This window comes from Polyangiaceae bacterium, from assembly GCA_020633205.1.
Taxonomy (GTDB): Bacteria; Myxococcota_A; Polyangia; order Polyangiales; family Polyangiaceae; genus JAHBVY01.
In genome coordinates, this window is the sequence record JACKEB010000010.1 from 1 (window position 1) to 115,343 (window position 115,343).

Here is a 115,343-nt window from a genome sequence, read left to right on the forward strand (position 1 = left end):
GCGCGCCAGGCGCACGCCGTTTGCGAACAGGTAGGCGACCTCCGTTTGCTCATCGAGGTGGAAGTCTTGCTCCGTGGTCCTCCACTCGGTGCGGCGCAGCTCCAGGCTGCCGAAGATGTAGAGCGTGTAGCTCTCCTCACCTACCGTATCGACTGCGCGCTTGCTTACGCGCATGTCGCTCGCGTCGTAGGCGTAGTGGAGCTCGACGTCTTCCGTCGGGCCTGGCTGCGTGGCGCTATCTACGCGGTCGAAGTCCCAGCGTCTGGCGGTCACGAGCCGACCGACTTCGTCCCACTCGTAGCGATAGATCTGGCTGCATTTGCCAGTAGGAATGCAGGTGCCTTCGCGATCGACGCGCAGCTCGGTCAGGTTACCCGTGACGTCGTAGGTCGCCGCCAGTTCGCCTTGTTTAGTACCGCCGCTGCTGTGGTTGTTTGCGCTGTTGAGCCGGTAGGCCTTACCCCCAACCGGACCATTGGAAATGCTGCCTAGACTGCGGTCGTAGAAGCCCTTGGCGTCATCGTCCGTCTCCGTGGTGTTGCCAAGCCAGTCGTAGTTCCAGGTCTGGTAGCGGATGCGGTTTTCAAACTCCTGGTACGGGCTTGGATCCGCACGGCGATGCTCGGTGGGGTCGTCGACGTTCGGGTCGTCCCAGGTGTCGTCTTGATCCGTGAGGTTCGGGACGAGGTAGAACTGCTCGGGTTGGCTCCACGGGCTCTTGCCGTAGCTGTTTTCGGCTTGGACCCAGACCGTGTAGCTGCCCGGGGTGAGCACCTGGGCAGGCGTCACGTCGCATTGGCTGGCGCTGCAGCTCGCTTCGCTGGGGGTGAGGGTCCACGAGTACTCGGCGCCCGCGCTGTCCTGGACTTTGAGCTCGTACGAGGTGACGCCGCCTTGACCGGTCCAGCTGTAGACCGGGACCGAGTCGTGCAGATTGCCGATGGGCGCGAGGATGGTTGGCGCCGCCGGAACCTCCGATACGGTAAAGCTCGACCAAGCCGTATATGACCCGCTCCCTTGCGGGTTCACCGACTTGACTCGCCACGTGTAGTCGTCCCCGCTCAGGCTGAGCGCTGGCGCGGTGCACTCAGGCTCGCCCGCGCCGCAACCCAACGCATCACGGTGGTGGCGCAGATCGTGTACCGCCGTCCCATTGCTATCTAGGACAGCTAGGTCGTACCAAGTGGCCCCAGGATCTGATGTCCAGCGGATCTCAACGGGGTTGGAGACGGTCTCGCTGACCGGATACACCGGCGTTGGGACGCCAAGCGGGATGTAGCCACCATAACTGAAGTTCGCATCTTTCCACGCGGTAGTGGAGTTGTCGGCGAACCTCGCGCGCACCCACCAGCGGTGGGCGCCGGTTGGCAGCGGCACCGCAGGCTCGTACTCACAGTAGCCGCCGTCGCAGGCGGTTGCCGGGTCGATGTAGCCGATGGGAGGCACCGTTCCGTCGGAGAGCTGCGCCTTCCACTGGTATTGAGTCGCGCCAGCGACGGTGGTGAACTTGTAGGACGGGGTGTCGTCTCCGACGGGGATGTCCGCGTTCGGCCAAACCGGGGACGGGCCACTTCCGTCGACTTCGAACGCCATTCCGGCGCTCCACGTGCCCGTGGTGCCTTGGGCGTTCTGGGGCCGTACCCACCACGTGTAATTGCCGGGCGGCAATGAGACATCTTGAAGGGTACACGTGCTCCCGAGGACTCCACAGCTCAGGCTGGAGCGTGGGTATTCGTTGTTGAACACCTCCTGGTCGCTTGCATCCCAGATCAGCACGTCGTAGCGCGCTGCCGCTTCGTCGAACTCCCACTCGAGGTCGAACGGCGAGCCAACCAATCCACTCGGGCTGAGCTGCACCGGCGTCTGGAACGGCAGCACCGGACCAATCGAGAAGTTCTGCCACTTGATGGGAGTCCAAACGCCACCACCGAAGCCGCCCTGCACACCCCAAGCCGCTGCACCGTTGGGGATCGTGCCGGTGTAGCCCATCGTGCACACACCACCGTTCCCCGTGCAGCCCGCGTTTTGGGGTAACGAGGTGAAAAAGAAGCTGCCGCCGCTCGCGTCGTATACGGTGATCTTGTACTCGGCGACGCCTGAGCGGGGTGTGAACTTGAACACGGCCGGCTGAGTGACGACCTCGCCGTCGGGACTGATCGGCGTGGGGCCGTCCTCATCGATGCTGAATGGCGTCGGAGCGCTCCAGGGGCCTGGCGTATCATCAAGCCCAATCGCGCGCGCACGCCAACTGTAGTTCCCCAGGGCAAGAGTGACCCCTGCGATGCTGCAGGTCGGGTTTTCACCGGCACACCCCACTTCTGCCTTGGTGTGCTGGTAGAGCGTCAGTTGAGTGTCATTCGAGTCGAGGAGCTCGATCTCGTAGCTTTTGACACCAAGCGCAGACTCCCATCGGAACGCGATAGGTGAGCCGGCTGGCCCTTCTGGGTCGATGAGTGTTGGTGAGTTCAGCGTTGGCAGGCTGCTGCCGTAAGCGACATCCATCCAACGGTAGCTCGTCCATACGCCGCCGCCGAAACCGGCCTGCACGCCCCAAACGCCGGGGCCGTCCGGGAAAGTGCGAGTCCAGTTGTAGGTGCAAATGCCGGACCCGCTGCAGCCCACGTGCTGCGGCTGAGGGTAAGCCTCGAAAGACGAACCGTTGGTACCCACCCAACGGATGCGATACTGCACAACGCCAGGGATGGCCGTGAATTGATAGGACGCGGTGTCCGCGGTGAGGCCTGAAGGCGTGATGGGCGTGGGCTGAGTGCTCTCCGTATGGAAACTCAGCGTGTTGCTCCACGGCCCGTTGAGGTCGTGCTCGCTGTTGGAGCGGATCTGAACCGTGTAGTCACCTGTGGCGAGAGTCAGATTCGGAAGCCCACAGGTCGTGCCGGTACAAACCTCGTACTTTCTTCTTGTCTGCCCGAACATCAGCGCGTTGTCCGAGACGCGGCGGACATCGAAGACGTAGTGGCTCGCCCCCAGAGATCCAGTCCACTCCACCTTGAGTGGCACTCCAGTGAGGCTAGGCGGTGCGGTGACCGCCGACGCCGTGAGCGGCTCGATCGTCCCTACGGAAACGTTGACCCAGCTGCCCCAGTTGTTGTGCTCCGCGCCGCCAGTGATGCGCACGTTCCAGCGCGCCGCGCCTTGCCCAAGGCTGATCGCGGGAGATGCGTTTGCGAGGTCGTAGGTGCAAGTGCCGCCACCGGAGCAACCCAGGTCGGCTGCATCGACTTGACGATCGAACAAGTAGCCCGCGCCGTCGTAGAGTCGAAACAAGTAGCCAGTCGCGTCCGAGACGCCGGTCCACGTGAAGACGTAGGGCGCGGTCAGCGCGCCACTCGGGCTCTGGTTGGTGATCGCAGTTGCCTTGGGAGCCGGCACTTGGCTCACGTCAGGCAGCCTCGCCGCTTTGAACGCCGCCTGGTTCAGTGACGGCTCCACCTTGAGTTCCGCGCTCGCAGGCGCTGAACCGGGTGCGGGTGGCGGCGGTGCGGGCGGGGGCGCTGGCGGCGTCAGCTTGGCGGTCCCACTAGAGGTCACACCGGCGCTGCTTGCGCTGTCTGCAGCGCTCTTCGGCTGCACACCGAGCAAGCTCGGCGCCTTGGCCGTTTCCTGGTGGAATCTTGTCAGGTCTGCCGCGCTGATGCGGGGCGTCGCGCGGGTCCGTGAGCCCGAAGGTCCGAGGCCCCAGGGGTTCGGGGTCGGTTCGGGCTGAGTGACGCTGTCGTCGCGCTCGGTGTAACCGTAATCGACGCGATTGACGCGATACAGATCGTCGTACTGCATCGTGCGAGTGACGGGCTTCGCGCCGGCGGGCCACTCGTCGGGGTTACGTAAATCTTCAATCTTGAGCGGGTTGCCGACCACGTCGTACTGGTAGTGATCGTCTTGCAGCACCTTCTGGAAGGTGTCCGTGCCGATCCCCACATGGCTGTAGCTGCTGCTTGGATCGGACCACGCCGCTGGAGGTCCGCGGTAGGTCTGCACTGTCGCCAGGCGCCGCCGCGTGTCGTACGCAAACTGCGTGCGGGTGCGGGCCAGGTCGCCATACTCGATGTGCTCATGCAGGCCGTCGGCGGTGCGCTTGATGTCGGTGACGAGCTCGCCATAAGAGCCCCCGACGCTCTTCACCGTGCCACGCCCGGAGTACTCAATATCCACGTGGCTTTGTCCGTCACTGCCCATCAGCTCGGGGCTCTGGGCGCCGGTGGTCTCGGACACCACGCGGTCGGCGCCGTCGAAGCTCACCTGCTTGCGGTACCAGCGGCCGTTGTAGCGGTTCAGGATTGAGTCGTCAGGCACGCCCGGCGCAGCGAGCCGTACCCAGCTCTCGAAGGCGCGCGAGCGACCGTCGTAGTTGGTGACGCTCACCTTCGCGCGGTCAAACACCGCGACCAGCTTGCCGCGCAGGTAATCGCCTCCCTGGAGCGGTGTGAAGGCGTCCGTCGACCCGGAACCGTTGGGGACCTCGATGGCGCCGAGCTCGGGCGGCGGAGCTTGGTCGTAGAGGTAGTAGATCTCGATGCCGGACGCCGTATCCGGAGCCGGCGGACTGTATGGCTGATGGCTCGCCTGACACGGCGAGTAGTCCTCGTACTGCAGGCGCCCCACCCCGTCGTAGGCGAAGTTCATCCCGCAACCACGAGCGTCGCTGGTTCCGATCAGCTCCCCGCTCGCGTTGTAGCGATAGCGCCAGGCCTTGATGTTGCTCGCATCCGCGCTCGGGTCTGGGTCGAAGTTGACCGACGTGTGCGGCTCAACATTGAGCACCATGCGGCCGAGGGAGTCGTAGCGGAGCCAGCGGGTCGTGGAGCCGCTCGCTGAAGAGCGCGTGATTGACAGAGGCTCTCCGGTGGGGAGATAGGTAGTTCGCGTTTGGCGTTCGATCAGCGACCCGTTCTCCTTGAAACGCTCGATACCCAGCACCCCGCGCCCTTGCCCGTCGCTAACGCTGGTCGCGTACGTGCCCTCATGGGGTCCCCCACTCTCCCAGTCCGCTGCGTCCCACGCGTCGCTCGAAAGGGCATGGTAGACGTTGCGCAGCGTTTGGGTGCCGTCGAGATCGTAGAGGCGTAGATCGCGCCCGAAGGCATCGTACTCCACCCGCCCCGACGGTGTGCCCGGCGCAGCCTGCGGGTCGAAGTTCTCGGGCTCGCCGTCCCAGAACTTGGGAAGGTACTTCCTGCTGACCGCGCCCTTCTTGTCGTAGTCCACGTAGCCACCAGCGATCCAGCGACCGTCGTCGTTGGCGGTGGTATCGGCCTCCGTGATCGCAGCGAGCGTGCGACCCATGCCGTCGATGTAAGCGAACGAGTCCATGTACGCATCGCTCGTAGTGCTTGGCCCATCCTGGCTTCGGGTGTGAATAATCGAGTACCTGCGCCCGTCCGTCGCGAGATCGTAGCTAATCTCGACGCTCGGCGTTGTGCCGACGGTTGCGGAGTTTGGTTCCGAACGGAAGAGCCGCGTCAGGCGCCCGAGGCCGTCGTAGTCCACCTGGGTGACCTGAAATGTCACGTCAATCACGTGGGTCACGAGCTCAAGCCCGCGATCGTAGGAGGCCGCTGAGTAGAGTGTGTCGGATGGCGGGTTGTCTCGAGTTGGGGGGCATCCGCTTGGGTACATCCGCTCGGTGGTAGCCAGCTGGGCGTAGAGCGGATCCAAGTAAACGTCCGCACAGCGACCACCCGGCCCATAACTCCGGATGGCGTTCCCGAACTCGTCGTAGTCCGTCTCGCTGATGTACAACGCCGTGCTGTCGCTGACGGCGTCTCCGGGAGTGGGTGCCACCGCAGCCCCAACCGTCTCGTGGAAACGCTGCAGCTCTTCGGTCCCCGTTAGGACAGCGGTGACAAGGTCCGGATTGCCCTCTTCAGTGTAGCTGGTCGCCGTTTCCCCACGGCGCTGCGTATGAACGGAACCAACGGTGTAGCTACTCGCAGTTCTCCAGAGCCAGCCACTCGGGTGGTCCAGGAGCACTGGGTGGCTCACGCCTGTGATCGCCTCGTCGGGTCCACCTGCTGGGCAACCGCTGACACAACCGTAGCTGGTGCCGGAGAGCTGGTTTCCGAAGTCGTCAACCGTCGTCTCGCCATGCGTACGCACCGTGCCGCTGGTCGCGCGAAGCGGGATCTCCGTCTGAATCGAGGGGCCGACACCGAAGCCGTCTGCGGTTACCGTCGGTTGATCTTTGAGGCGCGTTGAGCTCGGGATGAAGTGCCCTGTGTCGTACGCCCAAGCCGTGGAGGCATTGGAGAATGCGTAGACCACGCCGCGCCCGTCCATGCCTTCGTACAAGCGGCGCAGCGTGTACTCGTTGTGGCTGGTGGAGAGGTAAACGCCGTACTCGTCGTAGGTTTCACTGAGCACGGGCAACCCCTTGAGCGCCTCATGGGGGTTGTCCAACCACGTCTCGTTGTCGGGACACGGTTCACCGTTGTCTAGTAGGCACTCGCCTAGCAAGAACGTCGAGCGCGAGATACTGGTCGGGCTGTTGGCATCACCGAACGCCTTGCTCGTTGCTTCACGGAACCCGCGAAACTCGCGCTGACGCCCATCGTAAACTGGATCACGGTAGGTGTATTCCGTGCTGTAGACGCGCGGGCCTTTCCCGAAGACGTTGAGGTTGTCCGATTCGCTCATCCGCTTGACGAGGTGCAGGGCCATCGGCGCCTTCACCGCCCACGGCTCGCCATCACGCTCGGCATCGAGCATCTCATCGATGCTGGATGTGTACTCGAGCGTCGTCGTCTTCCCGAGCCCACTACGCACCAGCGTGAGCACCCAGGGGCGAGTGCCTCCCTGAAGATCGATGTAGCGATACTCTCCCCCATCCCCCCACACGATGTCGCGAGTGCCACTGCCATCGACGTCCGCAATACGGACGATCGACCGATTGCTCGGGTTGTCTGGGGTGTCGAACAGGATGCGTCGATTCTTGAACCCCTTACCGTCGACGTTGATCCAGATGTCCACGTTCTTAGAGCGCACCTGGATGATGTCGCTCAAGCCGTCCCCGTTTACGTCATCGAGGCGGAGCTGGGTGTCGCCTTGAAGCGTCGGTGGATTGTCCATCGCAAGGGAACGGTACTCGGCGTTGTCCCCTGGCTGGCAGTCGTCGCGATCTCCGGTGCCCCAGAAGCCGTTTCCGCGACCGGGCCAGTACTTCACGTCGCCGGAGCGCATGCGAACGATGTCGTTGATGCCGTCGCCGTTCATGTCCGCGAGGAACACATCCGGCTGGCTAAAGAGGACGATGTTCCCGTTTCGAGGGACACAAGCTTCTACGGCGTACTCTGTGAACTGCGCCTTGTTCTTGCCAGTGAGGTAACCGGTTCCGAACTTGCCGTCTCCCCCGGGATAGCGACCGAGCGCGAAGAACGTCTGGATCGATGTACCGCTCGAGACCACGAGATCAACGAGTCCATCGAAATCCACGTCGACGACCTTGGTGTCTAAGGCTTGCTCGGTGAAATCGATCTTCGAACTCAAAGTCCCAGCTGACGTTACCGTGCGGTTCCGCCAGACCCAGCCAGTACTGGACTCTTCGGGGGAGAGGACGGAGTACTGCTTGCCCTTCGGCATGTGCAACAGGTTGATGCGACCATCGCCGTCGAGATCCAGCGGAACGACGTTGGGGCTCGACAGCGGAAGCCCGCTGAACCCATCGACTCCCATGGGTACAGCTTTGCCGAAGTTCGTGAGTTCGCCACCAGCGCCGTTGAAGAACACGCGGTGCTCGGCGCTCGTCGACCCTGCCGTCGCAAGCACATCGGGTAGGCCGTCGGAGTTGATGTCGAACAGATCCGTGTTGCCCTCATCAACGGACACCGACGGACTATTGAGGAACTCCCGAACGGTGACATCGAACGGCTCGAACCCATCGAATGCCGGGCCGACGTGGGAGTAGTCAAAGCGGGTTGGGGGGAGAGAGTCGGGCTCGCAAGTCAGGTTCCTGGGCAGCTCCCCGGCGGCCCCTTCATAGACAGTCTGCCCCGGACACCGCCCTTGGAGCGTCACCGCGCTCAGGAGAGAGACGTGATACGACGAGTCGTAGTCGAGGAGATACCGGCGTACGAGCTCGCGAGCCTCGTTTCCGTAGGACGCGCTGGTCACGTCGACACGTGCAACGCGCAGGTTCTGCTCCATGCGCCAACCGCTACGGTAGGAGAAGGTCGGATCGCTGCGCTCTTCCCACACCAGGTGCGTGTGGTGAGCGAAGCGTGAGAAGTCGAGACCCGTACCAGTAGACAGCAGGTAGCCCGTCGGATCGTCGGCTGGCGACGTATCGTAGATATCGCTCAAGTGGGCGGTCGCACCGTCATGGGTGTAGCCGTAGTAAGCCACGTTGACGGGAGCACCGTTTCCGTCGTGATACGTGTCGAACTCGCGGCGAAGGTTCCAGCGAAATACTTCCTCCGGCTTTGCTGGGTTCGCCTCGATGGCTTGGCGATCCTTCTTGCCGTCGAGGGCAACGCCCAGCTCGAGGGTCGAACCGTCCTTTGACTGCACCCGCCACGTCAGCCCATCTGGAGACCAGAAGAAGCGCATGAACCCGCCTTCGACACGAGGACGGTAATACTGCCAACCCGGTGACCACTCAGGCATGACCTCGCCCGGCAGTGCGCCATTGCATTCCCGCGCGGAAGTGACGTCGCAGATCGGCACGAGCTCCTGTCCGCCATTGAATACGAAGCGATCTTGGTCGGGGGAAAATTGCCCACCGGAGTTGTACTTGGGCAAGCCGCGATCGGTCTGACGCGCGATGAACGAGACACCAACGTTCCAGCCAACGCCTGCGGTGCCGTGACCTCCCGAGCTGGAGTATGAGAGACCAAGGGAAGGCTGCACTCCACCACGGGCCGTAGGCAGTGCAAAGCCGACGGAATACGTCGCGATGCCGGTCGAGAGCTGCGCCGAAAAGCTCTCCTCCATACCTTGAACCGTGCCACTGCCTTTGGGCACGCTGATCGCCTTGCTCGTAACGCCGCTCTTGTCCTCGCCGCTCGTCAGCGCGGCAGCGTCCTTCTCCGCGTCGATTTCTGGGGACTTCGCCGTGGCGGCTTCCGCGAGCTGCTCCTTGTCGACACCGCTCTGCTCGACGTCTTCGCTCTGCACCGCCTGGGCCGCGCTCTTTCCGCGCGGCGCAGCTGAGTCATCACGGGCTGGCGCGTCAGCTTGCGCTGGTGGTTGCAGCTGAACCTCGGGCGCTTCTTCGACGGCGTCCGCTACCGCTGCATGCGGCTCCGCTTGCTGCGCACTGGCGCGCGTCGAAAGCGAAAGGCTCGCAACAAAGACGGTGAGCGTGCACAACGCAATCGGCGCGCGGATCTGGCCTAGACGAATCAGCATGGGCTCGGCTTTCTCGCAAAGGCTGCGTCGCTTGGAAGCAAGGCGCAGCTCGAGCAACGAACGCGAAGGGCGGCGGCGCTCAGCTGGTTCTGAGGCTCAGATCCTCCAGGAACCGAGCGAGCACCGCCGCAGCGTCATCACTTCTGGAAGCGGCTCCAGTAGTGGTACTTCCAGACGAGCTGGACATCTTCCAAATTCTCCCAGCGCAGGCCAGGAGTGTCCCAAACGCGGATCGTGTAGAGGCCTTGGAGCGGACGCCCTTTGAACTCCTTCTTCATGTAGTTCGACAGCTGCTGCTCGTCGGCTGATGAAGGGGGGTTCGTGATCAGGCGCTCGGTGGCGAGACCCTTGCCATGTTCGATGTACGCGTTGTCCATCTTCGCGGGCAACGCGTCCCCGGTGTAGTTCCGGATCTTGGTCGCCCCCGAGTGCAGCAGGGTGTACTCGACGAAGCCGTTGCCGAAGCACGAAGCGTTCGAAACGCCCTCACAAGTCTTCACGTTCGTGCCCACCAGGTTGATGCCTACCTGGTTGTGACGGAAGTTGAAGTTCCCGATCGCGAGCTGTCCGCTTGGAATCAACTTGCCCGCCTCGATCTGCTCGAGATCGACGTAGAAGTTCGCCTCGTAGAAGCAGTTCACGGGCACGGCGTCGCCGCCGTCCGCAGGACAATCCTTTCCAATGCCGTCGCGACAGATGTAATCGCACTTGTAGCGGAAGTTCTTGCGCATCCCTTGGGGCGCGGCTTCAGCGCAGCGTGGGTCGAGGCCGTTGCGAGAAGCATCCGTGCGCTGCCAGAGGCCCACGGAACCCGGCGTCCCGTCCAACTCCTGTCCAACAGACTCCACGCTCGCGGCCGCGACGAACAACGCAGGCGCGGGATTGGTAAGAGTTAGTTCGCTGTGACCGGGATACGCGACACCGTTGTGCGCCGGATACAAGCGCACTCGGTAGATGTCACCTTCGTAGGCAGGGAACGCCGCCGTCTCTTCGCGCGCCCAGGTGGCGCTCGGAGTGAACGCGTGGGACGCAACCAACTCGAAGCTTCCATCTTCTAACTGATGTTCGACCTCCAGCAGTGCCGTGTAGCCCGAATAGGCGGCGGCGGCAGCGTCCTGCTTAACGTACACGGAGGCTACGTGGTGAGTTCCGAAACGCGGCGAGAAGTATTGAGTCACGGCCCCTGTGGCTGTGTAGACATACCCCGGGGCTACATCGGGACAGAGCTCATAGCCTGAATCGCAAGCGCGATTGGCCAGACGATACGCCACAGCCGCGGGTGGAAGGCCGACGAGTTGGTCGGGGGGAAGCCCGGCAGGCACGCGGCTAACGCACCCCTCCCAGTCTTCGGATACTACTTCCTCAGGACCAGTGGGCGCACCAAGACCGCATTCCTCGACGCGCCACCCGATCGCGTCTGACTCGTTCGTGGTTCCGCTGCGTTTCTCGAATTCGGACGAGAAGTACAGGAGGTTCCGTCCCTCAGCAACGCACTGGCCTGTCGACCCCATGATGTCATCGCGAAGCGAGACGACCGCCACGTCGTCGCCGTCCTGTAGCGGGTTGTCGAAGGGATAGCTGGTAACGAAGTCCTCAAGCCACGTTACGTAGTCGCCAACGTATTGGTTTGCGAAGTCATCGCCTTCTGGTGGCGGACCACCAGCTTTCCAAGTTTCGGTCGCGCCGTTCGGATCGGGCTCGCGAATCGCTGCGTAGTCAATCCCGGTCAGATCACAGATTTTGTTCGCCCAGCCCGCCGGAGCATCCACGAGTGTCATGTCGCTAGTCATGCGAGACAAGTCGACACCGAAACGCAGCTCGATGGCGCGTCGCGCGATGAAGGCTAGTCGCTTCGCCCGCTCCAACGCATCCTGGTAACGAATCAGGCGCGTATTGTAGGTACGCCGCATGACAACGTTGACGTACTGCGGATCCTCGCCAGGCTTCCCGGCATAGTCGGAGAACTCCATGCGAGACTTGGCAGTGTCCGCCTTCTTGCGAATCAGCCGTAGATTGGCGGCTGCCTGGTTCAGTGCGTTCAATCCCAACACCACTTCATCAGCGCCGGCACGCGCTGAACCCAAGTGCGAGACCATGTTGGCGATCGTCGAAAGCCGCTTTTGCTCCAGCCCTTCGCCCTGAGCCTCGTGTTCGAACGACATCGCGGCAACCGCCGCTTCCGCCGCGTAGTAAGTCAGGGCCGCCTGAGCTGCGCGGGCACCGTTGCCCGCCGCCCCGGGCTCCACAGCGGCGCTTTGGGCTGCGATCCCCGCGATGTCCGCCATCGCACTCAGCATCGTGGACAACGTCCGTGCGATAAGCGCCTTGTCCAGGGCAGCTCCTTCGTCGTCGATCGACTTGAGGGTCTTGACCGCCAACGCCAACTGCGAGTGAGCATCCCGCATGGCTGAATAGCCCCGCCCGACCTGCTTGAAGGCAGCGTGCATGTTGTTCAGCTCTGCCAGGTACTGACCACCCAAACCCGAGGTCGGAGAGATCCCTTGTTCTTTGTCGAGCGCATCAACGAGGGCGCGGGGGACCCCCGCAACTACGTAGTTCCGAACAGCCAGATCGAGATTGCGCGCATGGCAGCTCATGATGGCGGCGATCTGATCCAAGTCCGGGGGCAAAGCGGAAAGGCTGGATACGTCCTCACACCGCACTCCCCCCGAGGACGAGTACTGTTGCGCGTGGCACGCGAGCTCCAAGGCGTCGTACACGTTGCGTTGCGTGAGGGGGTATTGGAAGGTGATCCTGCTCGCACGTTGATCGAGCAAGAACTCCGAGGGCGGACTGCCATCCTTATGCACCCAATCCGCGATCCGATCGCCCTGCACGTAGGTCGCACCGGTGTCCGCGAGCTTGCCAAAGTGCATGAATGCATCGTCCTGCGTGAGATCGCCATCCAGCGCGAACGATCGGCAGAGCGAGCGCCACACGGCACCACGCAACGTCTGAGCCTGCTTCGGATCGCAGAAGTCATCCTCGGGCATGGTCCACATCTCGTCCAGCGTACTGCTCCAATCACCACCAGAAGCGGTCGTGTTGAAAGCCGCTGCACGGTCGGAGGTGTGGCCCGCTCCGATGAAACCCGAAGTGTCACCGCCGCTCTCTGATTGTTCGTCCGTCAGGGAGCTGAAGTAGGTAGCCGCGCTCGACGAAGGCGAGTTGAGCGCCGCATCGTTGGGGAGGGTGCAGTAAACCATTTGAGGGTCGACCCCCCCCGCCTCACACTGGCCGCCGGCCCCTGGACACAGCCATGGGAACGTATTTGCGAAGCTAGCTGGTACCGTGCGGTAATCCGGCCGCCCGCTAGGGATCTTGTTGGCGATGAACCCGTTGAAGTTCACCGGTCGACCGGACTCCTGACGAAGCGAGTCTGTCCCAACACCCGTTGCACCTTGGACGGCCACGCACAGCATGTCCCCCTTGTGATCTGCGCCGTCCCAATCGCAGCGGCGCACCCACGGCGGGTCATTGAAGGTGCCCCCTTGATTACTGCAACTCATGCCGTTGTTCCGGAAGAGCCCGCTGGATGTGTACGTGCGGGAGTTCCAAACGCCGGCGATGTGCATCCGATCATTCAGCTCGCCGGTGAGCACACCCAGCGTTGCTACAGAACGCCGGAGATGGCCAAACCCAAAGGCCCAGCGCTGGCGAAGCGCCTCCGGCTCGGTGTCGTACGTGATGTCTGAGAGAGCTCCGCTTTCGCCCGGGCAACCATCCTTGCCGACACCCGATCCCTGAGTGCACCCACTTCCCATGACGTAGTTCGCCCCAGACACGTAGCAGTTGACGGGCTGCGTCCAGAACGTGGATCCCGTCGCACGATCGGCGCCGGTCACATGACAGGGCGCTAGCGAATCGTCGTTGATGTGCGCCCGGCCATATGGGCGATCCGTCTCGAACACGGGCCGCTTGTCGAACTCCAACGAGTAGTGATCTGCGAACTTCTCCCGATAGGTGATTCGCTTCATGATCTCTGCCGTCTCTTGACGGGAGAAATTGGGAAAGATCCGCGTTCGAATGTAGTTCGATCGCGCAGCGCTATCATGCAGCTCCACGGGATTCCCCGCGCTATCGGTGTACGAACCGTTGCGCAGATTGGAAAAAGCGCTGCACAGGCCCTCGGGGATGGGTGCCTCGCTCGCTGCGTACTTCATCGCGTAAGGGACGGGAATCGGCTCGATTGTGCTAGGTAGACCCGACATGTCGGCGGGCGCGAGCAAGTCCTTGCACTTCTGCGCGTTGTAGTCTTCCTCTCCGGCTTCCGTTCGCAACACGAAGCCAGCGTCATCCGGGATGGGCATCGGACATTGGTAGCCAGGCGGCATGCCACCTGCGGGTACGCCGCAGACGACGTCGTCCAGAGACCAAGCGCACAGTTGCTTGTCGCCCAGAGTAGCCCACGGGACATCTGCAAGCAGCGAGTTTCCGTCAACCCCGGACTCCGAACACCCCGTCTCCCCTTCGCCGTCTGCTCCGCACAGCTCCAGCAGTTGGTCCTTGTACTGCTCGCGTCGGAGGTCCAACGTCAAACCCTGCTGTAGGAGTTCCTCTCCTCGTCGATCAGCCTCGACGGCCGCCTCCTTGGCCATCGCCAGGTAGCGTTTCCACGAGGATTCATAGCTCTGCGCCGCGTTGGGGTCTCCATTGATCTCAGACTCCAACGGGGGCCAGAGGTCCACCGGGAGACCTGCACACGTGTCGTGAACTTTGGAGCAGTCGTCACCATTGGGCGTAAGCGCCTGGGCCAGGATATCCTGCAGACTGCCGCCTGCGGGCGTCCAGACCGTGCGCGTCACGCCCCCACCGACTGACCCGCCCTCTGGCGCGGGGAGAACTCCACCAAACGCCTCCCGGGTGAGGTTTGCGGCGGTGCCTGTCTCTCGAATCAAATACAGCGGCTGCACCTTGTCGATGGCCACCGGAGATCCGTCGCGAATCACGGTGCTGAACGAGGCCGTGAGCGTGCCCCGCGGGTTCACGCCCGGGGTCCCCTTGAGGTCAGGCTGATCCGCCGGGACGGTTACTCCGAACGAGCCAATGGGAGCTGAGTTGATGTCGAGTGAGAAGTCCGATCGGTTGCAAGCAGCACCGTCAACGTTGCCTTCAACAACACACTTCAGTGCGTCGATGCCTTGAACGACATAGTATCGCTCGCTCGCAAACCCACTCGGACCAGCGGGAATGAACGGGACGCCGTAGATCGCCACCGCAACGTTGTCGACGTGATTGCCGGAGGAATCAGGGCTGCCAATCTCCCACTTGATCCGATGCTGGCCCGCCTCGGCCTTCAAGCCCTCAACGAATCCTTCAAATGCGCTATTCAAGCCCGGATCCAGCGCGGCTTGACTGGCCGCCGCCTGCACCACCCCTGAGGTACGCTTCACGGCGTCAAGCCCGCGGGCCGCTCCCGACATCGCGTATTGGGGACTCGTCGGGTCGCTCGCTGCGGCGTTGGGAGCCGCACCGGTGAAGCTTACTGAGATAGCCCCGCTCGCGAGCTGGCCCTGCGGCGTTGACGTCCCGGTCACACCGCCCGCACCATCTGGAATCTGCACCTTGTTAAAGACCCGAGCCTCTGCACACAGGTAGTCGTTTGCCGACTGAAGATCCGCAACACCGACCCCAAGCGCCACGGCGAGTTCGTTCACGCTCCCGACGGGCGTCTGGCCCTGGTCTATCTGGAGCTGTTGGTAGGTCGCCAACAATCCACTGAGGTTGTCGTCCGCCACAGGCTTCACCTTGAGCGCGCGCATCAGTCGAGTGATGGCTCGTGTGCGGTCCGTCAAGCCCGGCGGGCAAACTGGCACCTGCGTCGGGCTCGCCGTGCCTGGAGTGCAATCAGTGGCCGAAGGCGTGGGCCCGGTTGCCGGTGGGTGATCTGGGTCAATCGCGCCATAGCCGATGAAGTTGGCAATGGTCCGCGCGGAATCGATATCGCCATTCCAGATCAGGTCGGTTCCCTGGGTCGGGGAGAGCTTCATCGCCTGGGTCTCGGCGGAACCCTTCATATCAGCAACTGCCCGATGGACCGACTTCTGGTACTCGATGGCGCCGTCCATGTACGACTGGACGAAGACATCAGTGAACGTTGGGACACGATTGTTCTCGTCAGCAGCCAGGCCGGTCGGCGTGCCGTTGCCATCCTCGGTCGCGAATACCTGCGCGCAGGTCTGGCCGCTCCCAGCATCTGCGGTCGCCAGGAGTTCGCCGATACGAGTCGCGTACTGATGTGCGAAGCTGCTGATTCGCGCGAGTGAGGCGCGCCCAGGGGTCGCCGGCGCGGAGAAGCGAATGCTCGAAGCAACGGGTTCGCCGGGCAGCTTATCCAGTTCTGACTGCGCGATACCAAAACCAGTCAGGTCGATGGGCTGCCCCTCAAAGGTTGGTCCGAACTCTGACCAGCTAAACTCGACGTCAGTAGGTGAAGTTTCTATTTCCTTCGCCAGGTAGCCAACGCAGTTCGCAATTCGAGCCTCGCAAAGCGAGGCCTTGCACTCTCGCGTGTCGTCACCCGTGATGGTTTGAAGCGGGATGGTCAGGTCGAATCCGTGCGCATCTGTGAAGTTCGCCGGCGTGAACTCACTGCAGAGTTTGGCATCATCCCGCAAGACGTTGCGGTGGGCGCACCACTGCAAGAGGAGATTCATCATCCCTCCCCCGGGAGCGGGAGCAGGCATCTGAATGGTAACGGCGTCTCCATCACCAATGTCCACTTGGAAGGGGACAGATCGCGTCTGCTGCAGCGGCTGTTGTTGGGGTGTCGACTTGACTTGCGGGGTGGGATCGTCAGAGCCGCAGCCGAGCGCCGAGACCAACCAGACCTATGAGTGGGCCCCGGAAGAGGCGACGGAGTTTGACGTGTCCCATGTATTCTCCAGTTCTTCAGGCAGGGCCGAGCCCTGAGAATCAGAGCGCATCTGCGCAACAGCGAAATCCGGTTCTGGCGTCCGTTGTCTTGATGCTCAACGTCCAGTGGGTGTCGCATTGGTTGTAACCGCTGGAGCTGATGAACGCGCCAACCGCGTCGCATAGCACCGGGTTGCTCTGCTTGGCGGGGTCCCAGCAACCTCCCCACTCTCGGACGTTCCCTTGAATGTCGACTAGCGCTTGGTTGGGGCTTGTGCCGACGCAGGTCGGCAGGCTTCCCACCTCATGAAGTTGGCTCGAATAGCACTCGTCGAACGTGTCCGAGTTGTAGGCGGTCAGACACGTCTGGGTCAGTTCATCGTTGCGATCTGGGTCCACGAGCGGCCTCAGCCACTCGCTACCAATTGGCCCACAAATCCGCTTCCCTGCCCACTTGCAGTACGCGGCGGCATCGCAGTAATCGACAAAGTTCCGCGGGAAATTTAGCCCGTAGTTGTCGAGCGGTTGCCCATAGTCGACGTTCCAACTGCAGATCGCTGGCTGGCCCGCGTAGTTTCCGCTCATTGCCGTGAGGAAGTCGCGATACTGACCTTCCGTCACCTCGGTGTTGTCCACACACAGGGTCGAAGAGATCTTGGTCATTGCGGGACCGTGCGTACCTGGACAGACTGGCCCTGCACCGCCGCTTCCAGCAGTACCGCTTCCCGCTGTTCCACCGGTTCCGCTCCCGCTCGTCCCGCCTGTGGCCATCCCGGCGCTGCCACCCGTCCCGCCACTCGTCGAGCCAGCTGCGCCACTGGTGCCCGCAGTGGATCCGCCTGCACCCATTCCCGCAGATCCCGCAGTGGAGGTGCCACCAACGCCGCCGTTGCCACTCACGCCACCGCTGCCGCCGGCACCCGAGCCACCGTTGCCAGCACCGGCGTTTCCGCCACTCGCGGAGCCACCAGGAGCACCGCCAGCGCCTCCCCCACCGGCTCCACCGTCGCCGGGGCACATGCAGTCGCCATAGCGAGTGCCGGTGACGTCGCAGGCCTGCGCGCCTACCTCACCCTTCCCTGGACAGAAGCAGGCCTGGGTCGTGCCGGGATCGCAGATCACGGTACCCGTCGGCGCTGGATCGCTCGAGCCGCAGGCCGGTGCCGATAGTAACATCAGTGAAACACCGGCGACGGCGAGAGGCATGTTGAGCAGCTGAGTCTTGGGAGAGTTCTTCATACGGAACTCGCTAGGCGCGTGGACACCCGGGGGCAAGCGAAGCTTGGTTCGGCCCGTTGTTGTGCTGGTTGCGCACAAAGAAAAACTGCGACCCGAAGCCTGGGCGCCGAAAGACAAAGGTCTCCCAAGCGAGCCCGACCGGAGCGCTCGTTCAGGGGTTGCTGTATTTACGCGCGGAAACACCCAAGCAAAGGAGCCGCGCCTACCGACAGGTATCGGATCTGACACGATGGGGCAAGATGGATTCGACTCGGCCCGTTCGCTTTTCTCTGTAGAAACGACCGCGCGGCAGCGGGCCATGGATCCGCTCGGTCTCAAAGCCCACAGCGCATAACCAGCGCGTGTCGAAACGAGGGCTTAGCCCGACACACGTTGCAACGTTGAAAGGGCCGCTAGCGAAACTGAGATCCGTCACCCCAAGAGGTGACGCGACCTATCGTCGCAGGGTCCGGTAGCGGCCTGGCGCGATCAGCTCAAACTCGTGGTGAACTCGGATTAGCCGACCAGCTGCCGCGACCACGGTCGATCGCTCGACGTCGGGGAGCGCGTCGCAGAAGTCTTGCAGACTCCAGTCACGCCGCTGGCGCCGCGCACGACCTCGCGGATCCGTTCCGTGGCGCTCTTCTCGGGTCGTGGCTTCGGCTTGAGCGGACGGTGTCCCGAACAGAACGGCATTCCAGTGGGCGCTTGTTGCGCCGCCGCTGACCAACTCCGGCTTGCCAAACGTGTCGCTGGACGTCCGGGCATTGCCACCAGACGCGCTGCCCGCTCATCTCACCGACGTCTACCGGTCGCAGATCACCGTTTCGGGTTGGATGCCATTGCTTCGCGAGCGCGGGACAGCGCACCGCAACCGACAGCTCCGGCGCAACGCGCAAGCCGCTGCAGAACTGGCAGCCGGTGTTGCGGTTGGCGCGCGCTGTGACGCTGGCTTCCCACTCATGGCCACGCTTGCAGCGCCACCACACTCTTGCGCGCGAGCGGCGGACGACGTCTTGGGGAGTCAGCTCAGCATTGCGACTTGGGTGCCACTGTTTGCTGAGCGCCGGATGAGCCGCCGCGAGGCTGTTGCTGGACGTAGCAATGCGGTTGGTGCAGACGGGACAACCGCGTACCTCCCCCCTGAACTCATGAGGGCTGTGCGAGCGTTGACCGCCACCCACCAGGCTTGCCCCTTGGCGCATCTCCACCAAACGCGCTTGGCGGATCCTGGGACAACATCATTCGGGCGCAGCTTGCCGTTCTTGGTCGGGTGCCACTCCGCTGCCACCTGGGGGTACACCGCCGCGAGCGAATTCGTCACGGAAATGAACCAACCCGCGCAAAGGGGCAGTTGTGACCGGCCATGCGCGCTGCAAGGCTCTGGCGCCACACGTGGTCAGGCCCCTTCGGGCACTTCCACCACACCTGCTCTGACGAGCCGCTGACGATGTCCTTCGGCGTGCGCTTGCCGTTCTTCTTCGGGTGCCACTGGGCGGCGACCCCGGGCGCGACCGTTGCCAGGCAGTTGGTGACGGAGGCCAGGCGACCCGCGCAATACGGGCACCCAGTCCACACACCTCGCTTGCGAGAACGATGAATGAACCGCCGAAACTCGTAGCCGGGTCCTTCTAGGCATTTCCACCAGGCAAATAACTTCGGGTTGATGCCGACGGGCCAGGGTAAGAGGCCGCCTTCCTCGTTCTTTGGTCCGTCCCAGTGGCGGATGAGGTCGGGATCACCGAACGGCATGCGCGCGGGAGGCACCAGGGTCATGCCCTTTGCGCCCGCAGCTCGCCGGAGCCGTGAAGCTCGACGAGGCGGAAGCGCCGCCTCGACGGCCTCCGCTCCGTACAACACGCGGCTCAAGTAACCGTGGGCTTCAGGAGCCCCTCCAGCGAAGCCTTCACTCCGCCGCCGTCACCAAGTGGCCGGCAAGGACTCATTGGGTTTGCCATCATCCCTTGCGACGAAATCAGGGTAGCGCGCCTCCACCGGGCATGCCGTCGTGATCGCTGTGTCTTGCCGAAGCGAAACCGGGCGCTGCCCGCAACCGGGCATTCAGGTCGCTACTCACCCACAAAGTCCAGGCACCACTCCATGAGTTCATCGGTGTTCGGGTCGAATACATTCGTGAAAACCCAAGTAGAACCAGCGAACTCGGCCGATACGGAATCAAGCGCGAGCTCTATCGGTTCGCCCCCCCCTTGAGCGGAACGGAGCAGCACACTAGCCCTGGAACCGAGCACTCAACGACACCGCCAATCAAACACATCCCCGCGGAAATTCTTGCGACGAGTTCCCGAGTCAACTCCTTGTTGTCAATTTCATCCAGCGCCAAATAGAAATGAACTCCGACATTCCCGCCACGAGACAGCACCCGAACCAGACCCGATTCCGAATCCAACACTGCGACCGTGTCGCCTCGCGCGAAACCCGTCGCGTAGACGGGAGTGGAGCGAAGCTCCCACTCGTTCGACGCGAGCCTCCGCGCCGGCACTTCCTCCGACCCTTGGTCCTGATCCGCAACAGCGATCCAAATGTGCTCGTGACCCGGGGGCATCTCACTTGTATTTCAGACGGCGACCCACTGGAAGGTAAGAACTGACGCTCGCAGCGTTCGGCGGCGCGCCACCTCAGGCGCCCTCACTCCTTTACATAGCCCGGGGTCTCGTGAGAGCCATCGGACGAACCTAGGTATTTTCCGTCGGGCCCGAAGGTGACGGACATCTTGTCGTCCAAAGGTCCCATGCACTCGCGGGTGGCGCCGCAGTCTTTCAGGGCCTTGTCGAGCTTGTCCTGATGCGCCCACGCGGTGCGCTGGAAGTCATTGCAGTAAGTCACCGCGACGCTGTTGTCGATGACCAGAAAGATCAGGAAGCCGTTCAGAATCAGGGACAGGCTGAAGGCTGCCAGTAACGCCCACGTGGCTCGACTCGCTTTGCTCGCACCGCTCATCGGCGGTGTTCTCCGACGCCCTCACGCCGGGCGCAACTCGCGTCAAAAACGGCTGCGGCACGCCGCGACGATGCCGCCCAAGCACGACTCGGGCGGCTCGATCGGGCGAACTACTGGCAGATGCTGTTCGGGTCGATTGGGCAGTCGAGGGCGCGCAGCCAGGTGTCGACGAGTCCATCGATGGTCGTCTGAAGCTGGGCGTCCAGGCCTTGCTTGATGAAGTCGAGCAGGTCTTGCATGCGCGCCGCCTGGCCGACGTGGGCCGCGTAGAAGTCAGCGAGCTTCTGGTCCAGCACCGCTGCGCCGATGGTGTTCGCTACCTCGCGGAAGAAGAACGCGCCCTTGTAGTACGGAGCACTCGACCACAGCGGAGCGTTCAGGATGTCGATCTGATTACAGGTTTGGTCTGGCAGCACGATGGTGTTCGCCTTGTACATCGGGTCGCAGATGTAGCGGAGCTCACACTCGTACTCGGGCCACACGTCGACGCCCGCGTGCTCGAGCCCCCGCGCGGCGAGGTACGTCGCGGTGCCCTCCGAGAGCACGAAGTCTTCCCAGCAGCTCAGCCGGACGCCGTTGCCATACCAACCGTGCGCAGCCTCATGGGCGTGCAGTGACTCGCGGTACATCGAGCCGGAAGACATATGCCAATACGGGTGATGCTCCATTCCCCCGTAATCACCCCCGCCCCAGTTCACCGACACGGACCCGACCTCCGGTCCAAACGTGTAAGGGCCGTAGGTGTTCTCGTAGTACTCGAACACGTCTCTCAGGTGTTGAGTCCAGTCGCGGCTACGCCGTCTTCCCCCGGTAGGTGCCAGGTGCTCACTGTGGTTCCGCGCTGAGTCTTCCCCAGGTCGAGCTTGGTGTAACTACCGACTGCGACCGCTGGGATGTAGGATGGCGCATCCGCGGGGATACTCGAAGGATAGACAGCCATGCTCCCTGGGTCATAGCCAGTTACGTCGAGGGTGAACTTCAAGCCGTCCGCAGGTTCCGACTTGCAGGGGTAGAGCGCGCCACAGAAATACGGCCACAGGAACGAGACGCCGTTGCTCGGCATCCAGCCGTTGAAATTCGTCTTTCCGTGAAAGCCGTAGACGACGCTCAGCGTGACCTGGTCGGCGGCTGCAGGGACGCCGACGTCGAGCTGCCCGGAGTTGACGACGTAGTTCAGCGGCCCTTGAGAGTCGCTTACCGAAGTGATCTCCAGATCCCGAACTTCGAATGACGCCGCCTCGCTCGTGCCCCCACGCAGCGTGATGGTGGCCTCGCCCTGAAGCGCCCCGAGGTCTAGACGCAGGTCCGTAGACAGAACATCCCGGGTCCAATCCTCCGCGGCCGGCGGCCGATTGACGGTCCCAGCAGTGCCCCCGATGCCAGCAGTGCCCCCGGAACCCGACGCGCCTCCAGCCCCGCCGCTCCCACCGCCGGTGCCTCCAGCGCCGCCTGCATTGCCCCCCGCGGTGCCACCCGACCCCTCGGGGTCTCCACCGCTATTTCCACACGCAATCGCTCCCGAACACACCAAGACAAGCATCCATGACCGAAGCCTCATCTAACTCTCCTTGAGGGCGCGACCACTAGCGCACCACACGGCGTTTGTCGCCAGTGGTCTGACTTTCGATGCGAACTCACGCCAAAAGCGAGCACCTCGGGAAATGTTCACGGAAACGCTCTAGTCGATGACCAAGTGGCTCGGGCAGCCATTCGCGATCAGAGACAACGCGACATACATATCATTGATACACCTGAGCTTCGCTTGGCCCGTCACCCGTTCGTTACCGTACAGAAAACTGCGCGTCGTTCTCAGCCAACTTTGCTACGCTCCGAGTCATGACACGATGGCTCGTTGGGTGCGCGCTGTGCGCGGGGATCCTGGTTGGCTGCAGCGACAGCGATTCCGGTGAGGCTGGCGGCGAGGGCGGTGCATCGGGGCAGTGTAGCGGACAAGTGAGCGGGAGCTGCGTCTACACCGTCAACTGCATCGAATACTATGGCGTAGACTACGCGGAGATTGAGTCCAGGTGCACCATCGGCACGCCGTCGACCTCAGCTTGCGCCACCGCCGGCGCTGTGGGGGGTTGCCATCTGCAGAGCTTCGACGGCTCGTGCTCGGTCACGGTGGACTACCAGTCGTTCTCAAACCGCAACGACGCAGCTCAGATCTGCGACGGCTCCGGCGGTGAGTTCGTCGACCCCTAGTCGTCGGGAAGCATCACCAAGTAGAGCCTTAAATCGCCCCCCAGTCCCGAGAACAGCCACGCCGAATCCGTGTGGATATTGAATCCCCCGTGATCGACGTTGCTCGAGTAACCGAGCAACACCTCGACCTTTGCGCGTTGTTTCAATACCCGCAGGTATTCAATTTTGGGGGAGAGGAGCACCCAGGCGGCACCCAAACCGTCGTCAGTGGTGGTGCTAGATGTTTACCGGTCGGAAAATTCGCTGGTGAGCGTCGTGAAGCAAAACGCCCTGACTCGTCAGCAGAAGCAACAGCTGTTCGAGACGCCGCTCGTCGTCACTCGCATAGTTGTGCTCCCGGTGCGTGACCGCCGCGATTCCAAGGCTCTCGAGGTAGAGCGAGAACCTCCACGCATCAATACCGTTTGGAGCCGTGGCCATCGAGCGGTGGGCGTCAATAGTGTCGTCTCCGAGATGAAACGCAACGCCGACTCCATGTCGCCGGTACTCGCACGGGACCCCCTCTATCAGAATCGTCCCTTGCTGCTCGACATCGCGAAATGTCTCGAGGTCCCTGGGCCGTTTCTGCTCCAAGAATGCTCGGACTAGACGTTCCTGAAGGGAACAGTATTCAAGCACCATCCGGTGAGCGGGTCGTCCTCCGACACGCGCAAAACGTTGCCACGCGGCAATAAACTCTTCGGCGTTCGGCGGACACTCATCGTCCAGTTCGAGCCGCCCTGCAGTCACGCCAAGGAGTTCCTTCAAGAGGGTGAAGAACGCCCAAACCTCGCTCGGCCCCCAAGCGGCCCCCATCCGGTAGTCGAACGTCACGCGACCCGTTGCGAAATGCACGCCCAAGTCGGGTAGTACGACTCCGTCGATCACCCGGAGCACGACGTGAAACGCCTCAGCTGCTCCGGCAGCCACCAGCTCTGCCGCGTTGGGTACGTCGTCCAAGGGGCGCAGGCACTGCTGCTCGGCGTCCCAGAACGATGCCTCTTCGGACACGACTTCCGACCTCTTACGTAGCTGCGCATACACCGCAGCCAGCTCCGTATCCGCGAGGTTCATCAGCAAGATGGCCGGAAGCGACCCATCGTCGGTATCGAAGCAGCTGTGGACCGCCTCCCAGAGCGCCTCGGGCGTCGGGTAGCCGGTCACAGCTTCAGCACAGGCTTCTCGCCGCGGATGTGCTCGGCGATCGCTTCGCGTTCGTGCTCCGTGTAGGCGGCGATGGCGCCGCGCACCCCGGAGTGCGCGAGGTAGTGGAAGCTGGGAGTGATGGTGGGGGCGAAGCCGCGCGCCACTTTGTGTTCGCCGCCGGCGCCTGGCTCGAAGCGCTGGAGGCCGGCTTCGATGCAGAACTCGGCGCCGCGGTAGTAGCAGACGTTGAAATGTAAGTGCGGGCGCTCCTCGAAGGCGCCCCAGTAGCGACCGTAGAGCGTGTCTTCAGAGACGATGTTCAGTGCGCCGGCCAGCGCCTTACCCTGGCCATGTCCGGTTCCGCGAGGCACAGCTCGCACCACCTGCAGGCCGCTACCGAGCTTGTCGAAGGCCTGGTGAAAGAAGCCGCGGTTCAGGTACTGGCGGCCCCAGTAGAATTTGTTCACCGTGGTCAGGTAGAGTTCGTAGATCTCGTCGATGTGGGCGCTGTCCAGATCGCTGCCGGAGCACACCTGGAGCTCGAGCCCTTGCTCTTCGACGGCCCGGCGCTCACGGCGGATTTGGTTGCGGCGCTTGGAGTTGAAGTGGGCGAGGAAGTCATCGAAGGTCGCGTAGCCGTGGTTCGACCAGTGGTACTGCAGGCCGTGGCGCTCAATCAGCCCCAGGCGCTCGTCCCGCAAGCTGAGGCTCTGGCTGGCTGAAGGGAACAAGATGTGGACGCCACTGAGCCCCACCTTCTTGCAGATGGCTTGCAGGCCCTGCACGAACGCTGCTGAGAGCTCCTCGGCGTCCGCACCGGGCTTCATCAACAAGCGAGGGCCGCTCGCTGGCGTGAAGGGCACCGCAACGATGAGCTTTGGGTAGTAGTCGATGCGCGCGCGCTCTTCGACGAAGCGCGCCCAGGAGTGATCGAAGACGAACTCGCCCTCGCTGTTGCCCTTCACGTACGCCGGGGCGAGCAGCAGCGTCTCTCCCCGCTCGTTGCCTTTGGAGGGCGCGCGGATCTGGATGTGCATCGGCAGCCAGCCGCGCTCGGGCCTCACGCAGCCGGTCTCCTCCAGCGCGTGCAGCCAGGCGTAGCGCAAAAACGGCGGACCTCCCCCCAATAAACCGTCCCAGATCTCCTCGCCGATCTCCGAGATCCGCTCGTGGGTCGAGAGCTCGAACATCAGTGCACTCCGTCTGCCCGAGGCTCACCTGCATCGCCGCGCGGAAATATCAGCCCGCGCAGCTCAGCTACGGAGCGCTCGAACTGGGCCGCCAGCGCCTCGAACACCAAATCATTCAGGCGGCCGCGGGGTGGCTGCTTCACGCGATCGATCCAGCGCGGGGTGCAAGCAACGCCAAATTCGGCTTCAACCCGGGTCGCGAGCTGCTCGGCGTTGACTCCGGCGCTCAGCTCGGCCTTGAGCCAGAGCGCCGTGCGCATCAACAGGTGGTAGGCGTGAGTCACCCTCGCCCACTCCGGCGCCTCGCTGGCTCCGTCCAGCGCTGCACCTTCCAGGGCAGAAGCCCGCTGCTGGATCCTCTCGGAACTGAGCACGTCAATCTCCCGGAGCGAGCCCGGGAACTCCCGCGCCAGCTCGCGCAGCGGCTCGCGAACGTCCTCAGCGCTGTTCACGCCGACACCAGCGCGCAACTGCCCCAGACGCACGTACTTGTGGTGCAAGCGACTGAGCTCGGGGGCCCCGGGCTTCGGCACTCTTGGCAGGTCGGAGTTGGTCGCGGGGCCCGGCATCACATCAGCTTTCGGAAGCGATACAGGAAGAGTTCTAGCAGGCGCTCGCCCAGCGGGCGAAACGCGAAATCGTGGGGTGTGATTTCACGGCTGCGCTCCAGATCCCACAAGAAGCCCTGCTCCAGCGCCTCACCAAACTCCGGGTCGCGCACGCTGAGGTTCACTTCGAGGTTCGAGAAGACCGACAGGTGGTCGAGGTTGAAGGTGCCGATGGTGCACCAGGAGCCGTCGATCACCGCCGTCTTTGCGTGGAGCACATTGCCGCTCCACTCGAAGATGCGCACCCCGGCGCGCATCAGCTTGCCCCACACCGCCTGGCTCGCGTAGCGCACGATCTTGACGTCGATCTCACCGGGCAAGAGCACCCGCACGTCGACCCCGCGCTGAGCGGCGGCGATCAGGCCTTTCACCACGGGGCGGTCGGGCACGAAGTACGAGTTCGTGATCCAGATCTTGCTTTTTGCCGCGCGGATATTTGCGAGGTAGGCGTTCGCGATCTGCTGGCGGTTCCGGTAGTAGTTCTCGCCCAGCACGCTCACCGACTGATCTTCCGGCCTGCGCTGGTCACCCACCTCTTCAGGCTCGAATAGCGCGAGGCTCTCCCCGCGCTCCATCTGCCAGGTGCTCTCGAAGAGGTGCACGAAGTCTTCCACCGCGGGCCCCTCGACGCGCACCATGTCGTCGCGCCACGGCTCCACGGAGTCGTCGTCGGGCCACCATTGAGCGGCGATATTGATGCCACCGGTGAAGCCGACGCAGCCGTCCACCACGAGGATCTTGCGGTGGTCCCGCCGTGACACCCTTGCCCAGCGGAAGCGCTCGCGCCACGGCAGGATGGGATTGAACTCGACCACTCGGACGCCGCCCCTCGTGAGCTCCTCGAACATCGCATCGTCAGCGTCGATGGATCCGATGGCGTCGTAGATCACCCGCACCTCGACCCCGCGGGCCGCGGCCTTCAGCAAGGCCTCGGTGAAGCGCCGCCCGATGTGGTCCGAGTCGAACCAGTACATCTCGAGCAACACCTGGCGCTTCGCGCCCTCGATGGCGCTCAGCATTTCTGGGAACGCCTGCGGCCCGTTGCGTAGCAACAGCAAGCGATTGCCCGCGACGAAGTGCTCCTGCGGCACGCTGAATCGCCGCATCCAAGCAAAACGTGGACGAGGCGCTGCGACCTCGACGTCCACGCTCAGGCCTCCGCAGGCTCGCTGAGCACCGACTCACCTTCGCTCTTCGCGATGATCACGGCGCCACAGGAATCGCTGAACACGTTGACGGCAGTTCGACACATATCGAGCACTCGGTCCACCGCGAGGATGAGACCGATGGCCTCCACCGGCAAGCCGATGGAAGTCAGAATCAGCGTGATCGCGACCAAGCTCGCTGCGGGGATCCCTGCCACACCGATGGACGTCAGTAGGGCGATCAGCACCACCGTGAACTGCTGGGTGAGCGTGAGGTGAACACCGTACGCCTGAGCGATGAAGATCGCCGCGACGCACTCATACAGCGCGGTGCCATCCATGTTCACCGTGGCGCCCAAAGGCAAGGTGAAGCTGCTCACCCGCGAGGAAACGTTCGCGCGATCCTGAACGCAATCCATGGTGAGGGGCAACGTGGCGGAGGAGGACGCCGTGGAAAACGCCATCAGGAGGGCCGGGGCCATCGCCTTGTACTGCTTGAGCGGGTTGATGCCGCCGACCAAGCGCATGAGCAGCGGCAAGGCCACGAACAGGTGCAGCGCGAGGGCCAAGAGCACACAGAAGAAGAACACCAAGAGCGGCCGAAAGGCGTCGAAGCCCGTCGTCAGCACCACCTTGAACACCAGCGCAAACACACCGATGGGCGCGAAGCCGATCACCCAGTCGGTGATCTTGAGCATGATGTCATACACACCATCCCAGAACGCACGCACCACCCGGCGCTTCTCGTCGTCTATCCGCGTGGTAAAGAAGCCGAAGAGCAGCGAAAAGAAGATTAGCCCCAGCATCTCCCCCTTGGCCGCGTCCTCCACGACGTTCTTCGGCACCAGGCGCAGGAACACCTCCACGACATCCTTGCCGCTGCGTCCCTCGACCGCCTTCTGCACCCCGACCACGTCACCGGACAGGCCGATCTGCTCCTTGGCGGCCACGCCGTTGACGATCCCCGGCTGGATCAGGTCCACCACCACGAGACCGATCAGGATCGCGACGAGCGAAGTCGTGATGTAGTAGGCCGCGGTCTTTAGACCCAAGCGACCCAGGGAGTGCGTCTCCCCCAAGCCGGCGACCGCGGAAATGATCGACGCCATGATCAGCGGCACCACCAGCATGCGCAGCGCCCGCAGGAATAGTTCGCCAACGAAGTCCGCTACAGCCTTCAGGTGCACGCCAAAGATGGCGCTGTCCGGCGTACCGAGCTTGCCAAGGACGATCGCCAAGAGAAGGGCGATCAGGATTTGCCAGTGAAGCTCGAGCTTACGCACGGGCGAGAGCATACCAGGAGGCAAGGGTCACTGGACGCGCGGCGTATACCGTAGTTTCCTCGTTGCTTTCCGCCTCGCCTCACCCCCAAACCCGAAAAGCCAGGCAGCGCCTGGTCCCGCATTGAATCCATGCTCAGCGACATCGCGCGGCTCCTGATCGGAGGCCTGATGCTGTACTTCGGCGCCGAATGGCTGGTCCGAGGTGCGGCTGGGCTCGCCCGCGCGTTCGGGGTGCCGCCGCTGGTGATCGGCCTCACGGTCGTGAGCTACGGCACCAGCGCGCCGGAGCTCGCCGTCAGCGTGGCCGCCGCCTTGGACGGCAAGAGCGACATCGCCGTCGGCAACGTCGTCGGCTCCAACGTCGCCAACATCGGGCTCATCCTGGGCATCACCGCGCTGATCGCCCCACCCAAGGTCGACCCCACATTAATCCGCAGGGAAATTCCCTGGTTGATGCTCGCGACGTTCGCGGTTCCCCTGATCATGCTCGGTGGACAGATTGGGCGGATCGAAGGCGCGCTCTTGACCTTCGGCGCAGTGGCTTTCACCTGGCTCACCTTGAAAGGCGCGCGCCAGGGCGAAGGCGAGCAAGCGGAGCTGGAGGACATCGACGAGTCGCGAGGCCGCTTGGCGCTGCTCGGGTTCTTCGCGGTTGGGCTCGCCGTGCTGGTGAGGGGCGGCGACGTATTCGTGGACGGCGCCGTGGGCGTCGCCACGCGCTACGGCATGAGCGAGCGCGTGATCGGACTGACCATCGTGGCCGTGGGCACTTCCCTGCCGGAGCTCGCAGCCTCATTGGTCGCGGCGCTACGCGGCCACTCGGAGCTCGCGGTGGGCAACGTCGTCGGCTCCAACTTGTTCAACATCTTGCTGATCCTCGGCGTGACCAGCCTGGTGCGGCCCATTCCCACGGGGTTTGCTGGCGTCCCCGTCGATTTGCTCATGTTAGGGGTGGTGACCGTCGCTTGCGCCGTATCCATGCGAAAGGGGCGCACGATTGGGCGTCCTGAGGGCGGTTTTTACGTTTTGATTTACGCGGCATTCATCGGGTTGGTGGCCGTCTTCGGCTGATCCGAGCGCCACCTTCCCCGCGCAGGCGAGCAAGTTTCAAAGCTCGGCGCTACAGTGAGGAGCTATGAGGCGCAGTCTCGGTCTGGTTGGCATCGCGTTGGCACTGCTCGTCGGTTGCGAGCCGGAGAGCAGTGGTCGTGGTGCTCAACAGCCGCAGCCTTACGGCCAACAGCCGTACTACGGGCAGCCCCAATATGGCCAGCCTGGGTACGGGCAGCCCGGTTACGGCCAACCGCAACCAGGGCAACCCGGCTATCAAGCGCAGCCAGCTCCCACCGCGCCGGCACCGGTGCCCAACGCCCCGACGGGGCCGGTGCTCAACGATCCCATCAACCTGGTCGACATCGCTTACATGCGGAACCGAGCCCAGGTGGTGATGACGGATCTGATCGCGGCCCTCGATGCAGGGAAGCAGAGCCGAGTCAAAGGCATACCGCTCGTGGTCGACAGCACCGTGGGTGAAGTAAACGCCTTCGCGGGTTGCATCGACGGTCGCTCGATGATGGCGATCACCGATGGCCTGCTCGACATCGAATCCCACCTCGCCCAGGCCAAGGCCAACGACGAAATCTTCGGCACCCGCAAGGTCGACGAGTACATCGCCTTCCTCGCCAAAAACCAGCGGCCAAAGTCGCCCATCGTGCAACCGCCGGTGGGTTTCTTCAACCCAACGCAGCAAGTCGATGGTCGCCGCGTCGCCCGCGCGCACCAGCTGCTCGACGAGCAAATTGCATTCGTGATGGGCCACGAGCTGGCGCATCACTACCTCGGTCACCTCCCCTGCACCGCTCAAGATGGCCCGCTTAGCCCTGGGGAAATTGGCCGCGTGCTGTCCGGCGCCGTGCCGCTCTTCAACCAGCCGAACGAAATCGCGGCCGACGTCGAGGGCACCAAGAACGTGCTCACCGCAGGCAAGAACCGCACGGACTTCCGCTGGACCGAAGCCGGCGGCTTGCTGACCATGCGCTTCTTCGCCGGCATGGATCAAATGAGCCCCATCGACGTGCTGTTCACCTTCGAGAACTCCCACCCGCCGCCGCAACTTCGCACGCCCATCATCCAGCAAACCGCCAACGCCTGGCGCAGCGGCTGGAGCTTCCCTTTCTAGCCCCGTCTCAGGATCCCGAGCTAGGTTTGGGGGTGAGGCGCGCTGCATTGCACCACGCCTGCTTCCTCGCGGCATCCAAGCGGGACGAGTCGGCCTAAGTCGCGCAACTGCAGCCGTCGCTGGTCGAAAGCCAGCGCATGCAGGTCGCCTCCCCTTGCGGCGTACGAGAAATGAGCACTACGCTCGCCCTGCGTGAGCGAAAAGACCGAGGATCCGACACCAAGACGGCTGAAAAAGGCCCGTCAAGACGGGGACAGCCCCGTCTCGTCGGCGCTCGGTCAGGCAGCGGTGTTCTGTGCGGTGCTCGCGATCGCTCCAAGCGCCCTTGCCCGGCTGCTCTCCGAGAGCTCGCGCACGCTGATCGCGGTGTTGAACGGCGCTTCCCCGGAGCCCGAGGTGGCTGCGTGGCAAGTGCTGACTCTGAGCCTGCCGCTGGTGGCGACTGGTGCGCTCACGGCGTTCGCTGTGGGTACGGTGCAAACCGGCGGGCTCATCGCCCCCAAGCGCCTCTCGCCGGATCTTTCGAAGCTCAATCCCATCAACGGCCTCAAGAACGTCTTCAGCGGTCAGCGGCTCTTCAACCTGACCCGGGCGCTCGTCACGGCGCTAGTGCTCGCGTGGCTCACGGTACGCGAGCTGCGCGCTCAGCTGCCGAGCCTCGCCTCCACCATCGGCGAAGCGCCGCGGGCGGCAGCCGTCGCGGGCGACCTCTCACGGCACTTGGCTTGGATCGCTGCTGCGGTGGGACTCGCGCTGGCCGGCGTGGACATCCTGATCACGCGCCGCGCGTGGATGAAGCGCCTGCGCATGACCAAGGACGAGGTCAAGCGCGAGCACAAGGAGTCCGAGGGTGACCCCGAGATCAAGGCTGCCCGGCGCCGCGCCCACGAAGAGGCCCTACGTGGCGACGCACTCAATGCCGTACGGAAAGCAACGGTGGTCGTCGTGAACCCGACCCACGTCGCCGTCGCGCTGCGCTACGAAGACGCCGAGCACGACGCCCCGGAGGTGGTCGCCAGCGGCCGCGGCGAAATGGCCAAGCTGATGATCGACGCCGCTCGGGCCTACGGAGTACCCGTGGTCAGAGACATTCCCGTGGCGCGAGCGCTGGTCGAGCTAGAAGTCGGCGAGCAGATCCCCGAGGAACTGTTTGAGGCGGTGGCGGAGATCTTGAAAGAGGTTTACGCCGAACAGGGTGAGTGAGCGGGGGCGAGAGCGGGGGCGAGAGCGAGAGCGGGGGCGAGAGCGAGAGCGAGAGCGAGGGCGAGAGCGAGAGCGAGAGCGAGGGCGAGAGCGAGAGCCAGCGCGGGGGCTTTGCCTGAAAACCTCGTGCGAGCCCGGGGTTCTCGATCAGCGTGGGGAATTCACGATCAGCTGGAGCCCGTGGGCATGATGTACTTGTTGCGCCAGTAGATCATGCCCCTCTTGCGCCTTGAGCCCCTACTACGACGCCTCCGAGATGCCATCCGCGCTGTGCTCGAGTTCGACTATGATCCCGACATGCCGAAAGTCGAAGGCGCATTCGATCAAGGAGTTCTGGGGAACGAATTCCAGAAGGAATTCGACAAGTGGAAGGCCGAGTCGAAACCGAGCAGAAAGGCCGGCTTGAGATCGTCCACGAAGAGGTTGTTCAGAACGACGCCAAGATCATCATCTTCTGGAGGGTGGTGCCTCGGCCAGCGACCGCACGTGGCCGGTGAGCTTGGCGGGGGCTTGCAACACGAAAGCCACCAGGCGATTCCCCGTGCTCAACAACACGCCTCAATGGGTTTCCCTTGTGGAAACTGGGAAGCAGAACCTGAGGATCCACACTCTGGTTCGCTTGGCCCGAGCGCTCAAGGTGCCGATGCCCAGCTTGCTCGATCCACCAGAGGTGCCACCGCCAGCCAAGACCCGAGGAAGGCCACGGAAGGATCAATAGCGGCGCTTTGAAGCGTAACCAGCAACGTACAGCCTCATGTCCAGAGAGGCGTCTCACAAGTAGTTTCGTCAGTTCGCCGGGATGATCGTCGCAACATCGTCGAGCTTGGCGAGGGGGTACCGACGCAGCTCCTCAACTTCGAGGTTGGTGTGGTTGATAGCTGCATACAGGTACTCGCCGTCGATACCCCAAACGTCGGAGTGGAACGAGTCACCCGCTTCCTTGTTCAGTTGCCACGTCTTCCAGTCCGAGAGGCGCACCACGAACAGTTCAACATTCCCCTGCAGAATCGTTGCAAAGCCGATGAAATCGCCCCAACCATGAGCGTAGTTGAAGAACCCCTGCACCGTGATGGTGGGCCCAAACTCCACGCTCCCTAGCGAGCCGTCGCCGTTCCGCTTGGCCCTCCAGACCTTTGCGTTCGTTGGGTAGTTCCGACATCTCCCGGCAGCGGTCTGCTCGCCCGCACCAAAAACCCACTCAGGCGTGATCCCGACGGAGCAGGGGTATTCGGGGGCCCCGCTCAGGGCTCTCGTTGGGGTCAGACCGCCCTTGGTCGACCAGACTTCACCGTTTTCGCTCCACACGGCGGTGTCACCCAAACTTGCAGGAAACCTCGTGGCGGTGTTGGAACGGATCGCCTCGGATAAGCCAGTGGTTGGGATGAGCCGGAGCACACCACCGGTCGCTGCTACGTACTCCTCCCACGGGGTCTCCAAGTCAAACCCCTGGGCACCGTTGAATTCGTCGTTGTGCGGGACGAAGGACCATGTCCCGGCCTTGGGGTTCAGCCGCGCGTAGAAGGGCTCGATCAGGCCTCCATAGTGGACGTCCAAGCCCGACTCTCGGTAGTTGCCCTGGCCGCATACCACCGTGGTGGGGTGCGTGTACCGGTTGGCGAGCACGCCAACGGTGGTGAGGTCGCCAACTCGGACTATCCGAGCGAAGCCGATTACCTCGTCCCCCTGGTGGGTTCCCCCGAACTTCAGGTGGAGGAACAGGCCATCAACGCCCCCGATTTGATGCCTTGCGAGCGTCCACCCCCACGGCGTTCCTTGATACATCCAATTGGACTCCGGCGGCTTCACCACGAAGGCGTCGTAGGCTCCTCTTGGTTCCCATGAGGCTGCCGGCCAAGGGACCTTTGAAGGGTCCCCAACGAATATGTCGCAATTGGCAAGGTCTCGCTGTGGGATGGAAGCCTTTGTCCACAAAGGTGGAACGAGGTTTCCGTACGGATCATCCGGCGTTCCACCAGTGCCACCGCTGCCGGCCCCGGCGTTCCCCCCTGACGAGCTGCCTCCAGGTGACTGACTACCCCCCGCCGACGAGGCTCCTCCAGAAGGGGCCCCGCTTGAGCCTGCGTGGCCAGCGTCTGAGCCCGCGCTACCTCCAGCAGAAGTGCTGGAGCTAGCCTCCTCGTCCCCCTGGCAAGCCAGTGGCGCCGCAAGAGCAGCGGCCAAGAGGCCCGAAACGAGGAGCCAAGTTCTAGAGGCCACTACAGGGAAGTCCGGGCTTGAAGTCCGTGTCGATCACGCTCTTCACCTGAACGTTCCCCTTGCGGTTGGCAAGGGCAAACAGCAACCCGTTGTCCACTGCCACCGGTCGGTCCAGCATCGATCCCTTGAGATTCACTCTGCCCGCTGGCCAGTACTGCCCATGGTGAGATCGGAACTGCCACAAGGTAGTCTTGTAGCCCTTGCTCGCCGCCAAAACGAGGCCTCCGTCCTCGAGCACGGCGACAGCGTGATCGTCGAAGATCCCAAGGTATGGCCAGAAGAGCACCAGCTTCGACGCTCCTGTCCGGACATCAATGGTGTGTACCTGCGCTCGGGCGTGGCCCAGGAGCCGGTCGTCGTCATCCAGAGAAAGGACGACGAGCTGTTGGGCGCTGGCGTCGAACGTGGAACTGAGGACCCTGCTAGGGGCGAAGAACGTCGTGTCCAGTTTCAGCCACGACCCTCGGGCAAGGTCGTAGCGCCAGATATCGCCAGCGGCGATCGGGTCGACGCCCACTTCCCCACCCACCACGAACAGTTGCCCAAGCGTGGCGGAGAGAACGTACTCCGGCCCCATCCTGCGGCCCGGCGACGCCTGCTGTGAAGCAAGCGCAGCGAACCCCAGACCGGGTCCGTCGCCTCCCAGACTGCCAAACGAACCGAGTCCGACCTCTCCGCCTCCACGTTGGAGGGTCAAGCCCTGGATGTTGTCGCCCAGGTCCCTGGGTACACGAACCGCTTCAAGCCCAGGCAATGCTGCCTTCAAGACCGCAGTTTGCCTCGGAGTCTCTGCTGCGCTGATCCAGCGTTGACCGGGTGTTGAGAGGGCTTGGACGACTGCCGGGTTTGACTCGAGCGTCGCCAGATAGGGGCCCTCTTCCGTGAGGATCGATGGAGCTCCATCCTGCTCGACCACCAACACGCCAGGTTGGGCTAGCCACTCCGGCGGGCGGATTAGTTCGAGGTCCGGGCGGTACCACGTACAGCCCGAAGGAGCGCAGGGGTCAAGCCACTCGGGCGCGTCGTGGGCCGGTGATTCCCTGAGGAATGGCGCTCTCACGACCTTGTGGGTGTCTCGAATCGCATAGAACCCGTCTCGATTCGAAGTGGACGTACTCACGACCGAGGACATCATGAACGCCCCGTATGCCCTGCATGTACCGCCGGGGCAGTCGATCCCATCAATGCGTCCGGCGTCCACGTCAGCCCTCCAATTCCAGTACATCTCTTTCGAGCGAAGCGCACCGACGGGTTCAAAGGAGAAGGAAGAGGTGAAGCTCAGCGGACTGGGTGGGAACGGCGTGACCTGCGTGATGTCACCACCCGCTCCCAGCGTGACTGGATGCCAAATGCTGTTCTGAGGATACTTCCAGGCGCTGCATTGTTGCTGGTTGTCCAGGCACTCCTCTTCGTTGAGGTCCCGGCCATCAACGGGGTCATGACAAGAACAGAAACCCATCTGTGCCCGACCCGATACCGCTGGCACACCACCGCCCAGAATCGGTTCGGCGCCGAGGATGACCGTCGGGGCTCCGAAATTGTCACGGTGCGTTTGGGTCACTCGCACCTGCGGGACCTGGTCGCAAACGTCCACAATGGGTGCGGCTAGCTCTCTTTGCTCCGACCACGAGTTGGAGTTCTTGGTGTCGTAGGAGGCGATGTCTGGACACGTATCGCAGCTATCCCCCGTGCCGTCTCCATCTCGGTCCGGGAGTTGTGAGCAGTGGGGTGAACTCCCGGTTGTGATGCAGCGGCCCGTACACACGGCATTGGTCCCACAGTGCGGAAACTCCTGGTAGAGGCCGGGGCAGTTGTCGCAGGCCTCGCCGACGCCGTCTCCGTCCTCGTCGTAGGTCAGCGTGGCCTTGTCGTAGGTCAGCGTGGCCTTGTCGGGACAGAGGTCACATTGGTCTCCTTCACCGTCCTGGTCGCCGTCCGCTTGGTCGGGGTTTACGCAGTCGAATCCGGGCACCGTCGTAGCGCACTTGGAAGCGGGACAGTTGTCACACACTTCACCGATTCCATCGTCATCGTCATCGGCTTGATCAGGGTTCGCGCACGCCTCCGGATCAAGACCAAGCTTCTTGCACCTGGTGGGCGGGCAATTGTCGAGACCGTCCAAGACGCCATCATGGTCAAGGTCGCCACCGAGCTGCCCGACGATCCAAGGGTAGTTCAGCTCGACGCTCGAGTAGATGATCTGCTCGTCCCAACACTCGCCGCCAGACAGGACCCCCATGACTCGGTAACCATAATCGAACCGGGTTATCAGCGGGCCTCCGGAGTCTCCGTGGAGCACGTGTGGGTTCGTATGGTAGCTAAATTCTGCACGGAAAGGATGGCAGTGCTGTTCCCAGAATCCATCTCGAGGATCAGCTTGCCAATGGACAGTCGCGTCGAGTGGTGCCCATCCTCGACTTCGGGCAGGTGGGATGAACCCGTCGTCAGGCACGTCACAGCCAAAATCGTCGTTCAGCCCTCTGCCGAATCCCGCAAGGTAGTTCTGCTTTGCATGCCAGATCTCCTTGCTGATGGATCCCTCGAAGATCTGTGCCGGCTCAGCCACTGAGCTTGGCACCGGCGCACTCAGCCACAACAACGCAAGGTCCCTGGCCTTCGAGGAGTGGTTCGACCGTTCGAAGCACGGCGAATCGGTCAGGTGGTTGCCAGCTCTGGCACCTTGGGAGACCGGGTAGGCTGTGTTGCTCTGGGGCAGGTAGAATGAGACGGGGATGCCATCATCCAGACAGTGTCCAGCGGTGAGCACGACCGAAGGGCCAATCAGCGTGCCCGAGCATCCGCCTTGCCTAGGCGTCGTGACATCAACCTGTCCGACAGCCGACACCCACCCGGTTGTCGCCGTGTCGTCCCACGTTCAAGTTCCCCGCTAGCGGCTGCGCCGTCCTCGGCAGGGGCGGGTCTTGGGGCTGCTCTGAGCTGCAGCCGAAAAAGGCGATTGCCACTGCGAGTGTGGAAGGCGACTTTCGGAGCGTGCTAGACATACGACGGTGTATATCACACGGGCCCTTTGCGACCTAGAGGGATCTGAATGACCGGGACCGCACGGAAGCGTTGGGCACACTTGGTAGCGTTGGTAGTTATCCTGACCACTGAGCGCGCTGGCGCGGATACGGAATTCGCCGGATGGCGAGGCGAGCTGGAGGGGCACGGTAGCTGGATTCCAGGCGGGGGCCGTCGAGGCGCCGTGGGGGCGGGCGCTGGGGCGGCGTACGGTCCGTTCTCCGCTGGTTTCGAGGTCTGGCACTATCAGCTGACCCTTCAAGACGCACTTACGACGGAGCGGAGTGACTTGGGGCTCACGGTCTTCGTACCTCTTCGGGTGGGCGTTGAGCTTGAGCTTGGAATCCCCCAGCTGGTCGGCGGGGGTGACCTGGCCTTGGGGTTCATTACCGATGGCGCAAGCTACCGAGTCGGGCACTGCGCCTACCAACACTACGGGGGCGGAGTATTCATGGCTCGGGCTTTCCTCGGATGGGTGGCGAACCCACTAGCGCTCGCCGTTCATGTCGGTGCTACGAAGGGCCTTCAAAAGGCGAGCGGCGACTTCTGCCTGGTCGACTACGGTCCAGGTCCTGACCCCTATCGCAAAGACCTGCCGGATGAGATCCCGTTTAGCGTCCAGCTTGGGCTCACCGTCACGCTCTCGTACCCCTAGTCGACGGGTAGCGCGGGTGGGAGTGCGAGGGCGTGTGGCGGCCGCTGTGCCACGATATCGTTGACACTTTCAGTCGGCGCTAGCGGCTGGGCTCGCTCGCTGCGCTCGCATTGCTTCAAGTGACGGCTCGCTCGCTGCGCTCGCATTGCCGCTCTGCTCGAAGTGATGGCGCGCTCGCTGCGCTCGCATTGCTGCGCTGCTCGGAGCGACGGCGCGCTCGCTGCGCTCGCATTGCTTGCTTCGAGGATCGCACCCTCACCCTCCTCGCATTGCTCTCCCTCTCGCGCGCCCGCACCCGCGCTAGCACTACCCCTCCCCCTCGCACTTGCACCCCGCACCCGCACTTCCTCTCGCGCTCGCTCCCCATTTTTCCACCGTGCTCGGTGCGGTCGAGGCCGAGGCCGTGCTCGCCAGGCTCGGACTTCGTCCTGCGCGTGGCTGCGCGCGGTGCGGGCTCTGCCCGCAGCCTCGACCGCGCCTGCGCGCGGTGGAGCGGCGGGGACGCGCCAGCGCGCGGTGCGTTGGCGCGTTTCCCGGAGGTATTCATGCTACGTATCTATCCCGTGTTGCTCGAGTTGATTCACTCACTCGGCCCACTCATTGGTCAGCTCGAGCGGCGCGACCCCGATCTGGCTCGCCAGTGCAGGCGGGCCCTCTCAAGCGCGCCCCTCAACGTGGCCGAAGGTAGCTACAGTCAAGGGCGCAATCGCGTGGCGCGCTACCACACGGCGCTAGGCTCCCTGCGTGAGGCCCAAGCGTGCTTCGAGACCGCTACAGCGTTCGGCTATATGCCGCCGCTCAGCGCCGAGCTTCGTGCCAGCTTCGACCACGTGCTGGGCACTCTGGTGCGCCTCGTCGGCCGGCGCTAGTCGTACCATGCGGAAACGCGGCGTTGCCTTCACTCGTTGCGGAGGCAACGCCGCGTTTGAGCGGGCTGGGACGCCAATCCGAAAGGCTCTCGGTTCCGGGCAAACGGGGCGCAGCCCGGGCGGAAGAGACGCGCGCGCGTGTTAGGCTGCCTGGCCGATGCCGTTCCGATTCTTCAACGCGTTTCCGCCAGACTGGTCCGAGGGCGCCAACGACGGGCACCGCTATGAGCTGCGGTTCGAACAGCCGCCGACCAGCGCACAGGTGGCTGCGATCGCAAACTGCTTCGAGCGCACCCTGGCGAGCGGCCCGGCGAACCCCGCCGAGAAGGAGTGGCTCTGGAGTGGGCCGTTCGCGCTCTTCTGGATAGGCGAGCGCTGGTTGAAGTCCCGTCCCGCGTTCTCCCAAGTGTGGGAGCTCGCGAAGGCGATCGATCGCATCGCGCCGCTATGGCACGCCGCGCACCTCGGCGCCCGCGAGACCAACTACTGGCCCCCCGGGCCCGTGCCGCCACCGGGCCTCGATGGGCGCAAGGTCGAGCCCAGCTGGCCGGAGTTTGCGCCGAATCCAGACTTCGAAGCGGCCCGCAAGGCCACACGCGCGGCGGTGGCGCACGAGCGAGCACTCAAAGGCGCGCAGAACTCCGGCTTGGAGCTGCTCCCACTCGAGCAGAGCCAAGACAGCAACCAAGAGCAAGAGCGAGACTGGGGCGCACTGAACGTCCCTTCGCCCCAAAGCGAACAGACGAAGCAAGGCAAGCACACCTCGCTGTGGCTCTTCGACGGCGACCACCCGCTCTTGGACAGCCCGCGGCCCTGCGCACGCATCTTCAAAGACAACAAACCGCAAGGCATCGCGTTTCTCGACGACGACGGCTCACGCCGTGAGGTGACGGGGCTGCCGGAGAACCCCTACTACCTCGTCGTGGAAGTCCACGGCAGTGGTAGTCACGCCCTCGCGCTGATCGGTCGAGACATTTACCATGTGGATTTCAAATCGGGTGCCGCGCGCCTCGCTTGGGTGTCGGACGCTGGCGCGGTCTCAGTCGCGGCGTTGGGCGACCTCTGGGCAGTACGCAACGCAGCCGGCATCTACGTGTTCGACTTCACTCACGACAAGCCCGAGCCGCTCGCGCAGCTGCGAAAGAAGGGCGGTTGGTCCGGCATGGCGTCGAGTCTGGCCACCGTGGTCCCCGGCGCGGTACTCGCCGCAGGTCATTTCCGCAAGGACATGACCTTCATTGGCTACCACGAAGGCAAGCTGAAGGCGCTCGCGACCCTGAAGGGTGAGTATTCAGGGCGAAGTGCGGTGGAGGATGGGATGATCGTCATCGATACCGCGATGACTCGCGAGCGCTTTGCTGTGCGTGGCGTGGAGGAATCGTTCCTGAACTGGGTGAAGCTCAAGCCGGCGAAAGCCAAGCCGAAAGAGGGCGCCGAGAAGGCGCCTTCGAAGCAGAAAGCAGGCTCCAAGAAGCTAAAGATAGCGCTCGCGCCGCTGGAGCTGACGGACGTCCCAGAAGCTGAACGCTCGCCCTACAAACTCAGCGACGCCGAGCTGACCTACTTGGCGCCCCGGCTCCGCGACGGCACCTGGCGGCCGCCTCACGCCTTCAGCCGGGACGGACTGCTCGCCGTCGTCGTGGGCACGCCCGGACCAAACACGGTTGTCTGGCGTCCAGCGGAGGGCGAATGGCGCGAACTCGCGATGCCAAAGCACGTCATCCGTCCTACTCTTGCCCTCGATCCGAGTGGGCAGCTCGCCGTCATCGATGACACTCGGACCTTTCAGTGGTTCGACTTGGCGGCGGAGACCTGCGCAGAAGTCGACGTGGGCTCCGATCGTTCGAAGCGAGTGGACGTCAACTCGTCGAGCGTCCGCGCGGCGGGCCCTGACGATGTGATCCACTGGCTTGACTCGACTGTGCGCTGGTTCACGCGCCGTAAGTCAAAGTTCATCCACGTCGGCGAAGTGAAGGTGCCCGGCTTCGTGGGCGTGGTCGCTGAGCCAAACCTGCGCCTTCTGTTCGCCTTCACGAAGGCCAAGAACCGGCTGGTCGTCTATCGACAGCGCGAAGACAAGCTGGTCAAGCTCGGCACATTCACCGAACGCCTCGACGAGGTTCGCTTCAGCGAAGGGCGCGTCTTTCTCATCGCCTCCTACGATAGGAAGGCCTACGAGCTACTGAACGCCGCCGACGCCTAGTCACTTTCGAGGCAGCCAGAGGTCGTTCAGCTCGAGCTCGATGGCGTCGAACGGCTCCGCACGGATACGCTCAGCCTCCTTGTGTGTCGCGTAGAGCTCCCAGCGACTACCCGAGAGCTTGAGGATCTCGAGCGTGCGCTGGATTGGGTTGACCAACCAAACCCAGCTAACACCTGCACGTGAGTACACGGCAAGCTTGTCGGTGCGGTCGAAGGCCTCGGTTGAGGGGGAGAGCACCTCGCACAACCAGTCCGGCTCCAGCGTGAAGTACGGAACGTTTGGGGGAACTGGCATGCGCTCGCGGCGCCAGCCAGCGATGTCGGGCACCACCACGTCCTCGTCGAAGTGGAACTCGGCTCCGTGGAGAAGCCACCAACCTCCGGGACCGCCGCGCGCGCGCTGGAAAGCCGAGCCAAGATCCATCCTCAGCACGCCCGCGGCGTGGGCCTGAGCTGCAGCCGGGCGCGCCGACGTCACCAACGTGCCACCGACCAGCTCCGCAACAGAATGTGACGGAGCAGCCAGCACGTCTGCGTACGTCGCGAGCGGGAGCGCGGTCATCGCGCCCAGTGTAGCAGGTCAACGCCGTAGGGCGATGTCGAGGTCCTCAGCGCCGCTCCCGGCGCAGCTACGCCGCACTACGCTGGCCGCGTGAGCTTCCAGAGTACCGCGAGGATATGGTCGAGGCGTTGAAACAGCACCTCACAGTCCTGGCGCTGCAAGTAACCCCAGGCAAGCGCCACCTTGAGCGCGCTGCAAGTCTCATTCGCGGAGCCGGCGGCGCTCAAGTAGCGCTGGCGCCGCGTGCCTCCGGATGAGTGCTCTCCTTCACCGATGTTCAGCGCAATGCTCGAAGCGCTGCGCGCGATTTGATTGGCAAGTGAGCTATCGAAGCGCCGCAGCCTCGGCATCAGCGGACGCAAGAGAGAGATGACTTCGAGTGCGATAGTCTGAATTCGCAGTGACATAGTTCCCTTTCCGCCCCGACGGCGGGGCTCGCCCCCGAGGCCCCGACGCGGGGAGGAAAGGAGCGGGACAGCGAGCGGGACAGGGACAGGGGCTGGGGCTGGGATAGCGGTCGGGTCGGGGTCGGGGTCTGGGTCAGCGGTAGCGCCTGGGCCCAAGGCAGGGTGGCACAAAAACCCCGCGGAAACGCAGCAAGCGCCAGTGACAGGCGAAGCCTGGCACGCGCTTGCCCAAAGCCGAACGCAAAACCAACCGCCAAGACCCACCAGCAGCGGCCGCGCAAAGCGCGCCGCGATCACGCAAATCCGACAGCCCCAAAAACCAACCGCCAAGACCCACCAGCAGCGGCCGCGCAAAGCGCGCCGCGATCGCCAAAACCCAACAGCCAAAAGAAACCGGCCGGCAAGACGATCCCGAGAGCGGCCGCGCAAAGCGCACCGCGCCCGCGATCCACTCACAGCCGCCGACGCCGCCGCTGCCCCTGACCCACGCGCCGTCCCTACCCCGGACCCAGTCCCCGCCCCGGACCCAGTCCCTGCCCCTACTCCTGAATCCGCTTCACAACATCCATCCAGCGCGCCCCACTCCCCGCGTGCCCCGCAGTCTCCGTGAGCTGGGCAATGAATCGGGTACAGGCAAGCTCGCCGCGGCGATCTTCAGACTCCCGCGCATACGCCAGGCCACTGAGCGCCTCGAGCAACGCTTCGGCGCCGCGGCCTGCAGCGCCCAGGCCGATGGCGTGAGCTAGTGCCGCGCGGCAACGATCTCCGTTGGCCTGGTTGGTCGCCGACTCGGCGGCTCTGCGGAGCGATCCCAACGCCTCGAGCGCGTCTCCTTGGCCCAGCTTCACCAACGCATCCAGGCGGTCGGCCAAGCCAAGGTGACGCTTCTGCGCCCGCAGATCACTCGTGAGCTTGGACACCGCTGCCCAGTCTCCCCTGCGAATCAGCTCCGTCGCCTTCAGGGTCAGTTCGTTGCGGACCCCCGTCGTGGGCTCCTCTGCGGAAAGCTCCAGCTCCTCATCCGGGATGATGGAAATCGGCTTCTGCGCGTTCATCTGCTGGCTCGCGCGGGGAGGCAGCGGCGGCGGCCCTGGGCGCTTGACGCCAGGCGCAGCGGGCCTCCTGACGCCCGGCGCCGAGAGCGGCCCAGCGGCAGCGAACGCCAGCACATCGGAACCGGGCAGCTTCGGCGACGCGATGCGCGCAGGCAGCTTGGGCGGACGCGGGATCTGGGGCGGTGGCGGCGGGCGGGAATCCGACGGGAGCGCGCTCATGGGAATGCGCTGCTCTTCACCAAACAGATCCACCGGGAAGACGCTGGTCGACAGCCCACGACCACTCAGCAGGCTCGGATCCTTGGTGTCGCAGAAAGTGTCCAGGGCGTCCGCCGTGTCGCCCAGGTCCACAGCGCGGGCCGAAGCCGCCGCGCGGCGAGCCATGCGCGCCGCGCTCTCGAAGTCGCCGCCGAGCATCGCGTGAGCGGCGGCGCTAGCCGCACACAAGGGCCGGTTGTTGTTGGCGAGCACCACGGCCGCCGCGCGATGCCACGCGGCAACGCGCGCCGAGCTCAGCTCTCCGGCGATCGCCTCCCGGTGACTCGCGCTCGGAAGACACAAGAGCTCTGGCGAGGGGCGACGCAGCCAGCGGCTCGCCTCGAGTGCCCGCACCACCTTGTCGAACTCGATCGTTACGTCGCTCGCGCGCTCCACGAGCGCGCGCACATCGCCAGCATCCGCTTCACCGCCCAGCACCGCCAGGCCGAACAACACCGCGCGGGGCCCGGCCTCGAGATGACGCGCCCGCCCGGCGATCCAAAAGTCCGCAGGCTGGGGCTCACCCCTACCGGCGCGGCGCCGGCGCGATACCGCGCGATGATCCTCCCAAACCAGCTCGCCAGCCTCGAGCGCCTCCGCCAGCGCCTCAGACACCGCAAGCGGCTCCCCGCGCCCAAGCTTCGCGAAGCGCTCAGCCAGGTCATCGTCGAGCTCCCCATTCAACCAGGCACGCGCCAAATCGATGGCTTCCCTGCCCTCGAGCGCGCGCAGCTTGGCTTCCACCACCACGTTCAGGTCGGCGAGCGGTCCCGGCATCTTGGCTTCGGGGTGCGCCCGCACGATCAAGCGAAATGGCGTGTCTTCGATGGCCACGCGGATCGCCTCCAGGGTGTCGCTGTCGATGTCGTGAACGTCGTCGAGCAACATCGCCCCGCTGGGCCCACGCTCCGATGCAGGCTTGAGCCAGGCCCGTAGTAGCCCAGCGCAGGAGTCGAGGTCTAGGCCCTCACCCCCAAGCAAGCTCTCGAGGGACTCTGCGTGGGTTCCCTCGAGCACTGCGGGCGCTTGGCCCCGCGAACGAGCCTTCAACAGGCCGCGCCGGAGCGCCCCAAAGGGCTCACCCATCAGGCTGGGCGACAAACGCAAGACCCGCCCGGGCTCCAGCGTCCTGGCCAGTTCCCCGAGGAACCGACTACCACCCATCCCCCGCGCCGCCCGCACGATACCGAGGTTGCCCGCCGGCACCAACATCTCACCGAGCTGCGGGCGCCCAATCAAGAGCGGCGTCATCAGCTCGCTGACCATCGCCGCGAGATCACCGCGCCACGGGTGGTTCGTGTCGAGCAACAGACCCCGGACGCGCTCCTTACCGAGGGCTCGCAGTCGCCTACCGCGCGTCAACAGGTCCCCGGTGCGGATGGGGTCGAAGTTTGGCTCCACGAGCACTTCGCCTTCGCGGGCTATTCTTGCCAGTGCTTCCGCACGGACAAGGGCCGGCCCCCAGGAGAGCGTGTAGCCTGCGACCATCTCGTCGATGGGCTCTTGCTCGCCCTGGGCGATGCCGACGCCAAATGGCAGAGGATCTCCTGAGACTTCGTCGCTAGCGAACTCGATCGCATCTTCCGCCGCGTCGAAATCGAAGTCGAACGCCAGGGAGCGCGCGCCCCAAGCCACCACGTTGCCACCGCGAGCTGCCGCCCGCTTGGTCAACGCGCGCGCCGTTTGCAGGTGGTTTGCCTGTTCTGGCAACCGAACCTTCACTCGCTTGGAGTAGAAGCAAACGATGATGCGTTCCGACATGATGGGGAGAATTCAGACCGGGCAGCGCCTCATGTATCCACGCGAATACGCTTCTTGAGCTGCGCGAGCTCTTCATCGACCTCGCTCGTCACGCCGCCACTCGGAGACTTGGTGCCGGCTTCGAGCGCCCGGAACTTCGCCTCCACTTCGTCTTTGGTCATGCCACCGGGGCCCAGGCTGGGCGCCAACGCAGCCTCCACTTCGCGCTGGGCCGCGACGGTGGCTTCAACCGCCTCGAGTTGATCCTCCATGCGGCGGAACTCTTCGAACGCCCCACCGCCGACGCCGCCCTTGGTCGACGCCTGACCCATCTGCGCTGCGCGAGCTTGCTCGGCGCGGGCGACGATCTGCGCCTTCTTCGCAGTGACCTCTTCGAGCTTGGCTTCCATGCGCTCGAGCTCCGCCTTCATCTCGAGGGCGTTGGTGCGCTGCTGAGCGCGCAGCCCCTCGGCGCGATCACGCTCTCCCGAGAGGCGCTTCTTCTGCACCAGCGCCTCACGCGCCAGGACGTCATCGGAGTGCTTCACCGCAAGCTCAGCGCGCTTCTCCCACTTGGCGATCTCCGCGTCCAACTCTTCGACCTTGCGTCGCAGCTGCTTCTCGGCGGCGACGCTGCTCACCACCTCTTGGCGTGCCGCGCGCACCTGGTCGCGCATCTCGCCCAGCGTGAGGTCCACGGACTTGGACGGGTCGTCGGCGCTATCCAGCAACGAGTTGAAGTTGCTGGAGATCACCTTCCCCATGCGGTCGAAAATCCCCATGAGCAAAACCATGCCACCGCCCTCAGGGCGGGTCCACAGTCCTCGGCAGGGATTCAGCGGTTGACGATGTGGATCGCGTGGCCGAGCGCCGCCTGGGCGGCTTCCATCATGGCTTCGCCGAGGGTCGGGTGAGGATGAATCGTCAGGCCCATGTCCTCGGCGGTCGCCACCATCTCCAAGGCTAGCGCGCCTTCGCTGATGAGATCGCTGGCGTTGGGCCCACAGATGTGGATCCCCACGACCCGCCCCGTATCTTCGTCCAGCACCACCTTGGTGAAGCCGTCGGTCTCCCGGATGCTCATCGCCCGAGCCAGGGCGGCGAACGGGAACTTGCCGGCCTTGACCTTCAGCCCCTGCTCCTTGGCCTCGGCTTCGGTAAGTCCGACGCTCGCGATCTCGGGGTCCGTGAAGATGATCGACGGAACGGTCACCCAGTCCTTGCCAGCGCGCTTGCCCGCGATGACCTCGGCGCAAACCTCGCCCTCCTTGGTGGCCTTGTGCGCGAGCATGGGCGGGCCGCTCACATCGCCGATGGCGTAGATCCCCTCGACGTTCGTCTGGCACACGTCATTGGTCATCACGAAGCCGCGCTTGTCGATCTGGACGCCTAGCTCCTCGAGACCGATGCCCTTCGAGCGCGGGCGCATCCCCACGGCAACGAGCACGGTGTCGCACTCCAGCAGCTCTTGAATGCCACCCTCGCCACTCACCTTGACTTCAATCGTGCCGTCGGCGCGGCGGGTGAAGCCCTCTGCCTTGACGCCTGTCAGCACCTTGCCGCCGTGCTTCTTGATCTTGCGTTCGACCACCTTGGTGCACTCGGGGTCGGTACCCGGAAGGATGCTCGGGGTCAGCTCCACGATGGTCAGCTCGGCGCCGAACTTCTGGTAGACCATGCCAAGCTCGCAGCCGATCACGCCGCCGCCGATCACGACTAGCCGCTTCGGGATCTCCCGCAGGCTGACGGCCTCGCGGGCACCGATGATCTGCTTGCCGTCGAACTCGAAGCCGGGGATCTGAATCGTGGCGGAGCCGGTGGCGACCACGATGGCTTTTTTGGCCGTGAGGGTCTGCTTGCCACCGGAGCTCGTGACCTCGACGGTGTTCTTCGACGTGATCCGCGCGGTACCGCCGATGGCTGTTGCCTTGTTGGCTTTGAGCAACCCGCGCACGCCGCCGGTGAGCTTCTTGACGATGCCATTCTTCCAGTCTTGCATCGTGTTCACGTCGAGCTCGACGCCGCTCACCTTGATGCCGACCTCGGCGCCAGCGAGCGCCTTCTCGTAGAGGTGCGCGTTCGCGATCAGCGCCTTGCTCGGCACGCAGCCCCAGTTCAGGCACACGCCGCCGTACTCTTCCTCTTCGACGCAGGCCACGTTGAGCCCAAGCTGGCCCAAACGAATCGCACACGGGTAACCACCCGGGCCGCCGCCGATCACGATTACGTCGAACTCTTTCGCCGCGTCAGTCATGCGGCGTTGTTAGTGGCAAGCGCTGCGGGGAGCAAGCGCTGGCGCGTCAGTGCTGCTTCGGCGCGGGACCGGCCGCGCGCAGCTCCTCGAGCTGCTCTTCGAGGTGCCACGGGCGCGACGCGTACACGTCCTCGAAGATCGTCTCGGGGTCCGGCGGACCTGCGGCTTCCACCTGCTCAATCGCCGCTGAGAGCTCCGCTCCGAACTCCTGCTCCAAGCGCTGATCAAACGCGTCGTCGACCAAGCCGCGGCCCACCAAATAGCGACGCAGGCGCTCGACGGGATCCTTCTTCGCCCACTCCGCGACCTCTTCGTCGGACCGATAGCGCGTTGGGTCGTCGCTCGTGGAGTGCGCGCCCATGCGATAGGTGACGCACTCGACGAACGTCGGTCCGCCGCCACTTCGAGCGCGCTCCACCGCCTCGTGGATCACCTGATAGCAAGCGAGGATGTCGTTTCCGTCGACGCGCACGCCGGGCAGGCCGTAAGCCTGCGCCTTCACCGCGATGGTCTGGCTCGCCGTCTGCCGCTCTGTCGGCACGCTGATCGACCAGTGGTTGTTCTGGCAGATCATCACCGCGGGCACCTTGAAAACGCCGGCAAAGTTCAGCGCGTTGTGGAAGTCCGGCTGACTCGTCGCGCCGTCTCCCATGAACCCCACGGCAACGACGGGGTCGCCTTTGATCTTCGCTGCCCACGCCGCGCCCATCGCCTGGGGGATCTGCGGACCGATGCAACTCGACCACGACACCTGATTCACCTCACGCGCGCTCATATGACTCGGCATCTGCCGGCCCTTGAGCACATCGAGGGAGTTGCCGTAGACCTGCGCCAAGTATTTTACGAGCGGAAATCCCCTCACCAGCATGATCGCGCTCTCACGCAGCGCAGGGAACACCCAGTCCTTGGGGTCCGTAGCAAACGCGGTGGCGATGGGCGGTGCCTCTTGACCGGCGCACGAGCCATAGAAGCCGATACGCCCTTGGCGCTGCAGCATCACCATGCGCGTCTCCATGCTGCGAATGTTGCGCATGTGACGGTACATCCCGAGCAGCTGCTCCTGGCTCAGGCTGGGCTCAGCGCGAACCGTGCCGTCATCTTCCAGCACACGAAACAGACCCAGAGCAGGATTCGTGGTCATTCTGTCCGCTCTGTTAACACGACCGCGACAGCCCTGGCGAGGCCAGCGAACGCCCGGAGCCCAGCCCCGCGCTATAGTTCGGCTTCGTCAGTGCAACTGGCGCGAATGCCGGATTTTTCGGGGGTGAGGCCCACCGCATGCCCCCATGCTTCAGGCTTAAAGCAACATCCTGACCGGGTGTGCGCCGACGTGGCCATGCTCCAAGGCGCCGGAGTCGCTCACTAGGCACAGCGCGTCAGCGTTCGGTCGCTCGAGCACCACGCGCACCTTGGCGAGCTTCGAGTTCAGGCAGTCGACGCCGCCCCCCGTAGGGTTGTCGTAGCGCAGCCCCGCCGTCTCTGACTCGAGCGCCTGCACCTCGACCCGCAGCGCCGCACCGGATCGACGCGCGGAGAACACCCAAGAGGACGGCGAGCGCGCCTCCACTTTCCGCTGCCAGTCGAGGAACCCAAAAGGAATACTCAGGCCCTTGAAGCGCAGCACCGCGCTCCCCACTCGGCGCCCCGCGAGCAGCGGCGCGCTCACCGCCTCCAGCACACAGTCGAGCGACGCCCCGTCTTCTTCCCTACGGAACTGATTGCAGTGAAACCAGGCGTAGGTCGGCGTGTGACGACGGGACCAGTTGTGCCCCAACATGCCTCGCCAGCCGCTCACCACGACGCGCTCGCCAGCGACTTCGTACTCGCCATTGAAGCGCAGATCCGGCTGGTGGCTGACCAGTTTGCCGGTCGGCAGAGCATCCCCGTATAAGGCTGCGGGCAGCGGGAACAGCGGCTCGTTCAGCTCACCCGCGGCGAAGCGAAGCTCCCAGCTGAGCGCCAGCGAGCCGCTGTCGCCTAGCGGCAGCGCCCCCCGCAAGCCGACTTCACTCAGCTCGCACTGGCCGAGCTGGATCTGCGAGCCGCGTCGGAATGCCTGCCGAAGCTCGGGCTCCCGCAGTTGCCAGGCTTGCTTGGTCGCACGCGGCGGGTGCCCGCGCCGAAACGCCACTGCCCAGGCTTCCGCGAGCGTCGTCTCCGCACCTGGCCGGCGGGCGGCCGTGAGCTTGAGCCACAGCGCACGCTCGCCGTCGGGAGAGTTGAGCTTGGCGAAGTAGCTCTCCACCAGGGGCCCTGGGTGAGTCGGACAGCGAGGGGCCGCCGAACGTTTCCGCGCGGCTTCAACCAGCGACGCCTGGTCGCTCCCTGGGTCGCTCACTCGAGATCACCCTGAGCGATTTCTCTGAGCGCGTCGTCCACGGTCGCGGCTTCGACGGTTCCGCTGGATTTCAAGCTCTCCAGCTGAGCCCGGGCCTCTTCGAGGCGCGCCCGACCGATCGCCACCACGGCATGAGTGCGGGTGTCTCGGTTCCACGACTTGAGGCCTCGAAGCAGCCGTTCCTTGGCTCTGCCATCACCCATCAGCGCCAAACCGACGCGCGCCTGCCAAACCGCTGGGCCGCCAAAGAGCCCGAATGCTCGCCGTTCGAGGCCCGGGCGCGCAGCCTCGAGGCGCTTCGTACCAGCGGCGTCGACCGCCGCGATCTCGTCCTCCGGAGAGAGCTTCGAGCTGAAGCTGTTCAGCGCCTCGACCAGCACGCGCTCCGCAGCGGCTTCGCCGCGCTTGCAGAGCCAGATCGCCGCAGCGACCCGCACGTGGAGGTCGTCGTCCTTCAGCGCGCGTTCGGCCCTGAGCGCGATCTGATGGGGCAACTCGCGCTCATCGTAGCGTTCTTCGCACAACCGCAGGGCGATATAGCGGATCTGCGGGTCGTCATCCGTGAGGCAACACACCAGCGGTGCTTCGTCATCGGGCACGACGCGCGCGAGGGCGATCACCGCTTGGTAGCGCAGCTCCGGGGAGTCACTCGAGAACGCTCGACGCAGCTCCTTGGCCACCGCTGTATCACCTGGCTCTGCGAGCTCTCCCAACGCGACCAGCGCCATCTGTCGCACGCGTTGATTGCTGTCCCGCACCAACTCGAGCAACGCGTCCCGAGCGCCTTCCGCCTTTGCATCGGCCAGCGCGAGCGCCGACTCACCGCGCACCGCCGCGACCTTGTCGCTCAGCCCTTCGATCAGGGCCAGGGTGCTGCGCTCGCGCTCCTCTGGATCTTCCGAGGCAGCGTAGCGCGCCAGGTCTCGGGTCGCTTCAATCCTGACCAGATCTCGGCTCGCGCCTCGCGCGTCGCGAACCGCGGCGTTCAGCGTTCTGGGAAGCGGGCGGAATCCGAGCACGGGCTGACGTTAGCCGACGCTCGTCCCGGGGCAAGTGACCCGCATCTGCTTTCTCCAGTTGCCAACCAAGCGACCTCCTTCCAGAGTCCCGCGGTGCACGCGCCGCCCTCTGAGCGCACCCCTCACCCCCGACCGCCAGACGACGCCCTGGACAGCTACGTCCGCGCGAGCCTGTGGAAGGCGTTCATCGCGCTGGTGATCTTCGTTGGGGCGATTGGTCTCGCCAGCGTGCTCTTCAAGGAGCAACTCAGCGTCGCGGCCCATGTGCTGCACCGCGCGCTGGGTGTGCCGGGGCTATGCCTGATCGTCTTCGTCTGCGATTCCCTCACCGCGCCGTTTCCGCCGGACGTAGTGCTGGTCATCGTGGCGAAGAGCGATCTGCGGTCGTACGCTTGGAGCCTGGTGCTGCTGTTCGGCGTGGTGAGTGCGGTCGCAGGCAACGCCGGCTACTGGCTAGGCACTCGTATCCAGAGCTGGCCCCGCGTCGCTCGTGTGCTGGTGCGCGCGGGAGCCAAGCCCCAAGCCTTGGTGGAGCGCTACGGCAGAAGCGCCGTCGCCCTGGCCGCCCTCACCCCCATCCCGTTCTCCATCACCTGCATTTTGGCTGGACTACTGGGGATGCCGCACTCGCGCTTCTGGCCGGTGACCCTGCTGCGGATCCCGCGCTTTTTGCTCTACTTCGCGCTCATCTACTGGTTCTAAAAATTTCCGCACAGCATTTATCAAAGCCCTTGGTTGATGCGTCGGCGTAGGCCCTCGCTCGCCAGCTGGAGGGAGCCGCTCACGCACAGCACGCTCAACGCTCCCACCGCCAACACATGAGGCGCCCTCAGCATGCCCAAGGTGCCCTGCTCGAGCAGGCTACCCAGGCTCACGCCATCCGGAGGACCGAGGCCAACGAAGCCGAGCGCCGTCTCCCCGATCACGACTCCGGCGGCGGCGGTGCCGAGCTGCACGGCGACCGGACCAAGCAGATTGGGGACCACGTGGCGGAAAACCACACGGAAACTCGACGAACCAAGCGCGCGCGCCGCCTCCACGAACTGGGACTCGCGCAGGGTCCGCGTCTGGGCGAGCGCCAGACGTGCAAAGGGAGCCCAAGCAGAGATACAGAAGACCACCCCGATGTGTGTGCGAGACGGCACGCGCACCGCGGAGAGCACCGCCAGAGCCAAGAGGAAGGTGGGAAAAGACTGCACGAGATCGCAAGCGCGGAGCGTCCAGCGCTCCACGGCACCGCCGCGCAGGCCCGTGCTCGCACCCAGCGCCGTGCCGGTGACGAAGCCGAAGCAAGCCACGATGGCAGCTAGCACCAGCGCGCGAAAGGTCGCATGGGCGGCCAGGAGCCCCAAGTCGACCCCCGCATCGCCGAAGCCGAGCCAGTGCTCACTGCTCGGCGCTGACCAGCTCTGGCTCAAATGCAGGCGCGCCGGCTCCCCACCCACGCCGAATACGATACCGCTCACACAGACCACAAGCAGCGCGAGGGGCAAAAACTCCAGCGGACGCCGTCGTTTCACGTTCTTCCCCGCGGATCCACTGCGGCTTGAAGCAAGCCGGCAGCGGACTGTGCGATGACGAACAGTAGACCCGCCGCGACCACCGAGGCTTCGAGCACCGGGATGTCCCGCGCCGCGTACGCGTTGAGCATCAAGCTCCCAAGGCCTGGGCGCTCGAACAGGCGCTCGAGCACCACGGCTCCACCGAGCAGCGCGCCAAGCTGGGCGGCCACGACCACGGAAATCGGCGTCGACGCGACCGGCAGCGCGTGCACCACCCAGACGCGCCACGGCGAAGCGCCCTTGGCGTGAGCCACATCGAGGTACTTCGCGCGCGCCTGGTCGAGCAGCGCAGCGCGCCCAATCCTTGCCACCTGAGCCGCCAGTGGCAGCGCGAGGAGTCCGCTCGCAAACAGCAATCCGGAAGCCCCGCTTCCGGGGTCGCCGGGCAACGGCACCCAGCGTAACCGCACGGCAAGCACGAACGTGACGAGCGGCGCAAACGCCAACAGCGGCGTGGCGGCTACCAAGAGCACTCCACGATGCACCCACTCCCGTCCGCGCCCCAACCAGGGCCCGACGCTCAGCAACGCCGCGCCGGTGCCAAGCACACTGCCCATCCCCACCGCCGTGCCAGCGAGGGCAGCCGTCGGCCCCAGGGCGCGCCCAACCTCCGAGAACGCTGGCACGCCAGGCCGCGCGAGGGAGTCACCCAGATCGAGGCGCAAGAGGCCCCACACGAACTCGAGGTACTGCCGCCAGAGCGGCAAGTCGAGGCCAAGCTTGCCACGCAGAGCTGCACGGTCCGCAGCGCTCGCCGTATCCCCAAGGATCAAAGCCGCAGGATCACCGGGCAAGAGCCGCAGCGCCAGGAACACGAGAGAGGCCAGGACGAGGAGCACTCCGAGCGCTCCCAGCCCTCGCCCCAACGTTCGGGCGGCGACTAGCGCGACGGCCATCGAGGGCCCCGTCCCCGCAGGGTCTTTCCCTAAGGAAACATCCTCTGAAGGTGGCGGAGCGGAACCAATAGGCTCTTCAGGGTCGGGCGCCTCACCCGCACGCGGGCTCGCGCCTTGCCCGCTCATGTCCCGCCGGAAGAACCCCCGGCAGATGCCCCAGAAGCTCCGCCTGCACCGCCGCTTGCCCCGCCTGCGCCACCAGCAGCGCCCGCGCTTCCAGCACTGCCTCCGGCAGACGTGCCAGCACTGCCTCCGGCGGACGTGCCAGCACTGCCTCCTGCGGACGTGCCAGCACTGCCTCCGGCGGACGTGCCTGCACTGCCTCCGGCGGACATGCCAGCACTCCCACCGCTCGCGGATGCGTCCGGCACGTAGGTGCCCGCGTCAGCCAGGGGAGTCGGAGGGGTGCCGCCTTTTTCACCGCTGCAGATCGCTGGGCTCTCCCCGTTGGGCTCCGCGACGGATTGATTCGCCAGACAGACCTTCGCGGTGGTCTTGCCGTCTTCGATCACCACAGCGCCGTACGAGTTGCCCTCTCTGCCTACTTCGACACACCCGTACCCGCCTCGGCAGTCGCCATCGCCGCTACAAGGGGCCATGCAGAAAGGCCGCTGAAAACGGTCGTTGTCGGCCTCGCAGAACGCCCCCGAGAGCGCGTTGTGAAACGAAACGCAGACCGAGTCGTCGGGGCAGGTCCCCGGCTCACAGTTGAAGATCGTGCAGTAGCCGCCGGGCTGACTCGTGTCGCACAGGCGGTCCCCCACGCTGGAGCAGTCCGTGGAAACCACGCAGTCATCACCGATCTCCGGCGAGCACGCGGCGCCAAGCAACGCCACCACCAAGCTCCAAGTCCGCACACGAGTCATGAGCCGCCGTCTTCTAGCCGGATCTTCCCCAAAGCGCTCATGCTTTTGCTGGCCTTTTTTTTCACGAACCCGCGACCCTTCGCCACTACGGTACGAGTTGACAGTATCGTTCACGCTCCATAGAACTACGCGCGTCCACCACCACGAAAGCAATCCATGGCTACTCACATCACCGAAGACTGCATCAACTGCGGCGCCTGCGAGCCCGAGTGCCCCAACGAGGCCATCTCCGAGGGCGACGAGATCTACGTCATCGATCCCGAGCTGTGCACCGAGTGCGTGGGTTTCTACGATCATGAGGCGTGTCAGGCGGTGTGCCCGGTGGAGTGCTGTTTGCCCGACCCGAATCGTCGGGAGGACGAGGGTGAGCTGGCCCAGCGTGCGTTGCGCCTGCACCCCGAGGACGGCGAGCTCAAGGGACGCGTGGACTCTGGGGAGTTCCCGTCACGCTTCCGCAAGACCGCCTGAGTCGCCTGAGGCGGCCACCTCGGCGCCCGAAAGCAAAGCCAGCGGCGAACAGCGCGCTTCACTAGACCGGCCTTCTCACCGAAGGTCGGTCTCTCGCTATGCGCTTCCCGCCGCTTCTTGAGCACGGCGACCAACGAATGGCGCGAGGAAGCCTTGCCTAAGCAGGGCTACGCGAGCGACCGTGTGCTCACCGTGCCGTACGCCCCTAGACCGCCTTTCGTCGCTTGGCCTGAGCAGTGGTCGATTAGGGACGGCTACACCTGGCTCACACCTCACGGCTCCGCGATCGTGACCCAGCTCAACGCGGAGTTCGTGGAGCCAGAGATGGTGCATTCACTCCACGACATCCTGGATGAGCTGCTGGAGCGGGACATACACAAGCACTTCCCGAAGCTGTGTGTGCTTCACGATTGGCGGGCCATCCGCAAGCTGCCGAAGGAGGCGCGTCAGGCCTGGACCGAGCGAACCCGGCGCCCTGGAATGCCACTCAAGCACCTCGACGCGTTCATCGCAGTGGGGAGCGGCCCCCTGGCCCGAATGGCTCTTCAGACAGCGGCGCTCACCATTCAGCTCGCCGTGGGCCAGACGCCAGCCCGCATCGTTGACGATCCACAAGAGGTCCTCGATCGGCTCGCCATCACGCCACCTTCCGCTGAGTTTTTCAGGCGTTGGCAGGTCAGCCCTGAAGCAGCGGCTGAAGGTGCGACACGACGCGACTGGCAGCGCCGCGATCTCAACCGGTGAGCCTGTCCTCAGGCCAGGCCAGGGCATTCACGCCACGACGCCCTCGCGGATCCTCCCAGAACGGAAAACACGTCGTATTTGCAGAACAAACCTAGCGTCCACCAGTAGTCGTACTACCCTGTCTGGCGTGCGTGCTTGGTCCCTCAACCAGCTTCAGCTGCTCGCCCTCGCTGGCGTCGCGTACTCGGCCGTCGCTTGCTCGGCATCGGTGACCAGCGACGCGGGAGAGACCAACGAAGAGCTGGGCGTCACTCGCGGGCTCGTGCGCATCGAGCGCAGCACGACGCTCGAGCCAGACGGCGCACGCGCCTATGCACTCGCGCGCTTCGCCAACGTGTCCAGCGCCAACCCGGATCGCGTACTCGAGTTGCTCCAACTCACCAACGCACTCCCCGATGTTGGCCAGTGTTTCGAGGCAGACGCTGAGAGCCAGCCCGCGTTGTCTGGTCTCGGTCGCGTTGAGCTCTTGGAAGCCGGCGATGTCACGGTGGCTGCCGCCGACCAGTCGACGCTCCTCGCCCCGCGTGCTTTCCCCACGGTAAAGGACCTAGTTTCCGGTGTGGTCTACTCCACTCGGGATCAGGCGGCCGACCCACTGCCTGCGGCGGCGAGTTACCACATCACCTCTTCGGGTTCAGCGCTACTTCCGCCGCTGGACATCACGGCCGATGCGCCGCTCCCTCCTACTGGGGTGCGGATGACAGGGCTGAACCTCGGCGAGGTGGACAACCTCGACTTGAGCCACACGGTGACCGTCGCCTGGGAACCCGGCGAAGACCAGGATCCCGACTATCGCGACCTGGTGGTGTTCGAGCTGACCGACGGCGTCTCAACGTTGCTTTGCGGCTTCGACGACCTCGCGGGGCGCGGGTCCGTTCCCCAGCGTGTGCTTCAGAACTCGGCGATGGGCCTCGACACCACTCGCAGCGAAGCCAGCGTCGCGCTGCACCGGGTGCGCAGCGTCCCGTTCACCTCCGACGGCTTGGACGAAGGCGAGATCCGCTTCGATTTCGAAGTCCGCTCGCGCGTCCGCGTGATCCGCACCGCAGCGGAGTGACGCTGGCGACAGCCGTGGGTGCCCTCTGTTGGGGGTGCTGCGCAGGTCCTTTGGGGTAGCCGCGGGTTCTTGCAGGTTTGGGGGTGAGGCGCGGCGGTTTCAAGCGACACCGACCGCGAACCGCCGTGCCAGCAGGCCTAGCTGTGTTGAGTCGCTGGCGCCTTCGCGCCGGTGGTCGGTTGCTTCGAGCCGGCGTCGCGAGTCACCGGAGCCTTTGGGGTACCGTCAACGGATCCTCGCGGAATAATGCGATAGCTCAGGCTGCGGCGTTCGCCCCGTCGCAGGTACTGCACTTCGAGCTTCTCCGCCTGCTTCAGGCCTTGAAAGACCTCGAACGCTTGGTTCTCGCGCTCGATCGGCTTGCCGTTGACCCGCAGCACGACATCACCAGGGCGCAAGTCGACATCGTCCCAAAAGCCATCGCCGTACAGCTCGACGATGCGAAAGCCCTGGAAGCGACCGCTCGCGTCGAAGCTTGGTGCGAGATCGACGCGCTGCAGGAAGTAGCCCAGCCCCTGGTCAACCGTCTCGTCCACGGACTCGCGCCACAGCGCACCCTTCGGCGGCTTCGCCTCCTTGGCGGGCGCTGCCTGGGCAGTCGCCTTGGGGTAGTCGGCCGCCGGCTCACTGCCGCCGCAGCCAACCACTGAGAGTCCCAACGCCATCAGCAAGATCGTACGCATCCAAGCGGGCCTGCCATGGCAACGCCGGGTTGGCCAAAATTTGAGAGCTTCGGGCCCCTAGATCTGCAGCTCGCTCCGAACGACGTCCCGGATCAGCACCGCCGTCTCATCAATCGCGCCATCACCCGCCACGTGCACCAGCTTGTCTCCTGGCAGGAGCGCCTCGGCTTCCAGGTACAGCCGAGCGAGGCGAGCCTGGATCTCGCGCTTCTCGAAGAGCTCTTCGGCGCCTCCCCGGCGCCCTCGACGCTCTTCCGCGACCTCGGCGGATACATCGAGGACAATCGTGAGATCCGGACGCATCGCGCGCGCATTCAGCTCGCGGATCCAGGGCACGACTTCGGCCCCGCCCGGAGCAGTCGCCGACTGATACGCAAGGCTCGATAAGTCGTAGCGATCGCTGATGACGATCGCACCGTCCTGGAGCGCCGGCAGGATCAACGAGTCCAGGTGATCCAGGCGGTCCGCCGCGAAGAGCAGCGCCATCGTCGACCACGCGAAGGGACGCACGGTGTCGCCATCGGCCACCATCAGCCGCCGCTGCAGCACCTGCCGAATCAGGCCACCGACGGGTCCGCTCGTCGGCTCACAGCTCGTGCGCACGTCTTGCCCGTCTTTCCGCAGGGCTTTGGAAAGCAACTTGGTGTGGGTGGTGCTGCCGCTACCGTCGATACCTTCGAGAACGATGAAGCGCCCAGGCAGGCCGTGTGAAGAACTCAAGCTTCCTCCGCGATCGGCGCCGGGTCTTCACCCAACACCGCGTTGTCGATCAGGCGAGTCTGACCGCACTTTGCCGCGACCGCCAAGACGGCGCGATCCCCGCACGATTCCTTGACGGAAAGCGGCGCGATCGTGTCTGCGTCCGCCAGGGTCACGTAGTCTTGCTCTAGACCCGAGTCCGCAATGCTTCCCTCGACCATGTCCACCAGCACGCCCACGCTGCGCTCTCCGCGCTGGTGCGCTCGCACCGCGCGCGACAGGCCGCGCGCGATGCCAAGCGCAGACTCGCGCTGTTCTTCGCTGAGGTAGGCGTTGCGTGAGCTAAGCGCCAGGCCATCTGGCTCCCGCACCGTGCGCTCGCCAACGACTCGCACCGGGAGGAGCAAGTCCCGAGTCATGCGCTCGATCACCTTCAGCTGCTGGTAGTCCTTGCGACCAAACACGGCCGTACAGGGACCGGCCACCGCGAACAGCTTGGTCACGATGGTGGTGACGCCCTCGAAGTGGACCGGACGCGAGCGTCCACACAGCGCCTCGGTGAGGCCACTGACGCGAACGCGGGTGCGCTCCCCCGCTGGATACATCGCTGTGACTTCAGGCGCGAATACCAAGCTCGCGCCGGCGCTCTCACATTTCGCGACGTCCCCGGCTAGATCCCTGGGGTAGCGGTCGAGGTCTTCGTTCTGGCCGAACTGCGTGGGGTTGACGAAGATCGTGACGGCCACCACATCCGCGAGTTCTCGCGCGCGCTCCACCAGGCGCAAGTGACCACGGTGGAGGGCGCCCATCGTCGGCACGAGTCCGAGGCGCCCGCCGCGCCGCACGTCATCACATGCGGCGCGGAACTCATCGATCCCGTGGATTACCTTGATCGTCATGTCTCGTCACTCGCGGGGCCATAAACGGGCACCGCATCGGGGACCGTCTTGAGAGCGCCCGTGGGTTCACCCAAAGTCCTGGGCTTCGCCATACCGAAGCAGTGCTCTTCCGCGGGGAACTGACCGTCGCGAACCTGGCTCACGTAGGCCTCGGTCGCGCTACGGATCTCCTTGCCCAGCTGTGCGAAGCGCTTCACGAACTTGGGCTTGATATCCTCGAACATCCCGAGAAAGTCATAACAAACCAGCACTTGGCCGTCGCAGTCGGGCCCCGCGCCAATTCCAATAGTGGGGATGTCGACGGACTCGCTGATGCGCCGCCCCAAGTCAGCAGGCAGGCCCTCCAGCACGATGGCGTACGCTCCCGCCTGCTCGACGGCTTTGGCGTCTTGGAGCACCCGGCTCGCCGCATCCTCGCCCTTGCCCTGCACGCGAAAGCCACCCATGGCATGGACGGACTGGGGGGTGAGGCCGACGTGCCCCATCACCGGTATCCCAGCGGAAACGATTCGGGCGATCGATTCAGCGACTACTTGTCCGCCCTCGAGCTTGACGGCTTCCGCTGCACCCTCCTTGACGAGACGACCCGCGGCCTCCAGCGCCTTTTCGCTGGAGACCTGGAAGCTCATGAACGGCATGTCGAGCACGAGATGAGCGCGCTGAATGCCGCGTGCAACGCTACGGCCGTGGTAGCAAATCTCCTCGAGGGTCACGGGCAGCGTGTTGCCCATGCCCTGTACCACCATCCCCAAGGAGTCGCCGACGAGCAAGACGTCCGCACCTCCTTCGTCGAGCAAGCGCGCGAAAGTCGCGTCGTAAGCCGTGAGCATGGCGATCTTTGGACCCGATTGCTTCCGGCGCCGGAGCTCCGGAACGGTGACCTTTTGATTCATGGCAGACCTCTGGGGTTGATGTTTGGGATTTCAGCGCTTGGAGCGTGTACACGTCTCCCTACGCTGGGAGGTCGCTACCCCAGACCTGCGCGGAGGCCAAGCGCGGACAGGGGTCCCGCGACGAGTGCGCGATCAGCGGTCGGAGCGCCGGCGAGTGCCCGAGCTGTGGACCCCCGGCTCGGCGACGCCACCACCGTTGACGGCTTCGGCGATCACCGGGGCGCGCGGAGCTCCGAGGTTCTCGAGCACGACACGCACCAACTCCGACATCGGCGCAAGCTTGTCGACCACGGGCCCAAGTGCCCGGGCGTCCTTGCGCAACTTGTCGTCACGCGACGCAGTGAAGAAGACGCACGTCTTCGCGCTCCCATTGCTCAAGAGCTGACGCGCTAGTTCGACTCCCGAACCATCGGGCAGGTCGATGTCCATGACCACCACGTCGAAGGCTGGGTGCTCCGTGACCGCAGCGGCAGCGCGCTGAACACTCCCCACGCGTACGACCTCGTGTCCGGTGCTGCGGCGCAGCGCAATCGCGACCACCGTTGCCAGCGGTGGGTAGTCTTCAACGACCAGGACCCGAGTCACCGAGTGAAGTCTAGCGAGCGTTTGGCGTGGGAACAGCTCCGATTCTGCCGATCGAAGGGATTGTGCGCGGGCGCACCCGTGGAAACGCGAGGTTTCGACTTCGCTGAGGCACGCGAGCGCTCCCAGGGCCGATCGGCGGAGGCAACGGGTCAATTCAGCGGAGCCCCGGCCTGGATGTGGCGAAGGAGCGCAGATCCGGTGCAAAATTCGGGGAATCCCCTGGTCATGCCAGGGCTTTTAGCGAGAGAGCACGTAAGATAGGGCGACATGCAGAACCAGGGCGGGAACGAGCCGAAGCAGTTTCACGACCGCTTCGAGCGTTGGGCTGGGAAGGTGCGCAGGCGCATGCTGATGTCGCGCGCTTTGACGGGCCTCGCATACGGACTCCTCGGCGGCGTGGTCGTCGCGGGCGGCGCTTGGTGGCTGCGCCAGAGCACCCTGAGGCCTTGGGCTGCGGCGCTAGGGCTGGTGGGTGTCGTGGTTGCGGTTGCCTGGGCGACGCGCAAGCGCTGGTCCGATCGAGACATTGCCCTCTTCCTGGACGCTCGTCTCACTGGACACGAGGTGATTAGCACCGCGGTCGAGCTACGCAGTGAGGCCGAGCGCAACGACATCGCACGCGAGCTGGTAGTCAAGCAAGCCGCGCGGAAACTCGAAACGTCTGACCCCAAGCTCGCCCGGCCACGGCTCTTGATGAAGCGCCACGGTTTGGCCCCGCTCGCAGCGATTGGCATCGCCTACTTCAGCACGATCGGGTTGCCCCCAGAGCCCCCCTCCCCCCCAACCCCACCTGGAGCGGAGATGGTGCAGGTCGAGGAATTGAAGGGGCTCGAGAAGATCATCCAGCTCGAGAAGCTGGACGCCAAGGACGCTGAGCAGCGCAAGCGCCTGGACGCGATCGCCAAGGAAGCTCGCAAGCTGCGAGAGGACTTGAAGAACGGCCTCGAGAAGCGCGAGGCGCTGGCTAGGATCGCCAAGCTACGCGACGAAATCGCGGCGGAGAAGATGGCGCATGGAGACGCCAAGAACCGCGCCGGCCTGGAAGCTGCGCTGAACAAGCTCAAGCAAAACAAGAAGACAGAAAGCGCCGCAAAAGCCCTCGGCGAAGGCGACCTCACTCAGTTCGACAAGGAGATGCAGAAGCTCGCCAATCAGGCTGAACAGGCTGATCGCGACGCGGCGAAGAAGGCCTTGGAAGAGGCCGCAAAGGCGGCACGAGAAAAAGGCGCGGACGACGTCGCCAAGTCACTCGAGGAGCAAAAGAAGCTGTTCGAAGAGCGCAGCAAGGGCGCCGAAGCGCTACGTGAACTTGGCAAGCAGCTCGACAGCAAGCTCTCACCCGAAGCCAAGAAGGATCTGCAAGAGTTTGGCGACAGCGGGGACCCTGCCGCACGGAAACGCCTGGCCGATGCACTGGGCAAGGCGCTCGAGGGCATGAGCGAGGCAGAGCGGAAGCAGCTCGCAGAGAACCTGGGCAAGCAAATGGAAGCCCAGGGCGACGCGATGACGCCCGAGCAAATGAAAGATCTGGCGGACGCCCTCAAGGACCCTGCAGCGCAAAAGAAGCTGGAAGAGGCCCTGAAGGAGCTCGGGCAGCCTCCGGGGAGCGGCGACGCCAAGCGCCAGGAAGGGCTGGACGACGCGGATCGCGGCGGGGGCGAGGCGCAAAAGGGCCTTGGCGCTCCAGCTCCGGTACCGGGCGGAAAGCCTGGTGACGGAGGCAAGCCGGGTGGCGGTGACGGCAAGGGCGACGGCAAGGGCAAGGGCAACCCCGGCCCTGGCAAGGGCAAGAACGGTGGCAAGGGCGACGGCAAAGGCGGCCCCGGTAGCACACACGACGAAGGCGAAGGCGACCACAAGGGCAGCACCGATCGGGTAGAAGGCGGCGACCTGCGCTCGAAGGCCAACACCAAGTGGAACAAGGGCGGCGGCCTGCACGGCGCGACGCTCGGACGTTCGAACGCCTCCGGTGGCGGAGAGACCGCGAATCAGAAGGGCAGCGGCGCCCTCGGGAAGGTCGCACCCCAAGAAATTGGCGGAGTGGAGCGCTCCGAAGTTCCGGAAGAATATCGCGAACAAGTGGGACGTTACTTCCAGCCGTAACCCGACAACCCCTGCTACCGTCCGGAGCAATGACCCAAGCAGAACCTACTGATCTGGAAGCTCGACTGGGCTTCGCCAGGGAGGCGTCTGGCCGCCTCCGCGACGCCATCGGCACCGTCATCGTTGGACAGTCCGAAGTCGTCGACCAAACCTTGTGGGGTCTCATCGCAGGTGGCCACGTGCTCCTCGAGGGCGCTCCCGGCTTGGGCAAGACGTTGCTGGTTCGCACACTGGCGTCCTGCCTCGACCTCGGATTCAGCCGCATCCAGTTCACGCCGGACTTGATGCCCAGTGACATCACGGGAACCAACGTCTTGGTCACCGATCAGTCTGGCGGCGTGACCGGGCGCTTCCAGCTCCACAAGGGGCCCATCTTTGGTCAGGTGATCCTCGCGGATGAGATCAACCGCGCGACGCCCAAGACGCAAAGCGCGCTGCTCGAGGCGATGCAAGAGCACGCGGTGACCATCGCCGGCACTCGCCACAAGCTGGACGAACCATTCTTCGTACTCGCGACGGAAAACCCCCTGGAAATGGAGGGCACGTATCCCCTCCCCGAAGCGCAGCTCGATCGCTTCTTGCTCAAGGTGATGGTGCCAAACCCGAGTGAAGACGAGATGACGGGCATCCTCACGCGTACCACTGGCCACGCGATGAATGCGCCGTCTCAAGTGCTTGGGGCGACTGACGTGATGAGCCTGCGAGCTCTCTGCCGCGATGTCGCCGTGGCAGAGCCCGTGATTCGCTACGCCGCGCGCTTGGTCGGCGCGAGCGGACCGGAGAGCGCGGCCGCACCTGAAATCGTCAGCCGCGCGGTGCGCTACGGAGCGGGCGTGCGTGGTGGGCAGTCTCTGGTTTTGGCGGCAAAGGCGGTGGCACTGCTCGAAGGCCGCGCCCACGTGGCATTTGCTGACATCCAGCGCGTGGCGCTGCCGGTGTTGCGTCATCGCATCATTCGCTCCTTTGAAGGCGAAGCCGACGGTGTGACCACCGACGACGTGGTCAGCGAACTGCTCAAGGCAGTGCCTTCGCGCCCCGAACCGGTTCAACAGGCGGTCGCTGCGCGGTGAGATTGTTTCCGCGTGGCATGAGCTGGGCGCTGTGGTGCCTGGCAGCGGTCTTGCTCTGCATCACGAGCAACGTCAGCGTGGCCCTTGCCCAGGATGCGGGTGCCCCGCTGGCAACGACCCCCGCTGCGCCACCGACGCTGATCATGACGGGAACCATGACGCTCGGAGACCGCACCCCCGCGGTGGAGGGCTGGTTCAGCGTTTCCGTGACGCTCGAGAATGTCACCGACGAGCCAGTGGAGGGCGATCTCGAGCTGAAGGTCGAGGCCACCTACGCAAACTCCCAGCTCAAAGTGCGCGCCCCGCTGTCGGTCGCTGCCAAGAGCCGGGTGAGCATCGAGCTACCGGTACACGGCTTCAACAGCAGCGCGCCGGAGATGACGTTGACCGCCTATTCCGAGGCCGGTCTGATCCTGGCGCAGCTCGAGATTGGCTCACCCATCGGCCTGAACCCGCTGCTGATCGACTTGGAGCAGCCCAGCCGCATTGCCTCAGGGATCCGCGGCAAGGGGATGTACGCGGACGACAAGCCGTATGGTGTGAACTCGGGGGATCCCATCGTGGCCGTTGGCACGCCCGCGGTGTCCAAGGGTGAGCTTCAGCTGCCCACACGTGCCGCGGGCTACGCCAGCGCCACCTTGCTCCTCGCGCGCAGTGAGACGCTCGCGAAGCTGACAGGACCGCGGCTGACTGCGATCTCCGACTGGGTGCTCGCCGGCGGCGCGCTGGCAGTAGTGGTCACGCGCCCCGAGGACATGCGGGTCGGCCCGCTCCCGCGCCTCACCGGCGGCGAGCTGACCAAAGGGGAAGCGCCTCGCGAACTTCAGCTCACCGCCCGCTTCAAGATCCCCAGCGGCAGCAGCTACAGCTACGGTGGGACTGCCGGGCTGCTAGAGAAGCCTGCAACCCCGAGCCCGACCACCGTACGTGAGTTCGCCGTCTATTCGGGCGGCAACCTTCGACCCAGCCCCTGGGGCAGCTCCGCGAGCTACGGTCTCGGCGAGGTGCACGTGCTGGCGTTCGACGCCACTCGGTCCCCCGAAGTGGATGACGAGTGGGTGCAGCTCAAGGTTCAAGACCTGATGCGCCACGCGTGGAATCGCCGCGACGCGGAGGTCTTCCCCCACGCGATGCGGTCCCTCGATGAGCGCCGCAGCGACTCGGTCCGCCGTCAGCTCGATCCGAATGAGGGCACACGCTGGACGGTGGTTATTTCGGCGTTGTTGTTGCTCGCCTACTCCGTCATTGCCGGCCCCGTAAACTTTTTCCGCTCGGCAAAAATTGGCAAGCCGCTCCGAGCCTTCGCTCGCCTGCCGATCTACGCGCTGGGCACTTCGGTGTTGATCATCCTGCTGGGTGTGGCGGCCAAGGGGGTCAGCGGGCGCGCCCGGCATCTGAGCTTGATCGAGGCCGGCGCTGGCATGACTCGAGCGCCAATCACGCGTTTCCGAGGCTTCTACGACTCGAGCACTCGCGCCCTGAGCGTGAGCGGCTCGTCCCGCGAAGCCGTGCTCGATTTGGCGGGCTACGACGCTTCGAAAGCCGAGCGTGAGCTCGTGGTGGACCGCGACGGCCTCCGCATCGACGGCATCGAAGGCAAGCCGTGGCAAACCATCGTGATCCGCGAGGATGATCTGACGGATCTGGGCGGGGGGCTCAGCGTCGTCCCAACCGCTGGCGGCGCCGACGTGGTCAATCGCTTGGCGCGCGATCTCGTGGGTGTCGTGGTGAAGCTTCCGGGTCAGCCCGCGCGCTACTTCCCCAAGCTCGCGGACGGCGCGACGCTTCACTACTCCGATGGCACCGCGCTTCCCCCCCGCGTGGGCTCTGGTGGCAGCCTGAGCAGCAAGCTCTCGTGGCGCAGCGACCTCCACAGCGAGTCCTTTCCGAAACAAATGAATCGCGACACAGACGGCGCCCCCGCAGCGTGGAAGGCAATCGACGACAGCGTGCCTTCGTTGGATTGGTGGCCAGACGACGTCCCCGTCGTCCTCGCTCAGTTTGATGGGGGTGAGGGCAAGACGTCAGACTCCGGCCTGCGACTCGAGACCGATCGTGTCCTGATCCGTGTCGTCGGCTGGGGAGGTGCACCGTGACTCAAGCGCTCGAAGGCGGCATGCCGGAACTGGCTGCTGAACAGCACGAGGACTCGGGCTCTGCGCTGATCGCGCCTCCGGCGATCCGCGTGCGTCACCTGTGGCACCGCTACGGCAACTTCGACGTCTTGCGTGATGTCAGCTTCGAGGTTGGGCACGGCGAAATTTTCGGCTTCATCGGTCCGAACGGCGCTGGCAAGACGACGACCATCAGCATCATGGCGACGCTGCTCGAGCCGATGGCTGGCCGCGTCGAAATCGACGGCATTGATGTCGCGATCGACCCGGACGAGGTGCGCAAAATCATCGGCTACATGCCGGATCATGCGGGTGTCTACGATCGCATCAGCGTGCGGGAGTACTTGGAGTTCTTCGCGGATTCTTTCCGCGTGGAGAATATCGACGTCGTCGACGCGGTGATTGAGCTCACCGACCTGGGCAACCTGCAGACGCGCCTGGTGTCTGCACTCTCCAAGGGCATGAAGCAGCGCCTCCAGCTGGCGCGCATCCTGCTGCACGACCCAAAGGTGCTGATCTTAGACGAACCGGCCAGCGACCTCGACCCCAGAGCGCGCATCGAAATTCGCGATCTACTCCTCGAGCTACGTGAGCTCGGCAAGACGGTGTTCTTGTCCAGCCACATCCTCACGGAGCTGTCCGATGTTTGCACTTCCGTAGGGATCTTGGAAAAGGGTCAGCTGGTGATCGCGGGCCCAATCGGTGAGATCGCCGAGCGCCTCGAGGCGCGCAGCCGCGCAGCGGCAATTGGGCACGCGGTAGTCGACGCGGACCCGAGCGGCGTCGCGGCTGCGACCGCGGCTGCCGTTGCGGCCAAGGCCGAGCGGCGCACGACCCAGGGTGGAGCGACGGTCCCAGGCACCGCAACCAAACGCCTCAAGCTGCGCGTCCTTGGCGACGCTCGCCAGGTGATCCCGCTAGTCGAAGGCGGGGGTGGAGTCGTTGGTGTGGAGGCCACCAGTGGGGGCCAAGTCGTCATTTCCCACACCGGTGGCGACCGCTTCGTCGCCGACGTGGTGCGCCACCTGGTCGGACACGGCATCCTCCTGGTGGGTGTGGAGCCGGAGCGCAACGAGCTCGAGCGAATCTTCCTCGAGTATACCCGAGGAGATCTCCAGTGAGCGCGCAGACAGGCGAGGTCGCGGAGCCGGCGCCCCCGCCGACGTCCACGCGCTTCGAACGCGCGAAACACCAAGCGCGTCGCGTGCGCTACGAGCCGAACCCGGTGTGGATGCGCGAGATGCGCCAAGCGGCGCGGCTCAGCCGCACGCCGTTGATCCTCGCCAGCCTCACCGCGGTGATCGCCCTGTTGATTTGCTCCATCGGCGGCGTTGCCAGCGTCAGTACCGAGCCCGCAAAGGTGGGCTCAGTGCTGTTTCATACGTACTTTTCCCTCGCCTTTGCGGTGGTCACCTGGGTGGGACCGGCGGTTGCTGCGAGCACCATCGCCAGCGAGCGCAGTGGCCGCACCTGGCATGCGCTGCTGCTCACAGGGCTTGGTGCGGAGACGATTACGCGCGGAAAGTTCCTCGCGGCGCTCTCTTACATCTCGATGTACGTGGTGATGCTCGCGCCCGTGGGCGTCCTGCCGTTCCTGTTCGGAGGCGTTACAGCGACGGAGGTCTTGGCGGCCTTTGCGCTGCTGTTTTGGATCGCGGTGCTCTCAGTTGCGTTTGGGCTGAGCCTGTCGTCACGCTTCAACAGCTCGGCGGCGGCCATCCTGGTGACGCTGATCATTTCGTTTCCGCTGTCCATCCTGGCGTACGTATTCGGTGGGCCCGTGCTGTCCAACGGCGTGCACGACCTCTGGCCGGGAGTCCCCGATGGCCCTCCGGTTTGGCTTCCCACGGCTTATGTGCGCGCGGACTTCGGGTTCGCCTACGTTGCGTTCCTGATCCTCATCCCGATTGCGCTAGTCGCACTGCCGGCTTGGTTCCTCTACGAGAGCACCGTCGCCAACATGGCCGGGCCGAGCGAGGACCGATCGTCGGGGCTGCGGCGCTGGTTCTTGGTCGCGGGCCCCGGAGCGGCGGTGGCCAGCTGGGTGGCGGTGTTCGCCGTCGACAAGAATGACCAAGGCCCCGCAGCGCTGGTCTGCGTTGGGCTGCAGCTCATCTTTTATTTCCTCGTGGCAATGGTGTTCGCTGGTGAGCCTCTCGGCCCTTCGCGCCGCGTGCGCGTGCACTGGGAACGCCAAGGCGTGAGCAAGCTCAAACGCTACCTCGGCCCAGGGATCATGCAGGCGTCGTCGCTACTCATGACCTTTGGCGTGGGCAGCATGGTGCTCACGTGCCTTGCTGGCCTGCTCGGAGAGATGCTGTGGAGCACCTCGCGCTTCGACGAGAAGGTGACCTCCCTCTTCGTCTTCACCGGCTACGCCGTGTGTTTCTTCGTCTTCACGGTGGGGTTCATCTCCTGGATGCGCTCACGCTCGACTGGCAGCGCCAACCCACGTGTCCTCACGCTGGTCGCGGTGCTGGTGGCCATGGTGGGCCCATGGATCGTGATGGCGATCGGTGGCGCGCTGTCTGACCCCGACAGCGCGTTGATCCTCGCAGCGCCCTCACCGACCTACGCGTTCGTGATGATCGAACAGATCTTCCGCTCTGGCAGCGATCTCGAGAGCTACCTCGCTGCCGGGATCGCCTGCTCCGCGGGCTGGGCCGTACTCGGGCTAGCGCTGTTCACCGCCGCTGGCATTCGCACCAAGAAGGCCATCCGCGAACACGACGAAGCGCAAGCTCGACTGGAAGCCGTACTCGAAGAGGAGGATCGCGCCCTCGCAGCGGCCGAAGCCGAACCGCAAGGCGCCGAGCCGCCGGAGCCGGCGCCGGAGTCCGACTTCTCCCCCGGACCGATGAGCCAGCCACCGCCGGCGAGCACCGGGCCGTCGACGCAGCGACTACCGGAGACGGACGCCGCTGACCCGCAAGGCCCCGTAGACGACGAACCGCGAGGCACATGAGTGCGGCACCGGATCTCCTCACCCCCGAATTCATCGCCGAGTTAGAAGCACTCCGGCGGCGATTGGAGATCCGTGCGCGCTCTGGCGCAAGCGGCGAGCGCGTGTCCAGGCGCCGCGGCGGCTCTGCCGAGTTCGAGGAACACCGCCCGTATGCTCCGGGCGACGACTTGCGCCGCATCGACTGGCTGGCCTACGCGCGCACCGGCGAGCCAGTCATCAAACAGTTCCGCGCGGAAGAAGACGTGATCCTGCGCATGCTGGTTGATGGTTCCGCCAGCCTTGGCTTTGGTGAGCCGAGCAAGCTGGAGGTGGCGCGACGCTTGTGCGCGGCTCTCGGTTACTTGGCGCTGGCGGGCTCCCAGCGCGCCCAAGTGCTGGTCGCAGGCGGCCAAGAGGGGCGCGGCCCAGGGCTAAACCAGGTGGGCCCCCCGAAGCGGGGCCGGAGCGCCCTAGCCGGGCTGTTGCGCGAGCTGTCCCGGGTGGAGGCCACCGGCACTGTGGACCTGACCCGCAGCATCGAGCAGACCTTACTCACCAGCCGACGGCCGGGCCTCTTGGTGGTGGTTAGCGACTTCTATGATGCGGGTCCGGTGCTCCAGGCGCTCGGACGCGCGCGAGCTCAAGGCCACGATGTGTGCCTGCTCCAGGTGCTCAGTCGGGAGGAGCTCGAACCGAACCTCGAAGGCGACTACAGCTTCGTCGACGCGGAGTCTGGCCAGACCGTGGAGCTGACGCTCGATGCGACTGCGGTCGACGCTTACATCGCGCGTCTCACCGGGCTGATCGAGGAGCTCCGCGGCTGGGCCAGGCGTCACGCTGGCACCTATCTCCGCGCGGTAACAGACGAGCCGCTAGAGGCGGTGGTTCGTCGCTTTGTGACTCGGGAGAGCGACTGATGTCGAAGCTCGAATCCGAAGCTCTGCGCGTCTACCGACGCTACCAGCGGGAGGTGGTCGAAGCCCTGAACCTGTGCCCTTGGGCTGAAAAGGCCCGCTTGGACGGCCACGTCACCGAGCGGGTGCTGCTACAGCGCACGGGGGATCTCGCGCCGAGCCTCGCGGCAATCGCCGAACTGGAGGCGGACCCGGAGATCGATATCGCGCTCCTGATCTACCCTCAGCTGCCGCTTGACCTACGAGACTTCGAAGCCTTCGTCGCAGAGCTGAGAGAGGCGGACGAAACCGCGTGGCCCCTGGGTGGTGTGCCGTTCGCCGCGGCGGCCTTTCATCCGCGCGCCGCGCGCAAGAGCGACGCGCCGGAGCGCTTGATCCCGTACATCCGCCGCTCGCCGGATCCCACGATTCAGTTGGTGAGGCGCAGCGTGCTCGACCGCATGCGCCAAGGTCCTGCAGAGGGTACGCACTTCATTGACCTGAGCAACTTCTCCCTGGAGGACCTGCCTCGCCCCGGTCAGCGACCGCTGCGAGAGCGCATCGCGAAGAGCAACGCAGAAACGCTGAAGAACCTGACCTTCGAGCGCTTCGACGCGTTGATCGCGGCGATCTTGCACGACCGCGACGAGGCCTACGGCGCGCTCGGGGAGGACACCCGGTGGAGCTGAGGAGCCCGTGGGGCTTGGCGCTGGCGGGTCTCGTGATCCCGCTGATCGCCCTGTATATCCTCAAGGTAAAGCGCCAGCGGCTCGCGGTACCGAGCACTTGGCTGTGGAGTGAGGCGCAACGGGACCTCTTGGCGCGCAGCCCGTTCAAGCGCCTGGTCACCCAAGTGCCGCTCATTCTGCAGCTCCTCGCGCTCTTGCTGCTGGCTCTGGCGCTTGCAACCCCGGCCACTCGCGGCGGCGCCATCGCGGGCGATCACGTCGCGATCGTGATCGACACCAGCGCGTCCATGGGCGCAAAGAGCGGCGACTCGACGCGCATGGCCGAAGCGCGCAAGGCTGCCATCCAGACTGTACGGGCGCTTGGCCCCGGTGCGGACGCCGTGGTGATCGAAGCCGGAGCCGAGGCGAAGGTCGCCTCCCCACTCGACCGCGACAAACGCCGCCTCGAAGCCGCGATCGAGAAGCTCGAGGTGCGGGAAGTTCAGGGGAAGCTCTCAGACGCGCTTGCGCTGGCTACGGACCGCCTACGCTCGCTGAAGGGCGACAAGCGAATCGTGCTGGTGACCGACGCGGCACTTGCCGATGCCCAAGGCCTGAGCAGCGCGGCGTTGCCTCTCGACGTGGTCAAGGTGGGAGTGCCCATCGACAACACCGGCATCACGCGGGTAGACGTCCGCCTGGGTGTCGACCCGACTACCAAGCGCGACCAGGTCCAGGCGTTCGCCATCGTGAACCACTTCGGCGCTGCGCCTCGCGACGTTTTCGTTACCCTACGGCAACGCAACGTCAAGGAACCGCTCGCCTCGCGCAAGCTGCGGATGGAGCCCGGAGAGAGCACGCCTGTCGTGCTGACCTTCGAGCCGACTGCGGGCGACCGGGGCACCGGTCTAGAGCTCGAAATCAGCCCGGGGGATGCGCTGCCAGTCGACGACCGTGCCTATGGGCGCGTGCCTGGGAGCCGCAAGTTGCCTGTGGTCCTGGTGCCGAAGGAGGCTAACCCGTGGGTGAAGCGGGCGCTGGAGGCGGATCCGGATGTGGAGCTGCTTGGCACCAGTCCCAGCTCCCTCGCCAGCGCAGAGATCCCACCGGATTCGTTGGTCGTAGTCGATGGGAGTTGCCCCACGGAACTACCAGCGGGTGACTTGCTGGTCCTGAACCCGCCAGCTGGGCCTTGTCATCGGGTGGTGGTAGGAGACGAGATCGAGGAACCGCTCATCACGTCCTGGAACGAGGGCGATCCGCGGCTGCGCTTCCTGACCCTCGACAGCGTGAGTATCGCGAAGGCTCGCAAGCTCGAGCTCGAAGGCGACCGAGACTCGCTAGTGCGCAGCCGAGAAGGCACGCTGATCAGCGATCTGCCGCTCCCTGGGCGAAACGGAACCTTGATCGGTTTCGACGTCGGCGAGAGCAACTGGCCCCTGAAGGCGAGCTTCGTGCTCTTCATGCGCAACCTCGTGGAACAAGCGCGAGCTGGACGCGCCCGCGGAGTGACTGGCGCAACGCCGACCGGCTCGCCACTCCGTCTCCGCGTGCCTCCCAGCGTGCCGGAGGTCGCGGTGATCCCGCCGGCCGGTGACGAGTTCAAGGTCCAGACCAAGTCGGGTCTCGCCGTGATCCCGGAGGTGTCCCACGCAGGCTTCTACCATGCGTCGTGGACCCAAGGCCGCCCCGGCAGCGTGCTCGCTGTAGCGAACCTCACTAGCCGCGCGGAAAGCGACACGCGCGAAAAGGAGCTGCCGAAGCTCGCTGGCGGGGGCGAGTTGAAGGGCACCGAACAGGCCACCGAAGCGTTCACGACCTGGACGTGGCTGCTCGCGCTGTTGGCCCTCGGATTCTTGGCTTTCGATGCCTGGTGGCTGACCCGCAAGCCCAAAGCGCGCGCACCAGTGGCGCCCAAGGCGCCCGACCGTAAGGATCTCGGACGTCAGCTGAAGCCGCAGCGTGGAGGGACCAGCTGATGCGTCCAGCGTTGATGCAGTACCTACCCGTGGCGGCGCTGGTCGTGGGCAGCGTGCTCGGGATTGCGTGGCTGTGGTTCGCCGTCAGGCGTCGCGGTCTCGCGAAGCGCCCGTTGCTGCTTGGTCTTCAGCTGCTTGGCCTCCTCCCGATGTTGTACGTCGGGCTGGTTTGGGCCGGGCTCTTGCCCGAGCGGTACGTGCGCTTCGAGCGGCCGGGTCTGAGCGTCGTCGCGGCGCTTGCGGTGAGCTTCATCGCAGTGAGACTGCTGAGCTTGAGCGGTCGCCAGCACGCCGTGAGGCGCGGGCTCACTGAGCTGTTGATTGGTGTGTCGGCGCTGACCGCGTGCTTGGCCGCCATGGGGGTCGAGTTCGGCAAGCCCCTCGACCGCCTGGCAGTGCTCGTCGTTGTCGACAAGAGCCGCAGCATCGACCTCGTGCCCGACGCGGCGACGCGTATCCGCGCGGAGTTACAGGTGGCGGAAGTTGGCATGCGCCCGGACGACCGCATCGGCGTCCTGGCCTTCGCATCGACCGCTGCCATCGAGGACCCCCTGCGTCCCAAGACGCGCCTACCCGCGCCTCAGGAGGTGCAGCTCGGTAGAGACGGAACCGACATCGGCGCCGCCATCCGACGCGCCCTGGCTGAGGTCCCAGCTGACGCCGCGGCGCGAATCGTGGTGTTGAGCGATGGGGTGGCGACTCGCGGGGACGCGATGGACGCGGCCGCAGCGGCCGTGGCCGCGGAGATCCCAGTGGACGTGGTGCCGCTCGAGCAACGGGTGGTGCCTGATGTGCGGGTGGTAGCCGTGCGCACGGCCTCCCGCGCGAGCGAGGGCGAGCCCCTGAGCCTGCGCGTCGTCACCCAAGCTACTCAAGACTCGGAACTCAAACTCGATATCTACAAAGACGGCAAGCTGGTGCGCAGCGGCAGTGTGTCCGTGAAGCAGGGCGAAGACGTCTTGCAACTGCGCGAAGAGGCTCCTGGTCCTGGGCTCCACCGCTTCGATGTCAAGGTCAGCGCGAAGGATCCAAAGCACGACGAGGCAGCGGAGGACAACTCCGGCTCAGCGTTCGTCCGCGTGCGGGGCCCCGCCGCGGCGCTGATTCTCGAGGGAGATCCCGGCAAAGCCGAGCCGCTCGCTCGAGCTCTGCGCAATGCCGCATTCCGCGTGGATATCGTTGGCACAACGAGCACGCCCGCTGACATCTCTGGGCTCGCCGCCTACGACGTGGTCGTGCTCAGCGACATCCCGGCTCACGATCTCTCCCAGCTGCAGCTGGACGCCCTCGGCAGCTACGTGCGCGATCTGGGCGGCGGACTGCTCTTGATGGGCGGTGATCGCAGCCTCGGCCCCGGTGGCTACGGCAAGACGCCGGTCGAGGAAGTCAGCCCCGTCTCCTTCGACTTAAAGCAGGAGCGCAAGCGCGCCACCCTCGCCGAGGTGATCATCATCGACTACTCGGGTTCGATGGCGATGAGCGTGGGTAGCCACACCAAGCTCCAGCTGGCCAACGAAGCGGCTGCGCGCTCCGCCGAGCTCCTCGGTGGCGGTGATCGCCTGGGGGTAATGCACGTGGACACCGCGGTCTCCTGGACGGTGCCGATCGGTCCCGTGATCGACAAGAAGGCAATCACCAAGAAGATCCGCGACGTCGGTCCTGGTGGCGGCGGCATCTACATCGACCTGAGCCTGAAGGAAGCCTACAAAGAAATCCGCAAGGAAAAAGTTGCGCTCAAGCACGTGCTGCTGTTCTCCGACGGCGGAGACGCAGAAGAAAAAAGCGACGCCTTCACCCTGGTGAGCGGAGCGAAGGCCGCAGGCATCACGACCAGCGTGGTCGCTCTGGGGCGCGGTGGGGACGTGACGGCTCTCGAGCACATGAGCAAGCTTGGCGACGGCCGCTTCTATCTGATTGAAGACGCAGCGCGCCTGCCGGCGGTATTCGCTCAGGAGACGATTCTAGCGGCGCGCTCGGCAATCAACGAGACGACCTTCACCCCCGGGCTCCGCCTGATGGCGCCGCCGACGCGTGGTGTCGACTTCAAGAGCATGCCGAGTCTCGACGGCTATGTCGTCACCATCCCCAAAGGGCGCGCTCAGGTGCTGCTAGACGGGCCGGAGGGTGATCCAGTCATGGCCACCTGGTCGGTCGGCGTTGGACGCAGCGCCGTGTTCACCAGCGACTACAAGGATCGCTGGGGCTCATCCTGGACGAACTGGGACGGCGCTCAGAAGCTCTTCGCTCAGCTCGCTCGCGACATCACACGCGCCGGTGACGATCCCCGAGTGCGGCTCGAAGCAGACGCCGGAGGCGGCGAGTTGCACCTGCGGGCCACGGTGGTCGACGACGATGGACGCACCGAGAGCTTTCGCCGGCTGAAGGTGCGCGTCGCCGGTCCCGAGGGCTTCGGCAAAGAAGTCGCGCTCGAGGCGACCGGAGCGGGTGCCTACGCCGCGAGCGTGCCACTCGACACACCGGGCGCTTACATCGCGACCGCCGTGGATGAGCTGAGCGGTGATCCGGTGGGGACCACGGGTGCCGTACTCACCCACGGAGAAGAGCTCCGACCCACGGGAAGCGATCGCGCCCTGCTTTCTCGCATTGCGGACATGAGCGGCGGCAAGACCCGCGACACCTTGGCGGGGATCTTCAATGACCGGGTCTCCAGACGTTTCGCCTATCGTTCGATCGACAACATCTTGATCCTGATCGCGGCGTTGACGCTACTGACGGGTGTGGGGGCGCGTCGTGTGGCCCTGCCAGAGTGGCTGGCGGGTCTGCCAGCGCGCCTAAGGCGCCGTCGCCGGGAGCGCGAGCAGGCAAGCCGCACGGAAACAACAGAAGACGGCAAGCCAACCCTTGGCGCGCTGCTCAGTCGCAAGGCCCAGAGCGAAGGGCGCACCCGCTCTCGGGAGGACGCGGCAGCAGCGCCAGCCTCCCCGGCGGCTGTACGGCCCAGCGCAACAACGCGCCCCGCGGCAGCGCGACCACCACCGGCTGCCCGTCCACCACCGGTGGCGGGTCGTCCAACGACGCAGGCCGCTTCGGGAGCGAAGGACGACCCGCCAGCGAGCGTTCCGAGCTTCTCTCGGCCTTCCAGCGGGTCACAGGCGTCGAGCACCTCGAAAGCAGGGTCAGCACCTGCGCGCCCACTCACCGCAGCAGAAATCCTGCTTCAGCGACGCAAAGGCAGGCGCTGATACGGCTCTTGAAGGGCTCGGCCACAACGCGCAAGGTCTGGTATACGGTTCACGCGTGCAGGTCTCGGCCACACATCGCGCGGTTCTCTTGGCGTCGCTGCTGTTTTCGGCGGTGCTCACGCCGAGCTGCGCCTCCGGACCAAAGCCCTGCGTCAGTCCAGGGAGCTGCGGCACGGGTTACGAGTGCCTCGCCAACACCTGTGTGCGCCAAGGGGGCGAGCCCGTTGCACCCCGCACGGAGCGCGTCGCCCTCGAGCCGACGCGCTGGCAAGTGCTGAGCCCCGACACCACACACACCACCTCGCCTGCGGCGGTCCACTTTGGCGGTCCCGCGCAAGACGTGCTGCTGCTCGACTTCGAGCTTCCGGCACTGGACGCATCGCGGGTGACCCGTGCGTTCCTGGTCGTATCCCCGCTTCCCGATGCAGCCCAGGGTTCGACAGACGCGAGTGTTTCCGCGTGGCGCATAGTCGAGGACTGGAGCGACACCGTGAACTACGTGCATCAGCCACGCGCAGATCGACCGTCAGCTGAGGGCATCGCGCGCTCGCCGTTGCCCCTTCGGATCGATGTCACCGACTTGGTGCGGCGCTGGCTCGAAAACAGCGGCACCACCCACGGGATCGCGCTGAAGAGCAGCTCGGGCGCGGGCCAGCCTCAGGTGTATGCCACCGGCCTCGGGCCTGGCAAGGCCCCGCTCTTGGAGGTCTACTTCGAAAGCCCCGACCGCGCGGAGAAACACGACTCAGGGGGCGGCTCGTGAGCGACGCCTTGCTCAGCGTGAAGCACCTCCGCACCTCGTTCCCTACGGAAACTGGCAAGGTGTTTGCGGTGGACGATGTCTCCTTCGAAGTGGGGGAGGCCGAGACGCTTGCCATCGTTGGCGAGAGCGGCTGCGGAAAGAGCATGACCGCCTTCAGCGTGCTGCGACTGGTTCCCCACCCTGGTCAAGTCGAGAGCGGCGAGCTGATGTTCCAGGGGCAGGACCTTGCTCGGCTCAGCGAGAAGGACATGCGCAGCGTGCGCGGCGCACGCATCTCCATGATCTTTCAGGAGCCGATGACGTCGCTGAACCCGGTCTACAGCGTCGGTTCACAGATTGGCGAAGTGCTGCGACTGCATCGCAAGCTCTCACGTAAGCAAGCCAAGGCACGGGCCATCGAGCTGCTCAAGTTGGTCGGCATCCCCTCCCCCGAGTCTCGCGTCGACTCGTACCCGCATCAGCTTTCGGGAGGCATGCGTCAGCGCGTGATGATCGCGATGGCGCTGGCGTGCGAGCCGGCGTTGCTCTTGGCAGACGAACCGACGACAGCCCTGGACGTGACGATTCAGGCCCAGATCTTGGACCTGCTGCGGCGCTTGCAGGGTGAGCTTGGGATGAGCATCGTGTTCATCACTCACGACCTGGGAGTCGTCGCAGAGTTCGCGAATCGCGTCGTCGTGATGTACGCGGGACGCGTCGTGGAGCGCGCCACGGTGAGCGAACTGTTTCGCGCTCCGCAGCACCCATACACCCGCGGGTTGCTGGCCAGTGTGCCTCCGATGGGGGGAGAACGGCCGCCCCGGTTGAACACCATCGAAGGCGTGGTCCCTAGCTTGACGGATCTGCCAAAGGGTTGTCGCTTTGCAGCCCGTTGCGCTCTAAAGAAGGCCGGTGGCGCTGAGTTCGCCCGCTGCGACGAGGAAGAACCTGAACTCGTGGATGTTTCCTCGGGGCACAGCAGCCGCTGCTTCTTCAATCCCGGTTTGGCAGAGGCACGCAAGCCATGAGTGACGACCGCGAGTCACCGGACCCCAGCGCGCCGCTCCACTCCGCGCCGGAAAATGAGCTACCGGAGCCCTCGAGCGTTTCACACGAGCCACCGCTCGAAGCTGACCAGCAAGAGCCCAGTGAGGAGCGCAGGACCGGCGAGGAGCGCAGGGAACCCGGCGGCAAGCGTAAGCCGCTGCTCCAAGCCGATCGCATCTCGAAGTACTTTCCGGTGAAGACCGGCCTCTTCGGTCGCACTCGCTTGTTGCGCGCAGTCGATCAAGTCTCGCTCTTCGTGCGCCACGGCGAGACTCTTGGTCTGGTTGGAGAGAGCGGTTGCGGCAAGAGCACCCTGGGGCGGTGTTTGCTGAAGTTGGTCGAGCCCACCAGCGGCCGCTTGAAGTTCGACGATCAAGACATCACTCACCTGAGCAACCGCCAGATGCGACCGCTGCGGCGACGCATGCAGATCGTCTTTCAGGACCCTTTCTCGTCTCTCAATCCCCGCATGACAGTGCGGGAGATCGTCGCGGAAGCACTGCAGATCCACCAGCTCGCGACCGATCGTCAAGACGAGCTCCGCCAAGTCAGCGAGTTGCTCGATAAGGTTGGGCTCAGGCGGGACGCGCTGGAGCGCTACCCCCATGAGTTCAGCGGGGGTCAACGTCAGCGTATCGGCATCGCACGCGCACTTGCGGTGCGGCCGGACTTCATCGTGTGCGACGAGCCCATCAGCGCGCTCGACGTTTCGATTCAGGCGCAGATCGTCAACCTGCTCCTGGATCTTCAGCAAGAGCTCAAGCTGAGCTACCTGTTCATCTCTCACGATCTGAAGATCGTCGAGTACGTGAGTCACCGCGTCGCGGTGATGTACCTGGGACGGGTGGTGGAGCTCGCGCCTGCCGCTTCGCTCTACGCGCGGAGACACCATCCCTATACGCGGGCGCTGCTCAGCGCCGTCCCCGTCGCAGATCCCGAGCGCAAGCGGCTGAGAATTCTCGTCGAAGGGGACGTACCAAGCCCCCTCGATCCGCCGCCGGGCTGCAGTTTCCACCCGCGCTGTCCACGGGCAGAGAAAGGGAAGTGCGACGTCGACGTGCCTCCCTTGGTTGAGCTCGAAGGCGGCTCCCGGCACCGGGTCGCCTGCTGGCACCCCCACGAGTGATGCCTCGCTCCTGAGCCGGACGGGGCTGGTTCCATCAGGAACCAGCCGTTTCCGCGAGGTTAGTTGTCCTGGACGCAGTACGTGCCGGAGCCGTTGCTGACCTCCGCGCAGTCCCAAAAGCTCGGGCAGTCGGAGAAGCTGTCGCACGGCTTCGTGCAGTAGCCAACAACCGACCCTGCGCTGTCGAACAAGCAGAGGCGCGTGGAGCAGTCGTTGTCTTCCCGGCAGGAGTCCCCTACGTCGCCGCCGCCCTGACCGCTGCCGCCCTGACCGCTGCCGCCCTGACCGCTGCCGCCCTGACCGCTGCCTCCCTGACCGCTGCCGCCCTGGCCGCCGCCCCAGCCGTCTTCATCAGCGCAAGCATCCGTGCAGGTCACTGCTTCCGAGGCACAGCAGCCGTTGTCACAGTAGGTGGAGTTGATCACCGCGCCGCTGTTACAGAAGCAAGCGATGTTGGGACACCCATCGTCACACAGCACCTGGCACGTGTTTCCAGTGCCGCCCTGACCGCTGCCGCCCTGACCGCTGCCGCCCTGACCGCTGCCGCCCTGACCGCTGCCGCCCTGACCGCTGCCGCCCTGACCGCTGCCGCCGTTCCCGCCGGAGTTCCCACCCCCGCCCGAGTCGGAGCCGCAAGCGGTCAACGCCGCGGATAGACCAATAACTAGACAGCCCGAGGCCAAGAGCTTGATGGCCGAGAAATGATTCATCTTAAGTATCCCTGAGTGCTTGTTGGTTGATTCGCGATCGCGCCATCCCTGGGCTCGTCCCAGACAGCCATGGCTGCGCCGCCTCCCGCCGCTGTTTCACGCGGCCTCGTCAGGGGGATGAGCGCCGACGGGGGTTGTCGCATCGAAATCGATCTTTTCTTTGGGGCCGTCCTGCAGCGGTAGCGCGTGACTGAATTCCTCCGCGGAAAAACTCATGTACGGCAGGAGCAAGCCCGAGATCCGCTGTGACTGAAGCGGACTTGGGGTTTGCGGGGTTTGGGGGTGAGGGCTAGGCTCCGCGACCCAATGGAGGAGGAGCACATCCAACTGGCGCGGGCTGGACACCAAGCGTGGCCAGGCTTCGACGTGGCGGAGTCCGCCTTCGCCGCGCGGCTCAGCGAGCGCCAAGCATCCGCTGCACCCCTCCCCCAAGCGGAGCACGTGGGCGACGCCTTCTTGGCTTTCGCATGCGAACTGGGAGACGCCGCTGCGATCGCAGCCTTCGATCGCGAATACCTCTCGCGGGTGCCAGCGATGGTGGCGCGGGTCGAGAGCTCTCGTGCCCTCGCCGATGAAGTGCAACAGATCCTGCGAGCGCGGCTACTCGTGGGAGACGGCACCCCGAAGATCGCCGGCTACGCCGGCCGCGGCAGCCTGCTCGGCTGGCTGAAGGTCGCCGCCGTTCGCTGCACGTTGGAGCTGCTCCGCGCGCGCAAATCGGAGCAAAGCGAAGACGTGGAGTCTGAGACGGAGCGCGCGGCCGCGTTGGTCAGTCGGGACCCGGAGCTCGACTACCTACGCGAGAAGTACGCAATTGATTTCCGCCTGGCTTTCACTGAAGCGCTGGGTGCGCTCGACAAGCAGCAACGGACGGTCTTGTCGCTATACCTCGCGGATGGCCTCAACATCGCGAGTATCGGCGCGCTCTACTCGGTACACCGTGCCACCGTCGCGCGCTGGATTGCAGAAACTCGCGAGCACCTGTTCAGCGACACCCGCCGACGCCTGCATGAGCGATTGAATATCAGTGAGACCGAGTTTCAGAGCATCGTTCGCCTGGTTCAGAGTCAGCTGGACGTGAGCGTCCGGCGCCTGTTGCAAGAGGCAGCGCTGCGCGATGCGAGCGGGAGCTGACGTGGACTGTCTCAGCGAGGGCCGCATTCAAGGCATCGTAGAAGGCGGGCTCGATACCCACGAGCGCGAACGAGCGCGCGAGCATCTGGAAAACTGCGCCGATTGTCGCAATCTCGTGGGACACGCCGCCGCCGTGCTGGCATCGGGAGAAGCCGAAGATCGACCCTTGGAGCCGCTTGGCTCGGCGTTCGAACCTTTGGCGCCAGGGGCTCGGGTGGGCCGTTACGTGGTGGAGGAGCGCCTCGGTAGCGGCGCGATGGGCGTGGTGTACGCCGCAACGGACAGCCTACTCCAACGCTCCGTTGCGCTGAAGTTGCTCAGGCCGAGTGACGCAGGCGGAGAGCTAGAACGCGCGCGCCTCGAACGCGAGGCACGCGCCGCCAGCGCGGTGAAGCACCCTGGAGTCGTTGCAATCTTCGACGTGCTGGCAACGGACGACGGGCTATCGGTGCTCGTCATGGATCGCCTCGACGGCGTTTCCATGCGGCAGTACCTGAGAGACCACGGACCGCTCGACCCACTGGAGGTACGCGAGCTCTTCACACAGATCCTCGAAGCCTTGGCGGCAGCGCACCGCACAGGGATCGTGCACCGCGACCTCAAGCCGGAGAATGTCTTCCTCACCCAGGGCGCCGCCACCCAAGAAGCCGGCCCCCAGGGAAGCAGCACCGCCAGAGTGAAGCTGCTGGACTTCGGTGTCGCTAAGCTGCTGGCCACTGCATTCGCCGATAGCGCCGGTCTCACCAAGAGTGGGACGCTGGTCGGCACGCCCTATTACATGGCGCCGGAGCAGGCGTTTGGCGCTACCGACCTCGACCAACGCGCAGACCTATGGGCGGTAGGTGTGATGCTCTTCGAGGCGCTCGTCGGCGAGCGACCGCTCCGCGGTGAGAACGTCGGACAGGTCTTGCACCAGCTCGCGCACTTCGACTTCAGTGGTCCCCGCGCGCGACTCATCGAGGTCGCGCCGGTTTGGGAGCCACTCATCCGTCGCTTGATGATCGAGCGCGGGAGTCGGCTTCAAGACGCGAGTGAAGCCCTCGAGATCTTGCGCGGCATCAAGCTTCACGCGGGAGCGGCTAGCGCAGCCGCCGAGCGCGAACCTGAACAGCGACCGGACATCGCCACGATCGAGTCATCCGCTTCACCCCTCCCCCCCGAAAGAAAGCGGCCTTGGTGGGCGGTTCCGTTGGCCCTGGGCATCGGTGGACTCTTCACGCTGGGCTTTGCATCCCGCGGGGGGCCGAGCGTCGCCGCGCAAGCGAGCTCGCCAGCCGCCGTCGAATCCCCTGACACCAGTGGAGCTTCCCGAGCAGCGGGTCACTCCCTGGACAGGGTTCAACCGGAGCAGGATTCCATCCTTGCGGAAACGCGCGAAGCGGCACTAGCAAAAGCGCCCGAACCGGCGCTACCGAGCCCAGAAGCTTCGAAGCCCGAGCCGCCGCGCGTGAAACCCCAGCCCACCAATCCGTCCAGCGCGAGGCCCGTCAGCGCCCCGCTACCGGCGAAGGCACCCGCGCCTCGCAACACGGCACCCGACGTCACGCCTGCCTCGGCCACGCCCGCTGGCTCCGAGCCTCCCACGCCGGACGCAGCCGCGCACAAGCCACGCCTGCTGACCGAGCCACCGTTCTGACCCATGCGCTTTTCTCATCGCGTCTCTCAGGGAGTGACTCTGGGCCTGTGCAGCCTGTTGCTTTGGCTCCCCGCTGCGCCGGCTCTCGCTCAAACGGCCCCAGCGCCAACGCCCTCTGGAGCGGACTCTGCGGGCTCCGAGCGCGATCCGTCCGCAGCCAAGGCCCGGGAATCGTTCCTCGCTGGAGCAAAGCTCGCCGCGGATCTGCGCTGGAGAGAGGCACTCGAGCGCTTCGAAGCGTCGGCCAAGCTGCGGCCTCACCCAGGCACCACCTACAACATCGCGATCTGTCAGCGCGCCTTGGGTCAGTACACCCGCGCGCGCGTGAGCTTCGAACGCGTGCTGGAAGAGGCGAAGACCGAGGCCCTCGACCAGAGCTTGCTCGATGACACCCGCGCGATCCTCGCGGAACTACGCCGCGTGCTCGCTCGCGTCACGCTCACGCTAAAGCCCAAATCCGCGAAGCTCTCCATCGACGGCAGGCCGCTCAGGCGTGGCGAGAATGGAGGCTTCGTCGCGGGGCTCCGCGAACCCGGTCCGCCGGAGGCGCCCGGCAAGTCGTCATTGAAGATCACGCTGGATCCAGGGCCGCACCTGCTCTTGATCTCCCGCAAGGGTTACGCCGACTACGTCAAGCGACTGAATCTGAGGCCCGGTGGCAAGCTCGCGCTCGAACTGGAGCTGAGCAAGCTCCCAGCGAACCTCAAGGTGCAATCGAATCGCACGCGCGCCGCGGTGAGCATCGATGGCATCGATGTCGGTACCGCGCCGATCAGCCTGAGCCGACCCGCAGGCACGTATCGCGTGCAAGTGCAGGAGCAGGGCTTTCAGCCATACGTGACCGAAACGCGCCTGCGTTCCGGTGAACAGGTCACGCTGCGCGCGGTGCTGGATCCAGAGACAGTCGCCTTGAGCGAGCGCTGGTGGTTCTGGGCGGGGATCGGCGTGCTCGCGGTGGGGATCGGTGTCACCACCTACGCACTGACGCGCCCAGATCCCGAGCGCCCGCCGCTGAACGGCGGCAGCCTGGGCTGGACGGTCGAGGTTCCGTGAGGAATCAATACGGCTTGCTCGCGCTGACGCTCGTTGCTTGCAGCGACCCAGCGCCGCCCCCCCTCGCGGAGACGCTGCTCGAAGTAGACACCAACCTCGCGGTGCCGAGCCTCGTTCAACGCCTGCGCGTCGATCTGTACGCCGAGGACGGCACCTGGTTCGAGTCGCGAGACATCGCTCTCCCCGACCCCCGGGACTGGCCAGTCAGCTTCAGCGTGTACTCCGCCGACGAGAGCCAGCCTAGCGCCGTCTGGGTGAGGCTCCGCGCCTACCCCGAAGGCGGCGTGCGCAACTACGAGGGCGAACGCTTCCTCGATTGGGGTGACAAGCTGATCCCCCCGAGCGGCGACGGGGAGCCACGCCTTACCGTGGAGGGTCACGATCAAACCCCGAATGAGGAACCTTCGCCCCTGCTCAGCGTCGATCGCTTGTTGCTGCTCAGCCTCGAGCCAGGCACCACGGGACGTGTTCCCGTGCTCTTGGACGGCGCCTGCGCGGGAACGATGGTCAGGTTCTCGAACTCTGCTCCTAAGCCGATCCTCGGGGAAGCGCTGAGCTGCAGCAATGTGGCCGGGACGCGTGAGCCGGTCGAGAGCGAGCTCGCACACGGCGGGAGCGCCAGCCAGGGCTCTCAAGTTGGGCACTTCGCCGAAGAGGCATGCCCGGCTCCCCGATCTGGAGCCAGCACCGTGTGCGTTCCGGGAGGGGCGACCGTCCTTGGCACCCAAGATCTGTTCTTGGTCCCCGATTTGCCCCCAACGCCCGAGCGCCTGGTCGCCCTCAAGCGATTCTGGCTGGATCGAGACGAGGTCAGCGTCGGTCGCTACCGAACAGCGCTCGCTCAAGGCTTCGTTCCTCCCGTATCGCCAAACCTCAACGACGGCCCCCTGGGCGATACGGTCAGCACCAGCTGCACCTTCAGCAGTACCGACCTGGGGCGCGAAGATTACGCCCTTTCGTGCATCGACTGGCGCACCGCCCGCGCCCTCTGCCAGTTCTGGGGTGGCGACCTACCGACGGAAGCCCAGTGGGAGTACGCGGCCTCCCGAGGCACGAGCCGCGGTTCACGTTATCCGTGGGGCAATAGCGATCCGACCTGTGAGAGCGCGGTGTACGGCCGGACGACCCTCGCGGGGCAGCCCGGCGTATGTGAGGCTACGGCTGGCGCTGGACCTCGGCCCATCAGCGAAGGGCCAGGTGATGTCTCCCCGGACGGAGTACACGGGCTGGCAGGCGGCGTCGGCGAGTGGTGCCGCGACGACTACCAACGCTATGACGGAGCTTGTTGGGGCGCTTCGCCCAATCTGAACCCGGGGTGCCTGCGAGACGACGCACGCACAAGAAGCGTCCGGGGCGGCTCGTGGGTTGCGCCCACCCCGGTGATGCGCACCCAGGCGCGAGCTGGCGCGCCAGCCCAGAATCGAGTCGCCTTCATCGGACTGCGCTGCGCCTACGACGCGGAGCCTGGCTCATGAGACCAGCCTTTTGGCCACGCGTCGGGGCTCTCGGGTGCCTCGTGTGGTGTCTCTCCGGCTGCGGCGAAGAGAGCCTCCCGCCTCGTGGGCAAGCCGTGCTCTACGTCAACACCGACGCGCCGCTACCGAACGCGGCAGGAGATGAAGCCAGCGAGCTGATTCCGCTTTTCGATCGCTTGATGCTGGAGGTGTTTCCGCCAGGATCTGACTCTAGCTGCCAGGGCTGCACGCGAGAGCTCGCTGCAAGCACCGAGGTATTCCAGCAAGGAGTCTCGTTTGGGCTGGTGGGGGAACCCGGCACGCGGGTCCGGGCGCGGCTCTTCAAGAGCACCTTCTTGCTCGGAGACGAGCCGCGGCCCGAGTCGACACTTGAAGCGGTCACTCGGCTGCCAAAGATCTCCGAGGGCTCGGTCCAGGAGCTGCACGTCGACCTATTGGTCGACTCCCTGGGCACGCCACTTGGCAGCTTGAGCAATCCTCACCCCGCGGAGCCGGGGCGCGGCGCACCCGAGCAGGTGGGCAGCTGGTGGGGCGCCCGCAGATTGAATTGCCCGACGGAACCAGGCGAGGACGAAGTCTGCGTCCCTGGCGGTGCGTTCTGGATGGGGGATCCAAGGCTCGACTTCAGCGGCTCACCGGAGCACGACGGCAGTCTCGAGCGACTCGTCGTGGCCTCGCCGTTCTTCGTGGAAAAGCACGAGCTGACGGTGGCGGCGTTTCGCGCTTCCGGCCTCGAACGCAGACGTTTGCCGACGTTTCCCGTGGATGATCCCCATGAACAGAACACCGGGATCCCGGGCTGCACCTACACGCCAGAACCCAGTGAGACGGATCAGCTGAGCGTCAACTGCATCACCTGGAGCCTGGCGGACGAGTACTGCAGATCCGTGGGGAAATCCCTGCCGAGCGAGGCGCAGCTCGAGTATCTGCTTTCCGGCTTGGGACGAGGCAGCTTCGTGTGGGGCAACACACCCCCAAGCTGTGAGGACGCGGTGTTCGAGCGCAGCCTCGGCGGCGACTGCTACGACCTCGGGGCAGGCGTTCAGGCCGCTGGCAGCGGGCTTCGTGATCGCTTGGTGCTGCAATCGGGGGAGCTGCTCGACATCGCAGGCAACGTCTCCGAGTGGGCCCGCGACGAGTGGGATCCAGAGAATGGCAGCTGCTGGGGAACGGGGCTGTTCGTCGATCCGCTGTGCGTGAAAGGTGAACCGGACCCGGAGCTTGCGACCCACAGCTACCGCGGCGGCCATTTCGGCGACGTGGTGAACGGCTTGCGAAGCGCCGTCCGCGGGTCGATCACCAACGCGCAGTTCGCTGCAGCGCCGGAAATCGGCGTGCGCTGCGCCCGCACACCTTGATGCTCAAGCTTCTCGGAGGTGAGCCGTAGATCAGCTCGATCATGAGCGCCCCGCCCCCCGACGCCTACGTGCCTTCCGCCTCCCTGCGTCCCCCGCCGGTGCGCCGGCGCCAACGCGGACGCGGCCGGCAGACGGCAGGCGAGCTCGCCGCACTCCGCGAGATCTACGCCGAGCTGAGAGGCGGTCACCCCGCGGCGGCGCTGGTCAGCGCCCAGCGGCTGTTGTCGAAACACCCCGAGAACTGCTTCGCCTTGCAGGCCGCGCTGCTGGCTCGAGAAGCGCTGTTCGAGACCTACTGCAAGCGCTTGGCGCCCCTGAACCGCGTCGCGGTACTCAACGACACCGACTCGCTCTCGTTGGATCACGACGCGCTGCGCCTGTTGAGTCAGCTAGACGGCGTGCGCACGCTGGCTGACATTCTGGACCAGGCGATCCTGGGCCGCGTGGAAACGGCGCGCAAGCTCTGGCAGCTCCAGCGTGAACGCTGCATCTTGCTCGAGTCTCCAGACCTACCAGCACCCACCGCGCGCTACTTTTAGCCCAGCTTCGGCGCCTTGGCGGCGCTCAGGCCAACGCGCCCACCCCGGCACCGGGGGTGTAACCCGGGAACACCGCGCTGGGCTTCACGCTCAGGTGACGCTGCGCGATCTCCGCGACGACATCTCGGAAGTCAGTGGTCACAGCCACGTCCCGTCCTTGGTAGAGCTGATCCGACTTCAGGCCCGGAAACTGACCGAGCACGCGCTTGCCACGCACTGGACCACCGAGGAGCAGCGCCACAGAGCCATGCCCGTGGTCGGTTCCACCGCTACCGTTCTGAGCTGCAGTGCGGCCGAACTCCGTCATGACCAAGGTCACCACCCGGGCGCCTTCGTCTCCTAAATCCTCACGGAAAGCGGCGAGTCCCTTACCCAGCTCGTCCAGGCTGCGCGCGAGGCGACCACCCGCAGCGCCGCCCTGCCCTGTGTGGGTATCCCAGCCACCTACCTCGATGAAGCCAAGGCGTAGTGCGGGCGACCCGTGGACCAAGCGCGCGAGATCCCGCAGGTTGCTACCAAGCGCCCCCTGGGGGTAGCGCGCTGAACTCGCCCGAGCCGGTACGTCTCGCAGCTCCTTGAGCGCCTTGAGCCCGACTTGGCCGGCGTCGCCAATGCGAGGCGAGCGCCGCTGAGCCTTGGCATACAGCCTCTCGAAGCCCGCCTCCAGGCGCGACTTGGCCTGCGCCGGAGCGTCCAGTCCAAAGTCCTCGATGCCTTCCAGGGACAACGCTGGCGCGGTTCCGCGGAGAATCATTGGCATGTTGGCAGCGAGGGCCACGGCGCCGAGTGGATCGCTGAGACCTAGCGCACCCGCCATGCGGTTCATGAAGCCACTCTGGTAGTGGGCACCTGGCTTCCCCGCCACGCGAGGCGTCCCGAGTTCCATGCGATCTTGCGCGTCGAAGTGACTTCGCGTCGGGTCTGGTGAGCCGAAGCTCACGATTGGCGCGAGCTCCCCGGCGTCCCACGCTGCCTTCAGCGGCGCTAGCCGCGGATGCAGCCCGAAGCGCCCGTCCAGATCGATTGCCGACTGCGCCTTGCCCGGCGGGGCGATGGCGATCTGGCGCCGCAAGTCGTAGTACTCTCTATCTCCGTGCGGTACCACCACACTGAGCCCATCCGCCGCCCCTCGCAGGAGGACCACCACCAGCACCGTGCGCTTTTGGGGGTGAGGAGCGACTTCTAGAGCCGCGGGCTCCGCCCAAGCCGTCTTGAGCCCGAGGCCCAATCCAAGGCTCATGCCAGCACCGATACCGAATCCCAGGAATGCTCTGCGGTTCATCGTGTTCTATCTCCGGCTGCTCACTGACGCTGAAATTCGGGTCCGCCCACGGCGAAGGCGACCGCATGAGCGCGTAGCTGCTTGGAGTTCGAGAGCCCCTTGAGCTCCTCCTCCAGATCGCCGGCGCTTTCTTTCCCCAGGGTCCCCGCAAAGAAGACCCGGTTCACGTTGGCCGTCGCCTGCGCCGGCTCAGAAACGAGCGGCAGCACGCGGTCCGCTTCGTAGCTGATGCCGTCAACACGGCCAGCCGCAAACTGGATCCCAAAGCGCATCCTCGAGAGTGCCTGACCCGGCCCCATCCAAGCGTCGCCGCGTTCCGGGTACCCTGTCGGAGCTGCGTAGAGGAACAACGGCTGCCCTAGTTCCGCGAGGGTTCGTCCTAGACCAACTCCGCCGTCGAGGTGACCGTCAGCGGCACGCACCGCGCTCACCACCAACTCGAGCGGAGACTTGATCTTGGCGCCCCTGACCGCGGGCGCCCAGAAGGTCCCCCCCGTGGCAATGGTTCGCACGACCGTCGCGATGTCTCCCTCACTCCGCATATAAGCTTGCGCGGCGCTACCGACACAGGCCGCGGGAGGATCGTCGCTGACGAAGCGCGCGCACAGCTTCCGCGCGAGATGGCGCGCAGTTGCAGGGTGACGGGCGAGCATGCGGATCAGTCGCTCGCCCTCCGCCTGTCCTCCGCCCGCCGGGAACTGCGTGCCGAGCACGGTCTTGGCAGCGTTGTCGTGCTGGCGCGCCCGAAACTTGAAGCCAAGCTCGTCCTCTTGGGGCCGAGTCACACTCCAACCTGTCAACACTCGCGCTACTTCAATGACATCTTGCTGGGTGTAGCCTCCGTCCACACCCAGGGTGTGGAGCTCTAGTAGTTCGCGCGCGTAGTTCTCGTTCAGGCCTTTCTTGCGCTTGGCCGCTGGCGTGCCCGGCGCGCCCGCCTTGACGCTCTTCGCGTTATCCAAGTAGATGAGCATCGCAGGGTGCTTGGCAGTGGCCAGGAGCAAATCTTCGAACTTACCGAGAGCATGGGGACGCAGCGTGCGTTCCACGTAGTCCGAGGTGAGGAAGCGCACAGGGCCTTTCCGCGCGTAAACGTTGAAGTGATTCGACCAGAAGTCCGTCATCACCTCTTGCAGTTGGCGATCGCTCTCAACAAAGCGCCCAAGCTCGAGCAGCTGCGCGCGCGCGGCCAGTTCGCGAAAGTCCTTGCGCGTGAGCTCTGGCAAGTCGGTGTCGGGGTTCGCAGTGCCCCCCTTCTTCAAGGCACGAAATGCCCTCAGCTGCTGGTCTGGTGAGAGGCTGCTGAGGTATGGCTCGAGCCGCCGATCGGCCTCAGCGTCCGGGATGCCCTCCGGCTTGAGCTGGGCATCGAGCCACGCGGTCAGACCCTGGCGCTGAAGCGCTTCGACTTCCCCGGGCCGCGGACCGAAGGCAAACCGCGACAAGACGTGGCGCGCCCCCTGCGCATCCAGGCTCGCGAGCGTGGCGCTGGCCGGCTCGGGCGGTACCTGGTGCGCCGCCGGGACGCTGGCAGATCCGCCACAACCGACCGTCAGTGTCGCTGCTAGAAACCACGCTGCCCGACGTTCACTCGACATGGGGAGGCCATGCCCCGTCAACCCAGCGCGTTAATCAGCCACGGCTAGTGGGGCAAGCCAGCGCCGACCCGAAGCGACTCGGCCTGAACGAGCTTGGCCTAGAAGCTACTGGGCGTGGCGCTGGGCGCGACGGGCACTTCCGGCTCTTCCTCGTCTTCAACGGGGTTGCCTTGCCCAGCGCTGCCGTAGCGAGGAGTACAGCGCAGCACGCTGAGCTCGCTGGCGAGCCCTTGCGGTTTGCCGAGGAGCACCTCGTCCCCTCTTGCCGCAAGCAGCTCCGCGGGTCCAACCAGCGGATCGTTGTCGAGATCCTCCACTGGCTTGAAGTCAGGGCCCAAGGCGAGAAAGCTCGTTCGATCTGAAGCCGTCCCGAGCCCTAACCAAGCCGCCTGCTTGGTCGCCGGAGTGACCTGAAGCAAGTTCGGTACTCCCGCACCCACGCGCTCATCCTCGATCTTCAGATCGGTCTTGCTCCCCGAAGCGTCGACGCGTGCCAGCAGAACCGCGCGCCGTTCAACCCCTGGGCTGGTTGCATCGTCGCGCCAAGCCAACCAAGCCGAGCCGTCTGGACCGCTGATCAGTGAGAAAACCAGCACGTGGCCCTCACTCGCACTGACCTTCAAAGGCTCTCCCACTCGCACGCCGTTTTCGTCGAGCTTCACGAGCTCGAGCCAGCGCGTCCCTAGCTCGACCAAGCTCTCCAGATCGATGTTCTTCTGGTCCGGCTTGCTAGGTGTCTCAAGCTTGGAGTGCGCGATCCAGGCGAGCCAGAAGCCCCCGGGTCGCACCGCAAGCTTCGGCGCCTCGACGTCCTGCCCCTTCAGCGAGACCACGCGCGGCGGCGTGATCTTGGACGGATCGTCGAGACCAAAGGTCAGGGTCCAAACACTGCTGTGTCCATCAGACTTCTTGTAGTCGTCGTAGGCGAGGACCCCACGCTCCTGGCCTAGCGCCAGGTCGAACACCTCCGACTCGTCCCCACCGATTTGTGGCAGCGCGCCCCAGGTGATCTGCGGGTCACTGCTCGCCTTGGAAATCGACGCCAAGCGAACGATAGCGGAGGATGCGTCGTGGTCCGCCACGCCCACGAACACGCGTCCTTTCCCTGCGGCAACTAATGGTGGATCAACGTCTCCATGCACTCGCCCGAGTTCCAGAAGGCGTCCACCCGAAGCGTCGCGATTGAGGCTCGCGAGCATCGCGTGGGATTCGCCCCCCACGGAACGCAGCGCCGTGACTAGAAAGCCCGAATCCAAACTCGCGGCGCGCCCCAGCTCGACGGCAAAGGGCAAATCGAGCGCCTGGTCCTCCTCGGGCTTTTGAGAGGACGGCTTGCCGATGACGAAGCTTGCGCCCGGGCTGACCTCGACACAGCGAGGCAGGACGGGCGCCGGCGCGGCGCTGGCTGAAGCGCTCGGCGACGGCTCGGCCGGCTTGGGCTTGTCCCTGCAACTCAGGCAGCCGAGTGGCGCGACGAGGACAAGCCAGGCAGCCGGGCGCGAAACGCGACGAGAAACCACGCTGAGTGGCGGTCTGGAAGATCTGGAGGGGTAAACCACGGGCACGGCAACTCAAGCATGACGGCTCGTCGCGAGCCACCGCCGTCTCAACCCGCGGGCGACTTCGCGTGGTCAGAACAAAGCTTGGCGCACCACACGCAGGCGTCCGGAACTCGAGCAGGCAAAACACTGGAACCGACCGACCTTCGGGTACTATTCCCAAACGACCGGCGACGAGTACGCGCGCCGGAGCCACCTCTCGCTGTTGGACGACAAACAGAGACCATGCCGAAGGGCCAACTGACCCGCACCTACGAGCCGAACCCGCTGCTACGAGCGGTCTACTCCAAGTTCTTCGACGCGATTCAGGTCGACGAGGACTGGGTGCGCAAGGTGCGGGAGAACGCCGCGCGCGGCACGCTGATTTACATTCAGCGCAACCTGAACCCGATCGACTTCTTCGCTCTCGATCACCTGACCAAGCGCTACGGCTTACCTCAGGTGCGCTACACGAATGACCTGGGACTCGGCGTCCTGAATCCGATGGGTAAGGGCTGGTTCAACGCGCTCTTCCCAGCGACCGACATAACCCCAGCGGACGAGCTGCGCGACGCGCTCGAGAACGGCGGCTCTGCGAATCTCTTTCTCAAGCGACCGCCGGGTGTGCTCGACGTGGTTGCCGGTGCCAGCGGCGGCCGCGGCTTGAAGGAGGGAGACGAACTGATCGGGACGCTGATCCAGCTTCAGAAGGAGTGGGACCGCCCAATCCTGCTCGTGCCCCAGGTGTTCGTTTGGAGCAAGAGCCCAGACACCCGCGGCATGCGCCCAATCGATCTCCTGCTCGGCCCTAGAGAGTGGCCGAGCCCGGTGCGTACCATCGGTCAGTTCCTCTACAACTATCGCCACGTGGCGCTGCGCGCTGGAGAACCCCTCGACCTTCAGCAGTTCCTCCAGGAAACAGGTGAGGTCAGCGAAGACGTGTGCATCCGCCGCGTCACTTACGCAATGCTGCGGCGCGTGGAGCGCGAGCGTCGGAGCGTGGTCGGCCCAGCCGAGAAGCCACCGGATCGCGTGCGGCTAGAGATCGCGCGCAGCCCCAAACTGCAACACATGATCGCCGATCTCGCTGGCGAGCGACCCCAGGAGCGCGCAGTGCTCACCGGCCAAGCGCTGTCGATGCTGCGAGAGCTCCAAGCGACCCCGGAAGCCTCCGCCATCAAGGCCATGGAGGTCGCGCTGGATCGGGTCTTTCGCCGCATCTACGCCGGCATCGAGTACGACCGCAAAGATGTGGAGCGGATTCGCGAGCTGGCGAAGGAAGGCACGCTCATCCTGCTTCCGAGCCACAAGAGCCATATCGACTACCTGATCCTGAGCTACGTATTCAACGAGGAGAACCTTCAGCTCCCACTGATCGCCGCCGGAGACAACCTGGGCTTCTTTCCATTGGGCCCGCTGCTGCGCCGCGGTGGTGCGTTCTTCATTCGCCGCTCGTTCAAGGGAGATCGGCTCTACTCGACGGTGGTGGACGCCTACATCCGTCGCCTGATCAAAGATGGGTTCCCCATCGAAGTCTTCTTGGAGGGCGGACGCAGTCGCAACGGAAAGCTCCTCCCCCCCAAACTCGGCTTGCTCAACATGATCGTCGAAGCTGCGCTGAGTGTTCAGAATCGCCCCGCGTTCTTCATCCCTGTGAGCATCGGCTACGAACGCGTGGTCGAAGCGAAGAGCTACGAGCGCGAGCTCCAAGGCGGCGAAAAAAAGCGGGAGGACGCCGGCGGTCTGCTGCGTTCTACAGAGGTGCTGAGACACCGCTACGGGCGAATCAACCTGGAGTTCGGTGAGTCCCTATCTCTCGATCTGATCCGTGAGGAATTAGGATTCAGCGCAACCGCGGAGGGGGGCACGCTTAGCCCGACCGAGCGACGCGCAGTGGTGCGCCGCCTGGGCAACCGGGTGATGGATGAGATCAACTGGGTCACCGCCGTCACCCCGGGCGCGTTGACCGCCCTGTCACTGCTGAGCCACGACCGCCGCGGGCTGCCACACGAAGAGCTGGTGGAACGCTGCCGGCGTTTCTTGACGGTGTTGCGTGAGATCGGCGCCCGCGTCACCCCAGCCACAGCGACCAACACAGGATCGCTGCGTCCCGACGCTATCCGAGAGGCAGCGACGATGTTCATCGAGGCCGAGCTCATCGAGGCCCATGTACCGGCCGACCCCGATGCCCCGAGCAAGGAGCGGCGCAAGCGCCCCCGCCCGGGTTCGATGAACGAGCCGATCTATACCGTCCCAGACAACAAGCGCATCACTCTGGATACCTCCAAGAACATGATCCTCCACTTCTTCGTGGAGCGTGGGTTGATCGCCTTGGCGATGCGCCCAGAAGACGGCAAGCCGGCCAGCAGACACGTCGTGCGCGATCGAGTTCAACGACTGTCACGTCTGTTCAAGTTCGAATTTCGCTTCCACGCGGATAAAACCTTCGACGACATCTTCGACGAAACCTTGGCGGCGATGCTCGACGCCGGCGAGGTCGCGCTGGTGCGACGCGACCAGCTCGAACCCGGCCCGGGGCGACTGGACTGGACAGGGCAGGAATGGCTCGCGAACTACGCCCGGGCCTTTCGCAACTTCCTCGAGGGGTATCGCGTCGCTGCTCGGGGGCTCTTGCCGCTGGTGAAGGGCGCGCTCAGCGAGAAAGATCTAGTCAAGAAGGCGCTAGCCGTCGGAAACCGCATGTTCTTGGCAGGCGAAGTGGACCGCAAAGAAGCGGTTAGCAAGCCGCTGATCCAGAACGCGTATCAAGCGCTGACCGATCAAGGTTATCTGCGCAAGACTGGCGACAAGCTCGAGCTGATGGAGTCCTTCAGGAATCAGGCTGCCGTGCGGGCGATCGAGGGTCGCATCGCAGGCTACCTCGAGGGGGGATTCGAGGAGTGACTCCCAGCTTTCAATCGCAGCGTCGGCCCATCGAAAAGGCCGCAACGGGGGTCGCGTCGAGCGGCGCCCTCTCATTCGGCTGCACGCCGTGGCTCGGCTGCGCGCTGTTGCTCGGTTGCACGCTGTTGCTCGGCTGCACGCCGACACCCAATCCGCTGACACCAGCGTTCTCCGGCACCATCGGCGTTCCCCACGCGGGCATGCAAACGGGCGCTGTGGAGCTGCCCAAGCGGGGCAAGGGCTTCGCGCGCTATCGCCCGTACAGCGATCACTACTGGGGCCAACCACGGTTAGTCGCAGCGGTTGAGCGCGCCGCCGCCAAGATCCATGACGAATTTCCCGGCGGCAAACCCCTCCTACTTGGTGATCTATCGGGTGAAAATGGCGGTAAGATCCCCGGTCATCACTCGCACCGCACTGGGCGGGACATCGACCTCTTGTGGTACGTGACGACGCCTAGCGGTGCTCCGGTGTTGAGTCCCGGGTTCATCAAGCTTGGCGGCGACGGCCTGGCGCAGGTGGGCGAGGACTACTACGCCCTCGACGTGCCGCGACAGTGGGCGCTGATCAAGGCTTTGATCTTGGATCCCGAGGCCAGCGTCCAGTGGATGTTTTGTAGCCGGCCCATCGAAGGACTGCTGATCGACTACGCGCGCGCCAAGGGCGAACCCGACGACTTGGTGTGGTACGCGGAGACCGTGCTCCAACAACCCGGAGACAGCGCGCCCCACGACGACCACATCCACATGCGCTTCGCCTGCTCCGAGGCGGAAGCCGTGCGCGGCTGCGTCGGCGGTGGCCCCTACTGGGAATTTCTGCCCGGCAAAAAGACACCCGAGCCAAGCGATGATGAGTTGATCGCGATGGCCCTCGCTGAGCCAGCACTTCCCCCGGTCGATGCGGAGCCAGTGGGAGCACCTCAGCCTGACGACTCGAGCGCTGAACCAGCGGAGCCGACCGCCGCGACGACCCCAGCTCCGTGAGCACTCAGCAGAAGCAGAAGAGTGGGCTCCACGCCGGAGACTGCCTCGACGTACTACCAACGCTGATTGGAAAGGCGGAGGTGGACCTGGTGTATTGGGACCCGCCATTCGCCGCGGGAGGCACCCGAGGCGCGCGCGCGGGCAAAGGGGAGCGCCTGAACGGCGAGGCTGCCTACCACGACGCTTGGGGAGGTATCGACGCTTGGCTCGAGATGATGCGGCCACGCGCCGAGCTAGTGGGGCAAATGCTGTCTCCCCAGGGAAGCATCTGGCTACACCTGGATCACCGCGCAGTTCACGAAGCGAAGTGGCTCTTCGATGAGCTATTCGGCCGCAAGGCGTTCAAAGGCGAGATCATCTGGGTGCCAGGCAACGGTGCGCGCAACACCAAGGGGCCGAGCGTCACGCATCAGACCATCCTAGTCTACGCGCCTCGGGGTCAGATGATCTGGAACGTAGACCACCCGGCGCTACGTGAGCCGTTCGCCGAGACGAGCCAACGCATGCATTTTCGCAAGGTCGACGAGGCCGGTCGCCGCTATCGGGAGCGCGTGATTGGGGGCAAGGCCTACCGCTACTACGCCGACATCGGCAGGCGTCTTGGCAGTGTGTGGACCGACTGCCCGGCGATGAACGCCAACACGCCGCTCACTCGCGAGACGACCGGGTACCCCACGCAGAAGCCCGAGAGCTTGCTCGAACGCATCATTCACGCGTCGAGCCTGCCCGATTCCTGGGTGCTCGACCCAATGAGCGGCTCAGGGACGACCCTAGCTGTCGCCAAGCGCCTCGAAAGACGCTGGCTCGGCGTCGACCGGTCACCCGTAGCGCTGCGCATCGCAAGCGAGCGCCTAGGCGTGTCGCTCGCGAAACCCGCCAGGCGCTCCAAGAGCTGAGTCGGTTGCGGCGGAGCGCCTCAACGTGACAGCCTGGGTCGATGAGCGAGTGGGAACTCGACCGTGCAGGTCTGGAACGCAACGCAAGCGAGCGCTTGGAGAGCGCCCTCGACGCGCCGAACACCGACTTCGTGGTGCAGTGGCGAGGCCGAGTCCTGGTGCAGGACTCCCAAGCTCGAGTCGAGACGGGCAAGACGTCGCTGGTGGATGCAGCAAGCGAGATCGTCTGGCTCGGCAAGTTGACGCGCGACGGAGAGGCTCGAGATTGCTTCGTCGTCGACGTGTCTCCCGTCGATGAACCCAAGCAGGTCCTGGGCCTCAGCGGCAGCTTCGCCGACTTGCGCCTGCTCGGTGATCTCCCCACGTCGCACTTCGGTCTACTGGCGTATGCGCGCGGTATGCTCGCATGGCACGAAAATCACCCGTTCTGCGCGAAATGCGGCGTAGCCACGCGGCCCAAAAAGGCCGGACACACTCGGATCTGCCCCGAGGGTCACGAGCATTTCCCGCGTACGGATCCAGCAGTGATGATCCTCGCCACACGGGGAGCTCGCTGCTTGATCGCGCGCCAACCGGGATTTCCGCAGGGTATGTTCTCTGCGCTTGCGGGCTTTGTCGAGCCCGGCGAGTCGCTGGAAGACACGGTGCGCCGGGAGGCCCTCGAGGAGGTCGGCCTCGAGGTGACCAACCCGCGTTACTTCCGCTCCCAAGCCTGGCCATTTCCGGCGTCGCTCATGTTGGGCTTCGTGGTGGATGCCGCGAGCGACGCGTTCCGCCTGGACGACGATGAGCTGGAGGAGGCACGCTGGGTGTCGCGGAGCGAGCTAGCCAAGCCTGAAGGCTTCTTCACTCCTCCCGCGTCGTCCCTGGCTCATCACTTGCTAGGTGCCTTCGCACGCGGCGAGGTCTGAGCGAGCCCGCAAGGCTCGCCCGACGGATCGCTTGGGGGTCAGGAGCGCGCGGCGTCGAGCACGGCGTCGACCGCCTCGGGGTTTGCGAGCGTGCCGGGATTAATCACGCGCTCTCGCGGCGCTCCCGCTAGCACGCGTTTGATCGGAACCTCGAGCTTCTTGCCGCTGATTGTGCGCGGCACGTCGCTTACCGTGAGGATCCGATCGGGCACATGACGTGGGCTGAGTTCCGAGCGCAGCGCGCGCTTCAGTCGTTGCTCGAGGTCCGCGTCCAACGCTTGCCCCGGAGCCAACACCACGAAGAGCCAGAGCTCACCCTCTTTCTCGAGGGTGCCCGTGTCTACGACGAGGCTGTCCTTGAACTCCGTGAAGCCGTCCACCACACGATAGAACTCACTGGTACCCATGCGCACACCGCCGCGGTTGAGCGTCGAGTCGCTGCGTCCGTAGATCACGCAGCTGCCACTCGGCGTGAACTTGATCCAATCACCGTGGCGCCAGCGACCCTCGAAGCTAGAGAAGTAGGAGTCGAAGTAGCGCTCACCGTTCGGGTCGTTCCAGAAGCTCACCGGCATGCTGGGCATCGGTTCACTCAACACCAGCTCGCCGACTTCACCGACAACCGGCTCCGCTTGCGGGCCGTATGCTTCCACCTTGGCTCCTAGCTCCGCGCACTGGATCTCACCTGCGCGGACCGGCAGCCAAGGGCACGAGCCCACGAACGCTGTGCATACATCCGTCCCGCCACTCACGGAACCAAGCAGCAGATCGGAGCCGATCGCGTCGTAGACCCAGCCGAACCCATCGGCTGGCAGCGGAGCACCCGTGCTCCCGAGCCCACGCAGCGCCGAAAGCTTGAAGTCCCGACCCGGAGCGATCCCCGCCTTGCGGCAAGCGATCAGAAAGGGCGCGCTCGTGCCGAAGTAGGTCAGGTCATGCGCCTCGGCGAATTTCCACATGCGATTCAGATCGGGGAACCCCGGGTTCCCCTCGAACAGCACGATGGTGCTGCCGAGTAGCAGGCCGCTCACCAGAAAATTCCACATCATCCAGCCCGTCGTGGTGAACCAGAAGAAGCGATCCTTCTCGGAGAGGTCGCAGTGGAACGCGAGGGACTTGAAGTGCTCGAGTAAGATCCCGCCGTGACCGTGCACGATGGGTTTCGGTAGCCCCGTGGTCCCGCTCGAATAGAGGATGTACAGCGGGTGAGCAAACGGCACCGGCTCGAAGTCGAGAGGCGCGTCGCCCTGCAACAAGTCCTCGAACGCCTGGGCGCCACTCGGCAACTCCCGACTCGGGTCGCGACGCTCCACGATCAAGTGCTCGAGGGTTGGGAGCCCAGCGCGGATCTGTTCGATTTCACCGTGGCGAGAGAACTGCTTGCCGCCGTACACATAGCTGTCGACAGCAAGCAGCACCTTCGGCTCAATCTGGGAGAAGCGATCCAGCACGCTCTTCACGCCAAACTCCGGTGAAGCACTGGACCAGATTGCCCCGAGAGACGCCGCTGCCAGGAACGCAACTAGCGCTCCCACGTTGTTCGGCATGTAGGCCACCACCCGGTCGCCTTTGCTCACCCCAAGGTTCTTCAGGCTGCTGCGAAGCTGAGCGACCCTTCGCGAGAGCTCGGCGTAGCTCAATCGCTGCACCTCCCCCCCTTCCCCCTCGTAGATCACCGCGAGATCTTCGTTGCGCTTGCGCAGCGCGTGCTCTGCGTAGTTCAACGTTGCCCCGGGGAACCACTCGGTGCCGGGCATTTCTCGCTTGCCAAATACGCCTTCCGCAGCCTGGTGAAATTTCACCTGGAAGAAGTCGCAGACCGCCCCCCAAAAGCCCTCGAGATCGGAGACCGACCAGCGCCACAGCGCTTGATAATCGTGGCTCTTCACGCTCGACTCCAGGTCGCTCGGCCCGCGTCCCTCTTCCGCGAGCCAACGAGCAAAACGCGTCAGCTCAGCGCCCTCCAGCGTGGCCTCGCTCGGCTCCCAGAGCAGCGTCCCCTCGGCAGTCTCCTTCAGCTCCGTCATGGCCACCGTCATACGAGCACTCAAGCGATGCGCCAAGCGTCACGTCCCTTGCCGAGGCTCAGCGCACGGGCTAACCGGCAGCCATGGCAGAGCTAGCGCGAGGCGACTTGAGCCTGCGACGTATCAGCCGGAACGACCAGCAAGCATTCGTCGCCGCAGCGCGGCAGAGCCGCGCGTTGCATCAGCCGTGGATCTTCCCTCCAGTGACCGCCCAGCGATTCCGCTCGTGGCTCGACAACTCCGAGCGTCGCGAACGCTACCTGGTGTGGAATCGCGACGGCGCATCCGAAGCGCTCGTTGGCTACGTAGCGATCAACGAGCTGACGTGGGGTGTCTTCGAGAACGGCTGCTTGGGCTACTGGGTGAACGCACCGTGGTCGGGTAAGGGGCGCATGCGTGTCGCCCTCGAGCTACTCGTCGAACATGTGTTCAAGCGCAAAGAGCGCCGCCTGCACCGACTGGAAGCAAACATCCAGCCCGGAAACGCGGCTTCGCGGCGCCTGGTCGAGCACCTTGGCTTCCGCTTGGAGGGCCTGAGCCCGCGCTTCCTAAAGCTCGACGGAGAGTGGCGCGACCACGAACGTTGGGCAATCACGCGCGAAGACTGGCACCAGACCAAGCCGCAACGGCGCGCAGGTCATTACGCCTGACGCCGTGTCCCTCGAGAGCGTGCCTGCTTGCCGTCGAGGCTTACGCTCACGCATTTCCTCGCGGCAACAATCTCTACATACCGATTGCGGCGCGCTGCGCAGCGTTCTCTCGGGTGTCTTGGCGACGCCACAGCACACCGTCTAGCAGGTAGTGAGTGAACTGCGGCAGCGAGAGCAGCGGCACCAGGAAGCACAGCACCCAGGGAGCGAGGTTCACGTCACTCGCTCCGAACAACCACGCGTTGTCTTTCCAGACCAAGCGATCCCAGATGAGCTCTTCCACAAAAGCGAGCAGGAGCAGGCTGCCAGCAAAAGCAAGCAGGCCACCCACAAGGAGCTGGGAGCCCGGCTGGTCTGGTGCTTCACGCCGCCTGGCCTGACCGTAGAAGTAGAGCAGCGCCATGTAGGGCACACCGTGCACGACCACGTTGGTGACGGTGAACTCTGCATCGCTGTTGGTGGCCACGATGCCCAGGTACCAGGTGAGTGCGGTGGTTGCGACCACGACGCACTTTCCAAGCTGCACGAAGCCCTCTTGTTTCAGCAGCCATAATTGCCGCAAGGCAAAAACAAGGAGCGCCGCGACCCAGACCCCGCGCGCGATTGGCAGCACGCTCGAGGCGACGTGGCTGACATCCACGAAGTCCCCCTGCACGAACCAGGTGAAGCGAGTCTCTGCCAAGTTCGCGTGCCAGTACAAGACGGGGTACAGCGTGGAGACATAGACGGTGACCTCGTCGATCAGCTTGTCGAGATTCTGACGGCGCACGAGCACACTCGCGCCCAGCTGCGCGTTGTCTGAACGCAGGTGTTCTTCACGGCGGAGCGCGCCAGCTCGCGCTCGATACAGCGCGACCCAGCCGACCTGTTGGCGGATGAAGTGGAACACTGCGACGTATGCCAGCACGCGCCAGAACCAAAGCGCGCCCGCGGCGTAGAGGGCGACTCCGAGGGCGTACGCGACGAGGGGTACGACCAAGTAGCGCACGCGATGACGCCGCACCTCCTCGCGGTCCAAGTACGTGCGAAACAGCGTCGAGTAGACGTGAGAGACGTCGATGCCCAGCACGAACACCAGCCACGCCCAAGGCGGCAAGCTGCCGGGCGCGATGCCCAGTGCGCGCATCGCGAACACGCAGAGGACGGCGAACGCCGCACTACCAGCGAAGACACCCAGATCGACCCGGGCCCCCCACAGCCACGGCCCAAGCGCTGGTACGCGCGCGGGCGTGCGAGCGTGTGTCGCAGTGGGAGAGGTGCTCACGGTCACGGCAGATCGACTCTATTACATGCCGTGGTCTTTGTCCCCGCCACGCGGGGCGCGTCGATGTCTCGAAAAGCTCAGTCAAAGGGCTTTGGGCTCAAGCCCCGCGCCTCCAACACGCGATCGGCGGCCAGGATCCCGCGGTGTTGGGCTTCCTCGAAGAGCGCGATCCCCGAGAGGTCCGAGTGCGCGAAATGCACGCGTCCGACGGACTCGCTGGCTTTCTCGCGCGCACCTCCCCAAATGAAACCGGGTCGTGGCCGGACCATGGCGTGTCCCCAGCGCCAAACATCGACGCGCTCGATGCACGCTTCCAAGTCGAGGTGCGCCCGGCTCAGATCTGCCACGATAGCGTCCGTGAGACCGCGATGCTCTGCGGCTAGCAGGCGCTCCCGGGCTTGCTTCGGATCCGCGTCGGTCAGCGGCTGGTAGTAGGTCCAAACGCTGGGTCCCCGATCGCGCAGCGTCTGATGCGAAGCAACGACATAGCCAAGCGCCGGACTGTCGTAGAGCACGTTGTCCCACGCGAGCTCGAAACCACGGCTCAGGGGACGCCGGCGGAGGTGGATGTTCGCCACCAGCCAGACGCCATACGAGAACTCCTGAAGATGCGCCGGCATTGCCTCCCGGAAAGGCCTCAAGATGCGCGGCACCACGAACTTCGGGAGCGCCAGAATCACCTGGTCGGCGACGTAGCGCCTGAGCCCCGTGTCCGGCGAGTAGACGCTGAACTCCACGCTGTCTTCACCGGGCACCACATCCGTAACAACGCGCCCAAGCTCGAGGCGCGGTCCAACGACGTCCACCAGGTGCCGCACCAGGCGGCCATTGCCTTCAGGCCAAGTGACGAAGGGCGCGGATTCCGAGCCTGGTTCCGGCACACGGCTGCAGAAGTAAAGCAACAGCGCCCAAGCGCTGGTGTGCTCAAGGTCGAGCCCGTAGTCGTCTCGGCAGGCGTACTCCACGTACCAGCGCACCCTCGGCGAGGTGATCTTCAGATCATCGAGCCACTGCTTCGCGCTCTGCTTGTCCAGCGCTCGCACCTCCGCGGCGTTCGAGGCGCGCGCCATTGGAAGATCAAACGCGCGTCGGCCCTGCGCATCACGGAAGCTCACCCATCGCGCAACCTGCGCTTCGAAACGCGTCAGCTGCTCCCAATCTTCCTTGCTGGCTCCTGCCGCAGGGAACAACCCCTCGTGCCAGCTACCGTCGATGAACAGGCGCTCTTCAGGCGCGCGAATGCGCATCTGCTCGAGGGCGCGAGGCGGCGCGTCGACGTCTGGCTCGAGCACGTCCATCTCGCTGAGCAGCCGATAGAGCGCGGAGGTCTGGCGTCGCGGGACGGGAACGTAGTGTGCGCCCCACGGGTGGGGAACCGCGCCATCGCTCCCAAAGGTCGAGGTGCCCCCAGCTTGGCCTTCAAGGTCGAACACGACGTAGTCGGCGACCCCCTCACGATCGAGGCGCCACGCAGCGGAGAGGCCGCTCGGCCCAGCGCCCACGATCGCAACCCCCACCCTCCTGGGGGCGCCCGCGGCGCGCTCCACCGTGGCATCCCTCAGCCGGTGGCCCAGCTGAAAGCGCGCGCCCTTGATTTCCCCAGGGATTTCTCGGCGCGGCAGGTGCTTCTCGCACGCGGCCGCGAGGGGCGCCCCAAGCAAGAGACGCAAGACGTCTCGTCGCGAAGCTTGGTTCATCCGATTCTCTGGCTGCTCTCGAGGTCGAGCCTAGTTGCTGATTGGCAGGGTGTTCTTCAACTCGCTGCTAGTTGATGCAGCAGAAGGTGATGGGCATGTCGGGTGTCGCGCCACCCGTCGGCTGGCCACCGGTAGGCGGGCAGTTTCCACCGCTCGGGGTGCCGACGATGTACTTGAAGCTCTGCTCGGTGGCGTTGGTCACTCCAGCACAGGTGGTCCCGGGCGTCGTGACGGTGCCATCGGGCGATGCCTTGCAGGATGCGCCGCCAGACACCTCGAGGCGCGCGCCGTTGCACGTCACCCCCGTTGGCTCGCTGCAGCTGCAGGAGGTGCACGCGCGGGTATCCATCGTGCCGGTGTAGTAGAGGTACTTGTGGCTGAAGACACCGGACGGGCAGGTTTGATCGCCGTCTTGGTACACGCACACGCCACGGTTGTAGGCGCCTGCGGCAGGAGGCACACAAGTGTTGGTCCCACAGCCCGTCGCCATATTGCCAGCGGGCGGTCCAGCGCAGCTGCGCGCTTGGGTATTCCACGAGGTGCTCGGCTTGGTCACCGCACCGCCGCTCGGCACGCACGAACCCCCGGTAGTCGGTGGCGCTGTCGTAGCCGCAGCGCTGGGAAGCTCTCCGTTCGGTCCGCTGAAGGGATCTTGAGCACCGAAGCAGTCGCCCGAAGCGACGCCGTTCCCTTCCAGGGCGGAGCCGCTAAACGTCCAGCGATAGCCTGCCCCGCAGGTCGCGCTCTGATAGAGGCTGATGTCGGGGAAATGGCAGGTGATCGCGCCGGTCGGTGTGCCACAGGTGCACGCCGAGCACTGAGCGTTCGGAACGTTCAAGTCGGTGCCCGGGCGTGGGCCAATCGTCGGGTAGTTGCCGCCGCAGTTCACGGCGCTCAGGTCGGTCCCCTCAGCTAGCTCGACCGGACCCTCCCAACCTGAGGGCAACGCAAGACACTGGTAGCCCGCGCTTTGACACTTCGGGTCCTCGCAGTCGGCCTTGCTGTCGTCGTCATTGTCGATACCGTCCGTACAGTCTTCGGTGCCTGTGCTTCCGGAGCTGCCGGCCGAACCCGATGTGCCTCCGGTGCCACCGCCGCCGGTGCCCGCACCAGCCATCCCCGCGGAACCGCCAACGCCACCCTGAGCGCCGGTTCCCGCAGCGCCCGCGTCACCTCCGACGGCGCCCGTGCCAGCATCGCCACCGACGCTGTTGCCCGAGCTCCCACCGCTAGTACTAGCGCCCGTTCCGCCGCTGCCGGCGTTCCCGCTGCCGGCGTTGCCCCCGTTGTTGAACTCGTCGTCAGGGATGAAGCTGTGTTCTGGGAACGAGCAAGCGACGACCAAGGACGCCGCCAAACTCGTGAGTGCAACCGAGCGCAAAACGTTGGTGCGAATCATTAGTCTAAGTCCTCAATCAAAACTGTCCGCTCAAGCGAACACCAGAGAAAGCCTTGGTCGTGCCCACATCCCAGCGCAGGCCCTTGGCCTCCCGAGCGGGCTCTGGGGAGCTACTCCCCCCCGTAAGCAACATGACAGCTGCCACGCCGATCCCGACCACGCCAATCCCGAGGGTCACGTTGGTCCACATCGCGTAGCTCTCGCCCGAGGACTGCTTGTCCTCCACCGATTTAGGGCAAACGCTGCCACGGCAGGCGCCGTCGAGATCGCTCTCCGCACCGTTCTTCATCAGGAAGAACACGCCCGAGGCGACGAGACTCACCGCACCTACACCACCGATGATCCAGGGAACCGCCGATGAACTCTCTTCGGGCTTGGGTTCTGGCGTCGGCTCGTCATCTGGAGGCACATCGGGGATATCCGCAGGCGGCGTTTCCACCTGCAAATCCTCCGGCGGCACCAACTCCAGGGCCTTCGACTCACCCTCGGTGACGTCGACGGTCTCCTCCCATTTTCCGCCGTTCGGCAGGCGCACCACCACAGTGTGGCTGCCAGGGTCCACGACCGTCTCTTTGCCGACCTTCGCCGATCCAAGCTCGACGCCATCGAGCTCCACGGTCGCGCCCTCTGCACCCTCACCCAGCGTGATCACCAGCTTGGGCACGCGGGCCTCGAGCTTCTCTTTCGCGGCGCTGATCTCGGGCAGCTCCTTCGCGCCCGCTTCACGGGCTTCGTACTCCGCAAGCCGATAGTCGCCGAGCGCCTCGTTCAAGCGGCCCAGCTCCTCCTTGCAGCGGCCCATGTGGAAACGCACCTGGGGAGTCAGCTTGACCTTCGCCACCTCATCGAACTTCGCCAGCGCTCCAGCGAAGTCTCCAGCGGCCTCGAGGCTCAGGCCCTGGCGAAACAGACGCCGCGCCTTGGCCAGATCATCCTTGCTCTGAGCCACTGCCTGGTCCGGGCAGAGCGGAACAGACGCCAACCCGGCGCAAGCTCCCATCACCAGCAATACACGTCGGAATGAAGCCGCCATACACCCTTACTCCTATCGGTTTGGGCGCGAAAAAGTAAGACACCTCGACGTCACTCGCGCGATCCCTCTGCCTTAGAAGCGTGGCCTGCCTTGGGCGAGGTTCAAGTATCCTGGACGTTTCCTCTGACGTCCGAGTCCTCCCTGATCGCCCGCGAAGGATTTTTGGGGGGAGAGGGTCAGGCGGAAGTCACCGTTCGAGTCTGACGCTCTGCCTCAGCGACCAGCCTGGAGTAGGCATCGAACCGAGGCGTCTGCTCCTCACCCATGCGACGACTCGCGGGACTCGCGTAGCTCGGGTGCGGAGTCATCACCCGGGCGCGACTCGCGTGATCCGTGAAGGCGTTCACGCTCGAAGTGCGAGAGCCGTGGTCCAGCCGTACGTGCGCCCGCTCCACCAGATGCGCCGCGCAAGCCTCGAGCTTCTGCAGCGTCGAAGTCCCCACAAAACCGCCGAAATCGAAGCTGCGGGCGTCGACTCGGGCCACCCAGGGCACGGTGATGAAATGTATGTCGAGCGCGAGATACGCGTCGATCTGCCCAGGGCTCAGCGACTCACGAAAGCTCTCGAGCTCGGCGGCGCTCGGGTTGATGGCGCGCAGGGATGAACTCGAAGAGCGGGAGCGGGCCGGGTCGGCGCCGACGCTGACCTGGCCCTGCACCAAGACCAGCACAGCGCCCCACGGGATCGTCATGCTCCGCGCTTGGAGTTGCAGTCCAAGCCCCTGCTCCTCGAAGGCGAGCGAACGCAGGGTCACGATCTTCCGGTCGGGCTCATGTCCCACCGCAGGGTCGACCAGTGCCACCCTGTAGCCCGCCGCGGCCAGGCGCTGATGGAGCAACCGAGCTTGCTCCACCTCGGCCAGCGCCTTGACGACGCCCCACGCATCCGGTTTGAGCTTGGTTTTTAGATCGTAGACCACCAGCCCAGAGAGCTCGGCGAGCTCAGCGTACTGATCGTTTCTGCCCTCGAAAGGTGGTCCCAACAGGACTAACAAAGGCTCCCCCAAGAGATTTGCGCCGCATCAAGCAGGCGTAGGAGAAGCTTAGCTCGAAGGCCGGAAGTGGGGCGACAATGCGGCGGGGCAGAGCGTTCAGCGTGCGAAGCAGCTCTCACATCCCGCGGGAGTGTGATAACAATCGCCGGGGTCCCAAGTCCGCTCGCGAGCGGACACAGCCTTTCGTGCTGTGGCTTTCTGCCTGGAAGTCTTGGGAACGGGCGTTCGGGGGCCAAAGCGATGCCGGCGGCTGCTCAACTCTCAGGAAACCCTGCTGTCTCGTTGACGAAGGAAGGCAAGGAAGATGGATTTCGCACCTTTCATCAAGGCGCTCGTCGGTTCGCTGGTCTACTGCCTGATTGGCGTCGTGATGTTTGCGATAAGCTTCATGATCATCAAAATGGTGACCCCCTTCTCGATCCGGAAGGAAATCGAGGAGGACCAGAACACCGCGCTCGCCGTCCTGATCGGCTCGGTCATCCTTGGACTCAGCATCATCATCGCAGCCGCCGTCGGCGGCTGATCCCAGCGCACCCGTAGCCGAAGCGAGCCCCTCGTCCGACGCGCCAGCGTCGGACGGCGCACCCGAAACATCCGCGGAGAGCCGTTCCAGTTCGCCGCCGCCCACCTCCACTGGGTCCCCCAACGCCTGGACCCTACCTCCCAAGGTCAACGCACCCGCGTTGCTTGGGATGGTGTTGGTGATCGCCACCGCTGGGCTGGTGTACGAGCTCGTGATGGCGGCGGTCGCGAGCTACGTGCTCGGCGACTCAGTCACTCAGTTCTCGACGATCATCGGCCTCTACCTGTCGGCCCTTGGCCTCGGGGCGTACATATCGAAGTTCATCGATAGGCGCCTGGCGCTCACCTTTGTGGACGTGGAGTTAGCCGCGGCGTTGATCGGAGGCGCCAGCGCACCGCTGCTGTTCCTGGCGTTTTCCTACACGGCTGCGTTCCACTTCATCCTGTATGGGATGGTGCTGGTGGTCGGCACGCTGGTTGGACTCGAGCTTCCGCTCTTGATGCGCCTCTTGGGCCGCGAGCTTTCCTTCAAGGACCTGATCGCCAGGGCGCTCACCTTCGACTACGCCGGCGCGCTGATCGGCTCGCTTGGCTTCAGTTTGCTCTTGGTGCCCAAGCTCGGCCTAGCGCGCAGCTCCTTGGTGTGCGGACTGCTCAACGCCGGCGTGGCCTTGGTTTCCACATGGATTTTACCAAGCACGGACGCGGGCGAACGCCGCAGCTTTGGCGGTGCCCGGGTGCGCGCCGTACTGGTGCTCCTGATCCTCGCCGCAGGGATCTTGGAGAGCGAACGTGTCACCGGCCTCGCGGAGTCCGCGCTGTTTCCCGGAAAGGTGATCTTCGCGGAGCACTCTCGCTACCAACGCATCGTTCTGACGGAACGTCAGAACGCGGGTCACAAGACCTTCCAGCTACAGCTGAACGGCAACCTGCAGTTCGATACCGCTGACGAGTATCGCTACCACGAAGCCTTGGTTCACCCCGCGATGCAGAGCGCGCGGCAGCATGCCGAGGTCGCCGTCGGAGGCGGCGGGGACGGCCTGGCGGCGCGAGAAATCCTGCGTTGGCCCGGCGTCGAGCGCATCACCCTGGTGGATTTGGATCCAGCGATGACCGAGCTGGGGAAGCACAACCCCCTGCTCAAGGAACAAAACCGTGGGGCAATGAACGACCCTCGGATGGAAGTGCACAACAGCGATGCGATGGTGTGGTTTCGCGACCACGATCGACGCTTCGACGTAATCATCTTGGATTTCCCGGACCCGACGAACTACTCCCTGGGCAAGCTCTACTCCGCGCGCTTCTACCGCACGATCTACGAACGCTTGGCTGATGATGGCGCCCTGGTCGTGCAGAGCACGAGCCCGCTCTTCGCGCTGCAGGCGTACTGGTGCATCAACGCTACGCTGCGCAGCGTCGGCTTCAGCACCGCGCCCTATCACGTGTTCGTCCCCGCGTTTGGCGAGTGGGGTTACGTCTTGGCCAAGAAAGCGCCGTTCGTCCCGCCTCGGGATCTTCAAGTTTCGGGGCTGGCGTACCTCACCCCGGAGACCCTACGCCTCGCCTTCAGTTTCCCCGAGGACATGCAGCCCGTCGCCACACCGGTCAATCGCTTGGACAACCAGGCGCTCGTGCACTTCTACTTGGACGCGTGGTCCCGCTGGCAATAAGGCTCGCTGGCAGTACCCCGCCGCGCTGCTACGACACCTTGCAGAAGCCTTCGACCAGCTCGTACAGCACCCGCTGGCCCCACAGGTAGCCGTCCACCGGGATGCGTTCGTTGTGGCCGTGGTACATGCGGGTGAAGTTGAGCTCCGGCCCGAGCTTCACCGGCGAGAACCCGTAGCAGGTCGCTCCGAGCCGCGCATAGGCGAAGGAATCCGTGAAGCCGGGGATCATGTAGGGCACCGGAACCGCTGCCGAGTCGTGGCGCTTCAGGCTGTTGCAGATCGCATCGTAGAGCGGCGTGTTGCTATCGAAACGCGTGCCTTCGTGCTGATTCAGCACTTCGAGCTCTAGGTCGTCTCCCACTACCGCTTGCACTTCCCGGAGGAAATCGTCGGTGGAGTATCCGGGCAGCACGCGGCCATCGACGGTCACCGAGGCGCTGCCTGGGATGACGTTGACCTTCTTGCTCCCGCTGAGCATGGTCGGCGCCGCCGTGTGCCGAAGCATCGCGTTGATGCCCATGGCTTGGTCCGCCTGCACGCGATCCAGCACGTCGAGCAGCTTGTTGCTGAACGCAGGGTGCAGCAACAGGGCCATCACCTTGTTACGGGGGAATGGCGCGCCGCCCGCAAGCGCCTTCAAGAAGCCTTCCACCACCTCCGTGTTGTGCTGCGGCAGCCGAGTAGAGCCAAGCTTCTCGATGGCCCGGGCGATGCGCAGCACCGGGTTCCCTGGATGCGGCATGGACCCGTGACCCGGCTCGCCAATCGCCTTCAGCCGGAACCAGCAGATCCCCTTCTCGCTGACTTGGATCGGATAGAAGCGCGTATCTCCCATGTACAGCGTGTGGCCGCCGACTTCGTTCAGCACGTATTCGGCGCGCACCAGCTCCGGGTGATTTTCCACCAGGAATACTGCACCCTTGTCGCTTCCAGCTTCCTCGTCGGCAACCGCCGCGAAGATCACGTCGCGATCGAGGGGCACCTTTCGGCGATGCAAGGTGATCAGGGTCATGAGTCCCATGGTGACCATGTTCTTCATGTCGATGGCGCCACGCCCCCAGATGCAGCCTTCGGCCTCCACCGCGTCGAATGGCGGGTGGTCCCACGCCTCCGGGTCCACGGGCACGACGTCCAAATGCCCGTTCAGCAGCAACGGCCCTGCCTTACCGGAGCCCCGCAGGCGCGCTACGAGCGAAGCACGCCCGGGCTCCGACTCGAGCATTTGGTACTCGATCCCCTCCTGATCGAGCAGCGCTGCGATGTACTTCGCGGCCTCGATTTCGTTGCCCGGAGGATTCGTCGTATCGATGCGCAAGAGCGCCTTGAAGTGCTTCAAGGACTCCTGGCCCAGGCTCTGCCAATCAATGGGAACTTGGGGGTGAGGATCTCCCATGAGAGTGCCGTACAACACCCCGCGCCTCGCTACAAACGATCAACCGTGGGTGATCGCGACACGCAGCCAGTCGTCACCGAAGTCTTCCACTCGCACCGGGATCCGGCGGCCTACCGTGGGCTCAACCAGGGCGGCCAAGCTGCCCTCCACCAGGATGCGGTAGTTTGGGTCGTCGAAGTAGGGGAAGCCCGAGTAGGTGACTCGCGACGTGGGTTCCCCCAGAGATACCTCGATGTCCGCCGTATCGCGACGGATGTGCCGCCACATCGTCGGCACCTGACGCAGCACGAAATGCGGACTCGTGATGCGCATCATGGCGCGAAAGAAGCGTCCCATGCCGCGCTGGGTGCACCCAAACAGCAGCTCCCGATACGCGTCTTCTGCTGACACCAACCGCTCGCGCATCGCTTCGAGGGCGCACTGCAGCGCTTCCTCAGGATACCAACTCGATGCCAGGGGATCCGTCAGCGCACTCTGATACTGCGCGGGCACTCCGTCGGCCAGAGTGGCGTAGGCCTCCTCTCCCCAACGAGAGTCCACTTCGTCTCGAGCGACGAGAAACCAGATCCCCTTGATCTCGGAGCCCATCAGCCTACGTCCACTCTTCTCGATTCGTCACACTGTCTCGACGCACTGTCTCGACGCACTGTTTCATCACACTGCCTCGACGCACCGCCCAGCCGCGGCGGGCAAGCGCCGTGAAGCGCGGTGCCGCCTCCCCCCCGAACCCAAGTCCCGGGCCGAGCAGAAGGTGCTAGATACTGCCAGCATCCCGATGCTGCGCAAGTCGTATGTCACCTGAGGAGCGGGACACATACGGCTCAAATTCGCCGCACCAGCTCTCCTCGCGCAACTCGTCGCCGTTTCCACAAGGCAACAAACGAACGCCCGATCGGAACACCGTGGAACTCGAAGCTGGGGCGCAACTGACGCTCCGCGACGCAGCACTCGAGTGGCGTCAGGACAGGTCAGCGCTACTTACTTGCACGAGGACGGCATCTGCGCGCCCTTGAGGGCGCCGCGGATCGCCCCAATGATGGTGCCGCTGCCCTGCCCTTGGGCCACCATCGAGTAGCAAACGGCCGCGGCTTGGCTCATGTAGACGTTGTTCGGCGGAGGCGCGCTCTTCGCGTTCTGCGCCAGAGCGGCGCAACACGTCTTCAAACCCGAAGCCGGAGCGGGACCGCCTTTGGCCTTCTTGGCGGCGTCCGCGTCGGCATCGACGCCCGCGTCTTCAGCCTCGAGCTGGAGGGACGTTGAGGGCGCCGGGTCGGCAGTGGCCTCCGGCAACGGCGGCGGCGGCTCGTCCTTGTTTGGACAGCCCGGTAAGAACAACCCCACGATGGAGACGAAGCCTAGGACTGCAGGGACCGCTAGTTGCTGCTTGGCTCTCATGCTTCGTCTCCCCTACCCCCGCCGCACGCTAGCGCGAAGGAATCACGACCAAAGATTCCGCGTGGATATCAGCGACAGGAAGAGGGCATGTTCGCGCCCTTCAACGCACCACGGATCGCGCCGAGGATGGTGCCGCTGCCTTGGCCCTGAGCAACCATCGAGTAACAGACCGCAGCGGCCTGGCTCATGTAGACGTTGTTCGGCGGAGGTGCGCTCTTCGCGTTCTGAGCGAGCGCAGCGCAGCAGTTTTTCAGGCTCGAGGCTGGCACGCCCTTGCCAACGACCTTCTTGCCAGCGTCCGCGTCCGCGTCCACGCCAGCATCCTCTTCCTCGAGGGTCAGCGTCTTCACCTCGGTCGGCTCGGGCGCGGCGGAGGGCAAGGGAGGCGGCGGCTCGTCCTTTTTGCAGCCGGGGACGATGAGAGCGCCCGCGGGGATCAACAGCCCGAGCATCACCGGGATCATCACGCGCTTGTTCGATTTGGCTTTCATTCTGTCGTCTCCTAGCACTTCGGACCCAGCGGGCGTGGCCTGGCTGGTGGCGGCGCTGAGTGGGCCCCACACTAGTTCAGTCCCGGAGCAATTGCCCCGTGTTTTCGCGCCTCACGGTAGCGAAAACCTCAAGTTCTACGTCTATGCCGGGCCGTTTACTGAAGTCTTTGTGCTCGCTCTGCTTAGGGTAGCTGGCTTTCCCTCAAGCCCACAAACCCTCGACAAAGCGCCGTGGATGCAGCGAGACACGAGGCGTCCCCGGGTCGTACGCTTAGACCCCGCCCGGCGGCCTGCCGTTAAGCACTTTTTTGGCGGCAACCGCCCTGGAGTGTCTCGAAGCGAGGCGAGAGGCCACAAACGGCCGGCGGCTCGTACTGTTGTCAGCACGAGCCGCGGGTCGTGGACGCGCCGCCCTTGGAACAAGGGGCGGTGGCCTCAGACGGTCAGGAGCAGCCCATCGAGTTGCCGCAGTTCAGGCACTTGTAACAAGCGCCGTTGCGGACGGTGATGTGCCCGCAACCGTCACAGACCGGCGCGTCACCCATCATCTCTTCGAGCTGTGCGTCGAGCCCGGTGCTGTGGCTCTCGCTGGCCGCAGCGGTCGCGGTGGCGGCGGGCAGTGCGCGCGCCTCCTCCTGACGTCGCGTCTCCACCGGATCGGCGATGGATACCGGCTCCTCTTCCGGAGGCACCTGAGCGAAGTCGTAGCGCTGCAGGTACTCCACGCCGAGCACGCGGAAGATGTAGTCGACGATCGAAGTGGAGAACTTGATGTTCGGGTGCCCCGACACGACGCCGTGGGGTTCGAAGCGCGTGAAGGTGAATTGCTCCACGTAGGTCTCGAGGGGCACACCGTATTGCAGGCCCACGCTCACGGCCATGGCGAAGCAGTTCATCAACGAACGGAAGGCGGCGCCTTCCTTGTGCATGTCGATGAAGATTTCGCCGAGGGAGCCGTCTTCGTACTCGCCCGTGCGGAGGAACACCTTGTGGCCACCGACGGATGCCTCTTGGGTGAAGCCCGAGCGCTTCTTCGGTAGGCGCACGCGCGTGCCGGTCGGGCGGATTTGCACGACGGGCTTCGCCGCAACTTCAACCGCCTCTTCCTTTTCCTCTTTCTGATCGCTCGAAGTGGAGAGCGGCTGTGAGGCCTTGCACCCATCGCGGTACAGCGCGACCGCCTTGAGGCCGAGCTTCCAGCCCTCTTCGTAGATGCGCCGCACGTCGTCCACGCTTGCCTCGTTGGGCAGGTTGACGGTTTTGCTGATCGCACCTGAGAGGAACGGCTGCGCCGCTGCCATCATCCGGATGTGCGCCATCGGCTCGAGGTAGCGCTCACCCGTGCGGCCGCAGCGGTTCGCGCAGTCGAACACGGGCAGGTGCTCCGTCTTGAGGTAGGGCGCGCCTTCGATGGTCATGCGTCCAACGATGACGTCTCCCGCCGCCTCAATCTCCTTGGCGGTGAAGCCAAGGTGCTTGAGCAGGTTGAATCCCGGCTGGCTCATCTTTTCCGCGGTGATATTCAGCCGCTGGTAGGTGTCCTTGCCGAGCACCCAAGGTGAGAACGCCAGATTGAGATCGAACACGCCCGGGAGCGCGTCTTCCACCTTGCGCAGATCTTGATCGTCGAGGCCCTTCTCCTTGAGAGTCTGACGATTCACGTGGGGCGCGCCGACCAGGGTGTTGGTGCCGGAGATGTACGCAACGATCTCTTGGACCTCGACCGGGCTGTAGCCCAAGTGCGCGAGCGCGTGGGGCACTGCCTGGTTGACGATCTTGAAGTAGCCACCGCCAGCGAGCTTCTTGAACTTCACCAGTGCGAAGTCCGGCTCGATGCCCGTGGTGTCGCAATCCATCAAGAGCCCGATGGTTCCCGTAGGAGCCAGTACCGTGGCCTGAGCATTGCGATAGCCGTGCTGCTCGCCCAGCTTGACCACGCTGTCCCAGTCATCGCACGCGGCGCGCCACAGCTCTTCCGGACAGAGGTCGCGGTCGATGCCGTACGCCGCCTCCTGATGCATGCGCATCACGCGCAGCATGGGCTCGCGGTTCTTCGCGTAGCCGTTGAAGGCGCCCTTGCTGGAAGCCATTTCGGAGCTCACGCGGTAGGCGTGGCCGCAGAGGATGGCCGTCAGTGCGCCGGCGATGGCGCGCCCCTTGTCGGAGTCGTACGGGATGCCGAGCACCATCAGCAGCGTGCCCAGGTTGGCGTAGCCCAGGCCCAGAGGACGGTAGTCGTGGGAGTTACGCGCGATCTGTTCCGTGGGGTAACTGGAGAGATCCACCAGGATCTCTTGGGCCACGAAGAACAGCTCGATGGCGTGCCGGTAGCCGTCGACATCGAAGTGACCGTCCGCGTCGAGGAACTTGGTGAGGTTCAGCGACGAGAGGTTACACGCCGAGTTGTCGAGGAACATGTACTCGGAGCACGGGTTCGAGGCGTTGATGCGATCCGTGTTCGGGCAGGTGTGCCAGCGATTGATCGTGGTGTCGTACTGCACGCCCGGGTCGGCGCAGCTCCAGGCGGCATCCGCGATGATATTCCACAGCTCGCCCGCGTCGTAGGTGTCCACCACCTCGCGCGTGGTACGCGCGCGGGTGTGCCACTTTCCGCCGGTAGTCGCCGCGTGCATGAAGTCGTCGTTCACGCGGATCGAGTTGTTGGAGTTCTGACCGCTGACGGTCTTGTAAGCTTCGCCGTTGAAGTCGGACTCGAAGCCCTGGGCGATGAGCGCACGCGCCTTCTTCTCTTCCCGCACCTTCCACTGCACGAAATCGACGATCTCGGGGTGGTCCATGTCGAGGCACACCATCTTGGCGGCGCGACGTGTGGTGCCACCGCTCTTGGTCGCACCTGCGGCGCGATCGAGCACCTCGAGGAAGCTCATCAGGCCGCTCGAGGTGCCACCACCGGAGAGCTTCTCCTGACGACCACGCAGCGCGCTGAAGTTGGTACCCGTTCCGGAGCCGTACTTGAACAAGCGCGCCTCGTGCTTCACGAGCTCGTAGATGCTCATCAGGTCATCGTCGACCGACTGAATGAAGCACGCCGAGCACTGGGGACGGATGTACGCGTTGGGCGTCTCTGAGATCGCGTCGACCGTACCTTCTTTCCAGGCCCAGTTCCCTCCGGAACCTTCGATGCCGTACTCGTGGTAGAGCCCGCAGTTGAACCAAACCGGCGAGTTGAAGGCGCCGTACTGGTTCACCAACAAGAACGTCAGCTCCTGCTCGAACACCTCGGCGTCCTCCGGCGTGGCGAAGTAGCCGCCAAAGCGCTCACCCGCAACACGGATGGTGTGCGCTACGCGGTGCACGACCTGGCGCACGCTGGTCTCGCCTTGATCCTTTTGACCATGGAGGCCGCTCTTGCGGAAGTACTTGCTGACTACGATGTCGGTCGCCAGCTGAGACCACTCGCGGGGGATCTCTGCACCCTCCATCTTGAAGACCACCGAGCCATCGGGGTTGGTGATCACACTCGTACGCCGCTGCCATTCGACCTGGTCGAACGGAGCCACGTCTTGGGTCGTGTAGCGTCGTTTGAATTGAAGCCCTTCGGCAGAGCTCGTGCTCTGCCCTGCTCCAGGAGTCGAGATCCCTGCGCTCACCTGCTTTGCCCCCGATTCATGCCCCACCATCGATTGCGCCATTTTTGCTCTCATCCCTTCCATCTCGCGCCGACCCGCGCGACCTCTTTGTTGCCGCAGCGCTGCTGCGACGTCTGGTCGTGACCAGCACGACCTCAAAACCAATCCCCCAGCGGGGACTCGACGGCTCGCCCGTTGTGCGAGCGATGCCTGGTTACGCCCCGCTCACGCGAAGCCGCTTTCTTTCCTTGCTCGTCGACCTCGAAACTTCGTCAGCCCGTGGCCGCTGCGTCACAAAACGAGACCAACGCCAAGCCCAACGGCTCGACGCCACTCCCTATCCCCTCAAACCTTTGGATGACCTACGAGCGCGCCGAAGCGCGTGGAACCTGCTGGTCCGCTCCGCAACAGAGCACCGCGCCCGCTGAACCCACCACGCCCCCTGAACCCATCCCGCCCGCTGAACCCACAGCACGCAGAGCCGTGTTTCACGGCCCTCAGTAGCGTCTGGCTGTTGATTGAGACGAGCATGGTTCTGATGACTTCTGATGTGCGCGTTTGCGGTGCCGTGCTTATCGCTGCCGTGCCTATTGCGGTGGCCCTGCCTATCGCGGCGGCCCTGCGTCTTGCGGTGACGCGCGGGGCATTGAGTTACTCGACTTGGATACTGTCCAAGCCAGTGAACCAAGGTGTCAGCCTTCCGACCTGGGCAGGCTTGTGAGCACTCGAGTGCTCCCGAATCGCTCACACTCCTGGAAGACCGGGACGGAGAACCTGTGCAGCGCTCCATTTGACTAGCTGCGCAGAGTTCCAGTCTTTGGGCCGGTACTGATCCTTTGATGCACTGATCTTATGATTCGTGACGCGCTGGGCGCCAAAGCCTCAAGCCGCTGATGCTGTACCCGTGAGCAGGGAAGAACATTCAGTGAGCGCCTTGAATACCCCAACCCCTTGGGGTGCGTCCAGGCGAAAAACCCAGCATCTGGGGGTCCACCGGATGTGCACACCTAGTCCCAGCCCTGCTTACCCACAGACGGAACATCGCCGGAACCTGAACTTCCGCAGCCCTGAACACAAGTTACGCTAAGGTGTTCAACAACGTGTTCACAGGTTGGGCCCAGAATATTTTTTAGCGCGTTGGGCGAGGACAGCGGTCAGCTGTTCGGCACACAGGGGTCAGGCTCCCACAGCGACGCAAGGTGCAAGGTAAGGGTCATGGGAGCGAGCGGCTGGGATCGAGTACTGGGGTTTGCCCTGTTGGTCGCCGCCCTCGCCCATGACGGCGTCGCGCTTCGGGAAGGACGCGCTGCAGACTGCTGTTGGGTCTGCAACGTCTCGGCGTTGGTCCTGGCCCTGGGCTGGGTCACGCGCAGGCCACAGCTGTGCGCAGCAGGCGGGATCTGGCTCCTGCCAGGCACTATCGTGTGGCTGAGTGACGTTTGGCTGGCGAACTCGAACATCATCCCCACGTCCTACGCAGTCCATTTGGGAGGCAGCGCCCTCGCCCTGCTCGCCCCACGGCGCATCGGAAGCGCCCCGAAAGGCTGGCTCTGGGCGCTTGGTTTGTTGGGATTTTGCGTGGTTTTTTCACGTTTCTTTCTCTCCGCAGCTGCCAACGTCAACGCTGCGCACCACATCCCAAAGGGCTGGGAGTTGCTCGGCTCCACGCGTCTGCAGTTCGTGATCAGTGCGACCGCGTTGTCTCTCGTCAGCGCGCTGTTGCTTGGGTTCGGGCTCGAGCGCCTGGGGCGGAGTTCAGGTTCCAGTCAGCCGTGATTGTTTCCCTGCGGCAGTATTGTTTCTACACCGCAAAGAAGCGGCAACGGAACCGGGCGCGCTGACTCGAACGGACGACCGAATCCAGCTGCTGACTGCAAGGTCAACTCCGCACTATATGTCTGTCCCGAAGTGTTTCGTGGAGGCTTCCGCCGTGCGTCGGTTCGAAGCGCGAATCCCCAGGTAAACGCCCGCGCCTCACACGTCGCCCGAGGGGGCGTGAAGCGAGATGAGACGCTGGCTTGCGCCGAGGGTGG

86 protein-coding genes are annotated in these 115,343 nt (G+C 64.7%); 38 read left to right on the forward strand and 48 right to left on the reverse strand.

Annotated features, from left to right (window positions below):
• Both H6718_00190 and H6718_00195 read right to left on the reverse strand, forming a co-directional pair.
• Positions 1-9,360, reverse strand: a 9,360-nt coding sequence (locus tag H6718_00190) for a hypothetical protein (protein MCB9583780.1), incomplete at its 3' end; no start/stop codon positions are given.
• Between the two features lie 137 nt (positions 9,361-9,497).
• Entirely contained in the window at positions 9,498-16,016 is a 6,519-nt protein-coding gene (locus H6718_00195) for a hypothetical protein (GenBank protein ID MCB9583781.1), read from the reverse strand.
• A gap of 58 nt (positions 16,017-16,074) precedes the next feature.
• Here H6718_00195 and H6718_00200 point away from each other — a divergent pair, with 58 nt between their 5' ends.
• The gene (locus tag H6718_00200; GenBank protein ID MCB9583782.1) at positions 16,075-16,272 is read left to right on the forward strand and encodes a hypothetical protein; all 198 of its coding nucleotides are present in this window, start codon (positions 16,075-16,077) and stop codon (positions 16,270-16,272) included.
• A gap of 3 nt (positions 16,273-16,275) precedes the next feature.
• On the opposite strand, the gene H6718_00205 is transcribed toward H6718_00200, so the two are convergent.
• The 7 genes from H6718_00205 to H6718_00235 form a co-directional block, all read right to left on the reverse strand.
• Positions 16,276-17,454, reverse strand: a complete 1,179-nt coding sequence (locus H6718_00205; GenBank protein ID MCB9583783.1) for an SUMF1/EgtB/PvdO family nonheme iron enzyme — start codon at positions 17,452-17,454, stop codon at positions 16,276-16,278.
• Between the two features lie 572 nt (positions 17,455-18,026).
• A complete protein-coding gene (locus H6718_00210; protein MCB9583784.1) occupies positions 18,027-18,617 on the reverse strand; it encodes a zinc-ribbon domain-containing protein in 591 nt (196 codons plus the stop codon).
• A gap of 136 nt (positions 18,618-18,753) precedes the next feature.
• Positions 18,754-19,293 (reverse strand): zinc-ribbon domain-containing protein, encoded by a 540-nt coding sequence (locus tag H6718_00215; GenBank protein MCB9583785.1) that lies wholly within the window; start codon positions 19,291-19,293, stop codon positions 18,754-18,756.
• A 328-nt stretch (positions 19,294-19,621) separates the two neighbouring features.
• Positions 19,622-19,996: a DUF4265 domain-containing protein gene (locus tag H6718_00220; protein MCB9583786.1), complete on the reverse strand. Its 375-nt coding sequence runs from the start codon at positions 19,994-19,996 to the stop codon at positions 19,622-19,624.
• 83 nt (positions 19,997-20,079) lie between these two features.
• Complete coding sequence (locus H6718_00225) at positions 20,080-20,391, reverse strand: hypothetical protein (protein MCB9583787.1); 312 nt, start codon at positions 20,389-20,391, stop codon at positions 20,080-20,082.
• Between the two features lie 110 nt (positions 20,392-20,501).
• Positions 20,502-21,155 (reverse strand): hypothetical protein, encoded by a 654-nt coding sequence (locus H6718_00230; GenBank protein MCB9583788.1) that lies wholly within the window; start codon positions 21,153-21,155, stop codon positions 20,502-20,504.
• A gap of 5 nt (positions 21,156-21,160) precedes the next feature.
• A complete protein-coding gene (locus tag H6718_00235; GenBank protein MCB9583789.1) occupies positions 21,161-21,949 on the reverse strand; it encodes a hypothetical protein in 789 nt (262 codons plus the stop codon).
• A gap of 278 nt (positions 21,950-22,227) precedes the next feature.
• Here H6718_00235 and H6718_00240 point away from each other — a divergent pair, with 278 nt between their 5' ends.
• Positions 22,228-22,596 carry a hypothetical protein gene (locus tag H6718_00240; GenBank protein MCB9583790.1) on the forward strand — a complete coding sequence of 123 codons (369 nt, stop codon included), beginning with the start codon at positions 22,228-22,230 and terminating at the stop codon, positions 22,594-22,596.
• Here H6718_00240 and H6718_00245 read toward each other — a convergent pair.
• From H6718_00245 to H6718_00270, 6 genes are all read right to left on the reverse strand, one after another.
• On the reverse strand, positions 22,593-22,742 hold the full coding sequence (locus H6718_00245; GenBank protein MCB9583791.1) for a hypothetical protein: 150 nt from the start codon (positions 22,740-22,742) through the stop codon (positions 22,593-22,595). The genes H6718_00240 and H6718_00245 overlap by 4 nt on opposite strands.
• A gap of 70 nt (positions 22,743-22,812) precedes the next feature.
• On the reverse strand, positions 22,813-23,739 hold the full coding sequence (locus H6718_00250) for a hypothetical protein (protein MCB9583792.1): 927 nt from the start codon (positions 23,737-23,739) through the stop codon (positions 22,813-22,815).
• A complete protein-coding gene (locus H6718_00255; protein ID MCB9583793.1) occupies positions 23,736-24,911 on the reverse strand; it encodes a GNAT family N-acetyltransferase in 1,176 nt (391 codons plus the stop codon). Before H6718_00255 ends, H6718_00250 begins: the two co-directional genes overlap by 4 nt.
• Positions 24,911-25,480, reverse strand: coding sequence for a hypothetical protein (locus tag H6718_00260; GenBank protein ID MCB9583794.1), 570 nt, complete (start codon positions 25,478-25,480; stop codon positions 24,911-24,913). The genes H6718_00255 and H6718_00260 overlap by 1 nt, the downstream gene beginning before the upstream one ends.
• Positions 25,480-26,667, reverse strand: coding sequence for a cardiolipin synthase B (locus H6718_00265; GenBank protein ID MCB9583795.1), 1,188 nt, complete (start codon positions 26,665-26,667; stop codon positions 25,480-25,482). Before H6718_00265 ends, H6718_00260 begins: the two co-directional genes overlap by 1 nt.
• Positions 26,668-26,669: 2 nt before the next feature.
• Entirely contained in the window at positions 26,670-27,959 is a 1,290-nt protein-coding gene (locus tag H6718_00270; GenBank protein ID MCB9583796.1) for a dicarboxylate/amino acid:cation symporter, read from the reverse strand.
• Between the two features lie 117 nt (positions 27,960-28,076).
• Between H6718_00270 and H6718_00275 the strand changes: the two genes are divergently transcribed.
• From H6718_00275 to H6718_00285, 3 genes are all read left to right on the forward strand, one after another.
• Positions 28,077-29,018, forward strand: coding sequence for a calcium/sodium antiporter (locus H6718_00275; GenBank protein ID MCB9583797.1), 942 nt, complete (start codon positions 28,077-28,079; stop codon positions 29,016-29,018).
• Positions 29,019-29,082: 64 nt separating this feature from the next.
• On the forward strand, positions 29,083-30,126 hold the full coding sequence (locus tag H6718_00280) for a M48 family metalloprotease (GenBank protein ID MCB9583798.1): 1,044 nt from the start codon (positions 29,083-29,085) through the stop codon (positions 30,124-30,126).
• Between the two features lie 192 nt (positions 30,127-30,318).
• Positions 30,319-31,329: an EscU/YscU/HrcU family type III secretion system export apparatus switch protein gene (locus H6718_00285; GenBank protein MCB9583799.1), complete on the forward strand. Its 1,011-nt coding sequence runs from the start codon at positions 30,319-30,321 to the stop codon at positions 31,327-31,329.
• Between the two features lie 786 nt (positions 31,330-32,115).
• On the opposite strand, the gene H6718_00290 is transcribed toward H6718_00285, so the two are convergent.
• Both H6718_00290 and H6718_00295 read right to left on the reverse strand, forming a co-directional pair.
• A complete protein-coding gene (locus tag H6718_00290) occupies positions 32,116-33,138 on the reverse strand; it encodes a hypothetical protein (protein ID MCB9583800.1) in 1,023 nt (340 codons plus the stop codon).
• A 397-nt stretch (positions 33,139-33,535) separates the two neighbouring features.
• On the reverse strand, positions 33,536-36,391 hold the full coding sequence (locus H6718_00295) for a trypsin-like serine protease (GenBank protein MCB9583801.1): 2,856 nt from the start codon (positions 36,389-36,391) through the stop codon (positions 33,536-33,538).
• A 204-nt stretch (positions 36,392-36,595) separates the two neighbouring features.
• Between H6718_00295 and H6718_00300 the strand changes: the two genes are divergently transcribed.
• The 3 genes from H6718_00300 (at position 36,596) to H6718_00310 (ending at position 40,294) form a co-directional block, all read left to right on the forward strand.
• Complete coding sequence (locus H6718_00300) at positions 36,596-37,222, forward strand: hypothetical protein (protein MCB9583802.1); 627 nt, start codon at positions 36,596-36,598, stop codon at positions 37,220-37,222.
• Between the two features lie 545 nt (positions 37,223-37,767).
• Positions 37,768-38,091, forward strand: a complete 324-nt coding sequence (locus H6718_00305) for a four helix bundle protein (GenBank protein ID MCB9583803.1) — start codon at positions 37,768-37,770, stop codon at positions 38,089-38,091.
• Positions 38,092-38,248: 157 nt separating this feature from the next.
• A complete protein-coding gene (locus H6718_00310) occupies positions 38,249-40,294 on the forward strand; it encodes a hypothetical protein (protein MCB9583804.1) in 2,046 nt (681 codons plus the stop codon).
• Here H6718_00310 and H6718_00315 read toward each other — a convergent pair whose 3' ends face one another.
• The 8 genes from H6718_00315 to H6718_00350 all read right to left on the reverse strand — a co-directional run bounded on the left by H6718_00315 (position 40,295) and on the right by H6718_00350 (position 49,926).
• The gene (locus H6718_00315; protein MCB9583805.1) at positions 40,295-40,855 is read right to left on the reverse strand and encodes a Uma2 family endonuclease; all 561 of its coding nucleotides are present in this window, start codon (positions 40,853-40,855) and stop codon (positions 40,295-40,297) included. It lies immediately after the preceding gene.
• A gap of 77 nt (positions 40,856-40,932) precedes the next feature.
• Positions 40,933-41,262 (reverse strand): four helix bundle protein, encoded by a 330-nt coding sequence (locus H6718_00320; GenBank protein ID MCB9583806.1) that lies wholly within the window; start codon positions 41,260-41,262, stop codon positions 40,933-40,935.
• A 539-nt stretch (positions 41,263-41,801) separates the two neighbouring features.
• Positions 41,802-44,336, reverse strand: a complete 2,535-nt coding sequence (locus H6718_00325; GenBank protein MCB9583807.1) for a hypothetical protein — start codon at positions 44,334-44,336, stop codon at positions 41,802-41,804.
• Positions 44,337-44,365: 29 nt separating this feature from the next.
• Positions 44,366-45,097: a PspA/IM30 family protein gene (locus tag H6718_00330; GenBank protein ID MCB9583808.1), complete on the reverse strand. Its 732-nt coding sequence runs from the start codon at positions 45,095-45,097 to the stop codon at positions 44,366-44,368.
• 53 nt (positions 45,098-45,150) lie between these two features.
• A complete protein-coding gene (lpdA, locus tag H6718_00335) occupies positions 45,151-46,569 on the reverse strand; it encodes a dihydrolipoyl dehydrogenase (GenBank protein ID MCB9583809.1) in 1,419 nt (472 codons plus the stop codon).
• A gap of 46 nt (positions 46,570-46,615) precedes the next feature.
• Positions 46,616-47,710: a pyruvate dehydrogenase (acetyl-transferring) E1 component subunit alpha gene (gene pdhA / locus H6718_00340; GenBank protein MCB9583810.1), complete on the reverse strand. Its 1,095-nt coding sequence runs from the start codon at positions 47,708-47,710 to the stop codon at positions 46,616-46,618.
• 156 nt (positions 47,711-47,866) lie between these two features.
• Complete coding sequence (locus tag H6718_00345; protein ID MCB9583811.1) at positions 47,867-48,907, reverse strand: hypothetical protein; 1,041 nt, start codon at positions 48,905-48,907, stop codon at positions 47,867-47,869.
• Positions 48,904-49,926 (reverse strand): HEAT repeat domain-containing protein, encoded by a 1,023-nt coding sequence (locus tag H6718_00350; protein ID MCB9583812.1) that lies wholly within the window; start codon positions 49,924-49,926, stop codon positions 48,904-48,906. Before H6718_00350 ends, H6718_00345 begins: the two co-directional genes overlap by 4 nt.
• 93 nt (positions 49,927-50,019) lie before the next feature.
• Between H6718_00350 and H6718_00355 the strand changes: the two genes are divergently transcribed.
• On the forward strand, positions 50,020-50,628 hold the full coding sequence (locus H6718_00355) for a VTT domain-containing protein (GenBank protein MCB9583813.1): 609 nt from the start codon (positions 50,020-50,022) through the stop codon (positions 50,626-50,628).
• A gap of 20 nt (positions 50,629-50,648) precedes the next feature.
• Here H6718_00355 and H6718_00360 read toward each other — a convergent pair whose 3' ends face one another.
• The 3 genes from H6718_00360 to H6718_00370 form a co-directional block, all read right to left on the reverse strand.
• Positions 50,649-51,446 (reverse strand): ABC transporter permease, encoded by a 798-nt coding sequence (locus H6718_00360; protein ID MCB9583814.1) that lies wholly within the window; start codon positions 51,444-51,446, stop codon positions 50,649-50,651.
• On the reverse strand, positions 51,443-52,384 hold the full coding sequence (locus H6718_00365; protein MCB9583815.1) for an ABC transporter permease: 942 nt from the start codon (positions 52,382-52,384) through the stop codon (positions 51,443-51,445). Before H6718_00365 ends, H6718_00360 begins: the two co-directional genes overlap by 4 nt.
• A 122-nt stretch (positions 52,385-52,506) precedes the next feature.
• Positions 52,507-53,250, reverse strand: coding sequence for a hypothetical protein (locus H6718_00370; GenBank protein MCB9583816.1), 744 nt, complete (start codon positions 53,248-53,250; stop codon positions 52,507-52,509).
• Between the two features lie 156 nt (positions 53,251-53,406).
• Between H6718_00370 and H6718_00375 the strand changes: the two genes are divergently transcribed.
• From H6718_00375 to H6718_00385, 3 genes are all read left to right on the forward strand, one after another.
• Positions 53,407-53,718, forward strand: a complete 312-nt coding sequence (locus tag H6718_00375) for a YfhL family 4Fe-4S dicluster ferredoxin (GenBank protein ID MCB9583817.1) — start codon at positions 53,407-53,409, stop codon at positions 53,716-53,718.
• A 117-nt stretch (positions 53,719-53,835) separates the two neighbouring features.
• Positions 53,836-54,462 (forward strand): hypothetical protein, encoded by a 627-nt coding sequence (locus H6718_00380; protein MCB9583818.1) that lies wholly within the window; start codon positions 53,836-53,838, stop codon positions 54,460-54,462.
• 127 nt (positions 54,463-54,589) lie between these two features.
• Positions 54,590-55,519, forward strand: coding sequence for a hypothetical protein (locus tag H6718_00385; protein MCB9583819.1), 930 nt, complete (start codon positions 54,590-54,592; stop codon positions 55,517-55,519).
• A 137-nt stretch (positions 55,520-55,656) separates the two neighbouring features.
• Here H6718_00385 and H6718_00390 read toward each other — a convergent pair whose 3' ends face one another.
• The 5 genes from H6718_00390 to H6718_00410 all read right to left on the reverse strand — a co-directional run bounded on the left by H6718_00390 (position 55,657) and on the right by H6718_00410 (position 59,278).
• Positions 55,657-56,202, reverse strand: a complete 546-nt coding sequence (locus H6718_00390) for a hypothetical protein (protein ID MCB9583820.1) — start codon at positions 56,200-56,202, stop codon at positions 55,657-55,659.
• A 57-nt stretch (positions 56,203-56,259) separates the two neighbouring features.
• Positions 56,260-56,889, reverse strand: coding sequence for a dTMP kinase (gene tmk, locus H6718_00395; protein ID MCB9583821.1), 630 nt, complete (start codon positions 56,887-56,889; stop codon positions 56,260-56,262).
• Positions 56,890-56,918: 29 nt separating this feature from the next.
• A complete protein-coding gene (locus H6718_00400) occupies positions 56,919-57,800 on the reverse strand; it encodes a pantoate--beta-alanine ligase (protein ID MCB9583822.1) in 882 nt (293 codons plus the stop codon).
• Complete coding sequence (panB, locus tag H6718_00405; protein ID MCB9583823.1) at positions 57,797-58,693, reverse strand: 3-methyl-2-oxobutanoate hydroxymethyltransferase; 897 nt, start codon at positions 58,691-58,693, stop codon at positions 57,797-57,799. Before panB ends, H6718_00400 begins: the two co-directional genes overlap by 4 nt.
• Before the next feature lie 132 nt (positions 58,694-58,825).
• Positions 58,826-59,278, reverse strand: a complete 453-nt coding sequence (locus H6718_00410; GenBank protein ID MCB9583824.1) for a response regulator — start codon at positions 59,276-59,278, stop codon at positions 58,826-58,828.
• A gap of 267 nt (positions 59,279-59,545) precedes the next feature.
• Between H6718_00410 and H6718_00415 the strand changes: the two genes are divergently transcribed.
• From H6718_00415 to H6718_00470, 12 genes are all read left to right on the forward strand, one after another.
• Positions 59,546-61,381: a hypothetical protein gene (locus H6718_00415; GenBank protein MCB9583825.1), complete on the forward strand. Its 1,836-nt coding sequence runs from the start codon at positions 59,546-59,548 to the stop codon at positions 61,379-61,381.
• Between the two features lie 29 nt (positions 61,382-61,410).
• Entirely contained in the window at positions 61,411-62,451 is a 1,041-nt protein-coding gene (locus tag H6718_00420) for an AAA family ATPase (protein ID MCB9583826.1), read from the forward strand.
• A 17-nt stretch (positions 62,452-62,468) separates the two neighbouring features.
• Entirely contained in the window at positions 62,469-64,547 is a 2,079-nt protein-coding gene (locus H6718_00425; GenBank protein ID MCB9583827.1) for a hypothetical protein, read from the forward strand.
• 20 nt (positions 64,548-64,567) lie between these two features.
• The gene (locus tag H6718_00430; protein MCB9583828.1) at positions 64,568-65,686 is read left to right on the forward strand and encodes an ABC transporter ATP-binding protein; all 1,119 of its coding nucleotides are present in this window, start codon (positions 64,568-64,570) and stop codon (positions 65,684-65,686) included.
• The gene (locus tag H6718_00435) at positions 65,683-67,530 is read left to right on the forward strand and encodes an ABC transporter permease (GenBank protein MCB9583829.1); all 1,848 of its coding nucleotides are present in this window, start codon (positions 65,683-65,685) and stop codon (positions 67,528-67,530) included. Before H6718_00430 ends, H6718_00435 begins: the two co-directional genes overlap by 4 nt.
• Positions 67,527-68,426, forward strand: a complete 900-nt coding sequence (locus H6718_00440) for a DUF58 domain-containing protein (protein MCB9583830.1) — start codon at positions 67,527-67,529, stop codon at positions 68,424-68,426. Before H6718_00435 ends, H6718_00440 begins: the two co-directional genes overlap by 4 nt.
• Positions 68,426-69,091 (forward strand): DUF1415 family protein, encoded by a 666-nt coding sequence (locus H6718_00445; GenBank protein ID MCB9583831.1) that lies wholly within the window; start codon positions 68,426-68,428, stop codon positions 69,089-69,091. The genes H6718_00440 and H6718_00445 overlap by 1 nt, the downstream gene beginning before the upstream one ends.
• Positions 69,082-71,049 (forward strand): BatA domain-containing protein, encoded by a 1,968-nt coding sequence (locus tag H6718_00450; protein MCB9583832.1) that lies wholly within the window; start codon positions 69,082-69,084, stop codon positions 71,047-71,049. Before H6718_00445 ends, H6718_00450 begins: the two co-directional genes overlap by 10 nt.
• Positions 71,050-71,198: 149 nt before the next feature.
• The gene (locus H6718_00455; GenBank protein ID MCB9583833.1) at positions 71,199-74,252 is read left to right on the forward strand and encodes a VWA domain-containing protein; all 3,054 of its coding nucleotides are present in this window, start codon (positions 71,199-71,201) and stop codon (positions 74,250-74,252) included.
• 55 nt (positions 74,253-74,307) lie between these two features.
• Entirely contained in the window at positions 74,308-75,015 is a 708-nt protein-coding gene (locus tag H6718_00460; protein ID MCB9583834.1) for a DNRLRE domain-containing protein, read from the forward strand.
• Entirely contained in the window at positions 75,012-76,022 is a 1,011-nt protein-coding gene (locus H6718_00465; protein ID MCB9583835.1) for an ABC transporter ATP-binding protein, read from the forward strand. Before H6718_00460 ends, H6718_00465 begins: the two co-directional genes overlap by 4 nt.
• Positions 76,019-77,167, forward strand: a complete 1,149-nt coding sequence (locus H6718_00470) for a dipeptide ABC transporter ATP-binding protein (protein ID MCB9583836.1) — start codon at positions 76,019-76,021, stop codon at positions 77,165-77,167. Before H6718_00465 ends, H6718_00470 begins: the two co-directional genes overlap by 4 nt.
• Before the next feature lie 59 nt (positions 77,168-77,226).
• On the opposite strand, the gene H6718_00475 is transcribed toward H6718_00470, so the two are convergent.
• The gene (locus H6718_00475) at positions 77,227-77,877 is read right to left on the reverse strand and encodes a hypothetical protein (protein ID MCB9583837.1); all 651 of its coding nucleotides are present in this window, start codon (positions 77,875-77,877) and stop codon (positions 77,227-77,229) included.
• Positions 77,878-78,183: 306 nt separating this feature from the next.
• Between H6718_00475 and H6718_00480 the strand changes: the two genes are divergently transcribed.
• Genes H6718_00480 through H6718_00505 form a run of 6 tightly spaced genes read left to right on the forward strand, consistent with a single transcriptional unit; the run spans position 78,184 to position 85,072 of the window.
• The gene (locus H6718_00480; GenBank protein MCB9583838.1) at positions 78,184-79,011 is read left to right on the forward strand and encodes a transcriptional regulator; all 828 of its coding nucleotides are present in this window, start codon (positions 78,184-78,186) and stop codon (positions 79,009-79,011) included.
• 1 nt (position 79,012) lies between these two features.
• On the forward strand, positions 79,013-80,647 hold the full coding sequence (locus H6718_00485) for a protein kinase (protein ID MCB9583839.1): 1,635 nt from the start codon (positions 79,013-79,015) through the stop codon (positions 80,645-80,647).
• A gap of 3 nt (positions 80,648-80,650) precedes the next feature.
• Positions 80,651-81,700: a PEGA domain-containing protein gene (locus H6718_00490; GenBank protein ID MCB9583840.1), complete on the forward strand. Its 1,050-nt coding sequence runs from the start codon at positions 80,651-80,653 to the stop codon at positions 81,698-81,700.
• Positions 81,697-83,175 (forward strand): SUMF1/EgtB/PvdO family nonheme iron enzyme, encoded by a 1,479-nt coding sequence (locus tag H6718_00495; GenBank protein ID MCB9583841.1) that lies wholly within the window; start codon positions 81,697-81,699, stop codon positions 83,173-83,175. Before H6718_00490 ends, H6718_00495 begins: the two co-directional genes overlap by 4 nt.
• Entirely contained in the window at positions 83,172-84,533 is a 1,362-nt protein-coding gene (locus H6718_00500) for a formylglycine-generating enzyme family protein (GenBank protein MCB9583842.1), read from the forward strand. Before H6718_00495 ends, H6718_00500 begins: the two co-directional genes overlap by 4 nt.
• Positions 84,534-84,574: 41 nt before the next feature.
• Complete coding sequence (locus H6718_00505) at positions 84,575-85,072, forward strand: hypothetical protein (protein ID MCB9583843.1); 498 nt, start codon at positions 84,575-84,577, stop codon at positions 85,070-85,072.
• A gap of 25 nt (positions 85,073-85,097) precedes the next feature.
• On the opposite strand, the gene H6718_00510 is transcribed toward H6718_00505, so the two are convergent.
• The 3 genes from H6718_00510 to H6718_00520 all read right to left on the reverse strand — a co-directional run bounded on the left by H6718_00510 (position 85,098) and on the right by H6718_00520 (position 89,472).
• Positions 85,098-86,354 (reverse strand): DUF1501 domain-containing protein, encoded by a 1,257-nt coding sequence (locus tag H6718_00510; protein MCB9583844.1) that lies wholly within the window; start codon positions 86,352-86,354, stop codon positions 85,098-85,100.
• 20 nt (positions 86,355-86,374) lie between these two features.
• Positions 86,375-87,952 (reverse strand): DUF1800 domain-containing protein, encoded by a 1,578-nt coding sequence (locus tag H6718_00515; GenBank protein MCB9583845.1) that lies wholly within the window; start codon positions 87,950-87,952, stop codon positions 86,375-86,377.
• A gap of 98 nt (positions 87,953-88,050) precedes the next feature.
• Entirely contained in the window at positions 88,051-89,472 is a 1,422-nt protein-coding gene (locus H6718_00520) for a hypothetical protein (GenBank protein ID MCB9583846.1), read from the reverse strand.
• A 264-nt stretch (positions 89,473-89,736) separates the two neighbouring features.
• On the opposite strand from H6718_00520, the gene H6718_00525 reads away from it, so the two are divergent.
• The 4 genes from H6718_00525 to nudC all read left to right on the forward strand — a co-directional run bounded on the left by H6718_00525 (position 89,737) and on the right by nudC (position 95,184).
• Positions 89,737-92,394, forward strand: a complete 2,658-nt coding sequence (locus H6718_00525; GenBank protein ID MCB9583847.1) for a 1-acyl-sn-glycerol-3-phosphate acyltransferase — start codon at positions 89,737-89,739, stop codon at positions 92,392-92,394.
• On the forward strand, positions 92,391-93,377 hold the full coding sequence (locus H6718_00530; GenBank protein MCB9583848.1) for a penicillin-insensitive murein endopeptidase: 987 nt from the start codon (positions 92,391-92,393) through the stop codon (positions 93,375-93,377). The genes H6718_00525 and H6718_00530 overlap by 4 nt, the downstream gene beginning before the upstream one ends.
• Positions 93,378-93,439: 62 nt before the next feature.
• Positions 93,440-94,273, forward strand: coding sequence for a site-specific DNA-methyltransferase (locus H6718_00535; protein MCB9583849.1), 834 nt, complete (start codon positions 93,440-93,442; stop codon positions 94,271-94,273).
• Between the two features lie 41 nt (positions 94,274-94,314).
• A complete protein-coding gene (gene nudC, locus H6718_00540; protein ID MCB9583850.1) occupies positions 94,315-95,184 on the forward strand; it encodes an NAD(+) diphosphatase in 870 nt (289 codons plus the stop codon).
• A gap of 38 nt (positions 95,185-95,222) precedes the next feature.
• Here the strand turns inward: nudC and H6718_00545 are convergent, their stop codons facing one another.
• Complete coding sequence (locus H6718_00545) at positions 95,223-97,223, reverse strand: acetoacetate--CoA ligase (protein ID MCB9583851.1); 2,001 nt, start codon at positions 97,221-97,223, stop codon at positions 95,223-95,225.
• Between the two features lie 71 nt (positions 97,224-97,294).
• Here H6718_00545 and H6718_00550 point away from each other — a divergent pair, with 71 nt between their 5' ends.
• Positions 97,295-97,861, forward strand: coding sequence for a GNAT family N-acetyltransferase (locus H6718_00550; GenBank protein MCB9583852.1), 567 nt, complete (start codon positions 97,295-97,297; stop codon positions 97,859-97,861).
• A gap of 73 nt (positions 97,862-97,934) precedes the next feature.
• Here the strand turns inward: H6718_00550 and H6718_00555 are convergent, their stop codons facing one another.
• The 5 genes from H6718_00555 to H6718_00575 form a co-directional block, all read right to left on the reverse strand.
• Positions 97,935-99,131 carry a hypothetical protein gene (locus H6718_00555; GenBank protein ID MCB9583853.1) on the reverse strand — a complete coding sequence of 399 codons (1,197 nt, stop codon included), beginning with the start codon at positions 99,129-99,131 and terminating at the stop codon, positions 97,935-97,937.
• A gap of 71 nt (positions 99,132-99,202) precedes the next feature.
• Complete coding sequence (locus tag H6718_00560; protein MCB9583854.1) at positions 99,203-100,822, reverse strand: FAD-dependent oxidoreductase; 1,620 nt, start codon at positions 100,820-100,822, stop codon at positions 99,203-99,205.
• A gap of 67 nt (positions 100,823-100,889) precedes the next feature.
• Entirely contained in the window at positions 100,890-102,221 is a 1,332-nt protein-coding gene (locus H6718_00565) for a hypothetical protein (protein MCB9583855.1), read from the reverse strand.
• Between the two features lie 16 nt (positions 102,222-102,237).
• On the reverse strand, positions 102,238-103,254 hold the full coding sequence (locus tag H6718_00570) for a PEGA domain-containing protein (GenBank protein ID MCB9583856.1): 1,017 nt from the start codon (positions 103,252-103,254) through the stop codon (positions 102,238-102,240).
• A 176-nt stretch (positions 103,255-103,430) separates the two neighbouring features.
• A complete protein-coding gene (locus H6718_00575) occupies positions 103,431-104,249 on the reverse strand; it encodes a hypothetical protein (GenBank protein MCB9583857.1) in 819 nt (272 codons plus the stop codon).
• Between the two features lie 304 nt (positions 104,250-104,553).
• On the opposite strand from H6718_00575, the gene H6718_00580 reads away from it, so the two are divergent.
• Both H6718_00580 and H6718_00585 read left to right on the forward strand, forming a co-directional pair.
• The gene (locus H6718_00580; protein MCB9583858.1) at positions 104,554-104,772 is read left to right on the forward strand and encodes a DUF350 domain-containing protein; all 219 of its coding nucleotides are present in this window, start codon (positions 104,554-104,556) and stop codon (positions 104,770-104,772) included.
• A 169-nt stretch (positions 104,773-104,941) separates the two neighbouring features.
• Positions 104,942-106,441, forward strand: a complete 1,500-nt coding sequence (locus tag H6718_00585) for a polyamine aminopropyltransferase (GenBank protein ID MCB9583859.1) — start codon at positions 104,942-104,944, stop codon at positions 106,439-106,441.
• A gap of 28 nt (positions 106,442-106,469) precedes the next feature.
• Here H6718_00585 and H6718_00590 read toward each other — a convergent pair whose 3' ends face one another.
• From H6718_00590 to H6718_00610, 5 genes are all read right to left on the reverse strand, one after another.
• A complete protein-coding gene (locus H6718_00590; GenBank protein MCB9583860.1) occupies positions 106,470-107,834 on the reverse strand; it encodes a M20/M25/M40 family metallo-hydrolase in 1,365 nt (454 codons plus the stop codon).
• A 39-nt stretch (positions 107,835-107,873) separates the two neighbouring features.
• Positions 107,874-108,422, reverse strand: coding sequence for a hypothetical protein (locus H6718_00595; protein ID MCB9583861.1), 549 nt, complete (start codon positions 108,420-108,422; stop codon positions 107,874-107,876).
• A 390-nt stretch (positions 108,423-108,812) separates the two neighbouring features.
• Positions 108,813-109,229, reverse strand: a complete 417-nt coding sequence (locus H6718_00600; GenBank protein MCB9583862.1) for an acyltransferase — start codon at positions 109,227-109,229, stop codon at positions 108,813-108,815.
• 68 nt (positions 109,230-109,297) lie between these two features.
• Positions 109,298-109,669, reverse strand: a complete 372-nt coding sequence (locus H6718_00605; protein ID MCB9583863.1) for an acyltransferase — start codon at positions 109,667-109,669, stop codon at positions 109,298-109,300.
• A 494-nt stretch (positions 109,670-110,163) separates the two neighbouring features.
• Complete coding sequence (locus H6718_00610) at positions 110,164-113,361, reverse strand: vitamin B12-dependent ribonucleotide reductase (GenBank protein MCB9583864.1); 3,198 nt, start codon at positions 113,359-113,361, stop codon at positions 110,164-110,166.
• 1,164 nt (positions 113,362-114,525) lie between these two features.
• Here H6718_00610 and H6718_00615 point away from each other — a divergent pair.
• Positions 114,526-115,086, forward strand: a complete 561-nt coding sequence (locus H6718_00615; GenBank protein ID MCB9583865.1) for a hypothetical protein — start codon at positions 114,526-114,528, stop codon at positions 115,084-115,086.
• Positions 115,087-115,343: the final 257 nt, after the last annotated feature.

What these genes read in the sequence shown, in the direction of transcription:
- H6718_00235 (MCB9583789.1), bottom strand. Translation starts at nt 21,949, where the DNA reads ATGAGGCTTCGGTCATGGATGCTTGTCTTGGTGTGTTCGGGAGCGATT.
- H6718_00615 (MCB9583865.1), top strand. Translation starts at nt 114,526, where the DNA reads ATGGGAGCGAGCGGCTGGGATCGAGTACTGGGGTTTGCCCTGTTGGTC.
- H6718_00510 (MCB9583844.1), bottom strand. Translation starts at nt 86,354, where the DNA reads ATGAACCGCAGAGCATTCCTGGGATTCGGTATCGGTGCTGGCATGAGC.
- H6718_00515 (MCB9583845.1), bottom strand. Translation starts at nt 87,952, where the DNA reads ATGTCGAGTGAACGTCGGGCAGCGTGGTTTCTAGCAGCGACACTGACG.
- H6718_00400 (MCB9583822.1), bottom strand. Translation starts at nt 57,800, where the DNA reads ATGACGATCAAGGTAATCCACGGGATCGATGAGTTCCGCGCCGCATGT.
- H6718_00580 (MCB9583858.1), top strand. Translation starts at nt 104,554, where the DNA reads ATGGATTTCGCACCTTTCATCAAGGCGCTCGTCGGTTCGCTGGTCTAC.
- H6718_00425 (MCB9583827.1), top strand. Translation starts at nt 62,469, where the DNA reads ATGAGCTGGGCGCTGTGGTGCCTGGCAGCGGTCTTGCTCTGCATCACG.
- H6718_00545 (MCB9583851.1), bottom strand. Translation starts at nt 97,223, where the DNA reads ATGACGGTGGCCATGACGGAGCTGAAGGAGACTGCCGAGGGGACGCTG.
- panB (MCB9583823.1), bottom strand. Translation starts at nt 58,693, where the DNA reads ATGAATCAAAAGGTCACCGTTCCGGAGCTCCGGCGCCGGAAGCAATCG.
- H6718_00200 (MCB9583782.1), top strand. Translation starts at nt 16,075, where the DNA reads ATGTCCACTTGGAAGGGGACAGATCGCGTCTGCTGCAGCGGCTGTTGT.
- H6718_00420 (MCB9583826.1), top strand. Translation starts at nt 61,411, where the DNA reads ATGACCCAAGCAGAACCTACTGATCTGGAAGCTCGACTGGGCTTCGCC.
- H6718_00240 (MCB9583790.1), top strand. Translation starts at nt 22,228, where the DNA reads ATGACACGATGGCTCGTTGGGTGCGCGCTGTGCGCGGGGATCCTGGTT.
- H6718_00310 (MCB9583804.1), top strand. Translation starts at nt 38,249, where the DNA reads ATGCCGTTCCGATTCTTCAACGCGTTTCCGCCAGACTGGTCCGAGGGC.
- H6718_00595 (MCB9583861.1), bottom strand. Translation starts at nt 108,422, where the DNA reads ATGGGCTCCGAGATCAAGGGGATCTGGTTTCTCGTCGCTCGAGACGAA.
- H6718_00490 (MCB9583840.1), top strand. Translation starts at nt 80,651, where the DNA reads ATGCGCTTTTCTCATCGCGTCTCTCAGGGAGTGACTCTGGGCCTGTGC.
- H6718_00260 (MCB9583794.1), bottom strand. Translation starts at nt 25,480, where the DNA reads ATGCCGGGCCCCGCGACCAACTCCGACCTGCCAAGAGTGCCGAAGCCC.
- H6718_00390 (MCB9583820.1), bottom strand. Translation starts at nt 56,202, where the DNA reads ATGCGTACGATCTTGCTGATGGCGTTGGGACTCTCAGTGGTTGGCTGC.
- H6718_00455 (MCB9583833.1), top strand. Translation starts at nt 71,199, where the DNA reads ATGTTGTACGTCGGGCTGGTTTGGGCCGGGCTCTTGCCCGAGCGGTAC.
- nudC (MCB9583850.1), top strand. Translation starts at nt 94,315, where the DNA reads ATGAGCGAGTGGGAACTCGACCGTGCAGGTCTGGAACGCAACGCAAGC.
- H6718_00590 (MCB9583860.1), bottom strand. Translation starts at nt 107,834, where the DNA reads ATGGGAGATCCTCACCCCCAAGTTCCCATTGATTGGCAGAGCCTGGGC.
- H6718_00365 (MCB9583815.1), bottom strand. Translation starts at nt 52,384, where the DNA reads ATGGCCGTCGCGCTAGTCGCCGCCCGAACGTTGGGGCGAGGGCTGGGA.
- H6718_00330 (MCB9583808.1), bottom strand. Translation starts at nt 45,097, where the DNA reads ATGGGGATTTTCGACCGCATGGGGAAGGTGATCTCCAGCAACTTCAAC.
- H6718_00325 (MCB9583807.1), bottom strand. Translation starts at nt 44,336, where the DNA reads ATGTCGGAACGCATCATCGTTTGCTTCTACTCCAAGCGAGTGAAGGTT.
- H6718_00475 (MCB9583837.1), bottom strand. Translation starts at nt 77,877, where the DNA reads ATGAATCATTTCTCGGCCATCAAGCTCTTGGCCTCGGGCTGTCTAGTT.
- H6718_00220 (MCB9583786.1), bottom strand. Translation starts at nt 19,996, where the DNA reads ATGCCCCCGGGTCACGAGCACATTTGGATCGCTGTTGCGGATCAGGAC.
- lpdA (MCB9583809.1), bottom strand. Translation starts at nt 46,569, where the DNA reads ATGACTGACGCGGCGAAAGAGTTCGACGTAATCGTGATCGGCGGCGGC.
- H6718_00500 (MCB9583842.1), top strand. Translation starts at nt 83,172, where the DNA reads ATGAGACCAGCCTTTTGGCCACGCGTCGGGGCTCTCGGGTGCCTCGTG.
- H6718_00275 (MCB9583797.1), top strand. Translation starts at nt 28,077, where the DNA reads ATGCTCAGCGACATCGCGCGGCTCCTGATCGGAGGCCTGATGCTGTAC.
- H6718_00320 (MCB9583806.1), bottom strand. Translation starts at nt 41,262, where the DNA reads ATGTCACTGCGAATTCAGACTATCGCACTCGAAGTCATCTCTCTCTTG.
- H6718_00305 (MCB9583803.1), top strand. Translation starts at nt 37,768, where the DNA reads ATGCTACGTATCTATCCCGTGTTGCTCGAGTTGATTCACTCACTCGGC.
- H6718_00205 (MCB9583783.1), bottom strand. Translation starts at nt 17,454, where the DNA reads ATGAAGAACTCTCCCAAGACTCAGCTGCTCAACATGCCTCTCGCCGTC.
- H6718_00570 (MCB9583856.1), bottom strand. Translation starts at nt 103,254, where the DNA reads ATGGCGGCTTCATTCCGACGTGTATTGCTGGTGATGGGAGCTTGCGCC.
- H6718_00255 (MCB9583793.1), bottom strand. Translation starts at nt 24,911, where the DNA reads ATGTTCGAGCTCTCGACCCACGAGCGGATCTCGGAGATCGGCGAGGAG.
- H6718_00225 (MCB9583787.1), bottom strand. Translation starts at nt 20,391, where the DNA reads ATGAGCGGTGCGAGCAAAGCGAGTCGAGCCACGTGGGCGTTACTGGCA.
- H6718_00550 (MCB9583852.1), top strand. Translation starts at nt 97,295, where the DNA reads ATGGCAGAGCTAGCGCGAGGCGACTTGAGCCTGCGACGTATCAGCCGG.
- H6718_00610 (MCB9583864.1), bottom strand. Translation starts at nt 113,361, where the DNA reads ATGGTGGGGCATGAATCGGGGGCAAAGCAGGTGAGCGCAGGGATCTCG.
- H6718_00375 (MCB9583817.1), top strand. Translation starts at nt 53,407, where the DNA reads ATGGCTACTCACATCACCGAAGACTGCATCAACTGCGGCGCCTGCGAG.
- H6718_00440 (MCB9583830.1), top strand. Translation starts at nt 67,527, where the DNA reads ATGAGTGCGGCACCGGATCTCCTCACCCCCGAATTCATCGCCGAGTTA.
- H6718_00415 (MCB9583825.1), top strand. Translation starts at nt 59,546, where the DNA reads ATGCAGAACCAGGGCGGGAACGAGCCGAAGCAGTTTCACGACCGCTTC.
- H6718_00525 (MCB9583847.1), top strand. Translation starts at nt 89,737, where the DNA reads ATGCCGAAGGGCCAACTGACCCGCACCTACGAGCCGAACCCGCTGCTA.
- H6718_00195 (MCB9583781.1), bottom strand. Translation starts at nt 16,016, where the DNA reads ATGAATCTCCTCTTGCAGTGGTGCGCCCACCGCAACGTCTTGCGGGAT.
- H6718_00270 (MCB9583796.1), bottom strand. Translation starts at nt 27,959, where the DNA reads ATGCTCTCGCCCGTGCGTAAGCTCGAGCTTCACTGGCAAATCCTGATC.
- H6718_00300 (MCB9583802.1), top strand. Translation starts at nt 36,596, where the DNA reads ATGACCGGGACCGCACGGAAGCGTTGGGCACACTTGGTAGCGTTGGTA.
- H6718_00430 (MCB9583828.1), top strand. Translation starts at nt 64,568, where the DNA reads ATGCCGGAACTGGCTGCTGAACAGCACGAGGACTCGGGCTCTGCGCTG.
- pdhA (MCB9583810.1), bottom strand. Translation starts at nt 47,710, where the DNA reads ATGACCACGAATCCTGCTCTGGGTCTGTTTCGTGTGCTGGAAGATGAC.
- H6718_00560 (MCB9583854.1), bottom strand. Translation starts at nt 100,822, where the DNA reads ATGAACCAAGCTTCGCGACGAGACGTCTTGCGTCTCTTGCTTGGGGCG.
- H6718_00565 (MCB9583855.1), bottom strand. Translation starts at nt 102,221, where the DNA reads ATGATTCGCACCAACGTTTTGCGCTCGGTTGCACTCACGAGTTTGGCG.
- H6718_00445 (MCB9583831.1), top strand. Translation starts at nt 68,426, where the DNA reads ATGTCGAAGCTCGAATCCGAAGCTCTGCGCGTCTACCGACGCTACCAG.
- H6718_00470 (MCB9583836.1), top strand. Translation starts at nt 76,019, where the DNA reads ATGAGTGACGACCGCGAGTCACCGGACCCCAGCGCGCCGCTCCACTCC.
- H6718_00600 (MCB9583862.1), bottom strand. Translation starts at nt 109,229, where the DNA reads ATGAGAGCCAAGCAGCAACTAGCGGTCCCTGCAGTCCTAGGCTTCGTC.
- H6718_00480 (MCB9583838.1), top strand. Translation starts at nt 78,184, where the DNA reads ATGGAGGAGGAGCACATCCAACTGGCGCGGGCTGGACACCAAGCGTGG.
- H6718_00315 (MCB9583805.1), bottom strand. Translation starts at nt 40,855, where the DNA reads ATGACCGCGCTCCCGCTCGCGACGTACGCAGACGTGCTGGCTGCTCCG.
- H6718_00585 (MCB9583859.1), top strand. Translation starts at nt 104,942, where the DNA reads ATGGTGTTGGTGATCGCCACCGCTGGGCTGGTGTACGAGCTCGTGATG.
- H6718_00370 (MCB9583816.1), bottom strand. Translation starts at nt 53,250, where the DNA reads ATGACTCGTGTGCGGACTTGGAGCTTGGTGGTGGCGTTGCTTGGCGCC.
- H6718_00280 (MCB9583798.1), top strand. Translation starts at nt 29,083, where the DNA reads ATGAGGCGCAGTCTCGGTCTGGTTGGCATCGCGTTGGCACTGCTCGTC.
- H6718_00505 (MCB9583843.1), top strand. Translation starts at nt 84,575, where the DNA reads ATGAGCGCCCCGCCCCCCGACGCCTACGTGCCTTCCGCCTCCCTGCGT.